The sequence below is a fragment of the Burkholderia sp. SR8 genome, from assembly GCF_052851275.1.
In genome coordinates this window covers 57447-170025 of sequence record NZ_JAULUC010000005.1, presented here as the reverse complement: position 1 = coordinate 170025, position 112579 = coordinate 57447, and the positions used below count along the sequence as shown (strand labels likewise).

The following is a 112579-nucleotide window of genomic DNA, read 5'->3' as shown; positions in this document are numbered from 1 at the left end:
GTTCCTTCTGGCGCTTCATCTGCGGACGGATCATGATGAAGTACAGCACCGCGAACATCAGGATGAGCGGCAGGAAGCTCATCAGGCTCGATTCGGCGCCACCGGCACCTTGCGCGAAGGCATTGGAAATGAACGGCACGTTGGTCTCTCCGTAGGGGAAGATCGAAAAATAAGCCGGTTATTCTACCACCGGCCCCATGCGCAAACGGCGCAGCAAATGCGCTTTCGGATCAAGCTGTTAAAGCGCGAACCGGCACCGTTGCAATGCATCTGGAAAGGCAATTGTAATGTTTGGCGATCACGACCGGTATCGCGACCGCTCAATTTAGTACTCGTCCTATGTGACGGGCAGCGGGCGGGCAGCCGTGCGGCTGGCGGCCCGTCAGTCGACGCCTGTCGCGCGATCCTCCGCGAAGCGCTGGCGGAACGCGTCGAACGTATGGGTCTCGATCGCGTCGCGAATCTCGCTCATCAGCTGCAGGTAGTAGTGCAGGTTGTGGATCGTGTTCAGCTGCGCGCCGAGGATTTCGCCGACGCGGTGCAGGTGATGCAGATAGCCGCGCGAGAAGTTCCGGCACGTGTAGCACGTGCAGCTCGCGTCGAGCGGCTTCAGCGAATTCTTGTGCGTCGCGTTGCGGATCTTCACGTCGCCGAAGCGCGTGAACAGCCACCCGTTGCGCGCGTTGCGGGTCGGCATCACGCAGTCGAACATGTCGATGCCGTTCGCGACGCCATCGACGAGGTCCTCCGGCGTGCCGACGCCCATCAGGTAGTGCGGCTTGTTGGCCGGCAGCTTCGGCCCGACGTGCCGCAGCACGCGCATCATGTCTTCCTTCGGCTCGCCGACCGACAGCCCGCCGATCGCGAGGCCGTGGAAGCCGAGCTCGGACAGGCCCGCGAGCGATTCGTCGCGCAGGTCCTCGAACATTCCGCCCTGCACGATCCCGAACAGCGCGTTCGGATTGCCGAGCCGGTCGAACTCGTCGAGCGAGCGCTTCGCCCAGCGCAGCGACATGCGCATCGAGTCGGCCGCCTCCTTGTGCGTGGTCGGCACGCCGTTGGTCGCGTACGGCGTGCATTCGTCGAACTGCATCACGATGTCGGAGTTCAGCACCTTCTGGATCTGCATCGACACTTCCGGCGACAGGAACAGCTTGTCGCCGTTGATCGGCGACGCGAACGTGACGCCGTCCTCGGTGATCTTGCGCAGGTCGCCGAGCGAGAACACCTGGAAGCCGCCCGAGTCGGTCAGGATCGGCTTGTTCCAGCCCATGAAGCCGTGCAGGCCGCCGTGCGCGTCGATCGTGTCGAGGCCGGGGCGCAGCCACAGGTGGAACGTGTTGCCGAGGATGATCTGGGCCTTGATCTCGTGCAGCTCGCGCGGCTGGATCGCCTTCACGGTGCCGTACGTGCCGACCGGCATGAAGATCGGCGTCTCGACCGTGCCGTGGTTGAGCTTCACGCGGCCGCGGCGGGCATGGCCGTCGGTCGTCAGCAGTTCGAATTCGAGCCCGTTCGCCGGGCGGTCCTGCACGGGGGCGTGCGCGTCGGCGTGCGCATGCGCGTGCGTATCGTGGGATGAACCTTCGGACATCGCGTCATTCTCCTTGCCACCGGAAAAAGCTTTGCATGGGACCGGAGTATGCGCTGAAGCGCTGACTCCGGATCGCAAGTCCGGCGCATGTTTGAAAGGCCGCCGGAAACCCGGCGGCGGGGAAAGCGGGTGCGCGCGAGCGTAGCGCGCGCAGCGTGAAAGCGGGGCGCAGCGGCCGCGCGGTGCGGCCGCCGTCGTCCGGGTGGTGCCGGCGGTGCGTGACGCGCTTACGCGCGCGGCGCCTCCGGCGTGTCGCGCCGCGTGAGCAGCATCGCGTCGCCGTAGCTGAAGAAGCGGTAGCGTTCGTCGATCGCGTGCCGGTAGGCGGCGCGGATCGTCTCGACGCCCGCGAACGCGGACACCAGCATCAGCAGCGTCGACTTCGGCAGGTGGAAGTTCGTGACGAGCCGGTCGACGACGCGGAAACGGTAGCCGGGCGTGATGAAGATGTCCGTTTCCGCCTGCGTCGCCGCGAGCGGGCGGCCCGCTTCGTCGGCGCTGCGCGCCGCGGCTTCGAGCGCGCGCATCGACGTCGTCCCGACCGCGATCACGTTGCCGCCGCGCGCGCGGGTCGCGGCGATCTTGTCGACGAGCGACTGCGGCAGGTCGTACCACTCGCTGTGCATCTTGTGCTCGGCGATGTTCTCGACGCGCACCGGCTGGAACGTGCCGGCGCCGACGTGCAGCGTCAGCGTCGCGCGCTCGACGCCCATCGCGTCGAGCTTCTCGAGCAGCGGCTGGTCGAAATGGAGGCCGGCCGTCGGCGCGGCGACCGCGCCCGGCTTGTTCGCGTAGACGGTCTGGTAGCGCGTCTCGTCGTTCGCGTCGGCGTCGTGCTCGATGTACGGCGGCAGCGGCAGGCGGCCGTGCTGCTCGATCAGCGTGAGGCACGGTTCCGGGAAGTGCAGCGTGAAGAACGGCTCGACGCGCTCGCCGACCGTCACGTCGAACGCATCGGCGAGGCGCAGCGTCGTGCCGGCGCCCGGCGACTTGCTCGCGCGGATCTGCGCGAGCGCCGTGTGGGTGCCGGTCACGCGCTCGATCAGCACCTCGATCCTGCCGCCGCTGGCCTTCTGGCCGAAGAACCGCGCCTTCAGCACCTTGGTATCGTTGAACACGAGCAGGTCGCCGCGCGCGATGCACGACGGCAGCTCGGTGAAGCGGCGGTCGACGAGACGTGCGGGCTCGACGGTGCCGTCGACCTCGAGCAGGCGGCTCGCGGTGCGGTCGGGCAGCGCGGTTTGCGCAATCAGCTCGGGTGGCAGATTGAAATCGAAATCGGAAAGCGTGAACATGCGGGCTGGTTCGAAACGGCCGGCGGGCGCCGCCGACAGGGCGGAAACGCGTAAATGGGGCGCGCGAGCCGCTATGATGGCGGGATGCGCGGCCTGGCCGGCGCCGTTCGTTCGGACGACGTGAAAGCCGCTATTGTACTTGCCTTGCGAAGCACCCAGACGATCCGATGCCCGTGTCACCCCGCCGTTCCTCCGCCGCCGTTGCCGATTCCGCCGATCCGTTCGACGCGGACGATGCCGCGTCGCCCGTGCAGCGCGAAGCGCCGCGCGGTGCGGCATCGCGTCGCGCGGGCCCGAAGCGCGGCGCCGACGGGCGGCTCGCGCAGCCGGCCGCGGCCGGCGTCGCAGCAGGCGCGGGCGGCGACGAGGCGCACGTAGAGGATGCAGCCGGCGCGTCCGGCACGAAGCGCAAGAAGAAGCCGGCCGCCGACAAACCGGTGAAGACCGCCGACAAGCTCGCGAAGCTCGGTCTCACGCGCTCGATCGATCTCGTGCTGCACCTGCCGATGCGCTACGAGGACGAAACCACGCTCACGCCGATCGGCGAACTGCTGCCGGGCGGCATCGCGCAGACCGAGGGCGTCGTGTTCGACAACGAGGTCGCGTACCGGCCGCGCCGCCAGCTCGTCGTGAAGATCCGCGACGACGACGGCGAGCAGCTGGTGCTGCGCTTCCTCAATTTCTACGGGTCGCAGGTCAAGCAGATGGCCGTCGGCCAGCGGCTGCGCGTGCGCGGCGACGTGCGCGGCGGCTTCTTCGGGATGGAGATGGTGCATCCGGCCGTGCGCGTCGTCGAAGCCGACGCACCGCTGCCGCAGGTGCTCACGCCCGTCTATCCGAGCACGGCCGGCGTGTCGCAGGCGTACCTGCGCAAGGCGATCGAGAACGCGGTCGAGCGCACGCCGCTGCCCGAGCTGCTGCCGCCCGAAATCGAGCGCGACTACCTGAAGCCGCTCGGTGTGCCGACGCTCGCGCAGGCCGTGCGGATCCTGCATCACCCGGGCGTCGATTCCGACGAAGCCGCGCTGATGGACGGCTCGCATCCGGCGTGGACGCGCATCAAGTTCGAGGAGCTGCTCGCGCAGCAGCTATCGCTCAAGCGCGCGCACGAGGAGCGCCGCACGCGCGCGGCGCCCGCGATGCCGCGCCGTACCGCGGCCGACGCCGATGCGCTGACCACGCGCCTGTACGCGGCGCTGCCGTTCACGCTGACGGGCGCGCAGTCGCGCGTGGTCGACGAGATCGCGCACGACCTCACGCTCCCGCACCCGATGCAGCGGCTGCTGCAGGGCGACGTCGGCAGCGGCAAGACGGTCGTCGCGGCGCTGGCCGCGACACAGGCGATCGATGCCGGCTACCAGGCCGCGCTGATGGCGCCGACCGAAATCCTCGCGGAACAGCACGCGCGCAAGCTGCGCGCGTGGCTCGAGCCGCTCGGCGTGTCGGTCGCGTGGCTCGCCGGCAGCCTGAAGGCGAAGGAGAAGCGCGCGGCGGTCGAGGCGGCGGCGCTCGGCACCGCGCAGCTCGTGATCGGCACGCACGCGATCATCCAGGACACCGTCGAGTTCGCGCGGCTCGGCCTCGTGATCGTCGACGAGCAGCACCGCTTCGGCGTCGAGCAGCGGCTCGCGCTGCGCGCGAAGGCGGCGAACGCGGCCAACGGCGCGCGCGACTTCCAGCCGCACCAGTTGATGATGTCGGCCACGCCGATTCCGCGCACGCTCGCGATGACGTACTACGCGGATCTCGAGGTGTCGACGATCGACGAACTGCCGCCGGGCCGCACGCCGGTGCTCACGCGCGTCGTCGGCGACGCGCGTCGCGACGAGGTGATCGCCCGCGTGCGCGAGGCCGCGCTGACCGGCCGCCAGGTGTACTGGGTGTGCCCGCTGATCGAGGAGAGCGAGACGCTGCAGCTGCAGACGGCTGTCGAAACCTACGAGACGCTGGCCGCGGCGCTGCCCGAGCTGAAGGTCGGGCTCGTGCACGGGCGGCTGTCGCCGGCCGACAAGGCGGCCGTGATGGACGCGTTCACGCGCAACGACGTGCAGCTGCTGGTCGCGACGACCGTGATCGAGGTCGGCGTCGACGTGCCGAACGCGTCGCTGATGGTGATCGAGCATGCGGAGCGCTTCGGCCTCGCGCAGCTGCATCAGTTGCGCGGCCGCGTCGGGCGCGGCACCGCGGCCTCCGTGTGCGTGCTGCTGTACAGCGGGCCGCTGTCGCTCACCGGCCGCGAGCGGCTGAAGACGATGCGCGAGACCACCGACGGTTTCGAGATCGCGCGGCGCGACCTCGAGATCCGCGGCCCCGGCGAATTCCTCGGCGCGCGGCAGTCGGGCGCGGCGATGCTGCGCTTCGCGAACCTCGAGACCGACGGCTGGCTGATCGACCCGGCCCGCGACGCGGCGGCGCGACTGATCGCCGCGTATCCGGACGTGGTCACGCAGCATCTCGCGCGCTGGCTCGGTGCGCGCGAGCAGTATCTGAAGGCGTGAGCGTGCATTCGGGGTCGGATTTAAATCGCCATTGCCCGCATATTCGACGTTGCGCGATGAAGAGAAACTTGGCGAACCGGGGCCAACGGGTGTATAAATTAAACCTATCGCCCGTATATCTCTGATTGACCCACAATGACCCTGACTGAACTGAAGTACATCGTCGCGGTCGCGCGCGAGCGGCATTTCGGCCGCGCGGCCGAAGCATGCTTCGTGAGCCAGCCGACGCTGTCGGTGGCGATCAAGAAGCTGGAAGACGAGCTCAACGTGCAGATTTTCGAGCGCGGCGCGAGCGAAGTGAGCGTGACGCCGATCGGCGACCAGATCGTCACGCAGGCGCAGCGCGTGCTCGAGCAGACGTTCGCGATCAAGGAGATCGCTAAGCAGGGCAAGGATCCGCTCGTCGGCCCGTTCCGCCTCGGCGTGATCTACACGATCGGGCCGTACCTGCTGCCGACGCTCGTCAAGCAGATGATCCAGCGTGTGCCGCAGATGCCGCTGATGCTGCAGGAAAACTACACGCTGAAGCTGCTCGAACTGCTGAAGCAGGGCGAGATCGACGCGGCGATCATGGCGCTCCCGTTCCCCGAAACCGGCCTGATGGTGCGGCCGCTGTACGACGAGCCGTTCGTCGTCGCGCTGCCGGCCGGCCACCCGTGGGAGAAGCGCGACGAGATCGATGCCGAGGACCTGAAGCAGGAGACCATGCTGCTGCTCGGCAACGGCCACTGCTTCCGCGATCACGTGCTCGGCGTGTGCCCGGAGCTGATGCGCTTCTCGCAGACGGCCGACGGCATCCAGAAGACCTTCGAGGGCTCGTCGCTCGAAACGATTCGCCACATGGTCGCGAGCGGCGTCGGCATCACGGTGCTGCCGCGGATGTCGGTCGCCGAGATCGGCCCGCGCGCGAACGGCCCCGACGCCGAGCTGCTGTCGTACGTGCCGTTCAACGAACCGGTGCCCGACCGCCGCGTCGTGCTCGTGTGGCGCAAGAGCTTCACGCGGATGCCCGCGATCGACGCGATCAGCGAGGCGATCGCCGCGTGCGAGCTGCCGGGCGTCGCGAAGCTCGACATGCCGGCGACGATGAACTGAGCCGCATGCGGCACGCATGCGGGCAACCGATGAACGGGGTCTTGCGACCCCGTTTATTTTTCCCTATCGCATAGATGTAATTTATCAAATTCACATATTTGATAGATGAAACTAGAATCTTCCACATGGATCGGCGTCACGGCGACAAGCGCGATCCGCGCGCTGAATGCAAGCGTCAAAGGAGGATGTCATGATGCGATCGGTATTGCAGCACGCGCAACGGAACATTCCGTCGCGCGACGAGGTCGTCAATCGTGCGAGGGCCGCGGTCCGCAGTCTTCGGCCGATTGCGTTCGCGTACCTGGCAGATCGTGTGTATGGCGGATGAGTGCCGCCGCACGCCGGTCGTGTGTTTCGCCGTTTCACCCGTCGTCCGGCCATGAGGGAGCGCTGCAGGTCCGAGGTCCGAAACCGCACGGAACGCCGCCCCCTGGCACCCCGTAGCACGACAGGAATCAACCTGTTCCGTTTCATCCCCCCGCAATGCTCCACGAACCGCGCCCGGCAAGTGGGGGCCCACGAGCAAGCAAAGGAGAAAAAGCATGTCGACCGAATCGAAATGTCCGTTCAACCATACGGCGGCCGGCGGCACGTCGAACAAGGACTGGTGGCCGAATCAGCTGAACCTCAACATCCTGCACCGGCATTCGGCGCTGTCCGATCCGATGGATCGGGATTTCGACTACGCGCAGGCGTTCAAGCAGCTCGACCTCGTGGCGGTGAAGCGCGACCTGCATGCGCTGATGACCACGTCGCAGGACTGGTGGCCCGCCGACTTCGGCCATTACGGCGGCCTGTTCATCCGGATGGCCTGGCACAGCGCCGGCACGTACCGGATCGCCGACGGCCGCGGTGGTGCGGGCGGCGGGCAGCAGCGCTTCGCGCCGCTGAACAGCTGGCCGGACAACGCGAACCTCGACAAGGCGCGCCGGCTGCTGTGGCCGATCAAGCAGAAGTACGGCCGCAACATCTCGTGGGCCGACCTGCTGATCCTGACCGGCAACGTCGCGCTCGAATCGATGGGTTTCAAGACCTTCGGCTACGCGGGCGGCCGTGCCGACACGTGGGAACCGGACGACGTCTACTGGGGCTCGGAAAAGATCTGGCTGGAACTGAGCGGCGGGCCGAACAGCCGCTACTCGGGCGACCGTGACCTCGAGAACCCGCTCGCGGCCGTGCAGATGGGCCTGATCTACGTGAACCCGGAAGGCCCGGACGGCAATCCCGACCCGGTCGCGGCGGCGCGCGACATCCGCGAGACGTTCGCGCGGATGGCGATGAACGACGAAGAAACGGTCGCGCTGATCGCCGGCGGCCACACGTTCGGCAAGACGCACGGCGCGGGCCCCGCATCGAACGTCGGTCCGGAGCCGGAAGCGGCGGGCATCGAGCAGCAGGGGCTCGGCTGGAACAGCACGTACGCATCGGGCAAGGGCCACGACGCGATCACGAGCGGCCTCGAAGTTACGTGGACGTCGACGCCGACGAAGTGGAGCAACGACTTCTTCAAGCACCTGTTCAGCTACGAATGGGAGCTGACGAAGAGCCCGGCCGGTGCGCACCAGTGGGTCGCGAAGGATGCCGACGCGGTGATTCCGGATGCGTTCGATCCGTCGAAGAAGCACCGTCCGACGATGCTGACGACCGACCTGTCGCTGCGCTTCGATCCGGCCTACGAGAAGATCTCGCGCCGCTTCTACGAGAACCCGGCCGAATTCGCCGACGCGTTCGCGCGCGCATGGTTCAAGCTCACGCACCGCGACATGGGGCCGCGTGCACGCTATCTCGGCCCGGAAGTGCCGGCCGAGGAACTGCTGTGGCAGGACCCGATCCCGGCCGTCGACCACGCGCTGATCGACGCTGCCGATGTCGCCGCGCTGAAGGCGAAGATCCTCGCGACGGGCCTGAGCGTGTCGCAGCTCGTGTCGACCGCATGGGCGTCGGCCTCGACGTTCCGCGGTTCGGACAAGCGCGGCGGCGCGAACGGCGCGCGCATTCGCCTCGCACCGCAGAAGGACTGGGAAGCGAACCAGCCGGCGGCGCTCGCGGCGGTGCTCGAGACGCTCGAAGGCGTGCAGAAGGCGTTCAACGATGCGCAGACGGGCGGCAAGAAGGTGTCGCTCGCCGACCTGATCGTGCTGGCCGGTGCGGCCGGCGTCGAGCAGGCTGCGAAGAACGCGGGCGTCGCGATCACGGTGCCGTTCGCGCCGGGCCGGATGGATGCATCGCAGGAGCAGACCGACGTCGACGCGATGGCCGTGCTCGAGCCGGTGGCGGACGGTTTCCGCAACTACCTGAAGAGCGCGTACAAGACGCCGGCCGAGGCGCTGCTGGTCGACAAGGCGCAGCTGCTGACGTTGACGGCGCCCGAGATGACCGTGCTGGTCGGCGGCCTGCGGGTGCTCGGCGCGAACGTCGGCGGCTCGAAGCATGGGGTGTTCACCGATCGTCCGGGCACGCTGTCGAACGACTTCTTCGCGAACCTGCTCGACATGCGTACGGAGTGGAAGCCGGTGTCGGGCGCGAACGACGTGTTCGAAGGGCGAGACCGTGCGACGGGCCAGGTGAAGTGGACCGGCACGCGTGTCGACCTGATCTTCGGCTCGCACTCGCAGCTGCGTGCGCTGGCCGAGGTGTACGGCAGCGCGGACGCGAACGAGAAGTTCGTGCGCGACTTCGTCGCGGCCTGGAACAAGGTGATGAACCTCGACCGCTTCGACCTCGCGTGAATGCGGTGACGCGCTAGCGCGGTCACGCTGCGACGTGAAACGGCCGGTCGCACGACCGGCCGTTTTTCTTCCGATCAACATCTTGTCGAAGGAGTCACGATCATGACGCAAATGTTGCTGAACATGCGCGCTGCGTACTCGCCGGCCGAGCTGGTGCGGCGCATCGTCGGCTTTGCGATCGTCCTCGGCGGTGCCGCCGAGCTGGTCGCGCAGGCACTGCACGCGCTCGCGCCGCTGGTTGCAGGTATCGGCGGCTGAGCGCACGGATTCGCTCGCCGCGCTAGACTGGCAAGTCGCGAACGGATGCCGCGCGTCGCGGCATGCGGATTGCTAGACGCATTTTCGCCGGTTCAACATTTCGAATGGGAGTCCCGAAGATGGCCAAGAAAGGCAACGCCACGCAGATCAACATCGGCATCAGCGACAAGGACCGCAAGAAGATCGCGGACGGCCTGTCGCGCCTGCTCGCCGATACGTTTTCGTTGTACCTGAAGACCCACAACTTCCACTGGAACGTCACGGGTCCGATGTTCAACACGCTGCACCTGATGTTCGAAGAGCAGTACAACGAACTGTGGCTCGCGGTCGACTCGGTCGCGGAGCGCATCCGCACGCTCGGCGTCGTCGCGCCGGGCACGTTCGCGGATTTCGCGAAGCTGTCGTCGGTGCCGGAAGCGAACGGCGTGCCGGCGGCCGAAGAGATGATCCGTCAACTCGTCGAAGGGCACGAGACGGTCGTGCGCACCGCGCGCGAAATCTTCCCGATCGCCGATGCGGCGAGCGACGAGCCGACCGCCGACCTGCTGACGCAGCGTCTGCAGACGCACGAAAAGACCGCGTGGATGCTGCGGTCGCTGCTCGCGTAAGTCTGGTGGGCCGGTCGCGCGTCGTGCGGCCGGTCGCAACCGGCGACCGGCGGGCGACCGGCCGGCGTTCTTGCCCGAACCGGGGCCGGTCGCCCGCATCGGCGTCGCATCCGCTTCGCACCGGCATCGATTGCCCGCCGACAGCGGTTGCATGCCGCTCACGCATCTGTCCCTTGATCGATCCGCATCGGCCGTCCGCCCGCCTGCAGCCGGCACGGCGGCCACAACGCGTGCCGCGACGCCCGGCCGCAGCGCGCCGCGACATGACGCGAACCGCCGCTCGGCTCTAAAATGCCGGGATTCTCTCCCCGGTGCTTCGCCATGCTTGCCCGCTTTCCCCTGTATCTGCGGCTCGTCCGGATGGACAAGCCGATCGGCAGCCTGCTGCTGCTGTGGCCGACCCTCAACGCGCTGTGGATCGCGTCCGACGGCCGTCCGCGCTGGCCGCTGCTCGTGATCTTCGCGCTCGGCACGCTGCTGATGCGCTCGGCCGGCTGCGCGATGAACGACTATGCGGACCGCGATTTCGACCGTCACGTGAAGCGGACGGCCGACCGGCCGCTGACGTCGGGCAAGATCCGCGCGTGGGAAGCCGTCGCGATCGCGGTGGTGCTGTCGTTCATCGCGTTCCTGCTGATCCTGCCGCTCAATACGCTGACGAAGGAGCTGTCGGTCGTCGCGCTGTTCGTCGCCGGCTCGTATCCGTTCATGAAGCGTTTCTTCGCGATTCCGCAGGCCTATCTCGGCATCGCGTTCGGCTTCGGCATCCCGATGGCGTTCGCGGCCGTGCAGGACACGGTGCCGGTGCTCGCGTGGGTGATGCTGGTCGCGAACATCTTCTGGTCGGTTGCGTACGACACCGAATACGCGATGGTCGATCGCGACGACGACATCAAGATCGGCATTCGCACGTCCGCGCTGACGTTCGGCCGCTTCGACGTCGCGGCCGTGATGGCGTGCTATGCGGTGACGCTCGGCATCTACGTGTGGATCGGCGTGACGCTCGGCTTCGGTCTCGCGTACTGGGCCGGCTGGGCCGCGGCCGTCGGCTGCGCGTTGTACCACTACACGCTGATCAAGGACCGCGAGCGGATGCCGTGCTTCGCGGCATTCCGGCACAACAACTGGCTCGGCGGCGTGCTGTTCGCCGGGATTGCCGCGCATTACCTGCTGGCCGGATCCGTCGGCAACTAAAGCGCACGCGCCACGCCGGCGCGCGATGCCAACAAAAAAGCGGCCGAGGCCGCTTTTTTGTTGCCGGTGCCGGAAGAGGCACCGCGCTGGTTGCCGCGCCTACGCGCGGCCGAGCTCGTCGCCCATTTCCTTCGCGCGTGCCTCGGCCGCGAGCGCGCCGCGTACGATCGCCTCCTTCACGCCCTGCGCGTCGAACGACGCGAGCGCCGCGGCCGTCGTGCCGCCCTTCGACGTCACGCGCTCGCGCAGCACGCTCGCCGGCTCGCCCGATTGCGCGGCGAGCTGCGCGGCGCCCGCGAACGTCGCGACCGCGAGCGCGCGGCCCTGCTCGTCGTTCATCCCGAGGCGGCGCGCGGCTTCCTGCAGCGCTTCGATGAAATAGAACACGTACGCCGGGCCGCTGCCCGAGATCGCCGTGACCGCATCGAGCTGCGCCTCGTCGTCGAACCAGACGATCTCGCCGACCGCGCCGAGCACGTTCGACGCGAGTTCGCGACCGGCCGCATCGACGCCCGGCAACGCGGCGAGGCCCGTCACGCCCATGCCGACCAGCGCGGGCGTGTTCGGCATCGTGCGCACCACGCGCGCGTAGTCGCCGAGCCAGCGCGCGAGGTCGGTGCCGCGGATGCCGGCCGCGATGCTGATCACGAGCTGCGACTTCAGGTGCGGCGCGAGCGCCTGCGCGACGTCCTTCAGCACTTGCGGCTTCACCGCGAGCACGATCGCGTCGTAGTCGGCGAGCGCCGCGTCGACCGCCGCGCCGGTGCGAATGCCGAATTGCTGCGCGGCGCGCGCGCGGACGTCCTCGTTGACGTCGATGGCGTACAGGCCGTCAGCGGCGACGCCGCGCTTGACGAGGCCGCCGATCAGGGCCGCGGCCATGTTGCCGCCGCCGATGAATGCGATTTTCATGATGTCGATTGAGCAAGTGGGTGAACGGAAAGGCGGAAAGCGGGTGGCGCTCAGTGCGAATAGTCGCGTGCGCCGAAGATCGCGGTGCCGACGCGCACGATCGTCGCGCCTTCGAGCACCGCGGCTTCGAGATCGGCGGACATGCCCATCGACAACGTGTCGAGCGGCAGCCCTTCGGCGCGCAAGGCGTCGAACAGTGTACGCAGCGCACGATGCGGCGCGCGCTGTGCGTCGAGGTCGCCGGCCGGCTCGGGAATCGCCATCAGCCCGCGCACGCGCAGCGTCGGCAGTGCGGCGACCGCGCGCGCGAGCTCGGCCACGTCGGCCGGCGCGACGCCGCTCTTCGACGCCTCGCCGCTGATGTTCACCTGCACGCACACGTTCAGCGGCGGCAGGTGCGCGGGGCGCTGTTCGGCGAGGCGCTGCGCGATCTTCAGCCGGTCGACCGAGTGGACCCAGTCGAAGCGTTCGGCGACCGCGCGCGTCTTGTTCGATTGCAGCGGCCCGATGAAATGCCATTCGAGACCGGCGCGCAGATCCGCGAGCGCGTCGATCTTGTCGATCGATTCCTGCACGTAGTTTTCGCCGAACGCGCGTTGTCCGGCCGCATGCGCGGCGCGCACGTCGTCGGCGGGAAAGGTTTTCGACACGGCAAGCAGCGAGACGGTGGCGGGATCGCGGCCCGCTGCGCGGGCGGCGTCGGCGATACGGCGGTGGACGGAGTCGAGACGGGCGGCGAAATCGGACATGACGGGCACGGAAGCAGGCACGGGAAGCGAGTACGGCGGCAAGTACGGTGACGAATGCGATGCCGGATGCGGCAACCGATGCGGCACGGCACGCGCCGCATCGACTTGCTCATTATACGGACGGTGCGCCGCGGGACCGGCCGGCCACCGGCGTCAGCCGTACAGCAGATGCTCGACCAGCTGGACCCAGTGCGCGACCGGAATCTGCGTGCCGCTCTGCAGGTGCGCGATGCAGCCGACGTTGCCGGACACGATCATCTGCGGTTCGAGCGCCTGCAGCTTCAGCAGCTTCTGCTTGCGCAGCCGGTACGACAGCGACGGCTGCGTCAGCGAATAGGTGCCGGCCGACCCGCAGCACAGGTGGCTGTCGGCTGGCAGCCGCACGTCGATGCCGAGCGTCTCGAGCAGGCGCTCGACCTTGCCGCGCGACTGCTGGCCGTGCTGCAGCGTGCACGGCGGGTGATATGCGACGGTATGGATCGCGCGGCGCCGTGCGAGCGTCGCGATCTCGGCCTCGAACGCGAGCAGCACGTCGGAGATGTCGCGCGTCAGCGCGACGATGCGCTGCGCCTTCTCCGCATAGGCCGGATCGTCGCGCAGCAGGTGCGCGTATTCGAGCACCGTCGCGCCGCAGCCCGATGCGTTCATCACGATCGCTTCGGCTCCTTGTTCGACGTGCGGCCACCACGCGTCGATGTTGCGGCGCGCATCGGCGAGCGCTTCGTCGTGATAGTTCAGATGCAGGCGGATCGCGCCGCAGCAGCCCGCGTCGGGCGCGACGATCGTCTCGACGCCGAGCGCGTCGAGCACGCGCGCGGTCGCGATGTTGATGTTCGGCAGCATCGACGGCTGCACGCAGCCGCCGAGCATCAGCATCTTGCGCGGGTGCGTGCGCTGCGGCCATTCGAGCAGCCGCGTGCGCGGCGGCACCTTGTCGCGCAGCCGCTTCGGCAGCAGCGGCCGCACGTGCTGGCCGAGCCGCATCAGCGGCGAGAACAGCGCCGCATTCGGCACGACGCTCGCGAGCACGCGGCGCATGAGCCGCTGCTGCGCCGGGCGCTCCACCTGCGCCTCGACGTGCTTGCGGCCGATCTCCACGAGCCGGCCGTACTGGACGCCGGACGGGCAGGTCGTCTCGCAGCTGCGGCACGTGAGGCAGCGATCGAGGTGCTGCTGCGTGCTGCGCGTGACGGGCGCGCCTTCGACCATCTGCTTGATCAGGTAGATGCGGCCGCGCGGGCCGTCGAGTTCGTCGCCGAGCAACTGGTAGGTCGGGCACGTCGCGGTGCAGAACCCGCAATGCACGCACTTGCGCAGGATCGCGTCGGCCTCGTCGCCGTCGGGCGTGTTGCGGATGAAATCGGCGAGGTTCGTTTGCATCGAGCCCTCAGAGATCGGGGTAAAGCCGGCCGCGATTGAAGATGCGCGCGGGATCGAACGCGCTCTTCAGCCCGCGGTGAATCTTCATCAGCGGTGCGGGCAGCGGCGTGAACACGCCCGCGCTGCGATCGTACGCTTCGCCCGCGCGGAACAGCGTCGCGTGGCCGCCGGCCTGCTTCGCGCTCATGCGTACCGTCTGCGCGTCGGCGTCGGTGATCCACCAGCGCTGCGCGCCGCCCCATTCCATCAGCTGGGTGCCGGGCAGGTGCATCGGTTCGGTGATCGACGGCAGCGACAGGCGCCACAGCGCGTAGCCGGGCGGGATGCCGTTGAAGAACGGATCGGTGTGCTCGCGCAGCCCGGCCCAGAAGCGCTCGGCCTCGACCGCGTCGACGACTTCGCCGCCGAGCAGCGTCTTCGCCGATTTCACCGCCGCCTCGGCGCCCGACAGCCGCAGCACAAGCGTGCCGTTGCGCCAGCCGCTCGCGCTGACGGGCAGCGGATGGCCGCCCCATTCGTTGAGCTTGCGCACCGCGTCGGTCGCGGTCATCTCGAACTTCAGCGTGACTTCGGCGACCGGTACCGGCAGCACCTTGATCGACAGGTCGAGCATCAGCCCGAGCGTACCGAGCGAGCCGGCCATCAGCCGCGACACGTCGTAGCCGGCGACGTTCTTCACGACCTGGCCGCCGAAGCGCAGCACTTCGCCGCGCCCGTTCATCAGCGTGACGCCGAGCACGAAATCGCGCGGCGCGCCGCAGGTCGCGCGGCGCGGGCCCGCGAGGCCGGCCGCGACGCAGCCGCCGACGGTGGCCGCGCGGCCGAAGTGCGGCGGCTCGAACGGCAGCATCTGGCCGCGTTCGGCGAGAACGGTTTCAAGCTGCGCGAGCGGCGTGCCCGCGCGGACCGTGACGACGAGTTCGGCCGGGTCGTACGACACGACGCCCTGAAATGCGCGCGTATCGAGTATTTCGCCGTCGAGCGCCTGCCCGTACCAGTCCTTCGTGCCGCCGCCGCGGATTCGCAGCGGCCGGCCGTCGGCACTGGCGGCGCGAATGCGCTCGCCCCATCCGGCGACGATGTCGTCCTCTTCCATGTTCCGTTGCTGCCTCGTTGTTGTCCGGTCGATTGTACCGGGGTGGCGCGATTGCACATCGCGACTATCCCTAAGCCCCGTATCGCGAACGCATGCAGGCGCCGCCGCACGCACGGCGCGCGCGCGGCAGCGCAAGACGCATATCGGCCCGCGCACCGGCACGGGCCGCGCATCGCGCGCCGCTCAGAAGCGCGGCAGCTCGGGGTGCGGCAGCAGCCCGCCGCGCACGTGCTGGCGGCCGTATTCCGCGCAGCGCGCGCGGGTCGGGATCCCCTTGTCGGGATTGAGCAGCCCGGCCGGGTCGAACGCGCGCTTCACCGCGAAGAACGCGTCGCGTTCCTGCGGCGAGAACTGCACGCACATCGAATTCAGTTTTTCGATCCCGACGCCGTGCTCGCCCGTCACGCTGCCGCCGAATTCCACGCAGCATTCGAGGATTTCCGCGCCGAACTGCTCGGCGCGGTGCAGCTCGTCCGGATCGTTCGCGTTGTAGAGAATCAGCGGATGCATGTTGCCGTCGCCGGCATGGAACACGTTGATGCAGCGCAGCCCGTAGCGCGTCTCGAGCTGTTCGATGCGCGCCAGCAGCGGGCCGATCGCGCGGCGCGGCACGGTGCCGTCCATGCAGTAATAGTCGGCGGAAATGCGCCCGGCGGCCGGAAACGCGTTCTTGCGGCCGGACCAGAAGCGCAGCCGCTCGCTTTCGTTGCGCGACACCTGGATGCGCGTCGCGCCATGCTCGCGCAGCACGGCCGTCATGCGCACGATTTCTTCCGCGACTTCTTCCGGCGTGCCGTCCGATTCGCACAGCAGGATCGCCTTCGCGTCGAGGTCGTAGCCTGCGTGCGTGAACGCCTCGACGGCCTGCGTGGCCGGCTTGTCCATCATCTCGAGCCCGGCCGGGATGATGCCCGACGCGATGATCGCGGCGACCGCCTCGCCGCCCTTCACGACGTCGTCGAAGCTCGCCATCACGAGCTGCGCGGTCTGCGGTTTCGGAATCAGCTTGACCGTGACCTCGGTGACGATCGCGAACATCCCTTCGCTGCCGATCATCACCGCGAGCAGGTCGAGGCCCGGCGTGTCGAGGCCGAGCGAGCCGAACTCGACGACCTCGCCCTCGATCGTGACCGCGCGCACGCGCATCACGTTGTGCACGGTCAGCCCGTACTTCAGGCAGTGGACGCCGCCGGAGTTCTCCGCGACGTTGCCGCCGATCGTGCACGCGATCTGCGACGACGGATCGGGCGCGTAGTAGAGCCCGTAAGGCGCGGCGGCTTCCGAAATCGCGAGGTTGCGCACGCCCGGCTGCACGGTCGCCGTACGCGCGTACGGATCGACCTCGACCAGGCGCGTGAAGCGCGCGAGCGACAGCACGACGCCGTTCGCGATCGGCAGCGCGCCGCCGGACAGGCTCGTGCCCGCGCCGCGCGGCACGATCGGCACTTCCATGCGGCGGCAGATCTGCACGATCCGCTGCACCTGCGATTCGGTTTCGGGCAGCGCGACCGCGAGCGGCAGCCGCCGGTACGCGGACAGGCCGTCGCATTCGTACGGCGCGGTGTCTTCGTCGCGGTACAGCAGGCAATGCGTCGGCAGCACGGCCATCAGCGCCTGCACGACTTCGCGCTGGCGCTGCGCGCGCGTCGCGCTCGACAGTTCGACGGAAGCGTTCATCGAGTCTCCTGCGACGGGCGCGTCAGCACGTGAAGATCTTGCCGGGATTCATCAGGTTGCGCGGATCGAGCGCGAGCTTGATCGCGCGCATCGCGTCGATCGCGTTGTCGCCGTGCTCCTTCGGCAGGAAGCGCATCTTGTGCAGCCCGACGCCGTGTTCGCCGGTGCAGGTGCCGCCGAGGCGCAGCGCGCGCTCGACGATCCGGTCGTTGATCCGTTCGGCTTCGTCGATTTCCTCGGGCTTGTCGGGGTCGATCAGGATCGCGACGTGGAAGTTGCCGTCGCCGACGTGACCGACGATCGGGCAGGGCAGCGACGACGCGCGCAGGTCGATTTCGGTTTCCTCGACGCACGCGGCGAGTTGTGAAATCGGCACGCATACGTCGGTCGTCACCGCGCGACAGCCCGGTTTCAGCTGCAGCATCGCGAAATAGGCGTTGTGCCGCGCGGCCCAGAGACGCGTGCGATCCTCGGGGCGCGTTGCCCATTCGAAGCCCTGGCCGTTGTTCTGGCCCGCCAGCGCCTGCACGAGCTCGGCCTGCTCCTTCACGCCGGCTTCGGTGCCGTGGAATTCGAAGAACAGCGTCGGCGCTTCGGCGAGCGTCAGGTTCGAGTGGCGGTTGATCGACCGCACGGCGAGCGAATCGACGAATTCGACGCGCGCGATCGGCACGCCGATCTGAATCGTCTCGATCACGGTGCGCACCGCGTCGCCCATCGACGGGAACGTGCAGATTGCGGCCGACACCGCTTCGGGCAGCGGATGCAGGCGCAGCGTGATCTCGGTGATCACGCCGAGCGTGCCTTCCGAGCCGACGAACAGGCGCGTGAGGTCGTAGCCGGCCGACGACTTGCGGGCGCGCGAGCCGGTTTTCACGACGCGGCCGTCGGCAAGCACCGCGGTCAGGCCGAGCACGTTCTCGCGCATCGTGCCGTAGCGCACCGCGTTGGTGCCGGATGCGCGGGTCGCCGTCATCCCGCCGATGCTCGCATCGGCGCCCGGATCGATCGGGAAGAACAGGCCGGTGTCGCGCAGCGCTTCGTTGAGCGCCTTGCGCGTGATGCCCGGTTCGACGGTGACGGTCAGGTCTTCCGCGTTGATCGACAGCACGCGGTTCATTTCGGACAGGTCGAGCGAGATGCCGCCGCGCACCGCGAGCAGGTGGCCTTCGAGCGACGAACCGGCGCCGTACGGAATCAGCGGCACGCTGTAGAGCGCGCACAGCGACACGACTTCGCGGACTTCGTCGGCGCTGTGCGCGAATACGACGGCGTCGGGCAGTTGCGGATCGAACGGCGATTCGTCGCGGCCGTGATGGGCGCGCACGGCGTCGGCGGTCGACACGCGCTCGCCGAAGGCGGCGCGCAGCGCATCGAGCATCGCGGGGGGGAGGGGGCGGCGCGTGGCGGCCGGCGTGTCGGGGTGATTCACGAATGTCTCCTGACGGCTGCTTGTCGAACTTTCGGCCCATTCTACGCTGCAACGCCTGCTGCGGCCCCCGCCGCGGGCTGCGATAATCGCGTTCCAACGCAACCGGGCCGCGTCGCGGCCGCGCACGAGAGGGACATCCGCATGGGCAACCGCTTGAGCAAGATCGCCACGCGCACCGGCGACGACGGCACCACCGGCCTCGGCGACGGCCGCCGCATCGGCAAGGACGACGCGCGGATCGCCGCGATCGGCGACGTCGACGAGCTGAACTCGAACCTCGGCGTGCTGCTCGCCGAGCCGCTGCCGGACGACGTCCGCACCGCGCTGGTCACGATCCAGCACGACCTGTTCGACCTCGGCGGCGAGCTGTGCATCCCCGGCCACACGGTGCTCGACGACACGCACCTCGCGCGCCTCGACCGATGGCTCGCCGACTACAACGCGACGTTGCCGCCGCTGAAGGAATTCATCCTGCCGGCCGGCTCGCGCGCGGCGTCGCTCGCGCACGTGTGCCGGACGGTGTGCCGCCGCGCGGAGCGCTCGATCGTCGCGCTCGGCCGCACCGAGGCGCTCAATGATGCGCCGCGGCGTTACGTGAACCGGCTGTCGGATCTGCTGTTCGTGCTGGCGCGCGTGCTGAACCGCGCGGGCGGTGGGGCGGACGTGCTGTGGGAGCGCGGGCGCGTTCGCTGAAGCCGGGTGTCGCATTTTCCGCACTGCGACAATTTGCCCGGGGGGCGTCGGTTTTTAAAGATGTATCGTATTTGCATGTTTAACGGAGAACGAACATGACCCACATCACCGCTGACCAGATGGCCCGTGTGAAGGCCACCGCCCCCGTCCTCGCCGAGCACGGCGCGACGATCACGAAGCATTTCTACCAGCGGATGTTCGCGCGTCATCCGGAACTGAAGAACCTGTTCAACCAGACGCATCAGAAGACCGGCAGCCAGCCGGAAACGCTCGCGAAGGCCGTGTATGCGTATGCGGCGAACATCGACAATCTCGGCGCGCTGGGCGGCGCGGTGTCGCGGATCTCGCACAAGCACGCGAGCCTCAACATCCGTCCTGAGCATTACCCGATCGTCGGCGAGAACCTGCTCGCGTCGATCGTCGAGGTGCTCGGCGATGCGGTCGATGCGGACACGCTCGAAGCGTGGCGCGTCGCGTACGGCCAGCTCGCGCAGATCCTGATCGGCGCCGAGGCCGACCTTTACGCGGGTGCCGCGTGGAGCGGCTTCCGCCCGTTCAAGGTCGCGCGCAAGGTGCGCGAAAGCGACGAGATCACGTCGTTCTACCTGACGCCGGCCGACGGCGGCGCAGCGCCGACGTTCGAGCCGGGCCAGTACATCTCGGTGAAGCGTTTCGTCGGCGATCTGGGCGTCGACCAGCCGCGCCAGTACAGCCTGTCCGATGCGCCGCACGGCAAGTGGCTGCGCATTTCGGTGAAGCGCGAAGCCGGCAACGCCGAAGCGATTCCGGCCGGCAAGGTGTCGACGCTGATGCACGACGGCGTGGAAGAGGGCGCGATCGTCGAGGTGACGGCGCCGATGGGCGACTTCTCGCTGAAGCGCGATGCCGATACGCCGGTCGTGCTGATCTCCGGCGGCGTCGGCATCACGCCGATGATGTCGATGGCGTCGACGCTGATCGCCGAAGGCAGCAAGCGCGACGTGCGGTTCATCCACGCATGCCGTTCGGGCGCGGTGCACGCGTTCCGCGACTGGCTGAACGACGCGGCGCGCGAGCACGCGAACGTGAAGCGCACGGTGCTGTACGAGCTGGTCGGCCCGAACGACCGTGCCGGTGTCGATCACGATCTCGAAGGGCGCCTGACGCCGGAGCGCGTGCAGCAATACGCGCTGGTGCCGGATGCCGACTACTACATCTGCGGTCCGATCGCGTTCATGAAGGCGCAGCGCGATGCGCTCGTCGCCCTCGGCGTCGCGCCGGAGCGCGTGAACACCGAGATCTTCGGCTCGGGCGCGCTCGAGTGAGGGCCTGACGGCCGGTTTCGGCCGACGCAATGATGCGATGAAAATGAAAAGCCCGGCGCGAGCCGGGCTTGTTGCTTTCAGCGAGCGCCGTGCGGGCGACTTCAGGCGCGCGCTGGCTAGTCCAGCAGAGCGACTCGCCGACCGCCGGCTGGCCACATGGCCGATCCGCCGCCAGGCGCGGCCATACGAGCAGCCTCCGGACGTCCTTCAGTTGCCGCTGCCGCGCGCGACGCGGCGCGCCTTCACCGCTTCCGCGAGGCCTTCGAGCACCTTCACGCTGTCGTCCCACGCGATGCACGCGTCGGTGATGCTCTGGCCGTAGGTCAGCGGGCAGCCTTCCTTCAGGTCCTGGCGCCCCTCGACGAGGTGCGACTCGATCATCACGCCGACGATGCGCTCGTCGCCGGCCGCGACCTGGCGGCCGATGTCCGCGCACACCGGGATCTGGTTCTCGTGCTTCTTCGAGCTGTTCGCGTGGCTCGCATCGATCATCAGGCGCGCGGCGAGGCCGGCCTTGCCGATGTCCGCGCACGCGGCGTTCACGCTGTCCGCGTCGTAGTTCGGCGTCTTGCCGCCGCGCAGGATCACGTGGCAGTCCTCGTTGCCGGCCGTCGACACGATCGCCGAGTGGCCGCCCTTGGTCACCGACAGGAAATGGTGCGGCTGCGACGCGGCCTTGATCGCATCGACCGCGATCTTCACGTTGCCGTCCGTGCCGTTCTTGAAGCCGACCGGGCACGACAGCCCCGACGCCAGTTCGCGGTGCACCTGCGACTCGGTCGTGCGCGCGCCGATCGCACCCCACGAGATCAGGTCGGCGATGTACTGCGGGCTGATCATGTCGAGGTATTCGGTGGCGGCCGGCAGCCCCATTTCGTTGATCTGCAGCAGCAGTTCGCGCGCGGTGCGCAGCCCTTCGTTGATCTTGAAGCTGTTGTCCAGGTGCGGATCGTTGATGAGCCCCTTCCAGCCGACGGTGGTGCGCGGCTTCTCGAAGTACACGCGCATCACGACTTCCAGTTCGCCCTTGAAGCGCTCGCGTTCCTTCACGAGCCGGCCCGCGTATTCGATCGCCGCCTTCGTATCGTGGATCGAGCACGGCCCGATCACGACGATCAGCCGGTCGTCCATCCCGTGCAGGATGCGGTGCATCGACTGGCGCGAGTTGTAGATCAGCTCGGACGCGGCTTCGGAGCACGCGAATTCGCGGATCAGGTGGGCGGGCGGCGTCAGTTCCTTGAGTTCGCGAATGCGGACGTCGTCGGTGTTGTGCGGGGGCATGCTGTTTCTCCTCATTTTCCGGGGCGCCGTTCGGTCAGTGCGCGCGCGGCAGATTCATCGATTCAGGCGATTCAGGGGTGTCGGTCGGGGGCCGCGGGACCGCTGCGGCGGCGACCGGCTGGCGAAGGGCGAAAAAAAACCGCCGGGTTCGCCGGCGGTTTTTTCGGGAATTTCGGTTGCGCTTCACGCGCCATCAACCCTCTCGATCCGCCAGCGGTCTGAGATACCAAAAAAAGTAAAAGTAAAACTTGGCGGACATGACGGAGATTCGGTTCGTCAAAAAAGTTGATTCGGAATTTATACCCGGTCGCCGGTCGGCTGGCAACCGGGGACGCTCGAAAATGCGGACAATCCGCGCGTTTTCATCAAAAAGCGCGGATTGTCTGCGCCGCGATGCGGTTATGCCGTACCGCCGACCGTCATCTTGTCGATCCGCAGGGTCGGCTGGCCGACGCCGACCGGCACGCTCTGGCCTTCCTTGCCGCATACGCCGACGCCCGAGTCGAGCGACATGTCGTTGCCGATCATGCTCACGTACTTCAGCGATTCCGGGCCGCTGCCGATCAGCGTCGCGCCCTTCACCGGGTAGGTGATCTTGCCGTTCTCGATCATGTACGCCTCGGACGCCGAGAACACGAACTTGCCGTTCGTGATGTCGACCTGGCCGCCGCCGAAGTTCACCGCGTACAGGCCGTTCTTCACCGACGCGATGATTTCCTGCGGATCCTTGTCGCCGTTGAGCATGTACGTGTTGGTCATGCGCGGCATCGGCAGCGCCGCGTACGACTCGCGCCGCGCGTTGCCGGTGACGGGCATCTTCATCAGGCGCGCGTTCAGCGTGTCCTGGATGTAGCCCTTCAGGATGCCGTCCTCGATCAGCGTCGTGCACTGCGTCGGGTTGCCTTCGTCGTCGATGTTCAGCGAACCGCGGCGATTCGGCAGCGTGCCGTCGTCGACGACCGTCACGCCCTTCGCGGCGACCTGCTCGCCGATCCGGCCCGCGAACGCCGACGAACCCTTGCGGTTGAAGTCGCCCTCGAGGCCGTGGCCGATCGCCTCGTGCAGCAGCACGCCCGGCCAGCCGGGCCCGAGCACGACGGTCATCGCGCCGGCCGGGGCCGGACGCGCGTCGAGGTTCACGAGCGCCGCATGCACCGCGTCGTCGACGTAGCGCGACAGCACTTCGTCGGTGAAGTAACCGTAGTCGAAGCGGCCGCCGCCGCCGCCGGAGCCGATCTCGCGGCGGCCGTTCTGCTCGGCGATCACCGTGACCGACACGCGCACGAGCGGACGGATGTCGGCCGCGAGCGCGCCGTCGCTGCGCGCGACCAGCACGACGTCGTATTCGCCGGCGAGGCCCGCCATCACCTGCGTGACGCGCGGGTCGCGGCCGCGCGCCATCTGTTCGATGCGCTCGAGCAGCTTCACCTTGGCGGTCGCGTCGAGCGACGCGAGCGGATCGGACGGCAGGTACAGGTCGCGGCCCGAGATGCCCGTCAGCGACTTCGCGGCCTTGATCTTCTGGCGGCCGCCGCCGGCCGCCGCGATCGCCTTCGTCGCCGCTGCCGCCTGCGCGATCGCTTCCGGCGACAGGTCGTCCGAATACGCGAACGCGGTGCGGTCGCCCGCGACCGCGCGCACGCCGACGCCCTGGTCGATGCTGAAGCTGCCCGACTTCACGATGCCTTCCTCGAGGCTCCACGCTTCGCTGCGGGTCGCCTGGAAGTACAGGTCCGCGTAGTCGACGCGATGCGTGAAGATGTCGGCGATCGTGCGCGTGAGCAGGCTCTCGTCGAGGCCGTACGGCGTGAGGAGGATGTCCTTCGCCAGCGCAAGATTGCGGATGCCGGGTTCGATGATGTTCATGCGGGTATCGAGGGTTCTCAAAAAGTTGTCGGGTGCGTTCTGGGCAGATGGGTCGGCCGGGCGGCGTTTCAAGCGCCGGCGCGGGCCAGCGGGTCAGGCCAGCACGCGATGCCGCCACGCGGGCAGGCTCTGGCGCACGTCGGCGATGCGCTGTGGATCGAGCGCGCCGGTCACGACACTCGCGCCTTCGTCGCGGACCGCGACGATCTCGCCCCACGGATCGATCAGCATGCTGTGGCCCCAGGTGCGCCGGCCGTTCTCGTGCTTGCCGCCCTGCGCGGCCGCGAGCACGTAACACTGGTTCTCGACAGCCCGCGCGCGCAGCAGCATTTCCCAGTGCGCGCGACCCGTCGTATACGTAAACGCCGACGGCACGACCAGCAGCGCGCAGTCGCCCATCCTGCGATACAGCTCCGGAAAGCGCAGATCGTAACAGACCGACAGGCCGACCCGCCCGAACGGCGCGTCGAACGCGACGACGGCGTTGCCCGCGCGGATCGTGCGCGCCTCGTCGAACGATTCGTCGCCTTTCTCGAAGTTGAACAGGTGGATCTTGTCGTAGCGGGCCGCCTCGCGGCCGGACGGGTCGAACACGAGCGTCGTGTTCAGCACGCGGTCGGGCTCGGGCGCCTTCAGCGGCAGCGTGCCGCCGATGACCCAGATCCCGTGACGCTGCGCGGCGTCCGCGAGAAAGCGCTGGATCGGACCGTCGCGATAGGGTTCGGCGAGCGCGAGCTTGTCGGTGTCGCGGTGGCCCATGAAGCAGAAATACTCGGGCAGCAGCACGAGCCGGGCGCCGTCGCCGGCCGCTTCCGCGATCAGGCGGCCGGCTTCGGCGAGGTTGCGCGCGACGTCCGGCGTGCTCACCATCTGCAGCGCGGCCACCCGGAAGGGCGTGGCGGAACGGGTGTGATCGGTCATCGCAGGATCGGTTGCGTGATAAATGGGGTGCGGCCCGGCGCCGTGCGCATCAATGGCTCGCCGCATCGGCCGGACCGTGATTCATCTTACCCTGATCGCCCCGCACCCGCTCGATGTGCGGATGGGCCCACGAGCCCGTGATCGCATAGTCGAGCGCGAACGCGTGCGACAGCGTTTCCGACAGCGCGTAGTTCGCGGCCAGCACGCCGATGCCGAGCAGCGGGTTGACGATCGCGGCCGCGATCGCCGCGGTGCCGGCGCCGATCTTCGGCGCGACGTGTGCGTGCAGATCCTGCGTCTCGGTGCCGAGGTCGACGGCGCCGCGCACCGTCACGTTCGCCGGCGCGGTCGTCATCGAGAAGTCGTCGGTGCGCGCGATCCCGTTCGAAATCCTGCTCGTGCCAGTGATCTTGTCGAACGGCAGCCCCTTGCCGACCACGTCGCGGAAATTCAGCGTCAGGAAGCGCGCGAGGCTCTGCAGGCTCAGCACGCCGAGCAGTTTCGCGGCGCCCGGATCGACCTTCAGGATCTGGCCGTGCTCGAGGTCGAGCGCGACCTGGCCGCCGAGCGACGGGAGGTCGACCGCGGTCGGGCCGCCGCGCCAGCCGACCTTGCCCGTCACCGTGCCGTGGCCGTTCGCGAGGGTGCGCGGCAGGCCGACGCGGTCGAGCAGCGCGCCCGCGTCGTCGATGTCGAGCTTGAAGTCGAACACGCTGCGGCGCGGCGCGTCGGCTTCGTCGACGCCGCGGGCGAGTGCGCGGCGCGACGTGCGCCAGTTGCCGGTCGCCGTCAGCTTCGCGGCCGGGTTCGCGAGCTCGAGCTTGTCGAGCTGCCATACCGGCACGCCGTCCTCGTCGATGTTGCGCGCGTTGACGACCAGCCGGCCGATGTCGTGGTCGCGCGCGACGACCTGGTCGACGATCAGGTCGACCGACGGCATCGGGCGGTCGGCCGGCGTCGGCAGGTTCATCGCGCGGCCGACGAGGTCGTGCTGCGCGCTTTGCGGAATCACGAGCTTCGCGAGCCGCGCGTTCAGCACGCCCGCGCCGTTGTGGCCGCCGCCGGGCGCCCACGACAGGTAGCCCGACACCTGGTTCGACGCGACGTTCGCCTGCCACAGCTCGTCGACGTGCGACGCGCCGACGATCACGTTCTCCCAGTTGCGCTTGAGCAGCTTCAGCGTGCCGAAGTGAAGCGCGAAGCGTTTCGGCGTGAAGCTCGCGACGTCGATGCGCGGCGCGGCCTGCGGCTCCGGCGCGCGCGGCGTGTCGGGCTGCAGCGTGCGGGCCAGCGCGAGCCACGCGTCGGCGTCCAGTTCGTCGACGTCGACGGCCGCGCTCACGCCGTCCTGCGGCAGGTCGGGCATCCGGTGAATGCCCATCGCGCCGCGCACCGCACGCAGCGGCTGGCCGCGCGTCGCGTCGAGCAGGTAGGTCGCCGATACCGGGCCGAGCGTCAGGTCCGCCTGTTCGAGCCGCTTGCCGTCGCTTTGCGCGGCCGGCTCCAGCGTGAAGCGGAACGGCATCGGCGTGCCGGCCGGTTTCGCGAACGGCGCGGGGAAGTTCAGCGCGACGCCGGTCAGGTCGGAGCGCGCGGTGACCTGCGGCAGGCGGCCCGGCGCGCCGCGCACGGCGAGCTGGTACGGCGCGTCGCCGACCACATGCTCGAGCAGCGCCGCGGCCGTGCCGCGCAGGTTCAGGCCGCGCGCGGCGTCGAGCGCGAGCTTGCCGTCGACGTCCACCGCGTACGGGCCGTGCGACTGGAAGCTGCCGCTTGCGCGCACCGGCCCGCCGAGGAAGCGCGCCGACAGGTCGTGCAGCGACGCGCCGGCCTCGGTGAAGCGCACGCTGCCGCGCAGCGCAGACAGCGGCGGCACGCCGTCGGTCGACAGCGTGTTGCCGCCGAACGCGAGCGCGCCTTCGACGTGCGTATGCGGATGCGGAACGTGCTGCGGAATCGTGATCTTCAGCGCGAGCGACGCGGGCCCCTGCGCAACGATCCGCTGGCCGATGTGCCCGCTCATCGCGCCGAGCGAGCTGTTGTCCGCATAGTCGATCAGGTCGGCGAGCGGGCCTTGCGCATGGCCGTCGATGACGAGCGGCGACTTCGACGGGTTGCCGAGATCGTCGATGCGGCCCGTGACCTTCGTCAGCGCGACGCGCTTGTAGTGCGCGCGCGCGACGTCGAAGCGCAGCTTGTTCTGCGCGAGCTCGAACACGCCATCGATCCCGTCGAGCGCCGGCCACACGCTCGGCGTGCCGTTCGCGAGCTTGCGCGGCGGGTACGGCGTCGGCTCGAAGCGGCCGCCGGTGAACGGCGCGACGATATGGAACACGCCGGCGTCCGGCTCGTGTTCGAACGGGAATTTCTCGAGCGGGCCGCGCGCGACGATCGACGCGCCCTTGGTCACCTGGCCGTCCTGCAGCGCATGGCCGAGATAGTCGCGCAGGTGCTCGGACATCCCGGTCGGCAGGTAGCGCGGAATGCGCGCCACCGACGCGCGCGCGAAATCCGCGCGCAGGTCGAGCGAGCCGCGACCGTGGCCGGGGTTCGTGTACGAGCCCGACACCGCGATCTCGGCATCGGAGTTCGAGACGAACAGGTCGGGCAGCGTCACGTCGACGCGCGCGTGCTTGTCGCCGGGCGCGGGCGTGATCACCCATTTCGCGTTGCCGCGCAGCCGGTCGAAGGTCAGGCGCGGCTCGTCGAATTCTCCGGGCACCGTGACGGCCGCATTGACCGTGTCGAAGTGCGCGCTGCCGCCGGCCTCGGTCGCGTCGATGCGGCCCCACAAATTCTCGACGCCCGGCCAGCCGGCGCGCGGGTGACCGCGCGGCGACAGCCCCGGCGGCGGCTCCTGCGCGGCGACGCTGATGCCCTGCAGATCGCCGAGAAACCGGTAGCGCACGATCGGCGCGGCGCCCATGCGCCGCTCCTCGTCGGCGAGGTCGGGCCGCGCCGGCTTCGCGCGTTCGACCTCGATGTGATAGTTCGACACCATCCCGCGCGGGTCGAGCTTGATCAGTTCGTTGCGCAGCCGCGCCGGCAGCGGCAGCCCGCGGATGAATTCGCTGAGGATGCCGAGGTCGACGCGATCGCCGACGACGCTCAGCAGCTGCCCCTGGTCGGCGGCCGGCACGCGGTAGCGGGCCGTCAGCGTCGACAACGCGAGCGAGCGGGCGAGCGGCGTGCCGTCGGGCAGCGGCGGCTGGCCGAGCTCCGCGTTGAAGCGCGTCAGGTGCAGCGTGTAGTCGCGGCCGGTGTTCAGCGCCATGTCCCAGCCGAAGCCGACCGTCGGCACGTCGAGGCGCGGCTGGGTCGGCCGCACGCGCAGCACGACGTCGGCGCCCTGCAGGTCGCCGCCCGCGGAGCGCAGGTGGCCGTCCTGGAAGGTCGCCCAGATCGCGTTGTCGATCCGGCCCGCGTGGACCGTGAGCGGCAGGTCGAGATAGCGGCCGAGCGTCTGCAGGTCGACGGGGCCGGTCGACAGATACGCGTCGCCGGTCCAGTTCGTCGGCTTGCCGATCGGCGCAAGCGCCTTGTGCCTGAAACGCGCGCGGAAATCGAGCGGACCGAGCAGCAGCGTGCCGTTCGCCGGCGCCTGCAGCGCGGCCTTGTGCTCGCGGCCGTGGTTCAGCACCGCGAGACGGATGCCGGACAGCGCGAGCTCCGGCGCATCGTGTTGCGCGTCGCGCCAGCGCAGCGTGCCGTTGCGCAGCACGATCGCTTCCTGCTTCAGCAGCCACGTGCTGAACGTGTCGTTGCCGCCGTGGGTCGTCGCGACGCCGACGCCCGCGATGCTCAGCGAGCCGTCGGCCGCGCGCGCGACGACGAGGTCAGGGTGGTCGACGATCAGGCTCGACAGCGCGGGCGACAGCCGCAGCAGCGACATCCACGACAGCGCGGCCGTCGCATGCGGGACCGACAGCGCGATCCGGCCGTCGCGGCCGCGAATGGTGAGGTTGGCGACTTCGACGCCCGGCTGCATGCCGGACCAGTGAGGAGACAGCTTGCCGATCGACAGCTGCGCGTGGAGCTTGTCCGACACCGCGCGCTCGATGCGCGGGCGGTATTCGTCGATGCGCGGCAGCAGCACGTAGCGCAGCCCGAGGAAGGCGCCGGACGCGACGAAGTAGGTGCCGATCCCGACTGCCAGCGTCACCCTGAACACGCGACGCAGGACCGGATGATCGTGCTTCGGAGGTCCCGCTTCGGGCGCAGCTACGGCGGATTCCTGACGGTCGGACATGCGGCGGAAGGGCGGCGATATGGTAGTTTTGCAGACTGACGTTGAAATGTATCACACGGGTCCGTGCCGGCGGCCGTCGGGGCAGCACGGCACGGGCTTTCCGGCGCGCGGTTTGCGCGGCGGCGCACCTGCGCCGCGCGTTGCCGCGCCGAGTCCAAGGGGCCTGTCGGCAGCGGGGCGCGCCAAGCGTCGTCCGGCGGCGGCGGGCCTTACCGCCAGGCCCGCTCTTCGATGACCGACGCTTCTTCCCTGCTCAGCCTGTCCTACTCCCGCTACCTCGCCCGCGCGGCCGCCGCGCGTCCCGCGCTGTCCGGCCAGATCGCCGCGTGGGCCGCCGCGCCGCTCTCCCGCGCGCAGCTCGACGCGCGCCTGACCGAACTGCTCGCGCCGCCGGCCGGCACGGCCGCGCCGAGCGACGAGCAGTTGAAGCGCGCGCTGCGGCAACTGCGCGTCGAGGTATTCGGCGCGGTCGCGGAGCGCGACTTGCGCGGCGTCGCGGACGTCGCCGAGGTGACGGGCGCGATGACCGATCTCGCCGAAGTGGCCGTGCAGCGCTCGCTCGCGCTGCTGTCGGACGAACTCGAGGCGATGTACGGCGAGCCGCGCGGCGCCGACGGCCAGCGCGTCGTGCTCGGTGTGGTCGGGATGGGCAAGCTCGGCGGGCGCGAACTGAACGTCTCGTCCGACATCGACCTGATCTTCGTCTACGAGGACGACGGCGAGACGGCCGGCGGCACGCGCTCGCCGCTGTCCACCCAGGAATACTTCACGCGCCTCGGCCGGCGGCTGATCGGCGTGCTGTCCGAGGTGACGGCCGACGGCTACGTGTTTCGCGTCGACATGCGGCTGCGTCCGAACGGCGATTCAGGCCCGCTCGTCTGCAGCCTCGGGATGCTCGAGGAATATTTCTACGTGCAGGGGCGCGAGTGGGAGCGCTACGCATGGATCAAGGGGCGGCTCGTGTCCGAAGGCGCTAGCGACGCCGCGCGGCGGCTCGAAGCGCAGCTCGAAGCGATCGTGAAGCCGTTCGTCTACCGCCGCTATCTCGACTTCGGCGTGATCGGTGCGATCCGTTCGCTGCACCAGCAGATTCGCCAGGAAGCCGCGCGCCGCGCGTCGATGCGGCCCGACAAGGCCGACGACATCAAGCTCGGGCGCGGCGGGATCCGCGAGATCGAATTCAGCGCGCAGGTGTTCCAGCTGATCCGCGGCGGCCAGGATGCGGAATTCCGCGTGCGGCCGACGCTCGCGGTGCTGCGCCACGCGCAGGCGCGCGGGCTGATCGGCGACGACGTGCGCGAGCGGCTCACCGACGCATACAACTTCCTGCGCACGCTCGAGCACCGGCTGCAGTACCGCGACGACGCGCAGACGCACGCGATGCCGGTCGATCCGGACGAGCGCGCGGCGCTGGCCGCGTCGCTCGGCTTTGCCGACTACGCGGCGCTGATGGCGGTGCTCGACGGCCACCGCACGTTCGTCGAGGCGCAGTTCGACCAGATCTTTGCGGACAAGGTGAACGGCGGTCCGTGCGCCGCGCGCGAAGACACGGCCGCCGCGTGGATCTGGAGCGGCGCGCTCGCCGACGACGGCGAAGACGACGCGCTGCTCGCGCGCCTCGACGGCCTCGGTTTCGCCGATCCGGCGGCCGTGCTCGCGCGGCTGCGCGCGATCTGGCAGTCGTCGCGCTACGCGGGCCTGCCGGAAAAGAGCCGGCAGCGTTTCGACAGCGTCGCGCAGCGCGCGCTCGAGGCCGCGCCGCGCATCGACGCGGCGCGCCGCGACGACACGATCGTGCGCCTGTTCGACCTGCTCGAGACGGTCAGCCGGCGCGGCGTCTATCTGGCGCTGCTGACCGAGTACCCGGCCGCGCTCGATCGCGTGCTGTCGGTGCTCGGCGCGACGCGCTGGGGCGGCGGCTACCTGATCCGCCATCCGCAGCTGCTCGACGAACTGCTCGACGACGAAGCGATCGCGAGCCCGTTCGACTGGCCGGCGTTCAAGGATGCGCTGCGCGCGCGGCTGGCCGCCGCCGATGGCCCCGAGCAGCAGATGGACCTGCTGCGGCATGCGCAGCATGCGGAGGTGTTCCGCATCCTGCTGATCGACCTGGCCGGCCAGCTGTCGGTCGAGCACGTGAGCGACCGCCTGTCCGAGCTCGCCGACGCGGTGCTCGACGTGACGATCGAAGTGGTCTGGTCGCAGCTCGCGAAGCGCCACCGCGACGTGCCGAAGTTCGCGGTGATCGCGTACGGCAAGCTCGGCGGCAAGGAGCTCGGCTACGCGTCGGATCTCGACCTGATCTTCCTGTACGACGACCCCGACGAGCGCTCGGCGGACGTCTACACGACGTTCACGCGCCGGCTCATCACGTGGCTCACGACCGCGACCGGCGCGGGCGCGCTGTTCGACATCGACTTGCGGCTGCGGCCGAACGGCGAGGCGGGGCTGCTCGTGACCGATCTCGACGCGTTCCGCCGCTACCAGCTGCGCGAGGGCGATGCGGCGAATACCGCGTGGGTGTGGGAGCACCAGGCGCTGACGCGCGCCCGCTACAGCGCCGGCGACACGCAGATCGGCGCGGATTTCGAGGCGATTCGCCAGCAGGTATTGACGACGCCGCGCGACGCGGCGGTGCTCGCGAAGGAAATCGTCGACATGCGCGGCAAGGTGTTCGCGGGCCACCCGAACCAGACCGAGCTGTTCGACCTGAAGCACGATCGCGGCGGGATGGTCGACATCGAGTTCATCGTCCAGTACTGGGTGCTGCTGCATGCGTCGAGCGACGCCGAACTGATCCGCAACACCGGCAACATCGCGCTCTTGCGCGAGGTCGCGCGGTTCGGGCTGATGGGCGAGGACGAGGCCGAGCGGGTCGGCGCCGCATACCGCACGTACCGGAAGCTGCAGCACAAGCTGCGGCTCGACGGGATGGAGAAGGCGCGGGTCGATCCGGCGCTCGTGGCCGACGAGCGCGCGGCCGTGACGGCGCTGTGGGAGCGCGTGTTCGGCGCGGTCGAAACGGGCGTTTGAGTCGGACGTTCGAATCGGACGTCCCGATTCGGCGGGCGGGCGAATGCGGTCGGGCGACCGCCCCGCTGTAAAAAAAGACCGGCGCGTGCGCCGGTCTTTTTGCTTTGCGCCGACGGGCTGCGCGGGTCAGGCCGCCAGCATTTCCTTCGCGTGCTTGCGCGTCGTCGCGGTGATTTCGAGGCCGCCGAGCATCCGCGCGACTTCCTCGACGCGGCTCGCCTTGTCGAGCGGCACGACCGACGACACGGTGCCGCCGCGATCGTCGGCGCCTTTCGCGACCTGGAAGTGATGGTCGCCGCGCGCGGCGACCTGCGGCAGGTGCGTCACGCACAGCACCTGGCGGTCGCGCCCGAGCTGGTGCAGCAGGCGGCCGACCACTTCGGCGACGCCGCCGCCGATTCCCGTATCGACTTCGTCGAAAATCAGCGTCGGCGTCGGGCTCGCCGCGCTCGCGATCACCGCGAGCGCGAGGCTGATCCGTGCGAGTTCGCCGCCCGACGCGACTTTCGCGAGCGGCCGCAGCGGCACGCCCGCGTGCCCGGCGACGCGGAATTCGACCTGCTCGAGGCCGTGCGGGCCGCCGTCGGCAAGCGGCACGAGCGCGACCTCGAAGCTGCCGCCCGCCATCGACAGTTCCTGCATGCCGGCGGTGACGGCCGTGCCGAGCGCCTTCGCGGCCTGCGCGCGCGCCTTCGACAGGTGTTTCGCGTCGGCGAGATAGGCTTCCCATGCCTTCGCCTGCGCGGCTTCGAGCGCGCCGAGGTCGGCGGCCGCGTCGAGCGCGGCGAGCTGGGCGCGGCGCGCCGCATGTTCTTCATGCAGCGTGTCGGGCGGCAGCCGGAACTTGCGGGCGGTCGAATGCAGCGCGTCGAGGCGCGTTTCGACCTGCGCGAGCCGGGCCGGATCGAGATCGAGGCGCTGCGCATAGTGCGACAGCGAATAGACGGCTTCCTGCAGCTGGATCTCGGCCGGTTCGAGCGACGCGAGCGCGTCGCCGAGCCCGGAATCGTAGTCGGCCAGGCTGCGCAGTTTCGACACGATCGCGCCCAGCTGCGGCAGCAGCGCATCGTCGGCCTCGGACAGCGCGTTGAGCGCGCCCTGCACGCCGGCGATCAGGTTCGCCGAGTGCGACAGCCGTTTGTGCTCGCTGCCGATTTCGTCCCATTCGCCGGGTTGCGGCGCGAGCTTGTCGAGCTCGGCGAGCTGCCACGCGAGCTTCTCGCGTTCGAGCTGCAGCTCGCGCTCGTGCGCCTTCGCGGCGTCGATCGCCTGCGTCGCGTCGCGCCACACGCGCCACGCGCGCGCGACGTTCGCGGCATCGGCGACGAGCCCTGCGTGCGTGTCGAACAGCTCGCGCTGCGCGTCGGGCCGCATCAGCAGCTGGTGCGCGTGCTGGCCGTGGATGTCGACGAGCATCTCGCCGAGCTCGCGCAGCTGCGCGAGCGTCGCGCTGGTGCCGTTGATGAACGCGCGCGAGCGGCCGTTCGCGTCGATCACGCGGCGCAGCATCACGGTGTCCTCGGCGTCGAACGCGTGTTCGTCGAGCCAGCGCGCGACGCGGTCGTGCGGCGTGAATTCGGCGGTGATGTCGGCGCGGCCGCAGCCGGCGCGCACGACGCTCGCGTCGGCACGTTCGCCGAGCGCGAGCGCCAGCGCGTCGATCAGGATCGATTTGCCGGCGCCGGTTTCGCCGGAAAAGACGGTAAAGCCGCTGTCGAATTCGAGATCGAGCGCGGCGACGATGACGAAGTCGCGAATCGAGAGGTGGCGGAGCATGGTGTCGGGCGGTGGTGCGTCAGGACGCCTTGTCGTCTTCGTTCGATGCGTGTTCGTTCCAGTGCAGCTTGTTGCGCAGCGTCGCGTAGTAGCTGTAGCCGATCGGGTGCAGGAACGGCACCGTGTGCTTCGAGCGGCGCACCTCGATCGTGTCGTTCAGCTCGAGCGCGGTGAACGACTGCATGTCGAAGTTCACGTTGACGTCGCGGCCGCCGACGATCTGGATCGCGATCTTCGAATCGTCGGGCAGCACGATCGGCCGGTTCGACAGCGCGTGCGGCGCGATCGGCACCAGCACGATGCCCTGGAGCTGCGGGTGCAGGATCGGGCCGGCCGACGACAGCGCGTACGCGGTCGAGCCGGTCGGCGTCGCGACGATCAGGCCGTCCGAACGCTGGTTGTACATGTACCGGCCGTCGACCGACGCGCGCAGCTCGACCATCCCGGAGAAGCCGCTGCGGTTCACGACGACGTCGTTGAACGCGAGCGCGTGGTAGATCGGTTCGCCGTCGCGCACGATCCGGGCCTCGAGCAGCGAGCGCTCCTCGCGCTCGAACTTGCCCGACAGGATCACCGGCACCAGCGCCTGCATGTCGGCCGCCGCGATGTCGGTGATGAAGCCGAGCCGCCCGTGGTTGATCCCGATCAGCGGTGTCTTGTACGGCGCGAGCTGGCGGCCGATGCCGAGCATCGTGCCGTCGCCGCCGAGCACGACCGCCACGTCCGCGCGCGCGCCGATTTCCGCCGGCGTCAGCGCCGGATAGCCGGAGATGCCGATTTCGCGTGCGGTGTCGGCTTCGAATACGACCTCGAAGCCCAGCTTCGCGATGCAGCCAGCCAGCGTGGCGAGCGGCTCGGCGATGCCGGGCGTGTTGCTCCGGCCGACGAGCGCGACAGTATTGAACTGATTACCGGTTTTCATGCCGGCATTACACCATAGCTCGTTGACGAAAAGAACCGGCTTGGCGCGCACGGGGCCGGATCGGCCGGCCCGCGCGACTGTGGCCGCAGCCACTCGCCGTGCTCGCGCGGTTGCGCTAAAATTTTCCACCATGCTAGATCCTCGCGCACGAACCCTCCTGAAAACCCTGATCGAACGGTATATCGCCGACGGTCAGCCGGTCGGCTCGCGCACGTTGTCGCGTTACTCCGGGCTGGAGCTGAGCCCGGCGACGATCCGCAACGTGATGTCCGACCTGGAGGAGCTCGGCCTCGTGTCGAGCCCGCACACGTCGGCCGGCCGCGTGCCGACGCCGCGCGGCTATCGGCTGTTCGTCGACACGATGCTGACGGTCGAGACGCCGATCGACGCCGAGGCCGTCGCGCGGCAGGTGCAGAACACGCTGCAGGCGGGCGAACCGCAGCAGCGGGTGGTCGCGGCCGCCGCGAGCGTGCTGTCGAACCTGTCGCAGTTCGCTGGCGTCGTGCTGACGCCGCGCCGCAGCCACGTGTTCAAGCAGATCGAGTTCATGCGCCTGTCGGACAAGCGCATCCTGCTGATCATCGTCACGCCTGAGGGCGACGTGCAGAACCGGATGCTCGCGACGCCGCGCGACTATTCGCCGTCGCAACTGACCGAAGCGTCGAACTACATCAACGCGCACTTCGCCGGGCTGTCGTTCGACGAGGTGCGCCGCCGCCTGCGCGACGAGATCGACCAGTTGCGCGGCGACATGACCACGCTGATGCACGCGGCCGTGACGGCCAGCACCGAGGTGCCCGACACCGAAGATACGGTGCTCATTTCCGGCGAGCGCAACCTGCTCGAAGTGGCGGACCTGTCGTCCGACATGGCGCGGCTGCGCAAGCTGTTCGACGTGTTCGACCAAAAGACGGGCCTCCTGCAATTGCTCGACGTATCGAGCCACGCCCAGGGCGTGCAGATCTTCATCGGCGGCGAATCGACGCTCGTGCCGATCGAGGAAATGAGCGTCGTGACCGCGCCGTACGAGGTGAACGGCCAGATCGTCGGCACGCTCGGCGTGATCGGCCCGACCCGGATGGCGTACAACCGCGTGATTCCGATCGTCGACATCACCGCGCGGCTGCTGTCGCTCACGCTGAGCCAGCAGTAACTGCGGCACCCGCCGCCGACACCGTCCCGCCATCGTGCCGCGGCGCCATGCGCGCCGCCAGTCGGCCGAACGGCCAGCCGACCCGATCGGGACGGCCCGCTATAATTGAGAGCCGTCCGACTGCGTGCCCCGAGCACGTTCCTGCCCATGCGTTTCGATCTTGAGCCGCCTTCGAGCGTCGCGGCTGCCCATCGCATCGGCGTGCTGCTGATCAACCTCGGCACGCCCGACGCCCCGACACCGCGCGCGGTGCGGCGCTATCTGGCCGAGTTTCTGTCGGACCCGCGCGTCGTCGAAATCCCGCAGGTCGTCTGGCAGGTGCTGCTGCGCACGCTGATCCTGCCGCTGCGCGGCCGCGCGTCCGCGAAGAAATACGCGGCCGTCTGGATGCAGGAAGGCTCGCCGCTGCGCGTGTACACCGAGCGCCAGACCGACGGCGTACGGCATCTGCTCGCATCGAACGGCTACCAGGTGCAGGTCGACTACGCGATGCGCTACGGCAGCCCGAACATCGCGCAGGCGCTCGCGCAGTTCAAGCGCTCGGGCGTCGAACGCGTGCTGCTGATGCCGATGTATCCGCAATACTCGGCGTCGACCACCGCGACGGCCTTCGATGCCGCGTTCGCCGCGCTCGCGCGGATGCGCAACCAGCCCGAAGTGCGCACGGTGCGGCACTACGCCGACCACCCGGCGTACATCCACGCGCTGGCCGAGCAGGTGCGCCAGTACTGGGCGCAGCACGGCCGGCCCGATTTCGCGGCGGGCGACAAGCTGGTGCTGAGCTTTCACGGCGTGCCGAAACGCACGCTCGACCTCGGCGACCCCTATCACGACCAGTGCCAGCAGACGGGCGCGCTGCTGATGGCCGCGCTCGGGCTGTCGACGCTCGAATGCCGCGTGACGTTCCAGTCGCGTTTCGGCAAGGCCGAGTGGCTGCAGCCGTACACGGCGCCGACGCTGCGCGAGCTCGGCGAGGCCGGCGTGCGGCGCGCCGACGTGTTCTGCCCTGGTTTTACGGCCGATTGTCTGGAGACGATCGAGGAGATCGGGATGGAGGTGCGCGACGAATTCCTCGCGGGCGGCGGCCAAGCGTTCCACCGGATTCCGTGCCTGAACGGCGCGCCCGCGTGGATCGGCGCGCTGGGCGAGATCGTCGCGGAAAATCTGCAGGGCTGGCCGGTGAAGGCCGCGCAGCCCGAAACGGTGAGTTGAACGCGATGAACTACAGGATTTCGACGGAACCGGGCGCGAAGCTGCGCATCGACAAATGGCTGTGGGCCGCGCGCTTCTTCAAGACGCGCTCGCTCGCGTCCGACGCGGTCGACAAGGGCCATGTGAAGATCGGCGGCACGGCGGTCAAGCCGGCGAAGGACGTGCGCGTTGGCGACGAGGTCGAGATTGCGATCGACGGTATCGTCTGGCACATTGCCGTGCTGGGCATCTGCGACGTGCGCGGGCCCGCGAGCATCGCGCAGACGCTTTACGAGGAAACGGAAGCGGGGCGCGCCGCGCGGCTCGCCGAGCTCGAGCGGCGCCGCACGTATCGCGAGCCGGCGGCCGAGCTGCACGGCCGGCCGACCAAGCGCGACCGGCGCATCATCGACAGATTTTCTGGTGGGAGCTGAACATCTGGTCGAACGTCGCCCGCGCGCTTCCGTATTCGGTCGTGCGGTCGGTGACGGCTCCGGACAGGCAGATGGTGGTGGTGCCGGCGATCAGTACCAGCGCGACCACCGATATGGCAAAGGTCAATTTCACGGTACTCGCCTCGAAGACGGTGAATGCGGCGCCAGGTGGATGTCAGGCGGCGGTCAGCTAGGGTAAACACGCTTTTCCGACGCTTGAGTGGAGTGTAGTGCAGCGCCCTGTGCCGAGCTAGTACTTGCCCGGTAAGCGTTGTTACCGGCCGTTTCGGCCGGTTCGGCGGCAAATGCGCGTAATCGGGCCGCGGGCCGCGCGGTTGTTTCGCGGCATTGGCGAATGCCGGCGAATAACCCTCTTGAAATCGCAGTTTTCGCCCTTATTTGCACCAACAATGTGCGGTGCCGCCGGTCATACGATCCGGCGGTTGCCGATTTGGCTTCAACCTCTAATCGACTTTCAGCGACATGGAAAACACGCAAGAGAACCCGGCTACCCAATCGGCCCAAGAGATCGGCAGCGAGCAGCAGGCGGCGCAGGGCGCCGCACCCGCCGCCGAAGCCGCCGACGCGGCGCTCGCGGAGGCTCAAGCCAAGGTCGCCGAGCTGCAGGAGAGCTTCCTGCGGGCGAAGGCCGAGACCGAGAACGTTCGCCGCCGCGCGCAGGACGACGTCTCCAAGGCGCACAAGTTCGCGATCGAGAGCTTCGCCGAGCACCTGCTGCCCGTGCTGGACAGCCTCGAGGCAGCCGTGAGCGACACGTCCGGCGACATCGCGAAGGTGCGCGAAGGCGTCGAGCTGACGCTGCGCCAGTTGACCAGCGCGCTCGAGAAGGGCCGCGTCGTCGCGATCAACCCGGTCGGCGAGAAGTTCGATCCGCACCAGCACCAGGCGATTTCGATGGTGCCGGCCGAGCAGGAGCCGAACACCGTCGTCACCGTGCTGCAAAAGGGCTACATGATCGCCGACCGCGTGCTGCGCCCGGCGCTCGTCACGGTCGCGCAGCCGAAGTAAGGCCGCCGCGATGCTGCCCGCCGGCGTCGATCCGGCCGCGTTTGCCGCGTTCGACATGCAGCCGCTGGCGGCCGACACGTTCGACGCCGGCATTGCCGGCGCCGGCGATGCGCTCGCCGTGGTGTTCTTCTGGGGCGTCGACTGCTTCAACTGCGAGATCGCGAAGAAGGCGATGCTCGCGCAGCCCGACGCCATCCGTGCGCTGGGCCTGAAGTGGTTCCACTGCAACGTGTACGAACACCATGAGCTGGGGCGCCGCTTCGGTCTGCACGGCGTGCCGACGTGGTTCTTCTTCCATCGCGGCAAGCGGCTCGGCCGCGCGACCGGCTGGCATGGCCTCGCTCAGTTCGAGGCGGCGGTGGCGGCGGCGCGCGCGAAGATCGCCGGTATTGCCGGCGCGCCCGGTGTGCCGTCCGGCGACGGCGGCCCGCACGATCCAGCTACCGGCGGCGATTGAAAAAATTTAATATCCGCATCGCTCGGCGGGTCTTGAAAACGGTCCGGCCGGACGCATTTCGGGAACAGAGTTGAATTCTGGCGCGCGAAACCGCCGAAAAACGCGGGGTTTCGCGCAGCAAACAGGCATTTCTGGAGATTAGGAAAAAATGGGAAAGATCATCGGTATTGACCTCGGCACCACGAACTCGTGCGTCGCCATCATGGAAGGCAACCAGGTCAAGGTCATCGAGAACTCGGAAGGCGCGCGCACGACGCCGTCGATCATCGCCTACATGGACGATAACGAAGTGCTCGTCGGCGCGCCGGCCAAGCGTCAGTCCGTGACCAACCCGAAGAACACGCTGTTCGCGGTGAAGCGCCTGATCGGCCGCCGCTTCGAAGAGAAGGAAGTCCAGAAGGACATCGGCCTGATGCCGTACGCGATCATCAAGGCCGACAACGGCGACGCATGGGTCGAAGCGCACGGCGAGAAGCTCGCGCCGCCGCAGGTGTCGGCTGAAGTGCTGCGCAAGATGAAGAAGACGGCCGAAGACTACCTCGGCGAGCCGGTCACGGAAGCCGTGATCACGGTGCCGGCGTACTTCAACGACAGCCAGCGCCAGGCGACCAAGGACGCCGGCCGCATCGCGGGCCTCGAAGTCAAGCGGATCATCAACGAGCCGACCGCGGCCGCGCTCGCATTCGGCCTCGACAAGGCCGAGAAGGGCGACCGCAAGATCGCCGTGTACGACCTCGGCGGCGGCACGTTCGACGTGTCGATCATCGAGATCGCGGACGTCGACGGCGAAATGCAGTTCGAAGTGCTGTCGACCAACGGCGACACGTTCCTCGGCGGCGAGGACTTCGACCAGCGCATCATCGACTACATCATCGGCGAGTTCAAGAAGGAGCAGGGCGTCGACCTGTCGAAGGACGTGCTCGCGCTGCAGCGCCTGAAGGAAGCTGCTGAAAAGGCGAAGATCGAGCTGTCGTCGAGCCAGCAGACCGAAATCAACCTGCCGTACATCACGGCCGACGCATCGGGTCCGAAGCACCTGAACCTGAAGATCACCCGCGCGAAGCTGGAAGCGCTGGTCGAGGACCTCGTCGAGCGCACGATCGAACCGTGCCGCATCGCGATCAAGGACGCCGGCGTCAAGGTGTCGGACATCGACGACGTGATCCTGGTCGGCGGCCAGACGCGCATGCCGAAGGTGCAGGAGAAGGTGAAGGAGTTCTTCGGCAAGGATCCGCGCCGTGACGTGAACCCGGACGAAGCCGTCGCAGTCGGCGCGGCGATCCAGGGCCAGGTGCTGTCGGGCGACCGCAAGGACGTGCTGCTGCTCGACGTGACTCCGCTGTCGCTCGGTATCGAGACGCTCGGCGGCGTGATGACGAAGATGATCAACAAGAACACGACGATCCCGACGAAGCACGCCCAGGTGTATTCGACGGCGGACGACAACCAGTCGGCCGTGACGATCAAGGTGTTCCAGGGCGAACGCGAGATGGCGGCAGGCAACAAGCTGCTCGGCGAGTTCAACCTCGAAGGCATCCCGCCCGCACCGCGCGGCGTGCCGCAGATCGAAGTGACCTTCGACATCGACGCGAACGGCATCCTGCACGTCGGCGCGAAGGACAAGGCGACCGGCAAGGAAAACAAGATCACGATCAAGGCGAACTCGGGCCTGTCCGACGCTGAAATCGACCAGATGATCAAGGACGCGGAAGCGAACGCAGCGGAAGACCACAAGCTGCGCGAGCTGGCCGATTCGCGCAACCAGGGCGACGCGCTGGTCCACAGCACGAAGAAGGCGCTCACCGAGTACGGTGACAAGCTGGACGCGGGCGAGAAGGAAAAGATCGAAGCGGCGCTGAAGTCGCTCGAGGAAATCCTGAAGGACACGTCGGCCGACAAGGCGGCGATCGACGCGAAGGTCGAGGAACTCGGTCAGGCTTCGCAGAAGCTCGGCGAAAAGATGTACGCCGACATGCAGGCGCAGCAGGCCGGGGCGGCCGGCGCGGCGGGTGCAGCCGAAGGCGCGGCCCATGCGGGCGGCGCGCAGCAGGCGGCCGACGACGTCGTCGACGCCGAGTTCAAGGAAGTGAAGAAGGACTAAGCCGGGTTGCCATGGCACCGCACGCCGCGCGCGAGTCGCGCGCGGCGCGGCTGAACAGCGGTCTGTCTTTCCTTCCGGATGGCCGGATCGACTCCACGCCTGGCGGGCTTCGCGGCCCTCCGGGCACATTTGTTTTTTGGCGGGTGCTGCGCGAGCCGTCCGCGGACGGCGCAGCGCCAGACGAGTCGAGAGACTTTACTGCGGGCGAAAGGAGCCGCCGCGTGCGCGACGCGCGACGGCACAGTGAATCGATATGGCGAAACGGGATTACTACGAGGTTCTGGGCGTCGCGAAGAACGCGAGCGACGACGAAATCAAGAAGGCATATCGCAAGCTTGCGATGAAGTACCACCCTGACCGCAATCCTGACAGCAAGGATGCGGAAGAGCATTTCAAGGAGGCGAAGGAAGCCTATGAAATGCTGTCGGACAGCCAGAAGCGGGCAGCGTACGACCAGTACGGCCACGCGGGCGTCGATCCGAACATGGGCGGTGCGGGCGGACAAGGTTTCGGCGGCTTCGCGGACGCGTTCGGCGACATCTTCGGCGACATCTTCGGCCAGGCTGCCGGCGGTGCCGCGCGCGGCGGCCGCGGCGGCCCGCAGGTGTATCGCGGTGCCGACTTGCGCTACAGCATGGAAATCACGCTCGAGCAGGCCGCGCACGGCTACGACACGCAGATCCGCGTGCCGAGCTGGGTGTCGTGCGAAGTCTGTCACGGGTCCGGCGCAAAGCCCGGCACGAAGCCCGAAACCTGCCCGACCTGCCATGGCCAGGGCACGGTGCGCATGTCGCAGGGTTTCTTCAGCATCCAGCAGACCTGCCCGAAGTGTCACGGCACCGGCACCTACATCCCGGAACCGTGCGCGCACTGCCACGGCTCGGGCAAGGTGAAGGAAACCAAGACGCTCGAAGTGAAGATCCCGGCCGGCATCGACGACGGGATGCGGATCCGCTCGGCCGGCAACGGCGAGCCGGGCATCAACGGCGGGCCGCCGGGCGACCTGTACGTCGAGATCCACATCAAGCCGCACGCGGTGTTCGAGCGCGACGGCGACGATCTGCACTGCCAGATGCCGATTCCGTTCACGACCGCCGCGCTCGGCGGCGAGATCGAGGTGCCGACGCTGGCCGGCCGTGCGTCGTTCCCGGTGCCGGAAGGCACGCAGTCGGGCAAGACGTTCCGCCTGCGCGGCAAGGGGATCAAGGGTCTGCGTTCGAGCATCGCGGGCGATCTGTACGTGCATGTGCAGGTCGAGACGCCCGTGAAGCTGACCGACCAGCAGCGCGACCTGCTCAAGCAGTTCGAGAAGTCGCTGGCCGAGGGCGGTGCGCGTCACAGCCCGCAGAGCAAGAGCTGGTTCGACCGGGTGAAGAGCTTCTTCGAGTAACGGCATGACTGACGGTAACGAGAGCGCGTCCTTCGCGCTCTTGGACGATTGCGACTCGAGCGCGTCCGCGCGGTCGAGTCGTTTGTATTCCGGTTTCGTGCGCGAACGCGTGTGCACGGATCCGGCCCGGCTCGACGAAGTCGATGCGGCGGTGGCGCAGGATCTGCGCGACGGGCTGCATGCGGTCGTCGTCGGCGATTACGAATTCGGACGCAATCTGGACAGAGCGCAGCCGGGCCATGCCCCGCTGCGCTTTTTGCTGTATGCGCGCTGCGAGCGCCTGTCGCGCGACGACGTCGACGCATGGCTCGCGCAGCGGGACGGCGGCGGCCCGCCGTCGATCGCGGGCGTCGCGCATGTCGCGAAGAGCGTGTCGCGCGACGCGTTCGACGCGGCGATCGCTGCGGTGCACGACGCGCTGCGGGCCGGCGATTCGTACCAGATCAACTACACGTACCGGCTCAACTTCGACATGTTCGGCACGCCGCTGGCGCTGTACCGGCGGCTGCGTGCGCGTCAGCCCGTGCGTTACGGCGCGCTGATCGCGCTGCCCGACGGCGCGTGGGTCGTGTCGTGCTCGCCGGAGCTGTTCGTCGAGAAGCACGGCGACTTGCTGCGCGCACGGCCGATGAAGGGCACCGCGCCGCGCTCGGCCGACCCGCGAGAAGACGCGGCAGCCGCCGCGTTCCTCGCGAACGATCCGAAGAACCGCGCGGAAAACGTGATGATCGTCGACCTGCTGCGCAACGACGTGTCGCGGATCGCGCGCACGGGCACGGTCAAGGTGCCGGCGCTGTTCTCCGTCGAGCCGTATGCGTCGGTGTGGCAGATGACGTCGACGGTCGAGGCCGGCTGGCGCGACGGGACGACGTTCGCGCAGATGCTGCGCGCGCTGTTTCCGTGCGGATCGATCACCGGCGCGCCGAAGCACAAGACGATGGAACTGATCGATGCGATCGAGTCGACGCCGCGCGGGCTCTATACGGGCGCGATCGGCTGGCTCGATGCGCCGAAGCCGACGCAAGCTGCGCCGGCAGTCGGCGCATTGCCGGACGGCGCGCGCGGCTGCGGCGATTTCTGCCTGTCGGTCGCGATCCGGACGCTGACGCTCGATGCGGCTGATGCCGATGCGGGCGCAACGACCGGCACGCGCGACCACGCAACGGCCGCTGCCGGCCGGCGGCGCGGCACGATGGGCGTCGGCGCGGGCATTGTGCTCGACAGCGTCGCCGCCGACGAATATGCGGAGTGCGAATTGAAAGCGCGATTCCTGACCGACGCCGATCCCGGCTTCCAGCTGTTCGAAACCACCGCCGCGACGCGCGCGGACGGCATCCGCCATCTCGAGCGTCATCTCGCGCGGCTGCAGCGCAGCGCCGACGCCTTCGGCTTTCGCTTCGATGCCGATGCGTTGCGTCGCGAGATCGACGCGCGCTGCGCGGCGCTGGACGGCGACGGCCCGTACCGGATGAAGCTCGCGCTCGCGAAGGACGGCATGCTCGACATCACGGCAGCCGCGCTGAAGCCGCTGCCGGCGGGGCCGGTCGGCGTGATGCTCGCGTCCGCGCACGGCTTTGCGCCGACTCGCGCGGACGACGCGCTGCTGTTGCACAAGACGACGCGTCGCGCGGAATACGACCGTGCGTGGCAGGCCGCCGAAGCGCTCGGCGGCTTCGACATGCTGTTCGTGAACGAGCGCGGCGAGGTGACGGAAGGCGGGCGCTCGAACCTGTTCGTGAAGCTCGACGGCCAGTGGGTGACGCCGCCGCTTGCGAGCGGCGTGCTGCCGGGCGTGATGCGCGGCGTGCTGCTCGACGACCGCGCGTTCGGCGCGGTCGAGCGCGTGGTCACGGTCGATGATCTGGCGCGCGCGCAGGCGCTGCTGCTGACCAATGCATTGCGCGGGGCGCTCGACGCGGTGCTGAAATGACGCGATGACGGCTCGGGCCGCGTGCCCGACTGCCCGCTGCCACCGGTCTTCGGTCTTCGGCCGCGCAGCGACCCGACAAAAAAGCGCGGCGCCCCGCAAAGGGCGCCGCGCTTTTTTTTCTCGCAAGCAAGCACACCGGCGAACGCGCCGCCGGCCCTGCGTCAGAACGAGTGTTCCGGTCCCGGGAACGTGCGGTCCTTCACCGCGCTCACGTACGCTTCGACGGCCGCCTGGATGGTCGGCTGTCCGTGCATGAAATCCTTCACGAAACGCGGACGCTTGCCGGGGAAGATGCCCAGCATGTCGTGCAGCACCAGCACCTGGCCCGAGCATTCGAGGCCCGCGCCGATGCCGATCGTCGGGATTTTCAGCATGTGCGTGACTTCGGACGCGACGAGCGTCGGCACCGCTTCGAGCACCACGAGCTGCGCACCGGCGTCCTCGATTGCGCGCGCGTCGCGCAGCAGCTGCGCGGCGCCGGCCTCCGTGCGGCCCTGCACCTTGAAGCCGCCGAACGCATGCACGGACTGCGGCGTGAGACCGAGGTGCGCGCACACCGGCACCGAGCGTTCGACGAGGAAGCGGATCGTGTCGGCGAGCCATTCGCCGCCTTCGAGCTTGACCATCTGAGCGCCGGCGCGCATCAGCGTGACCGCGTTCGCGAACGCCTCGGCCGGCGTGCCGTACGTGCCGAACGGCAGGTCGGCGACGACGAGCGCGCGCGGCTGCACGCGCGCGACGCAGGCCGTGTGGTACGCGATGTCGTCGAGCGACACCGGCAGCGTGGTCGTGTGGCCCTGCAGCACGTTGCCGAGCGAGTCGCCGATCAGCAGCACGTCGGTGCCGGCGCGATCGAGCAACGCGGAAAAGCTCGCGTCGTAGCACGTGAGCATCGCGATCTTCTCGCCGGCGTCGCGCATTGCCTGCAGCTTCGGCACCGTGACGGCAGGCCGGCTCGATTCCTGGAGATAGGTCATGGGAAATCCGGTTCGAGGGTGGAAACGACGGGCGAGGAGCGCGTCAGCGCGTCGTCTCGCCCTTGACGAAGAATTCCTTGCGGCCGCGCATCGTGTCGATGCGTTCGATTAGCAGCGCAAGATCTTCGGGGGAATCCAGCGGGTTCAGGTGTTCGGCAGCGACCGTCAGCACCGGCGTGCGGTCGTAGTGATAGAAGAATTCGTTGTACGCGTCGACGAGCGAGCGCAGGTACGCGTCGCTGATCTGCAGTTCCATCGGCAGCCCGCGCTTCTGGATGCGCGAGAACAGCACCTCGGGACTCGCCTGCAGATAGACGACGAGATCGGGCGCGGGCGCCTGCGGCACGTCGACGTGCGCGGCGATCGACCGGTACAGCTGCCATTCGTCTTCCGGCAGGTTCAGCCGCGCAAAGATGTCGTTCTTCTGCGGCATGAAATCGGCGACGACGGGCCGGCCCGTGTCGAGCGCGCCGATCAGTTCGCGCGCCTGCTGCGCGCGCTGCAGCGCGAACGACAGCTGCGCGGGCAGCGCGTAGCGCGCGGTGTCGCGATAGAAGCGTTCGAGGAACGGGTTGTCCTGCGGGCGTTCGAGCAGCGTCTGCATCGACCAGCGCTCGGCGAGCAGGCGCGCGAGCGTCGTCTTGCCGACGCCGATCGGGCCTTCGATCACCAGGTAGCGATGCGGGGCGCGCAGGTCGGGCGCGGTGACGGTCAGCGGGGTGGCGTTCATCGGCAGCGGTTCTTGTCGGCGTCGGCGCCGGCGGCAAGGGCCTTCTGCATCAGGCATTGACAGGTCTGCACCTTCTCGACGCGCTGATCGGCGACGGATGCAAGGAACGCGTCGGCGCGACCGCGCGCGGGAATGTCGAGCGCCGGCTCGATTTCGACGAGCGGCACGAGCGCGAATGCGCGATCGGTGAGGCGCGGATGCGGGACGATCAGGTCCGGTTCGTCGATCGAATCGGAGCCGAACAGCAGGATGTCGAGGTCGAGCGTGCGCGGGGCGTTGCGATACGGGCGCTCGCGCCCGAAGTGATGTTCGATCTTCTGGCAGAGCGCGAGCAGCTCGCGGGCCGACAGCGTCGTGTCGAGCTTGACGACGCAGTTGTAGTAGTCGTCGCCGCCCGCTTCGAAGGGCGCCGTGCGATACAGGCTCGACTTGCCGAGGATCGAGATGGTGCGCTGCTGCGCGAGGCACACCACCGCGTCCTTCAGGGTCTGGCGCGCATCGCCGAGATTCGCCCCCAGTCCGATATATGCAACCGTCATGGCATCACTTCCTACGTCGTTCGCCGGCGAGCGCGTCAGTCGTCGGAACCGCTCGCGGTACCGCCCGCGGTGTCCGGCGCCTGCTCGGCGGCGCCTTCGTCCGGCTTGCGGTTTCGCGCGCCGCCGCGGCGGCGCCGCTTGCGGGGCGATTTTTCCTTCGAGCCGCCCTGCGTGAGGAGTGCCTCACGGGCGGCTGCGTCGCCTTCGATGAAATCCGTCCACCACTGGCCGACAGCTGCTTCGAGCTCGCCGGATTCGCAGCGTAACAGGAGGAAATCATACCCCGCTCTAAACCTTTGGTGTTCCAGCAACCGCATCGCGCTGCGGCCCGAGCGTTTCTCGAGGCGCAGCTGCAGGCCCCAGATCTCGCGCATGTCGGCCGAGTAGCGCTTGTGGATCGCCAGTTTCTCGGTCTGCATGTCGAGCACGTCGTCCATCGCGCGATGGAGCGCCGGCACCGGGAATTCGCCTTCGGCCGTGTATTGCTCGAAGCGCTGGCGCATGTCGTGCCACAGCAGCGTCGCGAACAGGAAGCCCGGCGACACCGGCTTGCCGGCGCGCACGCGCGCGTCGGTGTTGTTCAGCGCGAGCGTGATGAATTTCTCGCCCTGCGGCTGTTCGAGCACGACGTCGAGGAGCGGCAGCAGCCCGTGGTGCAGCCCTTCCTTGCGCAGCCGCTGCAGGCACGCGAGCGCGTGGCCCGACAGCAGCAGCTTCAGCATTTCGTCGAACAGGCGCGCGGCCGGCACGTTGTTGATCAGGTCGGCGAGCGCGTTGATCGGCTCGCGCGTATGCGGCTCGATCTCGAAGCCGAGCTTCGCCGCGAAGCGCACGACGCGCAGCATCCGCACGGGATCCTCGCGATAGCGGGTGGCCGGATCGCCGATCATCCGCAACAGGCGGGCGCGCACGTCGGCCATCCCGTCGTGATAGTCGAGCACCGTCTGCGTCGACGGGTCGTAGTACATCGCGTTGATCGTGAAGTCGCGGCGCGCGGCGTCTTCGTGCTGTTCGCCCCACACGTTGTCGCGCAGCACGCGGCCGCTGGCGTCCACCGCATGCGTGCGGCGGTCGAGCTCGTCGCGCTTCAGGCGCTTCGGCGGCTCGGCCGCGCCGGCTTCGGGCGGCGCGTCGACCAGTGCGCGGAACGTCGACACCTCGATCAGTTCCTGGCCGAACTGCACGTGGACGATCTGGAAGCGGCGGCCGATCAGGCGCGCGCGGCGGAACAGGCGCTGCACCTCGGTCGGCGTCGCGTCGGTCGCGACGTCGAAGTCCTTCGGCGCGATCCCGAGCAGCAGGTCGCGCACGGCGCCGCCGACGATGAACGCGCGGAAGCCCGCCTGCTGCAGCGTGTCGGTCACGCGCACCGCGTTCTTCGAGATCAGCGACGGATCGATCCGGTGCACGCTGGCCGGCACGACGGTCGGTTCGTGATTGCTGCGCGGGTTCGTGGGGGCGCCGCCGCGGCTACCCTTCGCGGGGCGCGAGGCAGCGGCCGTTGCGGCCGCGGGCGCCTCGGCGGGCGACGTTTGTTCGGCGCCGTCCTGGCCGAGCAGCTTGCGAATGAATTTTTTGATCACGACGTTCAGAAGAGATCGAGGATGCGCCAGCCGCGGGCGCTTGCATGCGCGCGCAGCGTGTCGTCGGGGTTGGTCGCGATCGGGTCGGTGACTTTCTCGAGCAACGGGATGTCGTTGTGCGAGTCGCTGTAGAAGTAGCTGTGTTCGAAGTCGTCCCAGTGCTTGCCGAGCGACGCGAGCCAGGCTTCGGTGCGCACGATCTTGCCTTCGCGATAGCTCGGCGTGCCGGTCGGCCGGCCCGTGTACGGCGAATCGGGATGCCCGTCGGTCGTTTCGACTTCGCACGCGATCAGCGTGTCGACGCCGAACGCGGTCGCGATCGGGCGCGTGATGAATTCGTTGGTGGCCGTCACGACGCAGCACAGGTCGCCGGCATCGACGTGCTTGCGCACCAGTTCGAGCGCGGCGGGCGTCATCGCGGGGCGGATCACCTCGTGCATGTACTGCTCGTGCCATTCGGCCAGCTGCGCGCGCGAATACTTCGCGAGCGGCGTGAGCATCGCGCACAGGTACGCATGGATGTCGAGCTTGCCGGCCTTGTAGTCGGCGAAGAACTGATCGTTCTGACGCGAGAAGCTTTCCGCGTCGACGATGCCGAGCTTCACCATGAAGCGGCCCCATTCGTGGTCGCTATCGGTCGGGATCAGCGTGTGATCGAGGTCAAAGAGTGCCAGATTAGTCATGGAAGCGCATTTTACTCGAAGCGGTTCGGGCCTGTGCCCGGCGGTGCGATGTCGTCGCCGGGGCGGGCGAGCATCCGGCGCAGCAGCGGCAGCGTGACGGCGCGCTTCTGCTCGAGCGAGAAGCGGTCGAGCGCGTCGAGCAGCGCCATCAGGCTCGGCATGTCGCGGCGGAAATGGGTCAGCAGGTACGCGGCGATGTCGTCGGTGAGCGCGATCCCGCGCTCCTTCGCCGCCAGCTTCAGCACGGCGATCTTGCCGGCGTCCGACGGCGGCGACAGGTGGAACACGAGCCCCCAGCCGAGCCGCGTGCGCAGGTCCTCGCGCACGTCGAGCGCGAGCGGCGCCGCGGGGCCCGCCGCGACGAACGCGCTCGACGGATGCGCGCGCACCTCGTTGAACAGGTTGAACAGCGCGACCTGTTGCGTGTCGCTCATCTTGTCGCAGTCGTCGATCGCGTAGATGCCGATGCGCGGGTCGAACGTGAACGCGCCGAGCGGGCTCTGCGGCGTCAGGTAGCGCGCGTAGCCGTACGACGCGTCGCTCACGAGCGCCTGCAGCAGGTGGGTGCGGCCGCTGCCGGGCTCGCCCCAGATGTAGAACGACCGGTCCGGCACGGGCCCCGCCGCGAGCGCGAGGTCGAGCTTCTGGAGCCGCGAGATGAGCTCGTCGTTCTCCTCATTCATGATGAAGTTGTCGAACGTGGCGGGCGGCGGCGTGCCGAGATCGAGCGTCAGTTGACGGGACACAACAGTCACAATGCGGGTCGGTTGAGGAAACGCGCGCCGTACGCCGGGCACGCGCGCGGGACGGCGCCGGTCGCTGCACGCACGGCCGCACGCACGGCCGCACGCACGGCGGCGCGCGTGTTGCGGCGCGGCTCGCGGGGCGATGAAAACGGGGAGGTGTCGACCAAGATGCAATCCCTGACGAATCGGTGCTGGGAATTCCGGCCAACGGGCCGGCTTCGGGTAAAATCGCATTTTACCGACCTTCTCGCATTCCCCCATGAATCCTCCGAAATCCGCTCCCGACGCTCAGGGTCTGTCCTACCGCGACGCAGGCGTCGACATCGACGCGGGCGACGCGCTCATCGACAAGATCAAGCCTTTTGCGAAGAAAACCCTGCGCGACGGCGTGCTCGGCGGCATCGGCGGGTTCGGCGCGCTGTTCGAAGTGCCGAAGAAGTACCAGGAGCCCGTGCTCGTGTCGGGCACCGACGGCGTCGGCACCAAGCTCAAGCTGGCCTTTCATCTGAACAAACACGACACCGTCGGCCAGGACCTGGTCGCGATGAGCGTGAACGACATCCTCGTGCAGGGTGCCGAGCCGCTGTTCTTCCTCGACTACTTCGCATGCGGCAAGCTCGACGTCGACACGGCCGCGACCGTCGTCAAGGGCATCGCGCACGGCTGCGAGCTGTCGGGCTGCGCGCTGATCGGCGGTGAAACGGCCGAAATGCCGGGCATGTATCCGGACGGCGAATACGACCTGGCCGGCTTCGCGGTCGGCGCGGTCGAGAAGAGCAAGATCATCGACGGCAGCACGATCGCCGAGGGCGACGTCGTGCTGGGCCTCGCATCGAGCGGCATCCACTCGAACGGCTTCTCGCTCGTGCGCAAGATCATCGAGCGCGCGAATCCCGACCTGTCGGCCGATTTCCACGGCCGTTCGCTGGCCGACACGCTGATGGCGCCGACGCGCATCTACGTGAAGCCGCTGCTCGCACTGATGCAGAAGCTGACGGTGAAGGGCATGGCGCACATCACCGGCGGCGGCCTCGTCGAGAACATTCCGCGCGTGCTGCGCGAAGGCCTCACCGCCGAGCTCGACCAGAACGCATGGCCGCTGCCGCCGCTGTTCAAGTGGCTGCAGGAGCACGGCGGCGTCGCCGACGCGGAAATGCACCGCGTGTTCAACTGCGGGATCGGGATGGCCGTGATCGTCGCGGCGGCCGATGCCGACGCCGCGATCGCCGACCTGACGGCCGCCGGCGAACAGGTGTGGAAGATCGGCACCGTGCGTGCGAGCCGCGAAGGCGAGGCGCAGACGGTCGTGGTCTGACGCAACGCGCAGCAGGATGCAGCAAGGAAAACCGCCCGGAATCGATCCGGGCGTTTTTTTTCGGGCGCGGCCTTTCGTGCAGCGGCGCGCCATTGAAGGAGTAACGACGATGACCGAAGACGAACGTGCGCTCCGCGAACTCGTGGAAACCTGGTTCGTGTCGAGCCGGCGCGGCGATCTGGCGACCGTGCTCGACCTGATCGCCGACGACGCGATCTTCATGGTGGCCGGCAAGCCGCCGTTCGACAAGGCGGCGTTCGCGGCCGCGTCGCGCGACGCGAATGCGGCTGCGGCGGGCGCCGGGCCGAAGGTCGACGGCCGTTACCGGATCGACGAATTGCGCGTGATCGGCGACTGGGCGTACATGCGCAATTTCATCGAGATCGACGTGACGCCGCCCGGGGGCGACACGCTGCGCCGTTCCGGCCATACGCTGACGATCTTCCGGAAGTCCGATGGCCGCTGGCAGCTCGCACGCGATGCGAATCTCGTGACGCTCGCGCAGTGAGCGCGGCGTGGGGGCGGGCGTCATGCCCAACTGAGCCCAGGCCGCGGCACCGCGGGCAGATGGCGCCCCGTTAAACGCTGCAGATGCGGTCGTCGAGCACGCGTTCGAGCGTGTCGAGCGCGCGCGCCGTCGAGTCCGGCGCGATACAGTCGACGACGATCCGCTCGGGCATCGCACGCAGCCACGTGATCTGCCGCTTGCACAGCTGGCGCGTCGCGAAGATGCCCTTGTCGCGCATCGTCCGGTAGTCGATGTCGCCGTCGAGAAATTCCCACGCCTGACGGTAGCCGACGCAGCGCATCGACGGCAGGCCGAGATGCAGATCGTCGCGGCGGCGCAGCCGTTCGACTTCGTCGATGAAGCCCGCGTCGAGCATCGCGTCGAAGCGTTGCGCGATGCGTGCGTGCAGCACCGCGCGGTCCGACGGTTCGAGCGCGACCGGCACGAAGCGGTATGCGGCGGCCGCATCGTCGGTGAGCCGCGGCGCGGCGAGCAGCGCCGACATCGGCTGGCCGCTCAGCATGAATACTTCGAGCGCGCGCTGAATCCGCTGCGAGTCGTTCGGCGCGAGCCGCGCGGCCGTTGCCGGATCGACCTGCGCAAGCCGTGCATGCAGCGCGGGCCAGCCGTCGCGTGCGGCGTCGGCGTCGAGTTCCGCGCGCACGGCCGGATCGGCGCCGGGCAGGTCGTTGAGCCCCTGCGTCAGTGCCTTGTAGTACAGCATCGTGCCGCCCGCGAGCAGCGGCGTGCGGCCGCGCGCGAGGATCTCGCCGACCAGGCGCAGCGCATCGGCACGGAATTCCGCGGCCGAATACGCATCGGCCGGGTCGATGATGTCGATCAGATGGTGCGGCACGCTCGCGCGCTCGTCGCGCGTCGGTTTCGCGGTGCCGATATCCATGTCGCGATAGACGAGCGCCGAATCGACGCTGACGATCTCGATCGGGCGGCGCGCGGCCAGCGCGAGCGCGGCGGCCGTCTTGCCCGAGGCGGTGGGGCCGAGCAGACAGGCGATCGTCGTCGGACGGGACTGCGGTGACGCGCTCATTGCCCGCGCATGAAGAGGCGGTCGAGGTCGTTCAGCGTCAGCTGATACCAGGTCGGCCGACCGTGATTGCATTGATCCGCGCGTTCGGTCGCTTCCATTTGGCGCAGCAGCGCGTTCATCTCGTCGAGCGTCAGGCGCCGGTTCGCGCGCACCGCGTGGTGGCACGCGAGCGTGCCGAGCAGCTCGTGCTGGCGCTCCGTGAGCACGCGCGAACCGCCGAACGCGTGGAGGTCGGCGAGCACCGCGCGCGCGAGCGACTGCAGGTCCGCATCCTTCAGCAGCGCGGGTACCGCGCGGATCGCGAGCGTCGTCGGCGACAGCACCGCGAGATCGAAGCCGAGCGATTCGAGCGTGTCGCGTTCTTCCTCGACCGTGCCGATTTCGACCGGCGTCGCCGTCATCGATACCGGCAGCAGCAGCGACTGCACCGCGACCGTACGGTCGGCGAGCGCGTTCTTGAACTGCTCGTACAGGATCCGTTCGTGCGCCGCGTGCATGTCGACGATCACGAGGCCGTGCGCGTTCTGCGCGAGCACGTAGATGCCGTGGATCTGGCCGAGCGCGAAGCCGAGCGGCTGCTCGTCGTGCGCGGCGGCGGCGAGTGCCGACGTGGCCAAGCCTGCAAGCGGTGCGATCGGCGCAGCGGCCGAACCGGCTGCATCGCGCGCGACGATCGTCGTGCCGCCCGGCGTGCCCGCACCCGTGTCCTTGCGGCCGAACAGCGCGTCGTAGAGCGCGAGCGGCTGCGCGACCGGCAGCGTGCCTTGCGTCATGCGCGCCTGGCGCATCCACGTGGTGCCCGACGACGATGAAGACGGCGAGGCCGACGAGAACCCGCTGCCGCCCGTGCCGGAGATGCTGCCTTGCGCGAGCGGCGTGTTCGGGAACGACGCGGGGCCGGCCAGCGCCGCTTCGATGTGTGCGGCATGGCCGCCCGCGGTGGTTTCCGGCGACGCACCCGCATGGCGCGCGAGCGCACGCTGCACCGCATGGAACACGTACTGGTGGATCGAACGCGAATCGCGGAACCGCACTTCGATCTTCGACGGGTGCACGTTCACGTCGACCGCCTCGGGCGGCAGGTCGAGGAACAGCACGTACGACGGGTAGCGGTCGCCGTGCAGCACGTCTTCATACGCGGCGCGCACCGCATGCGTGAGCAGCTTGTCGCGCACGAAGCGACCGTTCACGAAGAAGTACTGCTGATCGGCGCGTCCGCGGCTCGCGGTCGGCAGGCCCGCGCAGCCGTAGACGGCGAGCGGCCCCGCCTGCTCGTCGAGCGGCAGGTGCGCGGTCGCGAAGCTGTCGCCGAGGATCTTCGCGACGCGCTGCGCGGGTTCGGTCGCGTTCCAGTGCTCGACGGCCTTGCCGTTGTGCAGCACCGAGATCGCGACGTCCGGCCGCGCGAGTGCCGCGCGGCGGATCATTTCGAGGCAGTGGCCGAACTCGGTCTGCTCGCTTTTGAGGAATTTGCGGCGTGCGGGCGTGTTGAAGTACAGCTCGCGCACCTCGATCGTCGTGCCGACCGCGCCGGCGGCCGGCGACAGCGCACCCGTGGTCGCGTCGATCTTCGTTGCATGCGCGACGTCGGCCGTGCGGCTCGTGATCGACATTTCGGCGACCGAGGCGATCGACGCGAGCGCTTCGCCGCGAAACCCGAGCGTCGCGACCGCTTCGAGCTCCTCGAGCGAGCGGATCTTGCTCGTCGCGTGGCGCATCAGCGCGAGCGGCAGCTCGTCGGGCGGAATCCCGCAGCCGTCGTCGGTGATCGAGATGCGCTTGACGCCGCCTTCCTCGAGCACGATGCGCAGCGTCGTCGCGCCGGCGTCCATCGCGTTTTCCAGCAGTTCCTTGACGACCGATGCCGGGCGTTCGACGACCTCGCCGGCGGCGATCTGGCTGATCAGCTGGTCGGGCAGGGGCTGGATCGCGCGCAGCGGGCGCGGGGCGGGGGCGGACGCGGCGCCCGTGGCCGTTTCGGTGATTTCGGACATGGCCGAATTATAGCGAGGCGGCGCGCGCGTGCCGGCGCGGCGGTCGGTTACGTTTTTTCACGGAGCCTTAAGGGACTTTCGGTATCATGACTGCGTTTCGCGCACCGCCTTGTCAGGCGGGCGCTTCCGCCCTCCGGCCGTTCCGGCCCTTTCGCCTTCGAGGAATCGCATTTGGATACGCTGCTTCATTTCGTCAACCTGGTCCTGCATATCGACGCGTTCCTCGGCGACTTCATCCGGCAGTACGGCGCATGGGTGTATCTGGTGTTGTTCCTGATCGTGTTCTGCGAGACGGGGCTCGTCGTGCTGCCGTTCCTGCCCGGCGATTCGCTGCTGTTCATCGGCGGCGCGTTCGCGGCGACCGGCGACATGAACGTCGGCGTGCTCATCGCGCTGCTGCTCGTCGCGGCGATTGCCGGCAATACCGTGAACTACCTGATCGGCCGCTGGATCGGGCCGAAGGTCTTCAATACCCATATCCCGGTGCTCGAGCGCTTCCTCGACCGCGCGGCGCTGGAGAAGACCCATACGTTCTACGACAAGCACGGCGGCAAGACCATCGTGCTCGCGCGTTTCATCCCCGTCGTGCGCACGTTTGCGCCGTTCGTGGCCGGCGCATCTTCGATGAGCTTCGCGCGTTTCCAGCTGTTCAACGTGATCGGCGCGCTGGTCTGGGTGCTGCTGCTGGTGTTGCTCGGCTACTTCTTCGGCAATATCCCGTTCATTCGCCAATACCTGAACGTGATCGTGCTGGTGGGGATCGGCGCGGCGATCGTGCCGGTCGCGCTCGGCGCGCTGTGGAAGCTGGTGCGCGGCCGGCATTCGGACAATACGCAGAAGACGAGCGGGCGCTGAGCCGACGTCTCACCTCCTGCAGAACAAGCGAACGTGGCGGCCCTGGGCTGCCACGTTTTTTTTCGTCCGTGCCGTCCGGAGCGCGGGCTGCCGATATCCGGTATCGGGCGGACACGTGCTCGATGCCGGCTGGTTGAGTCGGAATCCGCGAACCGGTGCTCGACGCCGTCCCGTCGAACCAAAGCTCAGGTATTGCGATGCGAGATCGGCGTCTCCGGCGTCGGATAGCCGGCCTCGCGGAACGTCTCGAGGATCACGCGGTTGGTATCGCAGTACACCTGCCAGTAGTTTTCCGGCTGCGTCGACGGGCGCACGAACAACAGCGGGCCTTCCGGCGTGAACTGCAGCACGCCGACGTCCGGCGCCGGCACTTTCATCACGTTCGGGATCAGCTGGATCTGCGTCTTCAGGCGGTTGATCGCATCGGCCGCGTCGACGCTGTTCGCGATCTTCGCGGTCAGGTCGACGCGGCGATGCGGCGTCGCGCTGTAGTTCGCGATGTTGTCCGAGAAGATCTTGTTGTTGCCGACGATCGTCACGACGTTGTCCGCCGTGATGATCGTCGTGCCGAACAGGCCGAGCTCCTTCACGGTGCCCGTCACGCCGCCCGCGGTAATCACGTCGCCGATCTTGAACGGACGCAGCACCTGCATGAACACGCCGGCGGCGAAGTGCGCGAGCAGGCCGCCCCACGCGGTGCCGATCGCGAGGCCGAGGCCGGCGAGCAGTGCGGCGAACGACGTGGTCTGCACACCGAAGATCTGCAGGATCGCGAGGATCAAGAGGATCGTCAGCAGCACGCTGACGACGGAGGTCAGGTAGTCGGTCAGCGTCGGGTCGACCTTGCCGCTGCGGCGCACGACCTTGCCGAGCAGGCCGGAAGCGATGCGGATCGCCCAGCGGCCGACGAACCACAATACGATCGCGGCGAGGAGGTTCAGGCCGAAGTCGAGGCCGCGGGTCATCAGGAATTGTTGGGCGGTGTGCAGGTCGATCATGCGTTGTCCCGGGTAGATGAGTGCATTGGCGCGAAAATGGAAGCGTTCGGTTCCACACAGCCGGACGTTTATAACGCGACTGATGCGCCGCGACAACCGGAACGCGCGGATCGCCGCGGGACGGCCGCGATGTCGTGGCGGCTAACGCGCTTCATTCCATCGCATGCGTGTGCCAAGTGGCCACGGCGCATGTAGTTCGATGCGCCCGCAACGAACGCTACTTGTGCCGCGGCTCGAACGGCCGCTGCTGCACATCCGCCCCATGCGCGACGATCGCCATGCTTTCGGGCACTTCTTCCCATGCGCCGCGCAGATCGACGAGCGGCTCCGAACGACCATGAACGCGTCGTCGCCGGCTTCCGCGATACGCGGATTGTGCGGATAGAGTTCGTGCAGATGCTTGAACGACGTGCTGTGGAACAGCGAGCGCGATTGGCGTTCGCTGGAGTAACGCACCGCGATGATGCGCTCGCCGTCGGTCGCGCAGATCGTCATGTTCAGCGGCTCGGCGACGCGATACCGCACGGCGGCTTCCTCGATCACGCCGGCCATCCGCTCGAGCGCCGGCAACGGCGTCTGCTCGAGGCCGTAGGTGAGCGCGAGACGGAACATCAGCTCGGAGTCGGTCGACCCCTCGAGCGTCGGGAACAGCGCCGGGTCGATCTTCATCGTCAGGTCGCGGCGCAGCTTGTGGAAATCGCGGATCAGCCCGTTGTGCGCGAACAGCCAGCGGCCGTGGCGGAACGGATGACAGTTGGTTTCCTGGACGGGCGTATCGGTCGCCGCGCGAATGTGCGCGATGAACATCCGCGAGCGGATCGCGCGCGCGGCTTCGCGCAGGTTGCGGTCGTTCCACGCAGGATGCACGGAGCGGTAGCGAAACGGCAGTTCGTCGGGGTGCCCGTACCAGCCGATACCGAAGCCGTCGCCGTTGGTCGTCGTCGCGCCCAGCTCCGAATGCAGGCTCTGGTCGATCAGCGAATGCTTCGCGCGAAACAGTACGGTCTCGAGATGGATCGGATTACCCGTATAGGCGAGCCAGCGGCACATGGAGCGCTCCTTCGCGATGAATCTTCGCGCATGGTAGCCGACTTGGCGACGCCGTCGCACGCGAGCGCGCCGCCGCCCGGCGGCAGCGCGCGGTCGGAGCGGAAGGATGCGGCGGGCGCCGCATCCTGCATGCGCGCGTTTCAGTCTCCGAGCGCGTCCATCACGCGTGCGGAGTAGACGAGCGCTGCACCCGCATTCAATGCGATCGCGACGCCGAGCGCTTCGGCCACTTCCTCCCTGGTCGCGCCATGCTTCGCGGCTTCGGCCGTGTGTACCGCGATACAGCCGTCGCAGCGGGTCGTGACGGCCACCGCGAGCGCGATCAGTTCGCGCGTCTTCGCGTCGAGATGGCCGGTCTTGGCGCCGGCGCCTGACAGCGCCTTGTAGCCGGCCAGCGTGTCGGGCGACAGCTTCGCGATGTCGCCGATGCGGGTCGAGAGTTCCTTCCGGTATTCGTTCCAGTTCAGCATGATGCGTCCTTTCGAGAAAAGGTGGATCAGGCGGCGGACGCCGCGATCTCGGGCGATGCAGAACGTATTCTGAGCGCTCATGCTGAGGGTTTCGATACGCTAGAGTGTCAATTTTTAGCGCAAACGTCTCATGGACGCATTGAGTCAATTGTTATCGCTGGGCCGCAGCCACGTGGAGCTCGACGTGCGCTGCCTGCTCGACGGCCCGTTCGCGATGCCGCACGACGCGTTGCCGCCCGGCGAGGCGGCGTTTCATCTGCTGCTGGCAGGCGCCTGCCGGTTGCGTACCGCGGACGGGCGCACGCTGCGGCTGACCGACGGCGATTTCGTGCTGCTGGCCGGCGGCGATGCACACGATCTGTCCGATGCGGACGGAGGCGGCTCGCGGCCGGTCATGCCGTTGCGCGAGCCCGGCCCGGCCGGCGGCGCCGTGCTGCCGGTCAAGTCGAATCGCGATGCGTCGGAGCCGACCGACGCGAGCGTCGATCTGCTGTGCGGACGCTTCGTCTATGCGCGCGGTGCCGGCGAATTGCTGATGCGCACGCTGCCGCGCGTGCTGCACGTCGGGCTGCGCGAAGCATCGGGGCTCGCGTCGCTGCAACTGCTGACCGGTGTGCTGCGTGCCGAGGCATCGAATGCGCAGCCGGGTGCGCGTGCGATCGTGAACGCGCTCGGGCAGGCGCTGCTTGCGTATGCATTGCGCGCGTACGGCCGCGATGCGCGCGTGCCGGCCGGCTGGCTCGCGCTGGCGGCCGATGCGCGGCTCGGCCCGTCGGTGCAGGCCGTGCTGCAGGCGCCGGCGCAACCGTGGACGGTCGAGTCGCTCGGTGCGGCATCGGCGATGTCGCGCGCGACCTATGCGCGGCATTTCCGCGAGAAGGCGGGCATGAGCGTCGGCGCGTTCGTCGCGCAGATCCGGATGATGCATGCGTGCGCGCTGCTGCAGGACTCGCAGCGCGGACAGGCGGAAATCGGGCAGGCGGTCGGCTATCAGTCGGAGGCGGCGTTCGGCAAGGCGTTTCGCGCGGTGCTCGGCACGACGCCGGGGCGGTGGCGGCGAGCACAGCGGGGTGCGTGAGGCTGCATGCGCGAGCGTCGGGCTGCGCGCTGCAACACTGCTACCGCGCGCGAAACGTATGCCAACGACGACGATTCCGAACAAGAACATTCGGGCACCGTGCCGTTCGTTGCGTCGTCGATGTCGGAGCACGCGATCGTGCCGTGCGGTGAAGATGTAATGATGCGGGCCCGGTGCGCGCACGGCGCTCGCGATGTCCGCGGTGGGCATCGCATCGGAAGGCAGCGCAATTGTTGTTTGCAGAATCGGAAGAGGGCGGAGGTGTTCGTGTCGACGCGAGCATGCGCGGCGAGTCGCCCAAATGAAAAAGGGGCTTCCGGTTTCCCGGAAGCCCCTTCTTTACATCTTGGTAGGCCGTGCGTGACTCGAACACGCGACCAACGGATTAAAAGTCCGCTGCTCTACCAACTGAGCTAACGACCCAAAGAGCAAAAAATTATAGCGGCGGATCGAAGGCCTGTCAACAACCCGTCACGATAATTTATTTGATGCTCTCGATCTTGCCCTGCGCCGTCTGCGCCGCGTTCGACCCGGCGTACTGCGACACGACCTGCTCGAACGTCTTCTTTGCGGCCGCCTTCTGGCCTTGCTCGAGCTGGTTCGTCCCGATCGCGACGAGCGCGTCGGCCGCACGCGGATGCTGCGGATACTTGCTTACGATCGCCTGCCACGTCGCGGTCGAGCCGCGGTAGTCGCGCAGCGCGTATTGCGCATTGCCGAGCCAGTACTGCGCGGTCGGCTGGTACGGGCTCTGCGGATACTTCGCGATGAAGCTGCGGAACGACGCCGCAGCAGCCTTGAAGTTGCCGTTGCGGAATTGCTGCTGTGCCGCGCTGAGCGCATCCGTTTCACCGGGCTGCACGGTGCCTTCGACACCATCGATCGTCGCCTGTTGCGGCTCGAACTTCTTGAGCCGCGTGTCGAGATCCTGGTAGTACTCCTTCTGCTGCCGCTCGAGCGTCGTCAGCCGGTTCGTCAGGTCCTCGTTCTCGCCGCGCAGCGTCGCGACCTGCTGGTTCAGCTGGTCGATACGGCCGGATTGATCGAGGATCGTACGCTGAGCTGCCGACAACTGGCTGGACAGGTTGTCGCTCTTGCTGCGCAGATCGAGCACGGCGCGGCGCGCCTCGTTGTCGTCGAACATGCCGGCGTGCGCCGGCGCGGCCGACCACGCCGCGCCGGCGACGCAAATTGCTGCGGCCACGCGCAGCCAGGATACACGGTGCGTCATACGGCAATTCTTCCGTTACGGTTCTTACTGCTGGTAGACGAGGTCGGCGCGACGGTTCTGCGCCCACGATGCTTCGTCGTGACCCGATGCTTGCGGCTTTTCCTTGCCGAGGCTCACGGCTTCCATCTGCGAGTCGTTCACGCCGAGCAGCGCCATCGCACGGCGGACGGCTTCCGCACGCTTCTGGCCGAGCGCGAGGTTGTACTCGCTCGTGCCGCGTTCGTCGGTGTTGCCCTGGATCAGCACGTGGCGCTGCGGGTGGCTCTTCAGATACTGAGCGTGTTGCTGCAGCAGCGGCTGGTACTCGTCCTTCACCGAATAGCTGTCGAAGTCGAAGTAGATGCTGCGCTTCGCGAGCGGGCTGTTCGGATCGTTCAGCGGATCGACGTTCACTTGCGCGACGTTGTCGGCGCTCGGCTGCGTGCTCATCGCACCTGCATTGGCCTTGTCGTCGAGCTTCACGCCCGACTTACACGCTGCGAGCGCGCTGATCATCATCACGGCCAGGGCCAGACGAGCTTTATTCGACATCATGGTTAATCTCCTTGTGGTCATTGCATGAAGGGCCCCCACGACGGCTCACGAACGGAGCCGCCCTGGACGGACAGGATCTGCGGCGGCGCGCTGCCGTCGGAGGGCACTGCTGCCAGCACGTTGCGACCACCCGACTGGGTAGCGTACAGAAGGTACTGGCCGTTTGCCGCGAAGCTCGGCGATTCGTCGCGATTGGTATTCGTGATGGCGTTCGCCGCGCCGGTTTGCAGATCCTGAACGTACAGCTTGAACCCCCCACCCGTGCGGGAGATGTAGGCCAGCAGCTTGCCGTCCGGGCTGACGCGCGGGCTGGTGTTGTAGCTGCCGGTGAAGGTCACGCGTTGCGCGGCGCCGGCGCTTTCGCCTTGCGCGGGCATCCGGTAGATCTGCGGCGCGCCGCCGCGATCGCTCGTGAAGTAGATCCAGCGGCCGTCCGGCGAGTAGAACGGCTCGGTGTCGATCGAGCTGCTCTGCGTGAGCCGGCGCAGGCCGCCGCCGTTTGCATTGACCGAATAGATTTGCGTGTTGCCCGTCAGCGACAGTGCGACGGCCAGCGTGTTGCTGTCCGGCGACCACGCCGGCGCGCTGTTGTTGCCCTTCTGGTCGGAGACCATGTAGCGGCGGCCGGTCGGCAGGTCATGGATGTAGACGATCGGCTTCTTGCGCTCGAACGACACGTACGCGACCTTCGTCCCGCTCGGCGACCACGCCGGCGAGATGATCGGCTCGGTGCTCGACAGCGCGATGCGCGCGTTCTGGCCGTCCGAATCCGAAATCTGCAGCTGGTAGCGGTTGCCCGTCTTGATCACGTACGACAGGCGCGTCGCGAACACGCCGCGCACGCCGAGCAGCTTCTGGTAGATGTAGTCGGCGATCTTGTGGCCGGCCGTGCGCAGCGTGGTGTCGGTGGCCGTCAGCGACAGGCCGCCGAGGCTTTGCTGCTTCACGGTGTCGTACAGGATGAAGTTCACCTTGTACTGGCCGTTCGCTTCGCGGTTCACGCTGCCGGCGACGAATGCGTTCGCACCCTTGGCCTTCCACGCGCCGAGATCGACCGATGCGGTCTCGGGCACGGGCGTGCTGCCCGCGTCGATGTTGGTGAATTTGCCGCTGCGTGCGAGGTCGGCGCGGACGATCGACGTGACCTGCTGCGGCAGGCCGGCCTCGTTCGCGAAGTTCGCGGTGGCGATGGGGAACTGGGTCGAACCGACGCCGGTGATCAGCACGTTGACCTGCGCGTTAGCGGCGCCGCCGGCCGCAATCAGACACGAGGCCACGAGTGCCCTGAAACCTAGTTTCGTCATCAAACTCATGCTTCTGCTTCCCATGTGACTTGGATCGCTGCGCAACCGCAGAGACAGTAAAAATACCCGATTCGTTCCCGTCCGCCAGCGACGCACGGAGTGTAAGCGCATTTGCGCTCACTCCGCCGCCTTGAAGGTAATCGTAATACTGGACGGGGTATGACCGTCAGTATCGGGCGGTAACGGAACCGACGCCTGGATCGCATTGACCACCGCCTGATCCCACCCCGAATTGCCGCTCGGTCGCGAGACCGAGACGCTCAGCAGGTCGCCCGAAGGCGTACAGCGGATCTTGACGATCGTCGTGAGCCCCGCGCGCTCGCCGCCCCAGACGATGTTCGGCTTCACGCGGCGGCGCACCTTGTCGGCATAGCCGGGCGATGCGGCGTTGCCGCCGGAGCCCGTGCCGGTGCCGCTTTTCGCGAGCCCCTGGCCGCCGCCTTCACCGGCACCCGCGAGGCCCTGCATCTGGGCGAGGCGCGCATTCCGTTCCCGGTCGAGCTTCGCCTTCGCTGCCGCGTCGGCCTTCGCGCGCGCAGCCGCTTCGGCCTTTGCCTTCGCCTGCGCTTCCGCCTTCGCTTTCGCGGCGGCGTCTGCCTTCGCCTTGGCTGCCTGCTGTGCCTCGAGCTGCGCCTGTTTCTGCTGTTGCAGCTTTTGTTGCTCGAGCTTCTGCTGTTCGAGCTTTTGCTGCTCGGCGAGCTGTTGTTGCTTCAGTTTTGCTGCCTGCTTCTGCTTTTCGCGGTCGGCGGCCTTTTCGGCTGCGAGCGCGGCGGCCTGCTGGGCGGCGAGCTGCGCGCGGCGCGCTTCCTCTTCCTGCTGCTTCAGCTGCTGCGCGCGGCGCTGCTGCTCGAGCAGCGCTTCGCGTGCGGCCGCTTCCTGCTGGCGCTTCTTCTGCTGCAGCGCGATGTCCGCCTGCTCGTCCCGGACCGGGGGAGGGGGCGGCGCGACTTTCGCGGGCGGCGTAGGCGTGACGACGGGGCGCGGCGCGGGGACGTCGGGCACCTCGGTCCACAACTCGGCTTCCGCGCCGGCCGGCGTGCTGTTCTGCCACTGCACGCCGTGATAGAGGAACAGCGCGAGCAGCACGTGCATCAGCGCCGCGAGCGCGAACGCACGCCAGGTGCCGCGCTCGCGCGGGGGCTGAGACGGGTACGCGTTGCCGCGCGTGGGTTGCTGCCGGTTCATTGCGATTTGACGAGGAGGCCGACGCGCTTGACGCCGCGCGCCTTCAGATCCGACATCACGGTCATGACTGCATCGTACTGCACGGTCTTGTCGGCCGCGATCACGACCGGCTGGTCGGGATGGTCGGCCTGCCGGGCCGAGATGAAGCTGTCGAGCTCGGCCTTCGTCATCGTGTCTTCCTGCGTCGCGCCGGAGTCGCCCTTGTACTTGACGCTCATCGTGCGGTCGGCCTTGATGTTGACGACGACGGGCGGCGTCTGCTCCTGCGGTGCGGCATTGCCGACGGTCGGCAGATTGATGATCGACGGGGCGACGAGCGGTGCCGTGACCATGAAGATCACGAGCAGCACCAGCATCACGTCGATGTACGGCACGACGTTGATGTCGGCCATCGCGCGGCGCGAACGGCCGCCTCGCATGCTGGATCGAATGGGACTTCCTGCCATGGCGCGCTCCTTACTGGGCCTGACGCTGCAGGATGTTCGAGAACTCTTCGATGAAGGTCTCGAAGCGGATCGCGAGGCGGTCGATGTCGTGCGCGTAGCGGTTGTACGCGACCACGGCCGGTATCGCGGCGAACAGGCCGATCGCGGTGGCGACGAGCGCCTCGGCGATGCCCGGCGCGACGTTCGCGAGCGTTGCCTGCTGCACGTTCGCGAGACCGCGGAACGAGTTCATGATCCCCCAGACGGTGCCGAACAGACCGATGTACGGGCTGACCGAGCCGACCGACGCGAGGAACGCGAGGTTCGCTTCGAGCACGTCCATTTCACGCTGGAACGATGCGCGCATCGCGCGGCGCGCACCGTCGAGCACGAGGCCCGGATCGCTGAGGCGCTTTTCCTTCGCTTTCAGGAATTCGCGCATCCCCGATTCGAAGATGCGCTCGAGCGCGCCGATCGTGTGACGGTTGTTGGCCGCGCTCTGATACAGCGCCTGCAGGTCGCCGCCGGACCAGAAATCCTTTTCGAAGCGTTCGGTCTGCGCGCGGGCGCGACGGATTGCAAACCACTTGCGGAAGATGAAGGTCCACGACATCAGCGACAGCAGCAACAGCAGCCCCATCACGGCCTGGGCCAGCACGCTCGCGTTGAGGACGAGGGAAATGATCGACAGGTCTTGAGAAGTGTTCATAGAGGTTTGAGTAACGTCCCTTCGGGGGTGCCCGGCGAGGGCGCGCGGCATGCGTGCGGCGCGGCGCGCCGGCGAGGCCTGGCGCCGAACCTTGCTTAGTATCGATTCAGGAAGGCAAGTTCATAGGCTTTGTCTAAACGGTGCTCATCCGAGCTTCGTTGACAATACAGTGTGCCCGGCGTCGATGACGGGCCCGCGTTGCAGCGCATCCAGCACGGCCGGCGGGATCGCCGCGGGCCGGATGCCGGTTCGGTCCACGCAACCGAGCCGGATGTGTCCGGCGACGAGCAGCGTGTCGCCACGCCAGGCTTCCTGCGTGAATTCCACCGATGCGCGGCCGATGCGTCCGGGCCGGCTCGTGATCGTCAGCGCGTCGTCGAGTCGCGCCGGCGCGCGGTAGTCGAGCGACGTGCTGCGCACGATGAAGATCGCGCCCGTGTCGTCGGCGAGCCGGCGCTGGTCGATGCCGCACGCGCGCAGCCATTCGGTGCGGGCGCGCTCGAAGAATTTCAGGTAGTTGGCATAGAAGACGATGCCGCCTGCATCGGTATCCTCGTAGTACACGCGAACCGGCCAGGTAAAGCCGGAGGGCGCGTCCGGGGAGCGGGTAGGCTGAGTCATGGCGCGCATTCTACCGGAAGGCCGGGGCCGGATTAGTAACCGATTCGTAACGGAATGTAGTACGCCGTGGCACCGCCGCGGGCCGGCCGGAGGCGGGCCGCGGCAGGGTGCGACGGGTCAGCCGCGATGGATCGTGAGGCCGGCCGGGGCCTGCGCGACCGGCATCATCTCGATCGTGTTGATGTTGACGTGCGCGGGGCGCGTCGCGATCCAGTAGATCGTGTCGGCGATGTCCTCGGCCGTGAGCGGCTGGACGTTCTGGTAGACGTTCGCCGCCTTCGCGTCGTCGCCGCGAAAGCGGACGTTCGAGAATTCCGTGCCGCCGCACAACCCCGGTTCGATGTCGGTGACGCGCAACGGCGTGCCGATCAGATCGGCGCGCAGATTCAGGCTGAATTGTCTGACGAAAGCCTTGGTAGCGCCGTACACGTTGCCGCCGGGATACGGATAGGTGCCGGCCACCGAACCCAGATTGAAGATATGGCCGCGACCGCGCTCGATCATGCCGGGCAGCAGCGTGTGCGTGACGGTCACGAGGCCCGAGCAGTTCGTGTCGATCATGGTCTGCCATTCGTCGAGGCTGGCCTTCTGGGCCGGCTCGACACCGAGCGCGAGACCGGCGTTGTTGACGAGCACGTCGAGCGCCGCGAATTCGGCTGGAAGGGCGGACGGCACGGCTTCGACAGCTGCGCGGTCGCGCACGTCGAGCTCGAACGGCAGCAGCGCGTCGCCGAGTTCGGCCGCGAGCGCATCGAGACGATCCTTGCGGCGCGCGGTGGCGACGACGCGGTGGCCGCCCTTGACAAAGGCACGGGCGATGGCGGCGCCGAAGCCGGCGGACGCGCCTGTGACGAACACGATCATTGCTGCTCCTGGTCGGTAACAAAGTAGCGGATAGTATCCCGCAAGCCTACTGAGATTGCCGCACCGCGGCAAGGCGCCGAAGCGTGTCCGCACGGGTGCGCAGAGTCTGGCCCCTATTGTTTCGGGGCCATTCCCGTGCGGTTGCCTATTCATGACGCATCCAATACACTAATGCGCTCATCACCCCTGCGTGACTGGCGATAGAACCCTTCGGGTTCAAGGTGGAGCATCCCACCGTGAAGCGCGGGGCGCCGTTTTTGCCGTTCGCCTGGGCAGCCGTTGTGCGCCGTTGCGTGCATCGCCGGTGGCTGTCCTGTCTCGCGTCATACGGATTCTTCCGCCATGTCGAGCTGGTTCCGCCAGCAGCGCAATGTACTCGGCCGCACCGGTCAACCTGTACACACTTAACGGAAACCGTATGTTTGACAGAGCCCAAAGCACCATCGCGAACGTCGATCCCGAACTCTTTGCAGCGATCGAGCAGGAAAACCGCCGCCAGGAAGATCACATCGAACTGATCGCGTCGGAAAACTACACGAGCCCGGCCGTGATGGCTGCACAGGGCTCGCAGCTCACGAACAAGTACGCGGAAGGGTATCCGGGCAAGCGCTACTACGGCGGTTGTGAATACGTCGACGTGGTCGAGCAGCTGGCGATCGACCGTGTGAAGCAGCTGTTCGGCGCGGAAGCGGCGAACGTGCAGCCGAACTCGGGTTCGCAGGCGAACCAGGGCGTGTTCTTCGCGATGCTCAAGCCGGGCGACACGATCATGGGCATGAGCCTCGCGCACGGCGGCCACCTGACGCACGGCTCGCCGGTGAACATGTCGGGCAAGTGGTTCAATGTCGTCAGCTACGGCCTGAACGAGAACGAAGACATCGACTACGACGCGGCCGAGAAGCTCGCGAACGAACACAAGCCGAAGCTGATCGTCGCGGGCGCGTCGGCGTTCGCGCTGAAGATCGATTTCGAGCGTCTCGCGAAGATCGCGAAGTCGGTCGGCGCATACCTGATGGTCGACATGGCCCACTACGCGGGGCTGATCGCGGCAGGCGTGTATCCGAACCCGGTGCCGCATGCGGACTTCGTGACGACGACGACGCACAAGAGCCTGCGCGGCCCGCGCGGCGGCGTGATCCTGATGAAGGCCGAGTACGAGAAGCCGATCAACTCGGCGATCTTCCCGGGCATCCAGGGCGGCCCGCTGATGCACGTGATCGCGGCGAAGGCCGTGGCGTTCAAGGAAGCGCTGTCGCCGGAGTTCAAGGAATATCAGCAGAAGGTGGTCGAGAACGCACGCGTGCTGGCTGAAACGCTGGTCAAGCGCGGGCTGCGCATCGTGTCGGGCCGCACGGAAAGCCACGTGATGCTGGTGGACCTGCGCGCGAAGCACATCACGGGCAAGGCAGCGGAAGCGGCGCTCGGTGCGGCGCACATCACGGTGAACAAGAACGCGATCCCGAACGATCCGGAAAAGCCGTTCGTGACGAGCGGCATCCGCCTCGGTTCGCCGGCGATGACGACGCGCGGTTTCGGCCCGGCGGAAGCGGAGCAGGTCGGCAACCTGATCGCCGACGTGCTCGAGAACCCGGAAGATGCGGCGACGATCGAGCGCGTGCGCGCGCAGGTGGCCGATCTGACCAAGCGCTTCCCGGTCTATCGCTGATCCTGCATGCGCTGCCCGTTCTGCCGGCATGAAGACACGCAGGTCGTCGACTCGCGCGTGTCCGAAGATGGCGCCGCGATTCGCCGGCGCCGTCGCTGCTCGGCTTGCGACAAGCGCTTCACGACGTACGAGCGGGTCGAGCTGAACCTGCCGGCCGTCGTGAAGAAGGACGGCAGCCGTACCGAATTCGACCGTCGCAAGATCGTCGCCAGCATGCAACTCGCGCTGCGCAAGCGGCCGGTTGCGGCAGACGCGATCGACGCGGCGGTCGCCCGCATCGAGTATCAGTTGCTCGCGACCGGCGAGCGTGAAGTGCGTAGCGAGAAGCTCGGCGAACTCGTGATGAACGAGCTGCGCGGCCTCGATACGATTGCCTATGTCCGCTTCGCGTCGGTGTACCGCCGGTTCGAGGACGTTTCCGAATTCGCCGACGTGATCGAAGAATTCCGTCGCGCGTCCCCCTCCAAGCCTCCGCGCAAGCGCTGACGCGCTGCGTTCGTTCATCGTCTTCTCCGCAGGTTCCGTTCGTGCCGATTGTGTCGGCCGCGACCGGATGTCGCCAGTCGGCCGTTCGGCTAGTGGCGCGCGTTCGCCCGCATCGCTACAGTCGTCGCATCACGTTGACGGAGGGCGATCGCGATGGAACTGCACCGGCAGACCGTTCCAAAAAGCATGCGATGGTGCGGCGGGTTCACGCTCGTCGAGCTGATGGTCGCGATCGCGCTGGCGGCAGCGATCGGACTCTACGCGGCACCCGCATTCGATCAGTGGCACATGCGCGAACGTGTGGATGCCCGTTCGCGCGCGCTGCTCGGCGCGCTCTCTTTCGCGCGCACCGAGGCCACGCGTCTCGGCGTGCGCGTCACGCTGTGCAGGGCCGGGCGCGACGGCGACTGCGTGCGCGCCGGCGAGCAGTGCGACCCGGCGGAATGGTCGTGCGGCTGGGTCGTCAGCGGACAGTTCGACGGGCAATCTCGCGTGCTGAGGCGCTATCCGGCCGATGCCGACATTGCCGTCGCCGGCGTGGCGCACGATCTGGCATTCGCGCCGCCGGCCGGGCAGGTGATCGGCGGGATCCGGCGTTTCGAATTGCGTCCGCAGCGCGCGCTGACAGTCGACGACACTCGCATGTCGCGTTGCGTCCGGATCGCGGCGGGCGGACGCGCCCGCGTCGAGGCCGGCCGTTGCGGCGCGGCATGATCGGGATGCGCAGGCGGATGCACGGCACGTCGCTGCTCGAAGCCGTGCTGGCCATCGCGCTGCTCGCGATGGTGACGCTGGCCGTGGCCGGCAGCCAGCTCGCGATGACGCGTACACAGCGCGCGACGATGTGGCGGGAGCGCGCATTGTGGCTCGCCGATGCACGCATCGAGCGTGGGCACGCAGCGGCGGGCGACAGCGATGAAATCGCCGCGCTCGCGGCCGCATCGTTGCCCGGCGGCACGATGACGCTTGACGACGGGGCGGCCGGTGTCCGTTACGCGATCGTCGGCTGGCGCGGCGCTGACGCGGCGGCGTCGACATCCGTGCGATGCGAACGCGCCGTGGAAATCGTCAAGCCGCCATCGTGCGTGCGGATTCCGTTCCGGGAGGTCAATGCCGATGAACGTTGACCAACGCGGTCACGGTCCCGGCCGCAACCACAGCCACACCCGCGCGCATACGCTGCTCGAAGTGCTGATCGCGATGACCGTCGGTTTGCTCGTGCTGTCGGCCGCCGGTGCGCTGTATCACGCGCAGCGCCTTGCGCAGCGACGCGCGGAAGACGGGTTCCGGATGCGCGATGCGGCCGCGACCGCCCTGATGCTGATCGGCCAGCAGATCCAGATGGCAGGGTTTCGGCCGCTCGATGTGGAAACGGCGTCGCCGTTGCCGCCGGTGTTCGGCTGTTCCGCCGCGCGCATGCGAGGCGACGGCGCGCAGGTGCGCTGCGAAGCCGTGCGGGCGGCGTCGGATGCGGTGCTGGCCCGGTATGTCGGCGATGACGTGTCGACGTGGCCGACGACGAGCGAGCAGGTGTCGGATTGTCTCGGGCAGGGTGTCGGTGCGCCCGGCGAACGGCCGCTCGTGGAAAACCGCTTCGACGCGCATGTCAGTCCGTCGACGGGCGAGCCCGAGCTGTACTGCGAAGGCAGCGGGCGCCCCGGTACGCCGCAACCCGTCGTGTCCGGGATCGACCAGTTGCGCGTGCGCTATTTGCACCGCGAAGGCACGCAGTTCGTCGACGCGAACGCGATGGGCGCCGGCGACTGGCGCGATATCGTGGCCGTGCATCTATGCGTGCGCGCGCGTGGCGAACCGATGCACGGTCCCGCGCGTCATGTCGATTGCGATGGCCGCACTGCCGTGTCGGAAGATGGCCGCGCGCGTCTGGTGCTGCATCGAATCGTCGCGTTGCGCAATTCCGCAAGCGCATTCGGCGATCCGCTCGAAGCGATGCAGGACCATCAGGTACCGCGATGATCCATACGAAAGGATTCGCCCGCGCGCGTGCGGCACGTAGCATCGCGGCAGCTCACGTCAAAGGGCGCGCCGACGCGTGCGGCGACATTCAGCATGCGACGGGGACATCGATCCGGTCGAGCCGCCGCCCGCCGCCCGCATGCACGCGGTCCGCCGCTCGCAGCTGGCCTCGCGACGCGGGCCTTGCGCTGCCGGCCGTGATCGCCGTCGGTGCGGCGGTCGCTGCGCTGACCGGTACATGGTTCGAGTCCGCGCTGACGGAATCGCGCCGCACGCGTGCATTGTCGGACCGGCTGATCGCATTTCACGCGGCGGATGCAGCACTCGAAGCGTGTACCGCGCGATTGCTCCGTGGCGGCGCGCCGTACCTCGACGAACCTGCATCGCGCGACGAACCGGATGCGTGGCGGCGTGCGCCCGCGCTGGCCGTCGCCGACGCGTTCAGCCCGTTCTCCGCGTGGCCGATGGCGGTACAACCGCCACGCTGCCTGATCGAAGCGTGGCGGGGCGTCGGCCCACAAGATGGCCGTGCTTATCTCGTCACCGCGCGAGGCGTCGGTGGCCATGCGTCGAGCGTGGTCTGGCTGCAAAGCCAGATCGCGCTGCGCGATGGACGCATCGTGGCGCAGCGCTGGCGTCGCGTAGCGACGGTGCATCGATGAAAGTACCCGCGCCGATGCGCCGACCGGCGGCGTTCACGTTGCTCGAGTTGATGATCGTGCTCGCGATCGTCGGCGCGCTGGCCGGCTGGGGCATCCCGTCGTATCGCGAGCATGTCGCGCGCATGCACCGCGCGTCCGCGGTCACGGCGCTGTACCGCGCGGCGCAATATCTCGAAACGCTCGACGGCGTGCTGCCGCAGACGTTGCCGCACGCCTATGCGCAGGCGCCGCCGGACGGGCAGCCGGTCTATCGGGTGGGTTTGACGCGACCGGCCGGCGATGTTGCGCCAGTAGTCTACGAACTCGTCGCGAGCCCGCTCGACACGGGCCCGATGCGTGACGACGCATGCGGCGCATTCACGCTGCGTTCGGACGGGACGAAAGGCAGTACGGGATCGAGCGACGCGGAACCGGCGGCACAGCAGCGGACATGTTGGGGCGTGCGCTGATCGTGCGATCACGCATGGAAAACGCGCACCGCCGAACGGCCGTGCACGCCCATCGTTGCGCGTCAGTGGTCGCTCGCGACCGGGCCGCGCTCGTCGCGCGACTGTTTCCAGATCCGGTAGACCTCCCATGCGGCGAAACCGACGGTGCCCCACTTCAGCGCGGGGCCCGCGCTTGCACGCAGCAGCGAGCGAAGTGGTTTCGCCAGCACGAGCGATGCGAGCGAACTGATCATCGGATACTGGTTCACGAGCTGGCCGAGATGCGCGTTCAGGTTCTTGGCGGACTGCGTGAACTTGTGGCTCGACAGGCCGGGGATGAACACCTTGAGCCAGCTGAACCGCGTGACGGCATGACGCACTTCGGCAGCGGCTTCGGCAAGCTCGAGCCGCTCGACCTCGGATCGCAGGATCAGCAATTCCTTGCGGAGCGCGCGATGTTGCGATGCGCTCCACTTCGATCGCGACGGATGGGGGCGGGGCGAATGGCCCGTGATGTTCTGGCTCATGGCGCGTCGGCGAAGTAGGTGACAGGGGCGAACGCGACCGCGTTCACGACTTGCCGCGAAAGATTTCGCGGTCTTTCTCGAGCTCGGCGAGCGTCGCCTCGAACACGGTCGGCGCTTCGCGCAGGCCCGAGCGCGCCTTCAGCGCACACGCGATGCCGGCGACCGCGTACAGCGCCGTGATTATCGCGAGCGATTGCCAGCGGTAGGTGTCCCAGAACGCGATCGCGATGAGCACGGTCAGGCTGATGAGCGCCATCGTCGCGAGCATCATCGCCGCGAGCCCGAGGAACAGCACGCCCATCAGGCGTTCCTTTTCCTCGGCGAGTTCGATGCCGACCAGTTCCAGCCGCGTTTGCAGCAGGCCGATCGCGGAGCCGACGAGGCGGCGCAGCGGGCCATGGCCGGACGGCTGCGAGTGGGTGTCTGTCGTCATGGATGAGGCGCTTGCGCGCGCAGTAAGCGGCTAGGTCAAAGCCGGCCGGCGGCGAACCGCCGGCCGGCTTCGGCACCCACGCGCCGCGACGCGGCACATGGGGCGGAACGGCGCTGAGCGCGTTACTTGCGGTTGATCAGCAGACCGACCAGCACGCCGACGCCGGCGGCGATGCCGATCGACGTCCACGGATGCTCATGCACGTAATCGTCGGTTGCGCGCGCGGCCTTCTTGCCTTTCTCGACCACCACGACCTGGACGTCGGTTGCCTTTTCCTTGGCCTGCTTCAGGCGCGACATGGCTTTCTCGCGCAACTCGGCCGCCCGATCGCCGGTGGTGCTCGCTGCCTGCTTGAGCAGATCCTCGGCGTCCGCGAGAACGGTTTTGATATCCGACATCAGTTTCTCCTTGTTGATTTCCGACATTGCAACTCCCTTCGTGCTGTCATGCTGCAGGTTCACATCGTAGCGAAACGCCTGCCTGCTGGCGAGCCGGGAAGACACATGGCGGCAGTGCAAGACCGCATGGTAAACGACTCGTAATCATCAACAGAGCCGCAAACGGTACGAAAAGTTTCCTCCGCGGCCGTCCGCGCCGTTCCGCCATCGGGCAAAAATCACAAAAAAGTATGAATATCAAACGTAATAATCGTTCGCATGTCCCATTGCTTCCCGTAAGCTGACGGACTGTCCCGCGCATACAGCGCGCGGTTTCAACCAGCATCGTTCGAGGAGGGAACATCATGAGTCTGCGTCTTGGCGACATCGCACCGGATTTCGAGCAGGAATCGAGCCTGGGGCCGATCAAGTTTCACGAGTGGCTCGGCGACAGCTGGGGCGTCCTGTTCTCGCACCCGGCCGACTACACGCCGGTGTGCACGACGGAGCTCGGGCTGACCGCGAAGCTGAAGGGCGAATTCGAGAAACGCAACGTGAAGGTGATCGCGCTGTCGGTCGACGACGTCGAATCGCACAAGGGCTGGATCAACGACATCAACGAAACGCAGTCGACGGTCGTCGGCTTCCCGATCATCGCCGACGGCGACCGCAAGGTTTCGCAGCTGTACGACATGATCCACCCGAACGCGAACGAAACGCTGACGGTGCGCTCGCTGTTCGTGATCGATCCGAACAAGAAGGTGCGTCTGATCATCACGTATCCGGCCAGCACCGGCCGCAACTTCGACGAAGTGCTGCGCGTGATCGACTCGCTGCAACTGACCGACAACTACAAGGTCGCGACGCCCGGCAACTGGAAGGATGGCGACGACGTCGTGATCGTGCCGTCGCTGCAGGACCCGGAGGAGCTGAAGAAGCGCTTCCCGAAGGGCTTCAACGCGGTGCGTCCGTACCTGCGTCTCACGCCGCAGCCGAACAAGTAAGCAGCGGCTCCCGAATCGGCGGCGCGTGACGAACGCGGGTGCCGATGAAAACGGCCCGCCCGGCAGCGATGCCGGGCGGGCCGTGTCTTTTTTTCAGTCGGAGGGTAGCAAGGCGACGCGGGCGCGCGCCGCGCGTTCGCGCAAGAATGCTCAGAAGAATGCCTGGATGCCCGTCTGCGCGCGACCGAGGATCAGCGCGTGGATGTCGTGCGTGCCTTCATACGTATTGACCACTTCGAGGTTCACGAGGTGGCGCGCGACGCCGAATTCGTCCGAGATGCCGTTGCCGCCGAGCATGTCGCGCGCGAGCCGCGCGATGTCGAGCGCCTTGCCGCACGAGTTGCGCTTCATGATCGACGTGATCTCGACGGCCGCCGTGCCTTCGTCCTTCATCCGGCCGAGCCGCAGCACGCCCTGCAGGCCGAGCGTGATTTCGGTCTGCATGTCGGCGAGCTTCTTCTGGATCAGCTGGTTCGCGGCGAGCGGCCGGCCGAACTGCTTGCGATCGAGCACGTACTGGCGCGCGGTGTGCCAGCACGATTCGGCCGCGCCGAGCGCGCCCCACGCGATCCCGTAGCGCGCCGAGTTCAGGCACGTGAACGGCCCGCGCAGGCCGCTCACGTTCGGCATCAGGTTTTCTTCCGGCACGAACGCTTCGTCGAGCACGATCTCGCCGGTGATCGACGCGCGCAGCCCGACCTTGCCGTGGATCGCGGGCGCCGACAGCCCCTTCCAGCCCTTCTCGAGGATGAAGCCGCGGATCGCGTCCTTGCCGTTTTCCTCGAGCTTCGCCCACACGACGAACACGTCGGCGATCGGCGAGTTGGTGATCCACATCTTCGCGCCGGACAGCGAATAGCCGCCCGGCACCTTCTTCGCGCGCGTGACCATGCTGCCCGGATCGGAGCCGTGGTTCGGCTCGGTCAGCCCGAAGCAGCCGATCCATTCGCCGCTCGCGAGCTTCGGCAGGTATTTCTGCTTCTGCGCGTCCGAGCCGAATTCGTGGATGGGCACCATCACGAGCGACGACTGCACCGACATCATCGAGCGGTAGCCGGAATCGACGCGCTCGACTTCGCGTGCGATCAGCCCGTAGCTCACGTAATTGAGGCCGGGGCCGCCGTATTCCTCCGGAATCGTCGGGCCGAGCAGGCCGACTTCGCCCATCTCGCGGAAGATCGCGGCGTCGGTGCGTTCATGGCGGAACGCTTCGGTGACGCGCGGCGCGAGCTTGTCCTGCGCGTATGCATGCGCGGCATCGCGCACCATCCGCTCTTCTTCGGTCAGTTGCTGGTCGAGCAGCAGCGGATCGTCCCAATGAAAAGTTGCAGCGCTCATCGTGTCATCTCCTGTCCCCTGGACGCGTCGCGTCGGGCTTCATGCTGAAAGTTCGCTTGACGGGAGTTCCGCTCTGCGGAACAATGTTTTGCAAATCGAACCCAGTGTAGCATCAGATGACGCTTTCAACCATCGACGAAACCATGATCGACGAGCGCAAGTTCGTCGTTGCGCTCGCGCGCGGGCTCGACTTGCTGCGTGCATTCCGGCCCGGCGAGACGATGCTCGGCAATCGCGACTTCGCGGAGCGCACGGGGCTGCCCAAGGCGACGGTGAACCGGCTCGCGTATACGCTGACCGTGCTCGGCTATCTGCGCTACGACGAGACGCTCGGAAAGTATGCGCTCGACGCCGGCGTGCTGTCGCTCGGCTACGCGCTGCTGTCCGGCTCGGGCACGCTCGATCTCGCGCGGCCGCACATGCAGGCGCTCGCGCGCGAGATCGGCGCGGCCGTGTCGCTCGGCTGCCGCGACGGGCTCGACATGATCTATCTCGAAACGATCCGCAGCGAAACCGCGCTGACGCTCGGGCTCGCGCCCGGCTCGCGGCTGTCGATGCTGACGAGTTCGATGGGGCGCGCGTACCTGGCCGTGCAGCCGGAGGACGTGCGCCGCGCGCTGTATGCGGACCTGCACCGGGCGGCCGGCGGCGCGGCAGACGCGGATGCGCTCGTCGCGGCCGCGCAGCAGGCGGTCAGCGAGTTTTCGGATGGCGGATGCTGCTATTCGTTCCGCGCGTGGCACATGGACGTGAACGCGGCGGCCGTGCCGTTTCGCGAGCCGCGCGAGGGGCGCTGGCTGATCCTGAGTTGCAGCGGCCCCGCGTCGTCGATGGACGAAGACGTGTTCCGCACGCAGGTCGGCCCGAAACTGAAGGCGCTCGCACAGCGGCTCGGGCAGACCGTCTGACGCGGCCGTCGCGAGCCGATCCGGCGCGGCGTTCCCGGCGTGCGCCGAACCACTGCCGCGAACCGGCTGCCAGGCCGGACGTCACGCCGTGACGACCTTCGCGAACACCGGCCCCTGCATGAATCGCACGTCGTGCTGGCGCAGCAGCTCGCACTGCGTCTCGTCGACGACGCCGTCGAAGATCAGCGGAATCCGCACGCGCTGCGCATACGCGACCAGCGCCTTCACCATCCCGTCGCGCAGCGCGATGCCCGCATCCATCTTGATGTAGTCGGGCCGCGCCATCTCCGATTCGACCGCGAGGATCCGGCCCGGGTCGGGCAGCTTGTCCGCGACCTTGAAGCCGTGATGCTGGTAGCTGCGCGTCAGGTAGCCGAGGAAGGTCTTGTGCGCGACCGCGACGGCCGGCAGCTCGATCACGATCCGCTCGGTCGGCAGCCCGAAGCGCTGCAGCACCGACGAGAAATGCTTGCCGTGGTCGTATTTCACGCTCTTGAGCAGCCGCTCGTGCACCCGCAGGAACAGCAGCCCGTGACGTTGCGCGCCGAAGAAGTTGATCGCGTGCAGCGCGCGCGACAACCGGTCGATCGCGACGAGCGTCTGGTCGTCGACCGCCGAGTCGACCGGGTCGTGCTGCGCGCCCGTGACCAGCGTGACGGCCTGGAAGCCGAGTTCGTCGCCGTAGCGCTCGATCGCATCGGCGAACGACGTCGACTGCGGCGCGCCGGGCATCGTCACGTCGTAGATCGGTTCATACGCGCTCGCGAGCGTGCGCTCCGGCAGATTCGCGCACGCGGTGCCGCCTTCGGCAAGCGCGAGGTGTTCCCGCAGATACGGTAGTTGCCCGGCACGGGCGACCAGCTCGGGAATGTTGGGCGGAATCATCGGCGTCGAAAGGAAAAATGGCGGCCGAAAGGGCCGCCTCACGTATCGATATTAGCAGCGCGCGCCAGAGTCGGCTTGGCGTTTCACTCATATGGTTATCCCGTCCCCGCAGCGATGGCTAGGGTTTACGTTGATTTCACTATTCGTAATTGGTTTTACTATTCGTAAATCCAGCGATTGGTCGCCGATCAGGAAAAGCGGCGTTCGGGCGCCAGGCACGGCGCCGTTTTCCGAATCGAATCAACAGGAAGCAAAGGAGCGAGACGTGGCGGTTGACAGGAAGTGGGCGGAAGAGCGCGGGCCGCGGCAGCGGCGGGCAATGGACGCGAGCGGAACGACGCGGCGCGCAGCGGCGCGTGCGCGGCAGGGCTGAGGAGCGAATGGCGACCATGAGCATCGATTACCAGACGCTGAAGTTCGAGTACCGTCCGCGCGCGGCGCGGGCCGCCGGCGATGACGCGGCGATTCATCCGGTGATCGTCGTCGGCGCGGGCCCGGTGGGCCTGGCGGCCGCGATCGACCTCGCGCAGCAGGGCGTGCCGGTCGTGCTGCTCGACGACGACGACACGCTGTCGACGGGCTCGCGCGCGATCTGCTTCGCGAAGCGCACGCTCGAGATCTTCGACCGGCTCGGTTGCGGCGAGCGCTTCGTCGACAAGGGCGTGAGCTGGCACGTCGGCAAGGTGTTCCTGCAGGACGAACAGCTGTACGCGTTCGACCTGCTGCCCGAGGAAGGGCATGCACGGCCTGCGTTCATCAACCTGCAGCAGTACTACGTCGAAGGCTATCTGGCCGAGCGCGCGTTCGAGCTGCCGAATATCGACATCCGCTGGAAGCACAAGGTGACGGGCGTCGCGCAGTCGGCCGACCACGCGGCGCTGACCGTCGAGACGCCGGAGGGCATCGAGACACTGCGCGCGCAATACGTGATCGCGGCCGACGGCTCGCGCAGCCCGATGCGCGCGGCGATGGGTCTCGAGAGCCGCGGCCGCACGTTCAAGGACCGCTTCCTGATCGCCGACGTGAAGATGAAGGCGGAATTCCCGACGGAGCGCTGGTTCTGGTTCGATCCGCCGTTCCACCGCAACCAGTCGGTGCTGCTGCATCGCCAGCCCGACAACGTGTGGCGCATCGACTTCCAGCTCGGCTGGGACGCCGATCCGGTCGCGGAGAAGCAGCCGGAGCGCGTGATCCCGCGCGTGCGCGCGCTGCTCGGCGCGGACGTCGAGTTCGAGCTCGAATGGGTGAGCGTCTATACGTTCCGCTGCCAGCGGATGGATACGTTCCGGCACGGCCGCGTGCTGTTCGCCGGCGATTCGGCGCACGGCGTGTCGCCGTTCGGCGCGCGCGGCGCGAACAGCGGTGTGCAGGACGCGGACAATCTCGCGTGGAAGCTGAAGCTGGTGCTCGACGGCCGCGCGCACGACCGCCTGCTCGATACCTATGCGAGCGAGCGCGAATTCGCGGCGGACGAGAACATCCGCAATTCGACGCGCTCGACCGACTTCATCACGCCGAAGAGCGCGGTGTCGCGCGTGTTCCGCGACGCGACGCTGAAGCTCGCCCGCGACTGCGAGTTCGCGTGCAAGCTCGTGAACAGCGGCCGCCTGTCGGTGCCGGCCGTGCTGGCCGATTCGCCGCTGAACACGCCGGACCGCAACGGCGACACGTTTGCATGCGCGATGCGCCCGGGCGCGGCGGCGGCCGATGCGCCGGTGCGCGCGCACGGTACGTCCGGCTGGCTGCTGAAGCATCTCGGCGGCGGCTTCGCGGGCGTGCTGTTCGGGCTGCCGGGCGACGCCGCGGCCCTCGCGCAGGCACTCGACGGCCTCGCGCTGCCGGTGCGTGCCGTGCTCGTCGTGCCGGCCGGGCATGCGCGGCCGGTGGCTGGCGTCGACGTCGTGGAGGACGTCGACGGCTTCGCCGCGCAACGCTACGACGCGCAGCCGGGCACGTTCTACCTGCTGCGCCCCGACCAGCACGTGTGCGCGCGGATGCGCACGCTCGAGCGTCAGGCGATCGCCGACGCACTGGCGCGCGCGAGCTGCGCACGCTGAAACCATAACGACACCGGAGACACCGTCATGCCCCGACTCGACACCCGTCCGCGCCTCGCTGATCCGGACGCGTTCTACGAAGCGCTGATCGACATGCATCGCGACCTGTCGGACGCCGACAGCCAGCTCGTCAACGCGAAGCTGATCCTGCTGCTCGCCAACCAGATCGGCGACGCCGACGTGCTGCGCGAAGCGATGGCGCTCGCGCGCCAGGGCGTGACGCCGCCCGTGCATCCGGCCGCCGAGGTGGCGCAATGAGCGCGGCGCCGGCCGCGACGCGCGTGCTCGAAGTCGAGCGCGTGATCGACGAGACCCATCGCCCGGGCTTTCACTGGATGCTGCTGATCCTGTGCGGGCTGTGCCTCGTGATCGACGGCTTCGACGCGCAGGCGATGGGCTATGTCGCACCGAGCGTGATCGCCGAATGGGGCGTGCCGAAGCAGGCGCTCGGGCCCGTGTTCAGCGCGAGCCTGTTCGGGATGCTGCTCGGCGCGCTCGGGTTGTCGGTGCTCGCCGACCGGATCGGGCGGCGCCCGGTGCTGATCGGCTCGACGCTGTTCTTCGCGGTGACGATGCTCGCGACGCCGTTCGCGGATTCGATCCCGGTGCTGATGGCGCTGCGCTTCGTCACGGGCCTCGGCCTCGGCTGCATCATGCCGAACGCGATGGCGCTGGTCGGCGAGTTCAGCCCGGCCGCGCATCGCGTGAAGCGGATGATGATCGTGTCGTGCGGCTTCACGCTCGGCGCGGCGATCGGCGGCTTCATCAGCGCCGCGCTGATTCCGGCGCTCGGCTGGCGCTCGGTGTTCTTCGTCGGCGGCGCGGTGCCGCTCGTGCTGACGATCGCGATGATCGCGCGGCTGCCCGAGTCGCTGCAGTTCCTGGTGCTGAAAGGCCGCGACGCGCAGGCGCGCGACTGGCTCGCGCGCTTCGCGCCGCAGGCCGGTATCGACGCGAACACGCGGCTTGCGGTGCGCGAGCGCGCGACGAGCGGCGCGCCGGTCGCCGAGCTGTTCCGCGGTGGCCGCCTGCCGGTCACGCTGCTGCTGTGGGCCATCAGCTTCATGAACCTGATCGACCTGTACTTCCTGTCGAACTGGCTGCCGACCGTGATGCGCGACGCGGGCTATTCGCCGGGTACGGCCGTGATCGTCGGCACGGTGCTGCAGACGGGCGGCGTGATCGGCACGCTGTCGCTCGGCTGGTTCATCGAACGCTACGGCTTCGTGCGCGTGCTGTTCGCGTGCTTCGCGTGCGCGGCTGTGTCGGTCGGCTTGATCGGCTCGGTCGCGCATGCGCTGCCGTGGCTGCTGCTCGTCGTGTTCGCCGGCGGTTTCTGCGTGGTCGGCGGCCAGCCGGCCGTGAACGCGCTCGCCGGCCAGTATTACCCGACGTCGCTGCGCTCGACCGGCATCGGCTGGAGCCTCGGCATCGGCCGGATCGGCTCCGTGCTCGGGCCGCTCGTCGGCGGACAACTGATTGCACTGAACTGGACCAACGGCGCGCTGTTCCACGCGGCCGCGGTGCCCGTGCTGTGCTCGGCGCTGTTCGTGCTGGGCCTGGCCGGTGTCACGCGGCGCAGCGGCGCGCAGGCGCCGAACGCCGCCCTGAATTGATGGAGAAAGGAAACGATGACGCTTGACCTGTCGAAACCGGCAACCGCCGGCTACCTGAGCGGATTCGCGAACGAATTCGCGACCGAGGCGCTGCCCGGCGCGCTGCCGCACGGCCGCAATTCGCCGCAGCGCGCGCCGTACGGCCTGTATGCGGAACAGTTGTCGGGCACCGCGTTTACCGCGCCGCGCGCGCACAACCGCCGCTCGTGGCTGTACCGGATCCGGCCGGCGGCCGTGCATCGGCCGTTCGAGCCGTTCACGGGGCCGCAGCGTCTCGTGGCCGAATTCGGCGACTCGGCCGACGTGCCGCCGACGCCGCCGAACCAGCTGCGCTGGGATCCGCTGCCGATGCCGGTCGAGCCGACCGATTTCGTCGAAGGGCTGGTCACGATGGCCGGCAACGGCTCGGCGGCCGCGATGAACGGCTGCGCGATCCATCTGTACGCGGCGAATCGCTCGATGCAGGACCGCTTCTTCTACAGCGCCGACGGCGAACTGCTGATCGTGCCGCAACAGGGGCGGCTCTTCATCGCGACCGAGTTCGGCCGTGTCGACGTCGAGCCGTTCGAGATCGCGGTGATTCCGCGCGGCGTGCGTTTTTCGGTCGCGCTGCCGGATGGCGACGCGCGCGGCTACATCTGCGAGAACTTCGGCGCGCTGCTGCGCCTGCCGGACCTCGGCCCGATCGGCTCGAACGGACTCGCGAACCCGCGCGACTTCCTGACGCCGCAGGCCGCGTACGAGGATCGCGAAGGCGCGTTCGAACTCGTCGCGAAGCTGAACGGGCGACTGTGGCGCGCGGACATCGGCCATTCGCCGTTCGACGTCGTCGCATGGCACGGCAACTACGCGCCGTACAAATACGACCTGCGCCTGTTCAACACGATCGGCTCGATCAGCTTCGACCATCCCGATCCGTCGATCTTCCTCGTGCTGCAGTCGCCGAGCGACACGCCGGGCGTCGACACGATCGACTTCGTGATCTTCCCGCCGCGCTGGCTCGCGGCCGAGGATACGTTCCGCCCGCCGTGGTTCCACCGCAACGTCGCGAGCGAGTTCATGGGCCTCGTGCACGGCGCGTACGACGCGAAGGCCGAGGGCTTCGTGCCGGGCGGCGCGAGCCTGCACAACTGCATGTCGGGCCACGGGCCCGACGCGGACACGTTCGAGAAGGCGTCCGCGAGCGACACGACGAAGCCGCACAAGGTCGACTCGACGATGGCGTTCATGTTCGAAACCCGCACGCTGATCCGGCCGACGCGCTATGCGCTCGACACCGCGCAGCTGCAGGCCGACTACTTCGAATGCTGGCAAGGCATCAAGAAACACTTCAATCCGGAGCAAAGATGAGCGACACCCAAGACTGGCGCGCGACGCTCGACCCGGCTCGCAAGAGCTGGGTCGACACGGCGAACGATCCCGCCTGCGATTTCCCGATCCAGAACCTGCCGTTCGGCATCTTCAGCGATGCGAAGCAGACGGCGCGCCGTGCGGGCGTCGCGCTCGGCGACCAGATCGTCGACCTCGCCGCGCTCGCGCGCGCGGGGCTCGTCACGCTGCCGGCCGGCGCCGACGTGTTCGCCGCAGCGACGCTCAATGCGTTCATCGCGCTCGGCCGCGAAGCATGGCGCAGCGTGCGCGTGCAGCTGTCGGACCTGTTCTCGCGCGACAACGCGAAGCTGCGCGACGATGCCGCATTGCGCGCGCAAGTGCTCGTCGCGCAGCGCGACGCGACGCTGCATCTGCCGGTCGACATTCCCGGCTATACCGATTTCTATTCGTCGAAAGAGCACGCGACCAACGTCGGCTCGATGTTTCGCGATCCGAAGAATGCATTGCTGCCGAACTGGTCGGAGATGCCGATCGGCTACAACGGCCGCGCGTCGTCGGTGGTCGTGAGCGGCACGCCGGTGCGGCGTCCGAGCGGCCAGCTGAAGCTGCCCGACCAGGAGCGCCCGGTGTTCGGCGCGTGCCGCAAGCTCGACATCGAACTGGAGACGGGCTTCATCGTCGGCCGAGGCAACGCGCTCGGCGAGCCGATCGCGTGCGAGGACGCGGAAGCGCATATCTTCGGGATGGTGCTGCTGAACGACTGGAGCGCGCGCGACATCCAGCAGTGGGAATACGTGCCGCTCGGGCCGTTCAACTCGAAGGGCTTCGCGACGACGATCTCGCCGTGGATCGTCACGCTCGACGCGCTCGAACCGTTCCGCGTCGCGCAGCCCGAGCAGTCGCCGCAGCCGCTCGCGTATCTGCGGCACGCGGGCCAGCACGCGTTCGACATCGCGCTGGAAGTGACGCTGCGGGCGGAAGGCGCAGCGGAGCCGACGTCGATCTGCCGCACGAACTTCAAGCACATGTACTGGACGATGGCGCAGCAGCTCGCGCATCACACGGTCGCCGGCTGCAACACGCGCGTCGGCGACCTGATGGGTTCGGGCACGATCAGCGGGCCGACGAAGGATTCGTTCGGCAGCCTGCTCGAACTGACGTGGAACGGCAAGGAGCCGCTCGCGCTGAACGGCGGCGGCAGCCGTACGTTCGTCGAGGACGGCGACGAGCTCACGCTCGCGGGCTGGTGCCAGGGCGACGGCTATCGCGTCGGCTTCGGCACGTGTGCGGGGAAGATCCTGCCGGCGCGCGGCGCGTAGCGGTTGGCGGCGCGACGCGGTGCGTCGCGCGCAGTCGCGAAGAACAGGGCGGCCCGCATTCGCGGGCCGTTTTTCTTCAGCGGCCGACGGCTGCGTGCGGGCCGATGGGTATCGGCGCATGTCGGCGCGTATGGGTGCACGATGCTGAAAGCCGAAGCCGAAGCCGAAGCCGAAGCCGAAGCCGAAGCCGAAGCCGAAGCCGAAGCCGAAGCCGAAGCCGAAGCCGAAGCCGAAGCCGAAGCCGAAGCCGAAGCCGATGCCGATGCCAACCGCGGCTGCAGCATCAGCCCCAGCCCCCACACCGATCTGCGTCAGACCGCGCGCTGCACCGCCGCGCGTCGTTCCCACAGCGCGGCCGCGACGAACGCGGCGACGCAGACGATCAGCACGCCGACCAGCGCGTTGCTGCCCAGTTGCTCCATCAACGCGCCGGCAACCAGCGGCCCGCCGAAGCTCGCGGCGCTCCACGACGCGGACACGAGCGAGCTCGCGGTGACGAGCGCCGCGCCGCGAAAGCGTTCGCCGCACGCGACGAGCGACAGCGTGTAGATGCTGCCGGCCGCCGCGCCGAGCACGAACAGCAACGGCCAGCACAGCCACGGATTCGCGATCACGAAGGGCAGCAGCGGCAGGCCCGCGAGCACGATCCAGCCGGCGCCGAGGTGTACGCGTTCGCGGCCGAGCCTGTCCGCGAGCCAGCCGATCGGAAACTGCATCGCGGTATCGCCGAACAGCATGATCGACGCGAGCAGCACGGCGGTCGCGCTCGCGACGCCGTGATCCATCGCGTAGAGCGGCAGCAGCGACAGCGCGAGCGTGTCGAACAGCGCGAAGAAGCCGGTGCCGATGATCAGCGCGGGCATGCGCGGCAGCACGGCGAGCCAGCTGTCGTGCGCGGCGTGATGCGCGTCGTCGCCGGCGAGCGGTGCGCGCCGGATCGTCGCGAGCGTCGGCAGCGCGAGCAGGAACAGCGCGCCGCACAGCGCGAAGCGGATGCTCGCCGCCCCCGCGATCTGGCTGACGAGCACCGGTCCCGCCATCTGGAACAGCGTGAAATTGGTCGCGTAGATCGCGACCACGCGGCCGCGCGTCGAATCGTCGGCGAGCTGGTTGACCCATGCCTCGCCGATCGTGAACAGCAGCATCAGCGCCGCGCCGCACAGCACGCGCAGCACGGCCCATACGACGAGATTCGACGTGAACTGCATCAGCGCGGTGGCCGCGGCGAGCAGCACGACCGACACGACGATCGCGCGGCGTGCGCCGATGCGCCGCGCGAGCGCGGTGACGAACGGGACGATCGCAAGACCGCCGCCGGCCTGCGCGGCGGTCAGCATGCCGACGACGTTGGTGCCGTGTCCGGCTTCGGTCAATGCGAGCGCCGTGAGCGGCATCGTCGCGCCGGTGCCGAGGCCGACCACCGCGACGCTCAGGATCAGCGCGAGGAAATCACGATTGAGAATGGCTTTCATCGGCCGGGATGCTACACCGCGGACATTGAAAGGTCCATGAAGGCCGTCAGGATCCGATCGGGTTGCGTGCGCAACGAGTTCGCCACGCACGGCCGCGCCGCCGCGCGTCACGCGCATTCGGTCGGCACGTTCACCGGGCGGCGTTCGAGCGACGCCGACCACAGCGTGAGCGCGAGCGCCGCTGCGGCCATCGCGACGCCGACCCACGGCAGGTTCACGAGCGACACGCCGGAGCCGATCGCCATCCCGCCGAGCCACGCGCCCGTCGCGTTGCCGAGGTTGAAGGCGCCCTGGTTCAGCGTCGACGCGAGGTTCGGCGCGTCGCTCGCGCGATCGACGATCAGGATCTGCAGCGGCGGCACGATCGCGAACGCGAGGATGCCCCACCCGAAGATCGTCGCGAGCGCCGCGAACGGCACGTGCATCGTGGCGGCGAACAGCGCGAGGACGACGCCGATCAGCGCGAGCGTCGCGATCAGCGACGGCATCCGGCGCCAGTCGGCGAGCCTGCCGCCGAGCGTGCCGCCGACGGTCAGGCCGAGGCCGAACAGCAGCAACACGTAGGTGACCTGGCGCGGCGAGAAGCCCGTCACCTCCTCGAGGATCGGCGTGATGTACGTGAACACGCTGAACAGGCTTGCAGAGGCGAGCACGCTGATGCCGAGCACCATCAGCACCTGCGGGTGCTTCAGCACGCCGAATTCGCGCGTGATGCTGGTGTCGGGCATCGCGAGATGCTTCGGCAGGCACACCGCGAGCGCGGCGGCCGCGGCGATGCCGATGCCGGTCACGGCCCAGAACGTCGCGCGCCAGCCGTACGCCTGGCCGAGCGCGGTGCCGAGCGGCACGCCGAGCACGTTCGCGAGCGTGAGGCCGGTGAACATCAGCGCGATCGCCTGTGCGCGGCGGTTCGGCGCGACGAGGTTGCTCGCGACGACCGAGCCGATCCCGAAGAACGCGCCGTGGCAGAACGCGGTGACGACGCGCGCCGCCATCAGCACCGCATAGCCGGGCGCGATCGCGCAGAACAGGTTGCCGGCGATGAACAGGCCGATCAGGCCCATCAGCGCGCGCTTGCGCGGCATCTTCGCGGTGACGATGGCGAGGATCGGCGCGCCGATCGTCACGCCGAGCGCATAGCCCGACACGAGCATGCCGGCGGCCGGGATCGACACGCCGAGGTCGCGCGCGACGTTGGGCAGCAGCCCCATGATCACGAACTCGGTGGTACCGATTCCAAATGCGGCGACGGCAAGGGCGAAAAGAGGCAAGGGCATCGCGGTGGGCTACGGAAAAGGCCGCGGCCGGAGGCCGGCGCGGGATGCGCGGCACGGGCAGGGCGGAGAGGCGTCAGCCGCGATTCTACTTCAGTGAAAACCCCTATGCTTGGGGCCGGAATGGATGTTGCCGGCGTGCGACGAAGCGGTGCGGTCAATGCGCCACAGTGTGGGATTTCGCGGGTGTCCGGGGCGTGTCGGCGGCGCTCGGCGAAATGGTGGGCCGGAACGAAGCTGCCGAAATCGGCGTTTCGCGGGGCGGCTCGTCCGGCCAGCGGCCGCGCGCGTTTCGGCGGGCGCGCGGATCGGCGCCTTCGTCCGGCGCAGCGATCGCCGGCGAGCGCCGCGAGGCGCCGGCGCGGCGTCTGATCAGCGCCCGGGAAGCGTTTCGACCGGCGTGCGGTCGGCGCCTTCGCCCGGTGCAGCGAATCGCAGGCGACGGCGACGAGGCGCCGACGGGCGCCCGGTCAGCGCCCGCGAAGCGTTTCGACCGGCGGCCGGTCGGCGTCTTCGTCCGGTGCAGCGATCGCCGGCGAGGGCGACGAGTCGCCGGCAGCACCGACGCAGGCCGCGGCGCGATCGGCTGCAGCGGTCGCCGGCGCGTCCCAGCCGTTTTCGAACAGGCACGCCTCGATCGGCATGCGTGCCGCCCAGCGCTCCTCCTCGAGCATCGGCTTCGCATAGAACGCGTCGACATGCCCGACGCACAGCACGGCGATCGGTTTTGCGCCGGCCGGCATGCCGAGCAGCGTGCGCAGCGCATCGACGTCGAACAGCGACACCCAGCCCATCCCGAGCCCTTCCGCGCGCGCGGCGAGCCACATGTTCTGGATCGCGCAGGCCGCGGACGCGAGGTCCATCTCCGGCAGCGTGCGGCGGCCGAACACGTGGCGCTCGCGATCGTCGGTCAGCGCGACGACCAGCAGTTCGCCGCATTCGCGCACGCCTTCGACCTTCAGCCGCATGAATTCGTCCTGCCGTTCGCCGAGCGCATCGGCGGTCGCGCGGCGTTCGGCCTCGACCAGCGCATGGATCGCGGTGCGCAGCGCGGGATCGGTGATGCGGATGAAGCGCCACGGCTGCATGAAGCCGACGCTCGGCGCGTGGTGCGCCGCGCGCAGCAGCCGCGCGAGCGTGGCCGGATCGACGGGCGCCGGCGTGAAGTGGCGCATGTCGCGCCGTTCGAAAATCGCGCGGTAGACCGCGGCAATGGCGGAGTCGTCGAAACGCATGAGCGGCAGGAAGCAGGGGGAGGTCGGCGCAACGATAGCAGACGATGCGCGGGCGGCGTTACATCTGTCGAAACAAAATGACGAATCGTTGACGAACGAGGGCGCGAACCGCCGGCCCGACGCCGCACCGGACGCCGTCGCTCAGCGTCCCGTCGTGACGACGTTGACCGGCGTGCCGGCGTGCCACGCGTCGATGTTCAGCAGCGTCGTGTGCGCGATCTCGGCGAGCGCCTCGCGCGTGAAGAACGCCTGGTGCGACGTGACGATCACGTTCGGGAACGTCAGCAGGCGCGCGAGCACGTCGTCCTGCAGCGGCAGGTCGGAATGATCCTCGAAGAAGAGGCCGCTTTCCTCTTCGTACACGTCGAGCCCGAGATGGCCGAGCTGGCCGCTCTTGAGCGCGTCGACCAGCGCCTGCGCGTCGACGAGGCCGCCGCGCCCGGTATTGATCAGCATCGCGCCGTGCTTCATCCGCGCGAGCGTCCGCGCATTGATCAGATGGTGGGTGGACGGCAGCAGCGGGCAGTGCAGGCTGACGATGTCGGCGCGGTGCAGCAGCTCGTCGAGTTCGACGTAGCGCGCGCCGAACGCGATCAGTTCTTCGTCGTAAGGCGGCATCGAATGCGCGAGCACGTGCATCCCGAAGCCCATCATGATCTTCGCGAACACGCGGCCGATCAGCCCGGTGCCGATCACGCCGACCGTCTTGCCGTGCAGGTCGAAGCCGAGCAGGCCGTTCAGCGAGAAGTCGCCTTCGCGGGTGCGCGCAACGGCGCGCGGCAGCCGGCGGTTGAGCGCGAGGATCAGCGCGACCGCGTGCTCGGCGACCGCGTGCGGCGAATAGGCGGGCACGCGCACGACCGCGATGCCGAGCCGCTCGGCGGCCGCCAGATCGACATGGTTGAAGCCGGCCGAGCGCAGCGCGATCAGCCGCGTGCCGCCGTCGGCGAGCCGTTCGAGCACGGTCGCGTCGACGGTGTCGTTGACGAACGGGCACACGACGTCATAGCCGTGCGCGAGGATCGCGGTTTCCGCGTCGAGATGCGACGGCTGGAAGTGCAGCCGATAGCCGAACTGCCGATTCGCGGCGGTAAACGATTCGTCGTCGTACTGCCGGCTGCTGAACAGGATCACGCGCACGCTGCACCTCCGATGGCTGTCGCGTGCAGTTTACTGCAGGCCCGTCTGCCGCCCCGTGACGATATCGACGCGATCGGGCGTGCGCAGGAAGCCGTAACCGGTTCGCTCGCGCGCCGCCTGCACGCCGAAATGCTCGAGCGCGTGCTCGACGAAGCTGCGCGTGCGGGCCGGCACGTACTGGCGGTTCGGGTAGACGAGCGACAGCTGCGCGTCCGGGTCGTCGATCCGGAAGCCGGGCAGCAGCCGCACGAGCGTGCCGGCGGCGAGCGCGTCGGCGACGCACGGCTCGGGCAGCACCGCGATGCCGGACCCGGCGACGGCCGCCGCGTGCACGAGCGCGAGCTGGTTGACCGTGCAGGTCGGGCGCACGGTGATCGAATGCGCGACGCCGTCGTGGCCGACGAGCCGCCATGCCGGCGCATGCTGATGCGGCGCGAGCGCGACCCAGTCGTGGCCGGGCAGGTCGTCCGGCGCGCGCGGCTCGCCGCGCCGTTCGAGATACGCGGGCGCCGCGCACGCGACGAACGGGTTCGGCGCCAATGCATGGCCGATCAGCGTCGGGTTGCCGTCGAGCCGATTGCCGGTGACGATGCCGACGTCGTAGCCCGAATCGAGCACGTCGAGCGGCCCTTCGGCGACCGTGAGCTGCACGCGCAACTCGGGGTAGCGGTGCCGGAACCCGCTGACGAGCGGCGTCAGCGCGAGCGGCGACAGCAGGCCCGACGCGACGACCCGCAGCGTGCCGGCCGGCTCGCGCACTGCGTGCGCGACGGATGCCTCGAGGTGATCGAATTCCTCGAGCAGCGCGCGGCAGCCGTCGAGGTAGCGCAGGCCGGCCTCCGTCAGCGACAGGTTGCGCGTCGTGCGGTGGATCAGCCGCGTGTTCAGGTGAGACTCGAGCATCGCGATCGAGCGCGTGACGAGCGCATTGGATACGCCTAGATGGTGCGCCGCGCGCCGGAAGCTCTGCTGCTCGGCGACGCAGACGAACACACGCATGGTCTGAATCTGGTTCATGGCTCGCGGATTTCTGGCCCGGTTGAATGATTATGATCGTGATCTTTCGTCGCCCGACCGGGAAAACCGGCGTGTGACACCCGGTTCTCGTTCGTATCGAAAAATCGGTTTTCGATTCTGCAGACGATTGTTCATTACGAAAGCGTTATCCGTCAACCTGAGAAAAGGGGCGGGTTGCGTAAAATCGAAATCGCGGGTATCGCTTTAACGTATCGATGGCGCGGGCGGCGCCGGGGATTGCCGTCGTTGCATTGAAGTCATGTGTGACGAAGTTGAATCTTCTGTATATGAATCAATGTGTTGCGGTCGTTTGTGGGTCGCGCGTCGAATAACGGGTGAAATCTCTCACCAATTGATGCTGCGATAATGGATGTTTTTCCGCCGATCCGGTTTTGGTGGACCGATTCCATCTGCGGGATTTTTATCGTGACGACGGGTATTCCGGTCGATACGTGCTCCGTGCTGAACGCGGGCATCGGCGACTCGTCGCAATATTGCCGGAGAAAATCGCGGCCATCGAGCCGTGCATGCAACCGCTTCGGATGTGCCCGGCAATGCCGCGCGAATGGGCGATCCGGTCATTCGACGCGCGCGCGGCCGGCTGGCCCGGTCCGTCGACCGGGCCACCGTCACGCTGTCCGGCCGCGCGTGCCTCTTGCGCGCCGGCGCGGAACGCGGAATGATCGATCAGTTCGCCATCCCGTGCGGCGAACGACGTCCGTGCGTTTTCTCCTTCCTCTTTTGCCTGCCATGTCCATCGATTACTCGCCGATTCCCTGTCCCGTCGTCGTGCCGCTCGACGCGATCCTGCCCGAAGAACCGCTGCTGATGATGGGGGCCGGCCCGGTTCCGATCCCGGCCGCCGTCGCGAAGGCGAACACGATCGTGATCAACCACCTCGGCGCGACGATGGCGAAGATCATCGAGCAGGTGAAGGAGATGGCGCGCTACGTGTTCCAGACCCGCACGAAGTGGGTGCTCGGCGTCGCCGGCCCCGGCTCGGCCGCGATGGAAATGGCGATCTCGAACCTCGCGTGGCGCGGCACGCGCGTGCTGTCGATCCGCAACGGCTTCTTCAGCGCGCGAATGGCCGAGATGGCGACGCGCGTCGGCGCCGACGTCGCGACGCTCGAAGTGGCCGACCGCTCGGTCGCGAGCCTCGACGAGATCGCGGACGCGATCGCGCGCGAGCGGCCCGAGATCGTCACGATCGTGCAGGGCGAGACGTCGAACACCGTGTGGAACCGCGACCTGCGCGACATCGCGGCGCTCGCGAAGGCGGCTGGCGCGCTGGTCGTCGTCGATGCGGTGTGCACGCTGTCGACGATGCCGCTCGAAATGGACGCGTGGGGCATCGACGCGGTGATCACGGGCGGCCAGAAAGGGCTGTCGTCGATTCCCGGCGTGTCGCTGATCGCGTTTTCCGACGCCGCGTGGGAGCGGATGAAGCAGCGTCCGGAACCGAATGCGCACTGGTGCCTCGACATGGCGCTCGCGGAGAACTTCTGGCACAACGCCGGCTATCACTACACGGCGCCGGTATCGGGCGTGCTCGCGCTGCACGAGGCGCTGCGGCTCGTGTGCGCGGAAACGCTCGAAAGCCGCTTCGCGCGCCACCTGCGCTGCTCGCTCGCGCTGCAGGCCGGCGTCGAGGCGATGGGTCTCACGCTCTATGCGCCGAAGGACTGCCGGCTCAATTCGGTCGTCGGGATCGAGACGCCCGAAGGGCTCACGCCCGGCATGGTGTGCGGCCACATCTCGAAGCAGTACCAGGTCGAGATCTCGGGCTCGTTCGGGCTGCCGATCGTGCGGATCGGGCAGATGGGCGAACAGTGCCGCGAACACAACCTGTTCCGCACGCTCCATGCGTTCGGCCGCACGATGGTCGATCTGAAGGTGCCGGTCGACCTGCCGGCCGGCGTGGCCGCGCTCGAGCAGGAGCTGTCGCGGCGGGGCGCGTAAGCGGGTGAATGAGCGGCCGGGGGCGCGTCGCCCAACCGGCCAATGAATGGCGCGCGGCGCTCAGCCGCCCTGCATCGCGCGCCGGTACGCATTCGGCGTCGTGCCGTGCGCGTCGCGAAAGCGATGGCTGAAGTGGCCGGCGTTCGCATAGCCGCATTCGGCCGCGATCTGCGCGAGCGGGAGCATCGTCGTGCGCAGCAGCAGGCGCGCCCGTGCGAGCCGTTGCTCGGCCACCCAGGCGTGCGGCGCGCGGCCGAACGACAACCGGAACATCCGCGAGAAGTGGTATTCGGACAGCGCGGCGACGTTCGCCAGTTCGCCGAGCGTCAGCGGCTGCGACAGGTAGCTGTCGATATAGTCGCGCACGCGGCGGCGCACGGCCGGCGCGAGGCCGCCGCGGAACGGCGTGTCGGTGCGCGTCGCACTCTGGCCGCGCAGCAGCAGGCTCAGCACGTCGTGCGCGGCCTCGTTCACGCGCAGCCGCCCGTCCGCATCGTCCCAGCGCTCGAGCGCGAGCGAACGCAACTGCGCGGCGACGCGCGCATCCTCGAAATAGGTGCGATCGGCGAGCTTCAGTTCGCGCGGCTCGCGATCGAGCTCGCGGATCGCGCGCTGCGTGAAGTGCTCGGGCAGGAAGTACAGGTGGATGAAATGCATCTCGCCGCGTACCCACCAGCGCGATTCATGGTCGCCGGGCAGCGCGCACAACAGGCTCGGCGCGCCGTAGCGCGGCACGCGTTCGCGCTCCGTCCGGTAGCCGCCGTCGAGATAGCACGACAGCGTGTGGTGGCCGGGCTGTTCGTAGATCGTCTCGCTTTCGTCGGTGATGCGCGTCCATTCGGCGATCGCGAGATGGTCGCCGAGCCACGTGAAGCGCTCGAGCGTCGCGTTCGCCTCGGCGAGCGTGCGGCACACCGAGTGCAGGCCGAACGGCAGCGTGCCGCCGGCAAGGGCGGTCGCGTGGTCGACGGGCGGGGCGTACAGGGGCGAGCTCATGATGGGACGAGTATAAGCGCGCGCGATGCGCGCCGTGCGGCGCATGGAAAAAGACCGCAATTCCGGACAATCGGGGCGGGCGGGGCGGCCGCATAGTCGGAGTCCGTTTCACTCGTTTCGCTTCGTTGCCGCCATGAACCTGTCGCTCTATTTCGTCACCGTGCTGATCTGGGGGACCACCTGGATCGCGATCAAGTGGCAGCTCGGCGCCGTGCCGCCGCCCGTATCGATCGCGTGGCGCTTCTGGCTCGCGTCCGCCGTGCTGTTCGCGCTGCTGCGCGTGATGCGCCGGCCGGTTCGGCCGCCGCGCGAAGCGTGGCGCTATCTCGTCGCGCAGGGCTTTGCGCTGTTCTGCCTGAATTTCCTGTGCTTCTACTATTCGGAGCAGGTCGTGCCGAGCGGCCTCGTCGCGGTGATCTTCTCGACCGCGCCGCTGCTGAATTCGATCAACGGCCGGCTGTTCATGGGCCGCCCGCTGCGGCCGTCCGCGATCGCCGGCGCGCTGCTCGGGCTGACCGGCATCGCGTGCCTGTTCTGGCAGCAGATGGCCGGCCACCTGGACGATCACGCGACCTGGACGGGCCTCGCGATCGCATTCGCCGGCACGATGTGCTTCTCGGCCGGCAACCTGCTGTCGAGCCGGATGCAGTCGATGGGGCTGCACCCGCTCGCGACCAACGGCTGGGCGATGCTGATCGGCGCGGCGATCCTGACGGTCGGCAGCGCGGCGGCCGGGCTGCCGTTCACGATCGATACGAGCCCGCGCTATCTCGGCGCGCTCGTCTATCTGGCCGTGCCGGGCTCGGTGATCGGTTTCACCGCATACCTGACGCTCGTCGGACGGATCGGGCCCGAGCGCGCCGCGTACTGCACGGTGCTGTTCCCGATCGTTGCGCTGGCCGTGTCGACGGTCTTCGAAGGCTACCAATGGTCGCCGCTCGCGGTGATCGGGCTGCTGCTGGTGGTGGCCGGCAATCTCGTCGCGTTCGATCTGACGCGCCGGTTGTTTTTGCGGACGGCGTGATGACGCTCGCGGCGGTGCGTGCGCCGGATCGCGGCGCTAGCGCATGCGTCGATCTGGTTGACGCGGTTGACTTGGTTTCGGTTCGGGGCTGCGCTTGATCCGCCGGTAGTGACAGGAGGCGATGATGGTCACGCAAGCGCATACGCTGGAAGGGACGGCAGCAATTCTTGATGTCGAGACGGAGGAAGCGCTGCGCAGCGCTGTCGGTGCGGCGACCATGCTCGGCCCCGGCCGTGCGCGTGCGCTGCTCAGGCTGTCCGACGAGCAATTGGGGCACCTGTTCAAGGTCGGCATCGCGCAGGTCGTCGATCTGGCCGGCACGATCACGTTCGGCATCGCCGCTGCGGCGACGCGCGACAGGAAAGCGACCGGCACGAAGAAGCGCCGCGACGGAGCCGCCATCGCCGATCTCGAGCGGCAGGTGCAGGGGGAACGGCGCATCCTGCTCGCCGACGGCAAGCTGCTGCCTGCCGCGCAGACATGGGCGGACCCCCGTGCCGTACGACGTTCCGCAGCAGTGGTCGCTTGCCGTCCGTCGGCATCACCGTCGCGTCGACGGATTCTTGTACATGTCGCGCCATCTCAACACGTCTGAAGCGCTCGTGCGCTTCGATCGTGCCGAACCGAAGCGCTCGCTCACGAACGCCGTTCCGTTCCGGCGCCACCCCGAGGCGGTGCGCGTACTGCGGGACTTCAACGTGCTGCTGCGTTGAGCCGCGTTGAGCGTGCGGCAATGCGCGTTACGCCGCCGCACCGCTCCCCGCAACCCTTGCCTGCCGCTGATACAGCACCATCGACAGCGCGACGCCCGCCGCAGCCGCCACGGCGGCGAACAGGAACACCTGCGGATAGCCGAACGCACCGGCCACATAGCCGGCGAGCGGGCCCGTGATGCCGAGCGACAGGTCGAGGAACACCGAATACGCGGACAGCGCCGCACCGCGGCTCGCCGGCGGCACCAGCGCGACGGCCTCGACGCCGAGCGCCGGGAAGATCAGCGCGAAGCCGAAGCCCGTCAGCGCCGCGCCGACGAGCGCGACGTGCGGGACGGGCGCGAGCCACAGCAGCACGAGGCCCGAGCACTCGAACGCGAACGACACGATCGCGACGCGGAAGCCGCCGTAGGTCTTGATCGTGTTCGCGAACAGCAGGCGCGCGCCGATGAACAGCGTGCCGAACACGGTCAGCGACAGCGCGGCGTTCGGCCAGTGGCGCGCCGCGTAGTACAGCGTGACGAAGGTCGCGATCGAGCCGAAGCCGGCCGAGCCGAGCGCCAGGCCGAGGCCGTGCGGCAGCACGCGCGTGAACACGCTCGCATACGACATCCGCTCGCCGTGCACGAGCGGCACGGAATCGATCAGCCGCGCGAGATAGAAGCCGAGCGCGGCGAGCGCGATCACGATCACGCCGATCAGCGCCGGATTCAGCGTGTGCGCGATCGCGACGCCGACCGGGGCGCCGAGCGCGAGCGCGCCGTAGGTCGCGATGCCGTTCCACGAGATCACCTTCGCGTTGTGCGCGACGCCCACGCGCCCGATGCCCCACAGGATCGCGCCGGTGCCGCACAGGCTTTCGCCGACACCCAGCACGAGCCGGCTCGCGACCAGCAGCACGAGGCTCGCGACCGGCCAGTGCGCGAGCAGCAGCGCAACGAGCAGCAGCACGCCCGACACGCCGCAGCCGATCAGCCCGCGCAGCACCGTCTGCTTCGGCCCGAGCGTGTCGGCGAAGCGCCCGGCGAGCGGGCGCGACGCGAGCGTCGCGAAATACTGGACGCTGATCGCGCCGCCCGCGACGATCGCCGAAAAGCCGAGGTCGTCGTGGACGAAGCCCGGCAGCACCGCGAGCGGCAGGCCGATGGTCAGGTAGCAGATGAACGTGAAGCAGACGACGGACACGATTTGCAGCGTGACGGCAACGCCGCTGCGCGGCGGTGTGGCGGAATCGGATGACATGGGGTCGGAACGAATGAGCGAAACGGAACGGAAGACGGCGAAAAACGGAATCGGGATTTTCCCATGGAACCGGTTTTCACGCAGGGACCGTTTAGTTAATCGAGACCCGTTTTATCGGCGACGGAGCGCTGGCGGATCGGCATGCGCCGCCGCGGAACGCAAGCAGCGCAACGCTCGGGAAGGCCGCCGCAGGGGGCTCGCGCGCATATCGCAGCAGTTATATGGGCCGCATGCGTGATGGGCTATGGGTTGCGGAATTTGATGGTGATAGCGTGCAAACTGTCAGAAAGACGTCGGTCGAGCGCCCCGCGCAGGCCGCCTTGCCCCCACTTGAAGAACGATAGAGACATGAGTGAGCCGATCCGCTTCTACCATCGTCACGCGATCCGCGAAGTCAGCGGCGCGGACGTCACCCGCACCGTGCTGCAGTACCTGCGCGAGGATGCGCACTGCACCGGCACCAAGGAAGGCTGCGCGGAAGGCGACTGCGGCGCGTGCACGGTCGTCGTCGGCGAGCTGACCGACGCGGGCACGGTCGCGTTCAAGGCCGTCAACGCATGCATCCAGTTCCTGCCGACGCTCGACGGCAAGGCACTGCTGACGGTCGAGGACCTGCGCCGGCCGGACGGCTCGCTCCATCCGGTGCAGCAGGCGATGGTCGATTGCCACGGCTCGCAATGCGGCTTCTGCACGCCCGGTTTCGTGATGTCGATGTGGGCGCTGTACGAGAAGCACGGCCACGAGGGCTGCGGCAGCGCGTGCGCGAAGGCGAAGGACGTGCCGACGCGCACCGAGATCGCCGATGCGCTGACCGGCAACCTGTGCCGCTGCACCGGCTACCGGCCGATCGTCGACGCGGCGGTACGGATGTTCGACGCGGCCGGCGAAGGTGCGACCGGCGAAGGCGCGGCCGCGTCGTCATCGCCGGTCGACACCGCGGCGCTCGCCCGCACGCTCGCATCGCTGAAGCGCGACGACACGTTCGACTACACGACGACCGCCGGCGCGCGCTTCGCGGCGCCGCGCACGCTCGACGCGCTGGCCGCGCTGAAGGTCGAGCGTCCCGATGCGCGCATCCTCGCCGGCAGCACCGACATCGGCCTGTGGGTCACGAAACAGATGCGTCGCCTCGACGACCTGATCTACGTCGGCCAGGTCGCCGAACTGCAGCAGGTCGTGCACGGCGACGACTGGATCGAGATCGGCGCGGGCGTGACGGTCGAACAGGGCTATGCGGCACTCGCCGGCACGTATCCGGAACTGACCGAGATGTGGAAGCGGTTCGCGTCGCTGCCGATCCGCAACGCGGGGACGATCGGCGGCAACGTCGCGAACGGCTCGCCGATCGGCGACTCGATGCCGGGCCTGATCGCGCTCGGTGCCCGCGTCGTGCTGCGCGGCGGCGACACGGTGCGCGAGCTGCCGCTCGAGGCGCTGTACACCGGTTACCAGCAGAAGGACATGGCGCCGCACGAATTCGTCGTCGGCGTGAAGGTGCCGACCCGCACCGGCGCGCGCGCGAAGCTGCAGTTCCGCACGTACAAGCTGTCGAAGCGCTTCGACTCCGACATTTCCGCGGTGTGCGCGGCCTTCGCGTTCATCGCGGACGGCGAGTTGATCCGCGAGCCGCGCATCGCGTTCGGCGGGATGGCCGCGACGCCGAAGCGCGCGCCGCACACGGAAGCCGTGCTCGACGGCGCGCAGTGGCACGAAGCGACCGCGCAGGCCGCGATGCAGGCGCTCGAGCGCGACTACCAGCCGCTGTCCGACATGCGCGCGACGAGCGCGTATCGCCTCGATACCGCGAAGAACCTGATGTATCGCTTCTGGCTGGAGACGCGCCCGCACGACCCGCTGCCGCCGCAGGCGCTGAACGTGCGCGAAGTGGCCGCCGAAGTGGCCGCTGAAGTTGCCAACGACGCGGCGCGCGTCTGACGACGGAGAACAACGAACATGAACCAGCAAGCAGAACCGTTCCTCAGCACCCTCGACCCGCAGGCCGACGCCGCGCAGGTGCACGTGTCGCGTGCGCACGAATCCGCTCACCTGCACGTGAGCGGGCGCGCCACCTACACCGACGACATCCCGCTCGTCGCCGGCACGCTGCACGCGGCGCTCGGGTTGTCCGCGAAGCCGCACGCGAAGATCGTGTCGATGAACTTCGACGCGGTGCGCGCGACGCCCGGCGTGGTCGCCGTGTTCACGGCCGACGATATCCCCGGCGTAAACGATTGCGGGCCGATCATCCACGACGATCCGGTGCTCGCGAAAGGCGTCGTGCAGTTCGTCGGCCAGCCGATGTTCATCGTCGTCGCGACGTCGCACGACATCGCGCGGCTTGCCGCGCGCCGCGCGCAGGTCGACTACGAAGAGCTGCCCGCGATCCTGACCGCGCAGGAAGCGCGCAAGGCCGAAACCTACGTGATCCCGCCGCTGAAGCTCGCACGCGGCGATGCAGCGGCGCGGATGGCCGCGGCGCCGCATCGCGAGTCGGGCGAGATGCTGCTCGGCGGCCAGGAGCAGTTCTATCTCGAAGGGCAGATCGCGTACGCGGTGCCGAAGGACGACGACGGGATGCACGTGTACTGCTCGACGCAGCACCCGAGCGAGATGCAGCACCTCGTCGCGCACGTGCTCGGCGTCGCGTCGCACAACGTGCTGGTCGAGTGCCGCCGGATGGGCGGCGGGTTCGGCGGCAAGGAATCGCAGTCGGGCCTGTTCGCGTGCTGCGCGGCGCTCGCCGCGTGGAAGCTGCTGTGTCCGGTGAAGCTGCGTCCGGACCGCGACGACGACATGATGATCACCGGCAAGCGGCACGACTTCCATTACCGCTTCGACGTCGGCTACGACGACGACGGCCGCATCGACGGCGTCGCGCTCGACATGACGTCGCGCTGCGGCTTCTCGGCCGACCTGTCGGGCCCGGTGATGACGCGCGCGGTGTGCCACTTCGACAACGCGTACTGGCTCGGCGACGTCGACATCGCCGGCTACTGCGGCAAGACCAACACGCAGTCGAACACCGCGTTCCGCGGCTTCGGCGGCCCGCAGGGCGCGTTCGCGATCGAGTACATCCTCGACGACATCGCGCGCTCGCTCGGCCGCGATCCGCTCGACGTGCGCTATGCGAACCTGTACGGCAAGACCGAGCGCAACGTGACGCCGTACGGGCAGACGGTCGAGGACAACGTGCTGCACGAACTGCTCGGCGAACTGGAGACGACGAGCGGCTACCGCGCGCGGCGCGCGGGCGTGCGCGAATTCAACGCACGCAACACGGTGCTGAAGAAGGGCATCGCGCTCACGCCGGTGAAGTTCGGGATCGCGTTCAACGTCACGCACTTCAACCAGGCCGGCGCGCTGGTGCACATCTACACGGACGGCTCGGTTCTCGTGAACCACGGCGGCACGGAGATGGGGCAGGGCCTGAACACGAAGGTCGCGCAGGTGGTCGCGCACGAGCTCGGCATCCGCTTCAGCCGGATCCGCGTGACGGCGACCGACACGAGCAAGGTCGCGAACACGTCCGCGACCGCCGCATCGACGGGTTCGGACCTGAACGGCAAGGCCGCGCAGGATGCGGCGCGCCAGCTGCGCGAGCGGCTCGCGGCGTTCGCGGCGAAGCAGTTCGGCGACGGCAAGGTCGATGCGGCCGACGTGAAGTTCGGCAACGACTTCGTGTGGGTCGGCGGCGCGAGCGTGCCGTTCGGCGAGGTGATCGCGAAGGCGTATCTCGCGCGCGTGCAGCTGTGGTCCGACGGTTTCTACGCGACGCCGAAGCTGCACTGGGATCAATCGAAGCTGCAGGGCCGGCCGTTCTACTACTACTCGTACGGCGCGGCCGTGTCGGAAGTCGTGATCGACACGCTGACGGGCGAGATGCGCACGCTGCGCGTCGATGCGCTGCACGACGTCGGCGCGTCGCTGAACCCGGCGCTCGACATCGGCCAGGTCGAAGGCGCGTTCATCCAGGGGATGGGCTGGCTCACGACCGAGGAGCTGTGGTGGAACGCGGGCGGCAAGCTGATGACGCACGCGCCGTCCACGTACAAGATCCCGACGGTCAACGACACGCCGCCCGAGTTCAACGTGCGGCTGTTCCAGAACCGCAACGTGGAGGACAGCATCCATCGTTCGAAGGCCGTCGGCGAGCCGCCGCTGCTGCTGCCGTTCTCGGTGTTCTTCGCGGTACGCGATGCGATCGCCGCGGTCGGCGACTATCGCGTGAATCCGCCGCTCGATGCGCCGGCCACCGGCGAGTCGATTCTGCGCGCGGTGCATGCGGTGCGGGCGGCGAGCGCCGCGCGGGCAGGCTGACATGAACGGCCTGTCCATGCTCGCTTCGTGCGCCGGCCCGGACGCGGCGGTCGGCCTCGTCGCGACCGCCCGGCGGAGGCCGGCATGAACGGCCCCGCTCGTTCGCCGCGCGCCGCGCTGGATGCACCGCTTGCCGGATGCGACGGCGCGTGCGGTAGCGCGTCTTCGCCGCTGCAGCCGTTCGCACCGGGCACCGGCCAGCGTAACCGCGCGAGCGCGGCGCCGCCGCCGATGCACGTTGTGCTGTTCGGCGCGGGGCACGTCGGTCACGCGCTCGTCACGCTGCTCGGCGCGTTGCCGTGCGTCGTGCAGTGGGTCGACACGCGCGACGAGCTGTTCCCGGACGAATGTCCGCCGAACGTGCAGCCGGAGCCGACCGACACGCCGGAGGCCGTCGTCGACGCGGCGCCGCCCGGCGCGTACTTCCTCGTGATGACGCACAACCACGCGCTCGACTTCTCGCTCGCCGCGCAGATCATGCGGCGGCGCGATTTCGCGTACTTCGGGATGATCGGCTCGCGCACCAAGCGCGTGAAGTTCGAGCGCCGCCTCGCGGCGCGCGGTGTCGATCCGGCGCGGCTCGTGGAGATGGTGTGTCCGATCGGCGTCGCGGGCATCGTCGACAAGGCGCCCGGCGCGATCGCGGTGGCCGTCTGCGCGGAACTGCTGCAGGCGCGTGCGGGGATGCCGGTGGCCGATGCGAAGGCAGCGGCGGCCGGGCGCGCGCGCGACGACGTCAGCTGCGCGCGGTAACGGCGAGCGGCCGCGGCGCCCGGCGCACGTCCGCGCGTTTTTGCCTACACTGCACGAATCGCGCGGCATCGGGCCGCGCGTCTTTCGTGCACGTTCCATGTCCGATCACCAGGTCTATCTCGACGCGCTCGATGCGAGCCTCGTCGCCATCGAGCGCTGGCTGTCCGGCGCCGATACCGCGCCCGCGGCGCTCGACGCGCTGCTCGCGTCTTTCTCCACCCAGTTCACGATGATCCTGACCGACGGTCGCATGATCGACCGCGACGGCCTGCGCGCGTTGTTCGCGCAGCTCGGCGGCGCGAAGCCGGGGCTGCGGATCGCGTTGTCGGATCTGCGCGTGCTCGCGGCCGACGCGTCGCACGCGACGCTCACCTATCTCGAAGCGCAGCATGCGGCTTCGGGCGAACTGCCCGCGCGGCGCGCGACGGCCGTGTTCGAACGCGATGCGGCGGGCGTCGTGCGCTGGACCCATCTTCAGGAAACGTTCTGCACGGCCTGAGCGGCCGCGCGGCGCGATCGCGCGCGAGCCGTGCCGCGCCGCTTCAGCGCTTGCGCCCGCGTGCGGCCGTCAACTCGTCGGACACGCTCTGCATCAGCGCGCACAGCCACGCGATGTCGGTCGGGCGATCGGGCTGCGGGTGCGTGAGCAGGTAGCTCTTGATCCGCGGGAACGGCACCGGCGGCGTGACGACGACGAGCGGCAGCAGCTGTGCATAGTGCGTCGCGAAGCGGCGCGTCGTCGTGAAGATCAGGTCGGATTGCAGCAGCACCTGCGGCACGATGCCGAAGTACGGCAGCGTCGTCACGATCCGCCGCGTGAGGTGCGCGCGTGCGAGGCCGATCTCGATCGCGTTGCGCTTGTCGCCGGTGTACGGCGTCGGCGCGACGTGCGCGGCCGCCGCATACGCTTCGCGAGTGAGCGGTTCACGCGCGAGCGGATGCGCGTCGCGCATCAGGCAGACGATCGTGTCGGAGAACAGGTCCTGGCGCGCGAAGTGCGGGTCGGGTTTCGGCCAGTTGCCGATCACGAGATCGAGCGCGCCCGATTCGAGCGCTTCCGCGTGATCGAGCGCGGGGTTCAGCGAATCGATTTCCAGATGCGCATGCGGCGCCGCGTCGCGAAAGCGCTCGATCAGCGTCGGCATGAAGAAATCGTTCAGGTAGTCGGGCGCGGCGACGCGGAACGTGCGCCGCGCGGACGACGGATCGAAGTCGCCGTGCGGCGTCGCGATGAAGTCGACTTCGCGCAGCGCGCGCGACGCCGCGCCGAGCAGCGACGCGCCGTACTCGGTCGGCACCATGCCCGATTTGCCGCGCACGAGAATCGGGTCGTTCAGCGTCTCGCGCAGCTTGCGCAGCGCGGTGCTGATCGCCGGCTGCGTCTGGTTCAGCCGCAGCGCGGTTTGCGTGACGCTGCGCTCGAGCAGCAGCGTGCGCAATACGCGCACGAGCCAGATATCGAGCGAGGCGGTACGGTCGTCGTCTTCCATCGGGGCGGGCTGATTCGGTGAAGCGTAACCTTACCGCAGCCGCGCGTTGCCGTGCGTGATACCGGCCATCACGCGCGCCCCTTCGGCAGCGCGCTGATCCGCTTGACCTCGCGCGACTCGAGCCAGTTCGGCGTGCGTGCGCAATACAGCACCATCGGCAGCGCATCCTCGCCCCAGAACAGTTGCTTGTTCATCCAGAACGTCGGCACGCCGAACACGCCGAGCGCGATCGCGTCGTCGGTGTTGCGGCGCAACTGCGCGCTGGTCTCCTCGAATTCGATCAGCTCGTCGCCGTGCCCGACCCCGACGCGCTCGCACAGCGCCGCGAACCCGTCCGGCGTCGACGGATCGTTACCGTCGTGCCAGATGAAACGGAACATCTCGAGCACGGTCGCGATGTCGGCGCGCAATGCGATCGCGAGACGCAGCACCTTGTCGGAATCGAACGGGTGCGCGGGCGGCATCTTGAAGCGGATGCCGAGCTGCTCCGCGCGAAACAGCGCGTGACGGTACGTGAACACGCGCTTGGCCGGCACGTCGGCGCTCGAGCGCTGCCCCCAGTGGCGCTGCAGGTCGGGCAGCGACACGGGCACCGGTTCGAACGGCACGTCCGGCCATTTGTCGTGCTGTTCGAGCAGCAGATAGGAGAACGGCGACACGAAGTCGAAGAACCAGGCGGGCTGGGTAGTGTCGAGGCCGGTTGTCATGGCGATCTCCAGAGGGTAGGGCGTGCGCGCCTCGCGGCGGCCTTCATGTTACGCGGTGGCGCGCGGATGCAGCCGCGCGGATGCAGCAATGATCGCGGATCGGCCGCTCACGCGGAACCGGGAGTCGCCCGAGGGGGCTCGCCGGCCGGCGGCGGCGCGTCGCCTTCGTCGTGCGGCGCCGCGGCCGTGCCGGCGCCCGGTGCGGCCGACGTGCCCGGCGGGGCATCGTGCTCATGCGCGGTGAGCCGCTCGCGCACGAAGCCGATGTGCTCGCGCAGCACGTAGAACTGCCCCGCGTACGCGAGCGGCATCTTCATCCGGTTCACGGCTTCCTCGATGTCGTCGAGCTCGTTGAGCAGCCGGACGCGCTCGTCGGCCGTATGCTCGCCGAGCGCGCGGCGCTCGAGCGCGATCAGCGCGCCGTACCAGCGGTAGATCCGCGAGCGCACGCGCCAGCCGTACAGCGACGGCACGAGCCGCAGCCCGGGGATCAGCACGACGATCAGCGGCACCACCACGACGAGCAGCCGGTCGACGAGGCTCGCGACCCAGAACGGCAGCCGCCGGTACAGGAACGTCTTGCCCGACTTGTAATAGCGTGCGGCGTCGTCGGACAGCGGGAAGCCGCGCGTGACGGCCGACGGGAATTCGCCTGCATGCTGCAGGATCGTCGCGTGGCCGTGCACTTCGCGCGCGGCCTCGATCAGCAGGTCGGACAGTGCGGGGTGCAGCGAATCGCGCGCGACCAGCTCGATCGTCGGCGCGACCGTGTGGATGTCGGCGGGCGGCAGGTTGCGGCCGAGGTCGTAGACGCCCATCGGCAGCGTGATCGCGGTCAGGTACGGAAAGCGCCGCGCGTACGCCTCGGCCTGCGTGAACGAGTACACGTGCACGCCCGGCGCGCGGAACAGCTTCGCCATCACAGGGATCTGCGTCGAGTCGCCGGACAGAAACGCGGCGTCGATCTTGCCGTCGAGCAGCGCGGTCGCGGCATCCTCGCCGGCGGTCGGCAGCAGTTCGGTCGAGCCGCCCGGCACGATGCCGTTCATCTTCAGCAGCGCGAGGCTCAGTTCGCGCGCGCCGCTGCCTTGCGCGCCGAGCGCGAGCCGCTTGCCCTTGAAGTCTGACAGGCGCGCGACGACCGGGCCGCGATACATGATCGCGAGCGGCACGTAGCCGATGCTGCCGAGCGACACCAGGTGTTCGTCGCGCTCCTTCGGGCCGATGCCGCTCTGCACGAACCCGACGTCGACCGGCGCGTTCGGGTTCGACAGCCGCGCGAGGTTCTGCGCGGATCCTTCCGACGACTCGACGTCGAGCGTGACGCCGTTCTTCGCGAGGATCGCCTTGTATTTCTGCGCGGCGTTCCAGTAGGTGCTGCCGGGCGGCCCGGACGAGATCACGAGCGTGGACGGCGGCGCCGGCTGGATCAGCTTGACCGCGAGCCAGACCGCCGCCGCCGCGAGCAGCACGGTCGGGCCGATCGACAGCGCGAGGTCGCGCCACGACACCGCGACGAAGCGGGCGAGGATGCGGCGCGGCGGACGAGGGCTGGCTGGCTTCATGGAATCGGTCGATGACACGGGCGTGACGCGCCGACGACGGCCGTCCGGGGCGATGCACGCGATGCATGTTCTGGCGGCGATGGTACCCGGTTTCGCATCGCGTGCGCGAGTCGGCCGCCGCGGCGGGGCCGCGTGCCGTGGCGCCCGCGCCGGCGGCGCGGGCGGGCCGCGCGTCAAAAGCTTTGCGCTTCGGCGGGCGCTGGATTACATTGTGCGACGCAGCCGCGCCCGATTCGCGCGCGACCCGGCACGCAATGAGACCGGGCGCGTCCGGCCGGCGGCTGTCCGGCCCGGCCGGCCCGCTTCGCGTGCGCCGGCTGCCGGCCCGTGTCGCCTCTCTCGCATCGCCGTGGAAATCATCGGCCGTCCCGCCCGTTCGCGCGCGGGCCGGCTGCCTTTGGGGGTATCCGGCCGTACTGTGCACGGCCGTTCCGAAGTCACAAGGAGATAGCATGAAGTCGATCGTGTTGAGAGCGTTGGGTGTTGCAGCCGTGGCCGCCTGTCTGACGGGCAGCGTGTACGCGCAGTCGAGCGATGCGGCGGCCACCGAAGCGCCGGCCGCGGCGGCGAGCTCGCCGAAGGCCGCGGCCAAGACCGCGAAGAAGGCGAACCGCAAGCTCGGCTACGCGGTGCGCAAGGCCATTACGAAGGCAGGCGGCATCGACGTGGCGAACCTCGTCGTGCGTTCGAAGGGCGGCGCGATCTCGCTGGAGGGCACGGTGCCCGACCAGGCACAGATCGACAAGGCGGAAGCGGCGGCGAAGAGCGTGAAGGGCGTGACGTCGGTCACGAACAAGCTGACGGTTCAGCAGCAGTAATGCCGGGCGGCGGCGCGCGAGCGCCGCTCGCGCCCGCTTTCACGCGGGTCCCGGCGTGCCGGGGCCCGTTTGCGCTTCACGCGGCTGGGACGCGTCGCTGCGGCCAGGCTCCCCAACGGGTGCGCCAGGCGCAAAATCCGGGTCGGCCCGGCGTTTTCTTCAGAGGCCACGCGCCGCGCACGATACGGCGGCGCACTGATAACGATATCGATATCGAGAGGGGCGGCAATGACGACGCACGGGTGGGGCAGTCGAATTCTTGTCGGCGCGGCGCTTGGCGCGCTCACGTTGCTCGGCGCCTGCAACGGCGACGATTCCGGCGAACGCAACCGGCTGCCCGGCTTCGTGTCCGGCAGCGTGCGCACGACCGCCTATGACGGCACGAGCGACGATCTGCTGACGGCCGGCCTCGGCAAGACGGGCCTCGCCGCCGCGACCGCACCGGCATTCGCGAATCCGTCGCGGCCGACGAGCGCCGAGCTGCGCCGCGTCGCGATCTGGTCGAATTACCGCGCGCTCGTCGACATGAGCGCGAACGGCGGCTACGGCCGCTTCTGGGGGCCGAACGTCGACCTCGACGGCAACGACACGCTCGGCGAAGGCAAGATTCCCGGCACCGAATATCTCGCGTATTCCGACGACGGCAGCGGCCGCAAGAACGTGACGCTGCTCGTGCAGGTGCCCGCGAGCTTCGATCCCGCGCAGCCGTGCATCGTCACCGCGACGTCGTCGGGGTCGCGCGGCGTGTACGGCGCGATTTCGGCGGCCGGCGAGTGGGGCCTCAAGCGCGGCTGCGCCGTCGCATACAACGACAAGGGCGGCGGCAACGGCGCGCACGAGCTCGGCTCCGACACGATCACGCTGATCGACGGCACGCTCGCCGACGCGGTGCTGGCCGGCAGTGCCAGCCTCTTTACGGCCAACGTGACGAGCGGCGACCTGGCCGCGTTCAACAGCCGCTTCCCGAACCGCTACGCGTTCAAGCACGCGCATTCGCAGCAGAATCCCGAGCAGGACTGGGGCCGCTCGACGCTGCAGGCGGTCGAATTCGCATACTGGGCGCTCAACGAACAGTTCGGCCCGCTGCTCGATGCATCGCATCGCGGCGTGCGCTACCACCCGGGCGACATCACGACGATCGCCGCGTCCGTCAGCAACGGCGGCGGCGCGTCGCTCGCGGCGGCCGAGCAGGACACGCGCCGCTGGATCACCGCGGTCGTGGTCGGCGAGCCGCAGGTCAACGTGCGGATGGCGCCGAACGCGGTCGTGCGCGAGGGCGGCCAGCCGGTGCCGTCGTTCGGCCGGCCGCTCGCCGACTACGCGACGCTCGCGAACCTGCTGCAGCCGTGCGCGGCCGCGGCGGCGTCGCTCGCGGGCGAGCCGTACCTGAGCGGGTTGCCGCTCGCCACCACGCAGTCGATCCGCACGCAGCGCTGCGCGACGCTCGCGGCGGCGGGGCTCGTGGCGGGCGCCGATACGCCAAGCCAGGCCGCCGACGCGCTCGCGCAGCTGCATGCGGCCGGCTATCTCGCCGATTCGGACCTGCTGCAGGCGTCGATGTGGGATTCGCAGGCGATTCCGGCGATCGCGGTCACCTATGCGAACGCGTACACGCGCTCGCGCGTGACCGACAACCTGTGCAATTTCAGCTTCGCGACGACCAATGCGGCCACGGGCGCGGTCGCGGCGCCCGCCGCGTCGCCGATGCCGGCCGTGTTCGGGCTCGGCAACGGCGTGCCGCCGACGGCCGGCATCAACCTCGTGTTCAACACCGGCGCGGGCGTCGATCACCGGCTCGCGACGCCCGACGCGAGCTTCGCGGGCGCGCTGTGCCTGCGCCAGCTGTGGACCAACGGAATGCTCGACATGCCGGCGAACGTCGATGCGGTGCGCGTGAACGCGAACCTGCAGGGCAAGCCCGCGATCATCGTGCAGGGCCGCAGCGATGCGCTCGTGCCGGTGAACCACGCGTCGCGCGCGTACGTCGCGCAGAACAGCATCAGCGAAGGCGGCCGCAGCCAGCTCGTGTTCTACGAGGTGACGAACGGGCAGCACTTCGATGCGTTCCTGCCGGTCGCGGGTTTCGATACGCGCTTCGTGCCGGTCCACTACTACGACCTGCAGGCGCTGAACCTGATGTGGCGGCACCTGAAGAGCGGTGCGCCGCTGCCGCCGTCGCAGGTGATTCGCACGGTGCCGCGCGGCGGCACGCCGGGCGCCGCACCCGCGTTGACGAGCACGAACCTGCCGCCGATCGCGACGGCGCCGGGCGCGAACGCGATCACGGCCGGCGCCGGCGCGATCGACGTGCCGCTCTGACGGCGCCCGTCGCGCCGCACCCGCGCAGCCGGACAGTCGTCCGGCTTTTTTCTTTTCAGCGTCCGGAATCGGTTCCCGACCGGCTTTTGCCGGAATGGCACGCGCTGTAACAAATTATTACTTTACGGCCAAAATCCCCGAATCTATTATGCGCCGGTATTTTCACTTAATTTAATAAATTCCCTGAGAGACAATATTCCTTTCCATATAGTTAATCGATCCTTTCGGTTTTATTAAATCGACTCGAGCTGCGATTCATCGCCGTTTCGCGATTAATCGGCACCGCGTCGACGGGGATCGTTCGTCCGTTCGAAGCGAAGGCGCCTTGCCCGGCGGTCTTTGCGGGGGATGCTTTTGCCTGCGACTTCCCGCGCATGCGGGCCCGGGTCGTCATTCGCTTTACGTCGCATTATCGAATTGCCGTTCGCGATGGAATTGATTCCATTGCGCAGTTGCGAAATACGGGTGGGGTAAATCGTGCCGGTCGGTATTCGCCGGCCCGGTAAAAAACTCGGGATGCATCGCAAAACGAATGCATTCCGGTGCGGAGCGCCGGCCGCAAATGATCCTTTGCGGCCGGCGGTATTTATCGTTCTGTTCGAGAGGCAATAATGACGACACTGAAGTCCTTGAAAGACGGTTTCGCGCTATTTGGAACGACACTGAGCGTGCCGCTCGCCGCAGCCGCGGCCGCGGCGCTGCTCGTCACCGGTTGCGGCGGCGACGACGGCTCCGGCCCGACCGCCGCCACCGCGGCAGCCGCGACGGCGTCGAACGGCAGCACGGCGGCCGGCACCGACGCCACCGCGGCGGCCGCCGCGGACCAGCCGTACGTCGACACCGACGTGTACGGCACCGGCCCGAACGACGCGGTCACGGATGCGACCGAAGGCGCCGCGGTCGTGCACCGCCAGGTCACGATCGGCGGCAAGACCGTCAAGTACACGGCCACCACCGGCCACCTGACCACCATCGATCCGATCACGTCGGCGCCGAATGCGAAGATGTTCTACGTCGCATACACGCAGGACAATCCGGACCCGTCGAAGCCGCGTCCGGTCACGTTCTTCTACAACGGCGGCCCCGGCTCGTCGTCGGTCTACCTGCTGCTCGGCTCGTACGGGCCTAAGCGCCTGCAGTCGTCGTTCCCGAACTTCACGCCGCCGGCGCCGTACAAGCTGCTCGACAACCCGGACAGCCTGCTCGACCGCACCGACCTGGTGTTCATCAACCCGGTCGGCACCGGCTATTCGGCGGCGATCGCGCCGGCGAAGAACAAGGACTTCTGGGGCACCGACCAGGACGCGCACTCGATCGACCGCTTCATCCAGCGCTATCTGACCAAGTACTCGCGCTGGAACTCGCCGAAGTTCCTGTACGGCGAGTCGTACGGCACCGCGCGCAGCGCGGTCGTGTCGTGGGTGCTGCACGAGGACGGCATCGACCTGAACGGGATCACGCTGCAGTCGTCGATCCTCGACTATGCGAATGCGCTGTCGGCGCCGGGCACGTTCCCGACGCTCGCGGCCGATGCGTTCTACTGGAAGAAGACGACGCTCAACCCGGCGCCGACGGATCTCGACGCGTACATGGTGCAGGCCCGCGACTATGCGGACAACACGCTCGCGCCGCTCGCGCAGAAGCCGAACCCGCAGGACGGCGGCTTCGTGAACGTGCGGCTGAACCTGAACCTGCAGACCGCGCAGCAGATGGGCTCGTACATCGGCACGGATCCGACGTCGCTGATCCAGACCTTCGGCAACCCGGCCGCGCTCGGCAACGTGCCGTCGTCGAACGACAACCCGCCGTACACGTTCTTCCTGACGCTCGTGCCGGGCACGCAGATCGGCCAGTACGACGGGCGCGCGAACTTCACGGGCAAGGGCATCGCACCGTACATCCTGCCGAACTCCGGCAGCAACGATCCGTCGATCACGAACGTCGGCGGCGCGTACACGGTGCTGTGGAACAGCTACATCAACACCGACCTCAAGTACACGTCGACGTCGTCGTTCGTGGACCTGAACGACCAGGTCTTCAACAACTGGGACTTCAGCCACACGGACCCGACCGGCGCGAACAAGGGCGGCGGCAATACGCTGTACACGGCCGGCGACCTCGCGGCGACGATGAGCGTGAACCCGGACCTGAAGGTGCTGTCGGCGAACGGCTATTTCGATGCGGTCACGCCGTTCCACCAGACCGAGCTGACGCTCGCGCAGATGCCGCTCGATCCGACGCTGAAGGCGCAGAACCTGACGATCAAGAACTACCCGTCGGGGCACATGATCTATCTGAACGACGCGTCGCGGACGGCGCTGAAGGGCGACCTCGCCAGCTTCTACGACGGCATCCTCGCGAACCGCACCGCGCTGCAGCGCGTGCTGAAGCTGCAGGCGCGCACGCTGCAGATGAAGCAGCAGCAACTGAAGCAGCAGGGGCAGTAAGCGTCGCGCCGCGGGTTCGCGGTGCTCCGGAGGGACGACAGCCCGATCGGCGCGAGCCGGTCGGGCTGTTTTTTTGGATCAAGGTCAGCGCACGCTGCGCGGACCGTTGCGGTGGAGGGCAGCGATGCGTGCGGCGTTGGCGGGCAACGCCGCCGTGCTTACGCGAGCACGAGCCGCACGCCGACCGCGACCAGCGTCGCGGCGAGCAGGTTGCGCAGCAGCCGCTCGGGCGCGCGCGCCGACAGCAGGCTGCCGATCACGATGCCCGGCAGCGAGCCGAGCAGCAGCGACAGCAGCATCGACCAGTCGACCGAGCCGAGCAGCCAGTGGCCCATGCCCGCGACGAGCGTGAGCGGCACCGCGTGCGCGATGTCGGACCCGACGATGCGGGTGGTCGCGAGCGCCGGATAAAGCAGCAGCAGCACGGTGACGCCGATCGCGCCGGCGCCGACCGACGTCATCGACACGAGCACGCCGAGCACCGCGCCCGTCAGCACGGTCGACCACAGCGTGCGCGCGGGACTCGGCGCGAGCGGGTTGCGCGCGGCAAGCGCGGTCAGCTGCGGCCGGAAGATCAGCGCGAGCGACGTGAGCAGCAGCGCGACGCCGAGCACCAGCTGGATCATCCGCGCGGTGCCCGGCGCATTCATCCCGTGCGTGTGGAGCAGCCACAGCGTGACGGCGGCGGCCGGGACGCTGCCGGCCGCGAGCCGGCCGGTGATGCGCCAGTCGATCGACCCCTTCAGCCCATGCACGAGCGTGCCGGTGGCCTTGGTCGCAGCGGCGTACAGCAGGTCGGTGCCGACTGCCGTCGCGGGGTGGACGCCGAACAGCAGCACGAGGATCGGCGTCATCAGCGAACCGCCGCCGACGCCCGTCAGGCCGACGAGAATGCCGACGAACAGGCCGGACAGGGAGTACAGCAGATCGATATGGGGAAGCGACATCGGAAGCAGGCGGTTATGCGGCGTTCGGCGGCGGCGCGCGGCCGCGGCGCGCGCATCAAAGTCCGCCATTGTCGCAAAAGTGGCGCGTCGGTGTACGACTACGTTAAAAATCGGCCGGGAAGGGCTGCCGGGACGCGGGTGTCGGCGGCGGGTGAAACGCTCGTTTGAACGTGCGCCGCGGCCCGGCGGGGCCGCGTGCCGGCGTCAGGTTGCGTCCGGCCGATGCCCGGTCATCGGGTAGGCTCGAACCGCGGCAAAGCAAGACGGCGGCGCGCGCGCCGTTCAGGCCGGACGGCCTTCAATGCATCGCGGGCCCGACGTCCGACGCGCCACCCTGGCGGCGGATGCGCAGTGCCAGCCCGAGCAGCCCGGCCGCGGCCGCGAATGCCGCGCCGACCGCGAACGCCGCGTGATAGCCGCCGTTCAGCGCGTCGAGCGGTGTCGCGCGGGCGGCCGCGAGCGCGTCGGTGCGCGCGGCCGCAAGGCTCGCGAGCACCGCGAGGCCGAGCGCGCCGCCCATCATGAACGCGGTGTTGACGATGCCCGACGCGAGCCCCGAATCGGCCGGATCGACGTCGCTCATCGCCGCGAGCAGCACCGGATTGAACGCGACGCCCGCGCCGATGCCGAGCAGCGTCATGCCGGGCAGCACGTGCCACACGAAGCTGCCGTCCGCCGGCGCGCGCGAGAACAGCGCGAGGCCGCACGCGGCGATCAGCAGGCCGGCCGCGATCGGGCCGCGGATCCCGAAGCGCATCACGATCCGCGCGGACAGCCCGAGCGAGAACGCAGCCATGATCAGGTTCGCCGGCAGGAACGCGAGGCCGACCTGCAGCGGCCCGTAGCCGAGCACGCGCTGCATGTACAGCGCGGACAGGAAGAACCACGCGAACATCGCGGCCGCCCACAGCACGCCGATCACGTTCGCGAGCGCGACGTTGCGCGCGGCGAACAGCGTGAGCGGCATCAGCGGGTGGACGACGCGCGCCTCGATCGCGATGAACAGCGCGAGCAGCGCGGCGGCCGCGCCGATCAGCGCGACGGTCTGGGTCGACAGCCAGCCGGCCTCGTTGCCGCCGACGATCCCGTAGACCGCGAGCATCAGCGACGCGGTGACCGTGACCGCGCCGGCGACGTCGAGCCGCGCAGCGCCGGCCGGCGCGCGCATGCGCGGCAGCAGCGCCACGCACATCGCATAGACCGCGATGCCGATCGGCAGGTTGACGAGGAAGATCCAGTGCCACGACAGCGAGCTCGTCAGCAGTCCGCCGAGCAGCACCCCGATGCTGCCGCCGCCCGCGCAGACGAAACCGTAGACGCCCATCGCGCGCGCCCGTTCGCCCGGTTCGGTGAACAGGTTCATGATCAGCGACAGCGACACGGCCGACACGATCGCGCCGCCGAAGCCCTGCACCGCGCGCGCGGCGATCAGCATCGTCTGCGATTGCGCGAGGCCGCAGCCGAGCGACGCGAGCGTGAACACGACGAGGCCCGCGAGGAACATGCGCCGCTGGCCGTACAGGTCGCCGAGCCGGCCGCCGAGCAGCAGGCAGCCGCCGAACGTCAGCAGGTACGCGTTGACGACCCAGACCAAGGCCGTTTCGGTGAAATGGAGGTCGGTGCTGATCGACGGCAGCGCGACGTTCACGATCGTGCTGTCGAGCACGATCATCAGCACGCCGAGGCAGAGGACGATCAGCGCGTACCAGCGCTTCTCGCCGTGAATTCCGTGGGTCATGGGCGGCAGCCCTCTCTCTGATAGTTATTTGAAAGGCTGCATTGTAGAGGTCATCCGCGCATGCTTCCTGCCGGTTTGTGGCAGCAGCGCCGCGTAGCGGCGGCGCGTGTGCGCGCGCCCGGCGTTATCCGCGCGGCGGCAGTTCGCAGCCGTCGGGGCCGCACGCGGCCGCGTCGTCGCCGGCGAGTTCGACGATCGCGCCGTCGCGCCATGCCTGCTCGAGCGCCTGCGCGAACACGTCGGCCGGCTGCGCGCCGGACACCGCATAGCGGCCGCCGAACACGAACAGCGGCACGCCGCGTCCGCCGATCTGCGCGGCGCGCGCGATGTCGGCCTCGACTTCGTCGCGGTACGCGTCGCTGCGCAGCACGGCGTCGACGGCCGCACGCTCGAGGCCCGCTTCGACCGCGAAGTCGATCAACGATGCGTGGTCGAACAGCGAGCCGTGCTCGCAGAAATACGCGCGGTACAGCCGCTCGGTCAACGCGTGCGCGCGGCCGGTCGCTTCCGCGAGCTTCACGAGGCGATGGCCATCGAGCGTGTCGCCGACGAGCGTGCCGGGCAAGTCGTAGCGCAGTCCGACGCTCGCGGCCGCGTCGGTTACCTGCCGCAGCATCTGGTCGACCTGCGCGGCCGACATCCGGTACTTGCCCGCGAGCATCGTCTCGACCGGTTCGACCGGCTGGCCCGGCAT

General features: G+C 68.4%; 98 protein-coding genes, 1 tRNA gene, 1 pseudogene and 1 riboswitch (2 of these 101 only partly in view). Of the genes and pseudogenes, 46 read left to right on the top strand and 54 right to left on the bottom strand.

The genetic code is table 11. From position 1 onward, the window contains the following. The 3 genes from yajC to queA all read right to left on the bottom strand — a co-directional run. A protein-coding gene (gene yajC, locus Q3A80_RS08260) for a preprotein translocase subunit YajC (protein WP_006476868.1) crosses the window boundary here: on the bottom strand, nt 1–139 show its 5' end (the start). Its footprint begins 185 nt before the window's first position; only the first 139 of its 324 coding nucleotides appear in the window; it begins with the start codon at nt 137–139; its stop codon lies off the left edge, out of view. Nucleotides 140–382: 243 nt separating this feature from the next. After that, on the bottom strand, nt 383–1594 hold the full coding sequence (gene tgt, locus Q3A80_RS08255) for a tRNA guanosine(34) transglycosylase Tgt (protein ID WP_446328576.1): 1212 nt from the start codon (nt 1592–1594) through the stop codon (nt 383–385). Nucleotides 1595–1821: 227 nt separating this feature from the next. Beyond that, on the bottom strand, nt 1822–2889 hold the full coding sequence (queA, locus tag Q3A80_RS08250) for a tRNA preQ1(34) S-adenosylmethionine ribosyltransferase-isomerase QueA (RefSeq protein WP_446328575.1): 1068 nt from the start codon (nt 2887–2889) through the stop codon (nt 1822–1824). Nucleotides 2890–3056: 167 nt separating this feature from the next. Here queA and recG point away from each other — a divergent pair, with 167 nt between their 5' ends. The 6 genes from recG (at nt 3057) to ubiA (ending at nt 11271) form a co-directional block, all read left to right on the top strand. Continuing rightward, on the top strand, nt 3057–5387 hold the full coding sequence (gene recG, locus Q3A80_RS08245; protein ID WP_446328574.1) for an ATP-dependent DNA helicase RecG: 2331 nt from the start codon (nt 3057–3059) through the stop codon (nt 5385–5387). Nucleotides 5388–5522: 135 nt separating this feature from the next. Further along, nucleotides 5523–6482, top strand: a complete 960-nt coding sequence (locus Q3A80_RS08240) for a hydrogen peroxide-inducible genes activator (protein ID WP_059465434.1) — start codon at nt 5523–5525, stop codon at nt 6480–6482. Between the two features lie 542 nt (nt 6483–7024). Next, nucleotides 7025–9211: a catalase/peroxidase HPI gene (gene katG, locus Q3A80_RS08235; RefSeq protein ID WP_446328573.1), complete on the top strand. Its 2187-nt coding sequence runs from the start codon at nt 7025–7027 to the stop codon at nt 9209–9211. Between the two features lie 102 nt (nt 9212–9313). Continuing rightward, nucleotides 9314–9469, top strand: a complete 156-nt coding sequence (locus Q3A80_RS08230) for a hypothetical protein (protein WP_446328572.1) — start codon at nt 9314–9316, stop codon at nt 9467–9469. A 119-nt stretch (nt 9470–9588) separates the two neighbouring features. Beyond that, nucleotides 9589–10077, top strand: a complete 489-nt coding sequence (dpsA, locus tag Q3A80_RS08225) for a non-specific DNA-binding protein DpsA (RefSeq protein ID WP_040143454.1) — start codon at nt 9589–9591, stop codon at nt 10075–10077. A 321-nt stretch (nt 10078–10398) separates the two neighbouring features. After that, a complete protein-coding gene (gene ubiA / locus Q3A80_RS08220; RefSeq protein WP_446328571.1) occupies nt 10399–11271 on the top strand; it encodes a 4-hydroxybenzoate octaprenyltransferase in 873 nt (290 codons plus the stop codon). Nucleotides 11272–11370: 99 nt separating this feature from the next. Here ubiA and proC read toward each other — a convergent pair whose 3' ends face one another. From proC to Q3A80_RS08190, 6 genes are all read right to left on the bottom strand, one after another. Beyond that, on the bottom strand, nt 11371–12183 hold the full coding sequence (gene proC, locus Q3A80_RS08215) for a pyrroline-5-carboxylate reductase (protein WP_446328570.1): 813 nt from the start codon (nt 12181–12183) through the stop codon (nt 11371–11373). A gap of 50 nt (nt 12184–12233) precedes the next feature. Beyond that, nucleotides 12234–12932 carry a YggS family pyridoxal phosphate-dependent enzyme gene (locus Q3A80_RS08210; protein WP_446328569.1) on the bottom strand — a complete coding sequence of 233 codons (699 nt, stop codon included), beginning with the start codon at nt 12930–12932 and terminating at the stop codon, nt 12234–12236. A gap of 153 nt (nt 12933–13085) precedes the next feature. Then, nucleotides 13086–14312, bottom strand: coding sequence for a glycolate oxidase subunit GlcF (glcF, locus tag Q3A80_RS08205; protein WP_446328568.1), 1227 nt, complete (start codon nt 14310–14312; stop codon nt 13086–13088). 7 nt (nt 14313–14319) lie between these two features. Further along, a complete protein-coding gene (gene glcE, locus Q3A80_RS08200) occupies nt 14320–15408 on the bottom strand; it encodes a glycolate oxidase subunit GlcE (RefSeq protein ID WP_446328567.1) in 1089 nt (362 codons plus the stop codon). A gap of 183 nt (nt 15409–15591) precedes the next feature. Further along, entirely contained in the window at nt 15592–17085 is a 1494-nt protein-coding gene (locus tag Q3A80_RS08195; RefSeq protein WP_446328566.1) for an FAD-linked oxidase C-terminal domain-containing protein, read from the bottom strand. Between the two features lie 22 nt (nt 17086–17107). Beyond that, nucleotides 17108–18517, bottom strand: coding sequence for an FAD-binding oxidoreductase (locus Q3A80_RS08190; RefSeq protein WP_446328565.1), 1410 nt, complete (start codon nt 18515–18517; stop codon nt 17108–17110). 141 nt (nt 18518–18658) lie between these two features. Between Q3A80_RS08190 and Q3A80_RS08185 the strand changes: the two genes are divergently transcribed. Together Q3A80_RS08185 and hmpA are read left to right on the top strand one after the other, a co-directional pair. Further along, the gene (locus Q3A80_RS08185) at nt 18659–19210 is read left to right on the top strand and encodes a cob(I)yrinic acid a,c-diamide adenosyltransferase (RefSeq protein WP_446328564.1); all 552 of its coding nucleotides are present in this window, start codon (nt 18659–18661) and stop codon (nt 19208–19210) included. Nucleotides 19211–19305: 95 nt separating this feature from the next. Then, nucleotides 19306–20514: an NO-inducible flavohemoprotein gene (gene hmpA / locus Q3A80_RS08180; protein ID WP_446328563.1), complete on the top strand. Its 1209-nt coding sequence runs from the start codon at nt 19306–19308 to the stop codon at nt 20512–20514. A 207-nt stretch (nt 20515–20721) separates the two neighbouring features. Here the strand turns inward: hmpA and aroG are convergent, their stop codons facing one another. From aroG to Q3A80_RS08160, 4 genes are all read right to left on the bottom strand, one after another. After that, a complete protein-coding gene (gene aroG, locus Q3A80_RS08175) occupies nt 20722–21795 on the bottom strand; it encodes a 3-deoxy-7-phosphoheptulonate synthase AroG (RefSeq protein ID WP_446328562.1) in 1074 nt (357 codons plus the stop codon). A gap of 399 nt (nt 21796–22194) precedes the next feature. After that, nucleotides 22195–23661: a metalloprotease TldD gene (gene tldD, locus Q3A80_RS08170; RefSeq protein WP_446328561.1), complete on the bottom strand. Its 1467-nt coding sequence runs from the start codon at nt 23659–23661 to the stop codon at nt 22195–22197. A 93-nt stretch (nt 23662–23754) separates the two neighbouring features. Beyond that, nucleotides 23755–24582 (bottom strand): carbon-nitrogen hydrolase family protein, encoded by an 828-nt coding sequence (locus tag Q3A80_RS08165; protein ID WP_446328560.1) that lies wholly within the window; start codon nt 24580–24582, stop codon nt 23755–23757. A 49-nt stretch (nt 24583–24631) separates the two neighbouring features. Beyond that, entirely contained in the window at nt 24632–28831 is a 4200-nt protein-coding gene (locus Q3A80_RS08160; RefSeq protein ID WP_446328559.1) for a YhdP family protein, read from the bottom strand. A gap of 231 nt (nt 28832–29062) precedes the next feature. Here Q3A80_RS08160 and glnE point away from each other — a divergent pair, with 231 nt between their 5' ends. Continuing rightward, nucleotides 29063–31864, top strand: a complete 2802-nt coding sequence (gene glnE / locus Q3A80_RS08155; protein ID WP_446328558.1) for a bifunctional [glutamate--ammonia ligase]-adenylyl-L-tyrosine phosphorylase/[glutamate--ammonia-ligase] adenylyltransferase — start codon at nt 29063–29065, stop codon at nt 31862–31864. 126 nt (nt 31865–31990) lie between these two features. Here the strand turns inward: glnE and recN are convergent, their stop codons facing one another. Together recN and Q3A80_RS08145 are read right to left on the bottom strand one after the other, a co-directional pair. Beyond that, nucleotides 31991–33640 (bottom strand): DNA repair protein RecN, encoded by a 1650-nt coding sequence (recN, locus tag Q3A80_RS08150; RefSeq protein ID WP_446328557.1) that lies wholly within the window; start codon nt 33638–33640, stop codon nt 31991–31993. Nucleotides 33641–33659: 19 nt separating this feature from the next. After that, a complete protein-coding gene (locus Q3A80_RS08145; RefSeq protein WP_446328556.1) occupies nt 33660–34562 on the bottom strand; it encodes an NAD kinase in 903 nt (300 codons plus the stop codon). A 130-nt stretch (nt 34563–34692) separates the two neighbouring features. On the opposite strand from Q3A80_RS08145, the gene hrcA reads away from it, so the two are divergent. The 3 genes from hrcA to Q3A80_RS08130 all read left to right on the top strand — a co-directional run bounded on the left by hrcA (nt 34693) and on the right by Q3A80_RS08130 (nt 37340). Then, nucleotides 34693–35715, top strand: a complete 1023-nt coding sequence (gene hrcA, locus Q3A80_RS08140; protein WP_176050544.1) for a heat-inducible transcriptional repressor HrcA — start codon at nt 34693–34695, stop codon at nt 35713–35715. A 147-nt stretch (nt 35716–35862) separates the two neighbouring features. Then, nucleotides 35863–36927, top strand: a complete 1065-nt coding sequence (gene hemH, locus Q3A80_RS08135) for a ferrochelatase (RefSeq protein ID WP_446328555.1) — start codon at nt 35863–35865, stop codon at nt 36925–36927. Nucleotides 36928–36932: 5 nt separating this feature from the next. After that, nucleotides 36933–37340, top strand: coding sequence for an RNA-binding S4 domain-containing protein (locus Q3A80_RS08130; RefSeq protein WP_446328554.1), 408 nt, complete (start codon nt 36933–36935; stop codon nt 37338–37340). Here the strand turns inward: Q3A80_RS08130 and Q3A80_RS08125 are convergent. Continuing rightward, on the bottom strand, nt 37312–37473 hold the full coding sequence (locus Q3A80_RS08125; RefSeq protein ID WP_006476841.1) for a hypothetical protein: 162 nt from the start codon (nt 37471–37473) through the stop codon (nt 37312–37314). The two genes, Q3A80_RS08130 and Q3A80_RS08125, sit on opposite strands and share 29 nt — an antisense overlap. A 350-nt stretch (nt 37474–37823) precedes the next feature. Between Q3A80_RS08125 and grpE the strand changes: the two genes are divergently transcribed. From grpE to Q3A80_RS08100, 5 genes are all read left to right on the top strand, one after another. After that, nucleotides 37824–38369: a nucleotide exchange factor GrpE gene (gene grpE, locus Q3A80_RS08120; protein WP_446328553.1), complete on the top strand. Its 546-nt coding sequence runs from the start codon at nt 37824–37826 to the stop codon at nt 38367–38369. 10 nt (nt 38370–38379) lie between these two features. Further along, nucleotides 38380–38826, top strand: coding sequence for a thioredoxin family protein (locus Q3A80_RS08115; protein WP_446328552.1), 447 nt, complete (start codon nt 38380–38382; stop codon nt 38824–38826). Between the two features lie 148 nt (nt 38827–38974). Then, nucleotides 38975–40927, top strand: coding sequence for a molecular chaperone DnaK (gene dnaK / locus Q3A80_RS08110; protein WP_446328551.1), 1953 nt, complete (start codon nt 38975–38977; stop codon nt 40925–40927). Nucleotides 40928–41180: 253 nt separating this feature from the next. Continuing rightward, entirely contained in the window at nt 41181–42317 is a 1137-nt protein-coding gene (gene dnaJ / locus Q3A80_RS08105; protein WP_446328550.1) for a molecular chaperone DnaJ, read from the top strand. Between the two features lie 4 nt (nt 42318–42321). After that, nucleotides 42322–44247 (top strand): chorismate-binding protein, encoded by a 1926-nt coding sequence (locus Q3A80_RS08100; protein ID WP_446328549.1) that lies wholly within the window; start codon nt 42322–42324, stop codon nt 44245–44247. A gap of 161 nt (nt 44248–44408) precedes the next feature. On the opposite strand, the gene panB is transcribed toward Q3A80_RS08100, so the two are convergent. Genes panB through hda form a run of 6 tightly spaced genes read right to left on the bottom strand, consistent with a single transcriptional unit; the run spans nt 44409 to nt 49505 of the window. Next, nucleotides 44409–45224 (bottom strand): 3-methyl-2-oxobutanoate hydroxymethyltransferase, encoded by an 816-nt coding sequence (gene panB / locus Q3A80_RS08095; protein ID WP_446328548.1) that lies wholly within the window; start codon nt 45222–45224, stop codon nt 44409–44411. Between the two features lie 43 nt (nt 45225–45267). After that, entirely contained in the window at nt 45268–45954 is a 687-nt protein-coding gene (locus Q3A80_RS08090) for a deoxynucleoside kinase (RefSeq protein WP_446328547.1), read from the bottom strand. Further along, the gene (gene folK, locus Q3A80_RS08085; RefSeq protein WP_446328546.1) at nt 45951–46493 is read right to left on the bottom strand and encodes a 2-amino-4-hydroxy-6-hydroxymethyldihydropteridine diphosphokinase; all 543 of its coding nucleotides are present in this window, start codon (nt 46491–46493) and stop codon (nt 45951–45953) included. The genes Q3A80_RS08090 and folK overlap by 4 nt, the downstream gene beginning before the upstream one ends. Nucleotides 46494–46528: 35 nt before the next feature. Continuing rightward, nucleotides 46529–48076, bottom strand: a complete 1548-nt coding sequence (gene pcnB, locus Q3A80_RS08080) for a polynucleotide adenylyltransferase PcnB (protein ID WP_446328545.1) — start codon at nt 48074–48076, stop codon at nt 46529–46531. Between the two features lie 5 nt (nt 48077–48081). Continuing rightward, nucleotides 48082–48759 (bottom strand): histidinol-phosphatase, encoded by a 678-nt coding sequence (locus tag Q3A80_RS08075; protein WP_446328544.1) that lies wholly within the window; start codon nt 48757–48759, stop codon nt 48082–48084. Nucleotides 48760–48770: 11 nt separating this feature from the next. Then, the gene (gene hda / locus Q3A80_RS08070; protein WP_044844057.1) at nt 48771–49505 is read right to left on the bottom strand and encodes a DnaA regulatory inactivator Hda; all 735 of its coding nucleotides are present in this window, start codon (nt 49503–49505) and stop codon (nt 48771–48773) included. A gap of 259 nt (nt 49506–49764) precedes the next feature. Between hda and purM the strand changes: the two genes are divergently transcribed. Beyond that, nucleotides 49765–50820 (top strand): phosphoribosylformylglycinamidine cyclo-ligase, encoded by a 1056-nt coding sequence (gene purM, locus Q3A80_RS08065; protein WP_446328543.1) that lies wholly within the window; start codon nt 49765–49767, stop codon nt 50818–50820. 109 nt (nt 50821–50929) lie between these two features. Continuing rightward, nucleotides 50930–51328, top strand: coding sequence for a YybH family protein (locus Q3A80_RS08060; protein ID WP_446328542.1), 399 nt, complete (start codon nt 50930–50932; stop codon nt 51326–51328). A gap of 70 nt (nt 51329–51398) precedes the next feature. Here Q3A80_RS08060 and miaA read toward each other — a convergent pair whose 3' ends face one another. Both miaA and mutL read right to left on the bottom strand, forming a co-directional pair. Beyond that, entirely contained in the window at nt 51399–52376 is a 978-nt protein-coding gene (miaA, locus tag Q3A80_RS08055; RefSeq protein ID WP_446328541.1) for a tRNA (adenosine(37)-N6)-dimethylallyltransferase MiaA, read from the bottom strand. Further along, nucleotides 52373–54370: a DNA mismatch repair endonuclease MutL gene (mutL, locus tag Q3A80_RS08050; protein ID WP_446328540.1), complete on the bottom strand. Its 1998-nt coding sequence runs from the start codon at nt 54368–54370 to the stop codon at nt 52373–52375. The genes miaA and mutL overlap by 4 nt, the downstream gene beginning before the upstream one ends. A 171-nt stretch (nt 54371–54541) precedes the next feature. Here mutL and Q3A80_RS08045 point away from each other — a divergent pair, with 171 nt between their 5' ends. Continuing rightward, a complete protein-coding gene (locus Q3A80_RS08045; protein WP_446328539.1) occupies nt 54542–55225 on the top strand; it encodes a DedA family protein in 684 nt (227 codons plus the stop codon). Nucleotides 55226–55410: 185 nt separating this feature from the next. On the opposite strand, the gene Q3A80_RS08040 is transcribed toward Q3A80_RS08045, so the two are convergent. The 3 genes and pseudogenes from Q3A80_RS08040 to Q3A80_RS08030 form a co-directional block, all read right to left on the bottom strand. After that, on the bottom strand, nt 55411–56223 hold the full coding sequence (locus Q3A80_RS08040) for a mechanosensitive ion channel family protein (RefSeq protein ID WP_446328538.1): 813 nt from the start codon (nt 56221–56223) through the stop codon (nt 55411–55413). Between the two features lie 217 nt (nt 56224–56440). Then, nucleotides 56441–57273, bottom strand: a pseudogene (locus Q3A80_RS08035) (class II glutamine amidotransferase). Between the two features lie 140 nt (nt 57274–57413). Then, complete coding sequence (locus tag Q3A80_RS08030) at nt 57414–57743, bottom strand: carboxymuconolactone decarboxylase family protein (protein WP_114176220.1); 330 nt, start codon at nt 57741–57743, stop codon at nt 57414–57416. 130 nt (nt 57744–57873) lie between these two features. On the opposite strand from Q3A80_RS08030, the gene Q3A80_RS08025 reads away from it, so the two are divergent. Continuing rightward, nucleotides 57874–58821 carry a cupin domain-containing protein gene (locus tag Q3A80_RS08025; protein ID WP_446328537.1) on the top strand — a complete coding sequence of 316 codons (948 nt, stop codon included), beginning with the start codon at nt 57874–57876 and terminating at the stop codon, nt 58819–58821. 347 nt (nt 58822–59168) lie between these two features. Here the strand turns inward: Q3A80_RS08025 and Q3A80_RS08020 are convergent. From Q3A80_RS08020 to Q3A80_RS07980, 9 genes are all read right to left on the bottom strand, one after another. Continuing rightward, nucleotides 59169–59244, bottom strand: a tRNA-Lys gene (locus tag Q3A80_RS08020). 58 nt (nt 59245–59302) lie between these two features. Next, nucleotides 59303–60052, bottom strand: coding sequence for a tol-pal system protein YbgF (gene ybgF, locus Q3A80_RS08015; RefSeq protein WP_175923060.1), 750 nt, complete (start codon nt 60050–60052; stop codon nt 59303–59305). A gap of 24 nt (nt 60053–60076) precedes the next feature. Continuing rightward, on the bottom strand, nt 60077–60586 hold the full coding sequence (gene pal, locus Q3A80_RS08010; protein ID WP_059465490.1) for a peptidoglycan-associated lipoprotein Pal: 510 nt from the start codon (nt 60584–60586) through the stop codon (nt 60077–60079). A gap of 17 nt (nt 60587–60603) precedes the next feature. After that, on the bottom strand, nt 60604–61899 hold the full coding sequence (gene tolB, locus Q3A80_RS08005; RefSeq protein WP_446328536.1) for a Tol-Pal system beta propeller repeat protein TolB: 1296 nt from the start codon (nt 61897–61899) through the stop codon (nt 60604–60606). Nucleotides 61900–62007: 108 nt separating this feature from the next. Further along, complete coding sequence (gene tolA, locus Q3A80_RS08000) at nt 62008–63075, bottom strand: cell envelope integrity protein TolA (RefSeq protein WP_446328535.1); 1068 nt, start codon at nt 63073–63075, stop codon at nt 62008–62010. Then, nucleotides 63072–63521 carry a protein TolR gene (gene tolR, locus Q3A80_RS07995; RefSeq protein ID WP_006484943.1) on the bottom strand — a complete coding sequence of 150 codons (450 nt, stop codon included), beginning with the start codon at nt 63519–63521 and terminating at the stop codon, nt 63072–63074. Before tolR ends, tolA begins: the two co-directional genes overlap by 4 nt. A 10-nt stretch (nt 63522–63531) precedes the next feature. After that, nucleotides 63532–64209, bottom strand: a complete 678-nt coding sequence (gene tolQ, locus Q3A80_RS07990; RefSeq protein WP_006484959.1) for a protein TolQ — start codon at nt 64207–64209, stop codon at nt 63532–63534. Between the two features lie 144 nt (nt 64210–64353). Continuing rightward, nucleotides 64354–64839, bottom strand: a complete 486-nt coding sequence (gene ybgC / locus Q3A80_RS07985; RefSeq protein WP_446328534.1) for a tol-pal system-associated acyl-CoA thioesterase — start codon at nt 64837–64839, stop codon at nt 64354–64356. 108 nt (nt 64840–64947) lie between these two features. Next, nucleotides 64948–65694, bottom strand: coding sequence for an SDR family oxidoreductase (locus Q3A80_RS07980; RefSeq protein ID WP_446328533.1), 747 nt, complete (start codon nt 65692–65694; stop codon nt 64948–64950). 180 nt (nt 65695–65874) lie between these two features. Beyond that, nucleotides 65875–65975: riboswitch (ZMP/ZTP riboswitch) on the top strand. 137 nt (nt 65976–66112) lie between these two features. On the opposite strand from Q3A80_RS07980, the gene glyA reads away from it, so the two are divergent. The 7 genes from glyA (at nt 66113) to Q3A80_RS07945 (ending at nt 70934) form a co-directional block, all read left to right on the top strand. Then, nucleotides 66113–67360 carry a serine hydroxymethyltransferase gene (gene glyA, locus Q3A80_RS07975; RefSeq protein WP_446328532.1) on the top strand — a complete coding sequence of 416 codons (1248 nt, stop codon included), beginning with the start codon at nt 66113–66115 and terminating at the stop codon, nt 67358–67360. A gap of 6 nt (nt 67361–67366) precedes the next feature. Then, the gene (gene nrdR, locus Q3A80_RS07970; protein WP_006760615.1) at nt 67367–67846 is read left to right on the top strand and encodes a transcriptional regulator NrdR; all 480 of its coding nucleotides are present in this window, start codon (nt 67367–67369) and stop codon (nt 67844–67846) included. Nucleotides 67847–67999: 153 nt separating this feature from the next. Next, nucleotides 68000–68560 carry a GspH/FimT family pseudopilin gene (locus Q3A80_RS07965; RefSeq protein WP_446328531.1) on the top strand — a complete coding sequence of 187 codons (561 nt, stop codon included), beginning with the start codon at nt 68000–68002 and terminating at the stop codon, nt 68558–68560. Then, a complete protein-coding gene (locus Q3A80_RS07960) occupies nt 68557–68973 on the top strand; it encodes a type IV pilus modification PilV family protein (protein WP_446328530.1) in 417 nt (138 codons plus the stop codon). Before Q3A80_RS07965 ends, Q3A80_RS07960 begins: the two co-directional genes overlap by 4 nt. Further along, entirely contained in the window at nt 68957–69823 is an 867-nt protein-coding gene (locus Q3A80_RS07955; protein WP_446328529.1) for a PilW family protein, read from the top strand. Before Q3A80_RS07960 ends, Q3A80_RS07955 begins: the two co-directional genes overlap by 17 nt. A 200-nt stretch (nt 69824–70023) precedes the next feature. After that, on the top strand, nt 70024–70485 hold the full coding sequence (locus tag Q3A80_RS07950; protein ID WP_446328715.1) for a pilus assembly PilX family protein: 462 nt from the start codon (nt 70024–70026) through the stop codon (nt 70483–70485). Then, a complete protein-coding gene (locus Q3A80_RS07945) occupies nt 70482–70934 on the top strand; it encodes a type IV pilin protein (protein WP_446328528.1) in 453 nt (150 codons plus the stop codon). Before Q3A80_RS07950 ends, Q3A80_RS07945 begins: the two co-directional genes overlap by 4 nt. Before the next feature lie 62 nt (nt 70935–70996). On the opposite strand, the gene Q3A80_RS07940 is transcribed toward Q3A80_RS07945, so the two are convergent. From Q3A80_RS07940 to Q3A80_RS07930, 3 genes are all read right to left on the bottom strand, one after another. Beyond that, entirely contained in the window at nt 70997–71440 is a 444-nt protein-coding gene (locus tag Q3A80_RS07940) for a DUF3318 domain-containing protein (protein ID WP_446328527.1), read from the bottom strand. A 43-nt stretch (nt 71441–71483) separates the two neighbouring features. Further along, nucleotides 71484–71873, bottom strand: a complete 390-nt coding sequence (locus Q3A80_RS07935; RefSeq protein WP_446328526.1) for a phage holin family protein — start codon at nt 71871–71873, stop codon at nt 71484–71486. 122 nt (nt 71874–71995) lie between these two features. After that, nucleotides 71996–72298, bottom strand: coding sequence for a DUF883 family protein (locus Q3A80_RS07930; protein ID WP_446328525.1), 303 nt, complete (start codon nt 72296–72298; stop codon nt 71996–71998). Nucleotides 72299–72615: 317 nt separating this feature from the next. Here Q3A80_RS07930 and Q3A80_RS07925 point away from each other — a divergent pair, with 317 nt between their 5' ends. After that, complete coding sequence (locus Q3A80_RS07925) at nt 72616–73254, top strand: peroxiredoxin (protein WP_446328524.1); 639 nt, start codon at nt 72616–72618, stop codon at nt 73252–73254. A 150-nt stretch (nt 73255–73404) separates the two neighbouring features. Here the strand turns inward: Q3A80_RS07925 and Q3A80_RS07920 are convergent, their stop codons facing one another. Then, a complete protein-coding gene (locus Q3A80_RS07920; RefSeq protein WP_446328523.1) occupies nt 73405–74592 on the bottom strand; it encodes an acyl-CoA dehydrogenase in 1188 nt (395 codons plus the stop codon). 116 nt (nt 74593–74708) lie between these two features. Between Q3A80_RS07920 and Q3A80_RS07915 the strand changes: the two genes are divergently transcribed. Then, entirely contained in the window at nt 74709–75500 is a 792-nt protein-coding gene (locus Q3A80_RS07915; protein WP_446328522.1) for an IclR family transcriptional regulator, read from the top strand. An 81-nt stretch (nt 75501–75581) separates the two neighbouring features. Here the strand turns inward: Q3A80_RS07915 and Q3A80_RS07910 are convergent, their stop codons facing one another. Continuing rightward, entirely contained in the window at nt 75582–76385 is an 804-nt protein-coding gene (locus tag Q3A80_RS07910) for an EAL domain-containing protein (protein ID WP_446328521.1), read from the bottom strand. Between the two features lie 380 nt (nt 76386–76765). On the opposite strand from Q3A80_RS07910, the gene Q3A80_RS07905 reads away from it, so the two are divergent. From Q3A80_RS07905 to fahA, 5 genes are read left to right on the top strand one after another with little or no spacing between them, the layout of a single operon-like run. Beyond that, nucleotides 76766–78442: an FAD-dependent oxidoreductase gene (locus Q3A80_RS07905; RefSeq protein WP_446328520.1), complete on the top strand. Its 1677-nt coding sequence runs from the start codon at nt 76766–76768 to the stop codon at nt 78440–78442. A 27-nt stretch (nt 78443–78469) separates the two neighbouring features. Beyond that, on the top strand, nt 78470–78700 hold the full coding sequence (locus Q3A80_RS07900) for a DUF2783 domain-containing protein (protein ID WP_014897947.1): 231 nt from the start codon (nt 78470–78472) through the stop codon (nt 78698–78700). Continuing rightward, nucleotides 78697–80058: an MFS transporter gene (locus tag Q3A80_RS07895; RefSeq protein WP_446328519.1), complete on the top strand. Its 1362-nt coding sequence runs from the start codon at nt 78697–78699 to the stop codon at nt 80056–80058. The genes Q3A80_RS07900 and Q3A80_RS07895 overlap by 4 nt, the downstream gene beginning before the upstream one ends. Nucleotides 80059–80073: 15 nt before the next feature. Next, entirely contained in the window at nt 80074–81408 is a 1335-nt protein-coding gene (gene hmgA / locus Q3A80_RS07890; RefSeq protein ID WP_446328518.1) for a homogentisate 1,2-dioxygenase, read from the top strand. After that, nucleotides 81405–82709 carry a fumarylacetoacetase gene (gene fahA / locus Q3A80_RS07885; protein WP_446328517.1) on the top strand — a complete coding sequence of 435 codons (1305 nt, stop codon included), beginning with the start codon at nt 81405–81407 and terminating at the stop codon, nt 82707–82709. Before hmgA ends, fahA begins: the two co-directional genes overlap by 4 nt. Nucleotides 82710–83020: 311 nt before the next feature. Here fahA and Q3A80_RS07880 read toward each other — a convergent pair whose 3' ends face one another. The 5 genes from Q3A80_RS07880 to Q3A80_RS07860 form a co-directional block, all read right to left on the bottom strand. Then, complete coding sequence (locus tag Q3A80_RS07880) at nt 83021–84181, bottom strand: MFS transporter (RefSeq protein ID WP_446328516.1); 1161 nt, start codon at nt 84179–84181, stop codon at nt 83021–83023. A gap of 107 nt (nt 84182–84288) precedes the next feature. After that, nucleotides 84289–85458: an MFS transporter gene (locus Q3A80_RS07875; RefSeq protein WP_446328515.1), complete on the bottom strand. Its 1170-nt coding sequence runs from the start codon at nt 85456–85458 to the stop codon at nt 84289–84291. A gap of 467 nt (nt 85459–85925) precedes the next feature. After that, the gene (bluB, locus tag Q3A80_RS07870) at nt 85926–86690 is read right to left on the bottom strand and encodes a 5,6-dimethylbenzimidazole synthase (protein ID WP_446328514.1); all 765 of its coding nucleotides are present in this window, start codon (nt 86688–86690) and stop codon (nt 85926–85928) included. Between the two features lie 141 nt (nt 86691–86831). Next, nucleotides 86832–87830, bottom strand: a complete 999-nt coding sequence (locus tag Q3A80_RS07865) for a 2-hydroxyacid dehydrogenase (protein ID WP_446328513.1) — start codon at nt 87828–87830, stop codon at nt 86832–86834. 30 nt (nt 87831–87860) lie between these two features. Next, complete coding sequence (locus tag Q3A80_RS07860; RefSeq protein WP_446328512.1) at nt 87861–88847, bottom strand: LysR family transcriptional regulator; 987 nt, start codon at nt 88845–88847, stop codon at nt 87861–87863. 750 nt (nt 88848–89597) lie between these two features. Between Q3A80_RS07860 and Q3A80_RS07855 the strand changes: the two genes are divergently transcribed. Next, nucleotides 89598–90809, top strand: coding sequence for a pyridoxal-phosphate-dependent aminotransferase family protein (locus Q3A80_RS07855; RefSeq protein ID WP_446328511.1), 1212 nt, complete (start codon nt 89598–89600; stop codon nt 90807–90809). Nucleotides 90810–90869: 60 nt separating this feature from the next. Here Q3A80_RS07855 and Q3A80_RS07850 read toward each other — a convergent pair whose 3' ends face one another. Beyond that, nucleotides 90870–91805 carry a helix-turn-helix domain-containing protein gene (locus Q3A80_RS07850; protein ID WP_446328510.1) on the bottom strand — a complete coding sequence of 312 codons (936 nt, stop codon included), beginning with the start codon at nt 91803–91805 and terminating at the stop codon, nt 90870–90872. 133 nt (nt 91806–91938) lie between these two features. On the opposite strand from Q3A80_RS07850, the gene Q3A80_RS07845 reads away from it, so the two are divergent. From Q3A80_RS07845 to Q3A80_RS07835, 3 genes are all read left to right on the top strand, one after another. Next, nucleotides 91939–92829, top strand: a complete 891-nt coding sequence (locus Q3A80_RS07845) for a DMT family transporter (RefSeq protein WP_446328509.1) — start codon at nt 91939–91941, stop codon at nt 92827–92829. 124 nt (nt 92830–92953) lie between these two features. Next, nucleotides 92954–93424 carry a hypothetical protein gene (locus Q3A80_RS07840; RefSeq protein ID WP_446328508.1) on the top strand — a complete coding sequence of 157 codons (471 nt, stop codon included), beginning with the start codon at nt 92954–92956 and terminating at the stop codon, nt 93422–93424. Further along, nucleotides 93399–93542 (top strand): hypothetical protein, encoded by a 144-nt coding sequence (locus Q3A80_RS07835; protein WP_446328507.1) that lies wholly within the window; start codon nt 93399–93401, stop codon nt 93540–93542. The genes Q3A80_RS07840 and Q3A80_RS07835 overlap by 26 nt, the downstream gene beginning before the upstream one ends. Nucleotides 93543–93569: 27 nt before the next feature. On the opposite strand, the gene Q3A80_RS07830 is transcribed toward Q3A80_RS07835, so the two are convergent. After that, nucleotides 93570–94784: an MFS transporter gene (locus tag Q3A80_RS07830; protein WP_446328506.1), complete on the bottom strand. Its 1215-nt coding sequence runs from the start codon at nt 94782–94784 to the stop codon at nt 93570–93572. Nucleotides 94785–95132: 348 nt separating this feature from the next. On the opposite strand from Q3A80_RS07830, the gene xdhA reads away from it, so the two are divergent. The 4 genes from xdhA to Q3A80_RS07810 all read left to right on the top strand — a co-directional run bounded on the left by xdhA (nt 95133) and on the right by Q3A80_RS07810 (nt 100353). Further along, entirely contained in the window at nt 95133–96719 is a 1587-nt protein-coding gene (gene xdhA, locus Q3A80_RS07825) for a xanthine dehydrogenase small subunit (protein WP_446328505.1), read from the top strand. Between the two features lie 18 nt (nt 96720–96737). Next, nucleotides 96738–99101, top strand: a complete 2364-nt coding sequence (gene xdhB, locus Q3A80_RS07820) for a xanthine dehydrogenase molybdopterin binding subunit (RefSeq protein WP_446328504.1) — start codon at nt 96738–96740, stop codon at nt 99099–99101. 84 nt (nt 99102–99185) lie between these two features. Further along, the gene (gene xdhC / locus Q3A80_RS07815) at nt 99186–99854 is read left to right on the top strand and encodes a xanthine dehydrogenase accessory protein XdhC (RefSeq protein ID WP_446328503.1); all 669 of its coding nucleotides are present in this window, start codon (nt 99186–99188) and stop codon (nt 99852–99854) included. A gap of 97 nt (nt 99855–99951) precedes the next feature. Further along, nucleotides 99952–100353 carry a polyketide cyclase gene (locus Q3A80_RS07810; RefSeq protein ID WP_446328502.1) on the top strand — a complete coding sequence of 134 codons (402 nt, stop codon included), beginning with the start codon at nt 99952–99954 and terminating at the stop codon, nt 100351–100353. Nucleotides 100354–100396: 43 nt separating this feature from the next. Here Q3A80_RS07810 and Q3A80_RS07805 read toward each other — a convergent pair whose 3' ends face one another. The 3 genes from Q3A80_RS07805 to Q3A80_RS07795 all read right to left on the bottom strand — a co-directional run bounded on the left by Q3A80_RS07805 (nt 100397) and on the right by Q3A80_RS07795 (nt 103616). Further along, entirely contained in the window at nt 100397–101344 is a 948-nt protein-coding gene (locus Q3A80_RS07805) for a LysR family transcriptional regulator (protein ID WP_446328501.1), read from the bottom strand. 68 nt (nt 101345–101412) lie between these two features. Then, complete coding sequence (locus Q3A80_RS07800; RefSeq protein WP_446328500.1) at nt 101413–102051, bottom strand: 2-hydroxychromene-2-carboxylate isomerase; 639 nt, start codon at nt 102049–102051, stop codon at nt 101413–101415. A gap of 107 nt (nt 102052–102158) precedes the next feature. Then, nucleotides 102159–103616 (bottom strand): TAXI family TRAP transporter solute-binding subunit, encoded by a 1458-nt coding sequence (locus tag Q3A80_RS07795; RefSeq protein ID WP_446328499.1) that lies wholly within the window; start codon nt 103614–103616, stop codon nt 102159–102161. A 452-nt stretch (nt 103617–104068) separates the two neighbouring features. Here Q3A80_RS07795 and Q3A80_RS07790 point away from each other — a divergent pair, with 452 nt between their 5' ends. The 3 genes from Q3A80_RS07790 to Q3A80_RS07780 all read left to right on the top strand — a co-directional run bounded on the left by Q3A80_RS07790 (nt 104069) and on the right by Q3A80_RS07780 (nt 109200). Continuing rightward, nucleotides 104069–104434 (top strand): BON domain-containing protein, encoded by a 366-nt coding sequence (locus tag Q3A80_RS07790; RefSeq protein ID WP_446328498.1) that lies wholly within the window; start codon nt 104069–104071, stop codon nt 104432–104434. 228 nt (nt 104435–104662) lie between these two features. Next, nucleotides 104663–106753 (top strand): D-(-)-3-hydroxybutyrate oligomer hydrolase, encoded by a 2091-nt coding sequence (locus tag Q3A80_RS07785; RefSeq protein ID WP_446328497.1) that lies wholly within the window; start codon nt 104663–104665, stop codon nt 106751–106753. A gap of 611 nt (nt 106754–107364) precedes the next feature. After that, on the top strand, nt 107365–109200 hold the full coding sequence (locus Q3A80_RS07780) for a S10 family peptidase (RefSeq protein ID WP_446328496.1): 1836 nt from the start codon (nt 107365–107367) through the stop codon (nt 109198–109200). Between the two features lie 158 nt (nt 109201–109358). On the opposite strand, the gene Q3A80_RS07775 is transcribed toward Q3A80_RS07780, so the two are convergent. From Q3A80_RS07775 to Q3A80_RS07765, 3 genes are all read right to left on the bottom strand, one after another. Next, on the bottom strand, nt 109359–110147 hold the full coding sequence (locus tag Q3A80_RS07775) for a sulfite exporter TauE/SafE family protein (RefSeq protein WP_446328495.1): 789 nt from the start codon (nt 110145–110147) through the stop codon (nt 109359–109361). Between the two features lie 298 nt (nt 110148–110445). Further along, nucleotides 110446–111885, bottom strand: coding sequence for a DHA2 family efflux MFS transporter permease subunit (locus Q3A80_RS07770; protein ID WP_446328494.1), 1440 nt, complete (start codon nt 111883–111885; stop codon nt 110446–110448). A gap of 124 nt (nt 111886–112009) precedes the next feature. Continuing rightward, nucleotides 112010–112579: the 3' portion of a DsbA family oxidoreductase gene (locus tag Q3A80_RS07765; protein WP_446328493.1), read on the bottom strand. Its footprint extends 165 nt past the window's final position; the window shows 570 of its 735 coding nt (coding positions 166–735); its start codon lies beyond the right edge, outside the window — the gene reads right to left on this strand; it ends in the stop codon at nt 112010–112012.

What these genes read in the sequence shown, in the direction of transcription:
- ybgF (WP_175923060.1), bottom strand. Translation starts at nt 60,052, where the DNA reads ATGACGCACCGTGTATCCTGGCTGCGCGTGGCCGCAGCAATTTGCGTC.
- tolA (WP_446328535.1), bottom strand. Translation starts at nt 63,075, where the DNA reads ATGAACCGGCAGCAACCCACGCGCGGCAACGCGTACCCGTCTCAGCCC.
- Q3A80_RS08185 (WP_446328564.1), top strand. Translation starts at nt 18,659, where the DNA reads ATGGGCAACCGCTTGAGCAAGATCGCCACGCGCACCGGCGACGACGGC.
- Q3A80_RS07775 (WP_446328495.1), bottom strand. Translation starts at nt 110,147, where the DNA reads ATGTCGCTTCCCCATATCGATCTGCTGTACTCCCTGTCCGGCCTGTTC.
- fahA (WP_446328517.1), top strand. Translation starts at nt 81,405, where the DNA reads ATGAGCGACACCCAAGACTGGCGCGCGACGCTCGACCCGGCTCGCAAG.
- Q3A80_RS08040 (WP_446328538.1), bottom strand. Translation starts at nt 56,223, where the DNA reads ATGATCGACCTGCACACCGCCCAACAATTCCTGATGACCCGCGGCCTC.
- Q3A80_RS07795 (WP_446328499.1), bottom strand. Translation starts at nt 103,616, where the DNA reads ATGAAGCCAGCCAGCCCTCGTCCGCCGCGCCGCATCCTCGCCCGCTTC.
- Q3A80_RS07835 (WP_446328507.1), top strand. Translation starts at nt 93,399, where the DNA reads ATGTCGCGCCATCTCAACACGTCTGAAGCGCTCGTGCGCTTCGATCGT.
- glcF (WP_446328568.1), bottom strand. Translation starts at nt 14,312, where the DNA reads ATGCAAACGAACCTCGCCGATTTCATCCGCAACACGCCCGACGGCGAC.
- Q3A80_RS07945 (WP_446328528.1), top strand. Translation starts at nt 70,482, where the DNA reads ATGAAAGTACCCGCGCCGATGCGCCGACCGGCGGCGTTCACGTTGCTC.
- tolQ (WP_006484959.1), bottom strand. Translation starts at nt 64,209, where the DNA reads ATGAACACTTCTCAAGACCTGTCGATCATTTCCCTCGTCCTCAACGCG.
- Q3A80_RS07935 (WP_446328526.1), bottom strand. Translation starts at nt 71,873, where the DNA reads ATGACGACAGACACCCACTCGCAGCCGTCCGGCCATGGCCCGCTGCGC.
- tldD (WP_446328561.1), bottom strand. Translation starts at nt 23,661, where the DNA reads ATGAACATCATCGAACCCGGCATCCGCAATCTTGCGCTGGCGAAGGAC.
- dpsA (WP_040143454.1), top strand. Translation starts at nt 9,589, where the DNA reads ATGGCCAAGAAAGGCAACGCCACGCAGATCAACATCGGCATCAGCGAC.
- Q3A80_RS07780 (WP_446328496.1), top strand. Translation starts at nt 107,365, where the DNA reads ATGACGACACTGAAGTCCTTGAAAGACGGTTTCGCGCTATTTGGAACG.
- Q3A80_RS08130 (WP_446328554.1), top strand. Translation starts at nt 36,933, where the DNA reads ATGAACTACAGGATTTCGACGGAACCGGGCGCGAAGCTGCGCATCGAC.
- miaA (WP_446328541.1), bottom strand. Translation starts at nt 52,376, where the DNA reads ATGAGCGCGTCACCGCAGTCCCGTCCGACGACGATCGCCTGTCTGCTC.
- Q3A80_RS08160 (WP_446328559.1), bottom strand. Translation starts at nt 28,831, where the DNA reads ATGTCCGACCGTCAGGAATCCGCCGTAGCTGCGCCCGAAGCGGGACCT.
- tolB (WP_446328536.1), bottom strand. Translation starts at nt 61,899, where the DNA reads ATGAGTTTGATGACGAAACTAGGTTTCAGGGCACTCGTGGCCTCGTGT.
- hemH (WP_446328555.1), top strand. Translation starts at nt 35,863, where the DNA reads ATGCGTTTCGATCTTGAGCCGCCTTCGAGCGTCGCGGCTGCCCATCGC.
- Q3A80_RS07845 (WP_446328509.1), top strand. Translation starts at nt 91,939, where the DNA reads ATGAACCTGTCGCTCTATTTCGTCACCGTGCTGATCTGGGGGACCACC.
- Q3A80_RS08230 (WP_446328572.1), top strand. Translation starts at nt 9,314, where the DNA reads ATGACGCAAATGTTGCTGAACATGCGCGCTGCGTACTCGCCGGCCGAG.
- Q3A80_RS07860 (WP_446328512.1), bottom strand. Translation starts at nt 88,847, where the DNA reads ATGAACCAGATTCAGACCATGCGTGTGTTCGTCTGCGTCGCCGAGCAG.
- Q3A80_RS07980 (WP_446328533.1), bottom strand. Translation starts at nt 65,694, where the DNA reads ATGATCGTGTTCGTCACAGGCGCGTCCGCCGGCTTCGGCGCCGCCATC.
- Q3A80_RS08025 (WP_446328537.1), top strand. Translation starts at nt 57,874, where the DNA reads ATGGACGCATTGAGTCAATTGTTATCGCTGGGCCGCAGCCACGTGGAG.
- glyA (WP_446328532.1), top strand. Translation starts at nt 66,113, where the DNA reads ATGTTTGACAGAGCCCAAAGCACCATCGCGAACGTCGATCCCGAACTC.
- pal (WP_059465490.1), bottom strand. Translation starts at nt 60,586, where the DNA reads ATGATGTCGAATAAAGCTCGTCTGGCCCTGGCCGTGATGATGATCAGC.
- queA (WP_446328575.1), bottom strand. Translation starts at nt 2,889, where the DNA reads ATGTTCACGCTTTCCGATTTCGATTTCAATCTGCCACCCGAGCTGATT.
- folK (WP_446328546.1), bottom strand. Translation starts at nt 46,493, where the DNA reads ATGACGGTTGCATATATCGGACTGGGGGCGAATCTCGGCGATGCGCGC.
- Q3A80_RS07965 (WP_446328531.1), top strand. Translation starts at nt 68,000, where the DNA reads ATGGAACTGCACCGGCAGACCGTTCCAAAAAGCATGCGATGGTGCGGC.
- xdhC (WP_446328503.1), top strand. Translation starts at nt 99,186, where the DNA reads ATGAACGGCCCCGCTCGTTCGCCGCGCGCCGCGCTGGATGCACCGCTT.
- Q3A80_RS08030 (WP_114176220.1), bottom strand. Translation starts at nt 57,743, where the DNA reads ATGCTGAACTGGAACGAATACCGGAAGGAACTCTCGACCCGCATCGGC.
- Q3A80_RS08195 (WP_446328566.1), bottom strand. Translation starts at nt 17,085, where the DNA reads ATGAACGCTTCCGTCGAACTGTCGAGCGCGACGCGCGCGCAGCGCCAG.
- Q3A80_RS07880 (WP_446328516.1), bottom strand. Translation starts at nt 84,181, where the DNA reads ATGAAAGCCATTCTCAATCGTGATTTCCTCGCGCTGATCCTGAGCGTC.
- xdhB (WP_446328504.1), top strand. Translation starts at nt 96,738, where the DNA reads ATGAACCAGCAAGCAGAACCGTTCCTCAGCACCCTCGACCCGCAGGCC.
- tgt (WP_446328576.1), bottom strand. Translation starts at nt 1,594, where the DNA reads ATGTCCGAAGGTTCATCCCACGATACGCACGCGCATGCGCACGCCGAC.
- Q3A80_RS07805 (WP_446328501.1), bottom strand. Translation starts at nt 101,344, where the DNA reads ATGGAAGACGACGACCGTACCGCCTCGCTCGATATCTGGCTCGTGCGC.
- Q3A80_RS07900 (WP_014897947.1), top strand. Translation starts at nt 78,470, where the DNA reads ATGCCCCGACTCGACACCCGTCCGCGCCTCGCTGATCCGGACGCGTTC.
- Q3A80_RS07940 (WP_446328527.1), bottom strand. Translation starts at nt 71,440, where the DNA reads ATGAGCCAGAACATCACGGGCCATTCGCCCCGCCCCCATCCGTCGCGA.
- Q3A80_RS07840 (WP_446328508.1), top strand. Translation starts at nt 92,954, where the DNA reads ATGGTCACGCAAGCGCATACGCTGGAAGGGACGGCAGCAATTCTTGAT.
- glcE (WP_446328567.1), bottom strand. Translation starts at nt 15,408, where the DNA reads ATGGAAGAGGACGACATCGTCGCCGGATGGGGCGAGCGCATTCGCGCC.
- Q3A80_RS07925 (WP_446328524.1), top strand. Translation starts at nt 72,616, where the DNA reads ATGAGTCTGCGTCTTGGCGACATCGCACCGGATTTCGAGCAGGAATCG.
- Q3A80_RS08115 (WP_446328552.1), top strand. Translation starts at nt 38,380, where the DNA reads ATGCTGCCCGCCGGCGTCGATCCGGCCGCGTTTGCCGCGTTCGACATG.
- Q3A80_RS07790 (WP_446328498.1), top strand. Translation starts at nt 104,069, where the DNA reads ATGAAGTCGATCGTGTTGAGAGCGTTGGGTGTTGCAGCCGTGGCCGCC.
- Q3A80_RS08100 (WP_446328549.1), top strand. Translation starts at nt 42,322, where the DNA reads ATGACTGACGGTAACGAGAGCGCGTCCTTCGCGCTCTTGGACGATTGC.
- hmpA (WP_446328563.1), top strand. Translation starts at nt 19,306, where the DNA reads ATGACCCACATCACCGCTGACCAGATGGCCCGTGTGAAGGCCACCGCC.
- Q3A80_RS07770 (WP_446328494.1), bottom strand. Translation starts at nt 111,885, where the DNA reads ATGACCCACGGAATTCACGGCGAGAAGCGCTGGTACGCGCTGATCGTC.
- Q3A80_RS08165 (WP_446328560.1), bottom strand. Translation starts at nt 24,582, where the DNA reads ATGACCGATCACACCCGTTCCGCCACGCCCTTCCGGGTGGCCGCGCTG.
- Q3A80_RS08210 (WP_446328569.1), bottom strand. Translation starts at nt 12,932, where the DNA reads ATGTCCGATTTCGCCGCCCGTCTCGACTCCGTCCACCGCCGTATCGCC.
- Q3A80_RS07855 (WP_446328511.1), top strand. Translation starts at nt 89,598, where the DNA reads ATGTCCATCGATTACTCGCCGATTCCCTGTCCCGTCGTCGTGCCGCTC.
- Q3A80_RS07800 (WP_446328500.1), bottom strand. Translation starts at nt 102,051, where the DNA reads ATGACAACCGGCCTCGACACTACCCAGCCCGCCTGGTTCTTCGACTTC.
- dnaK (WP_446328551.1), top strand. Translation starts at nt 38,975, where the DNA reads ATGGGAAAGATCATCGGTATTGACCTCGGCACCACGAACTCGTGCGTC.
- tolR (WP_006484943.1), bottom strand. Translation starts at nt 63,521, where the DNA reads ATGGCAGGAAGTCCCATTCGATCCAGCATGCGAGGCGGCCGTTCGCGC.
- Q3A80_RS07910 (WP_446328521.1), bottom strand. Translation starts at nt 76,385, where the DNA reads ATGATTCCGCCCAACATTCCCGAGCTGGTCGCCCGTGCCGGGCAACTA.
- hrcA (WP_176050544.1), top strand. Translation starts at nt 34,693, where the DNA reads ATGCTAGATCCTCGCGCACGAACCCTCCTGAAAACCCTGATCGAACGG.
- hmgA (WP_446328518.1), top strand. Translation starts at nt 80,074, where the DNA reads ATGACGCTTGACCTGTCGAAACCGGCAACCGCCGGCTACCTGAGCGGA.
- glnE (WP_446328558.1), top strand. Translation starts at nt 29,063, where the DNA reads ATGACCGACGCTTCTTCCCTGCTCAGCCTGTCCTACTCCCGCTACCTC.
- nrdR (WP_006760615.1), top strand. Translation starts at nt 67,367, where the DNA reads ATGCGCTGCCCGTTCTGCCGGCATGAAGACACGCAGGTCGTCGACTCG.
- Q3A80_RS07960 (WP_446328530.1), top strand. Translation starts at nt 68,557, where the DNA reads ATGATCGGGATGCGCAGGCGGATGCACGGCACGTCGCTGCTCGAAGCC.
- xdhA (WP_446328505.1), top strand. Translation starts at nt 95,133, where the DNA reads ATGAGTGAGCCGATCCGCTTCTACCATCGTCACGCGATCCGCGAAGTC.
- grpE (WP_446328553.1), top strand. Translation starts at nt 37,824, where the DNA reads ATGGAAAACACGCAAGAGAACCCGGCTACCCAATCGGCCCAAGAGATC.
- mutL (WP_446328540.1), bottom strand. Translation starts at nt 54,370, where the DNA reads ATGTCCGAAATCACCGAAACGGCCACGGGCGCCGCGTCCGCCCCCGCC.
- bluB (WP_446328514.1), bottom strand. Translation starts at nt 86,690, where the DNA reads ATGCGTTTCGACGACTCCGCCATTGCCGCGGTCTACCGCGCGATTTTC.
- Q3A80_RS07895 (WP_446328519.1), top strand. Translation starts at nt 78,697, where the DNA reads ATGAGCGCGGCGCCGGCCGCGACGCGCGTGCTCGAAGTCGAGCGCGTG.
- dnaJ (WP_446328550.1), top strand. Translation starts at nt 41,181, where the DNA reads ATGGCGAAACGGGATTACTACGAGGTTCTGGGCGTCGCGAAGAACGCG.
- recN (WP_446328557.1), bottom strand. Translation starts at nt 33,640, where the DNA reads ATGCTCCGCCACCTCTCGATTCGCGACTTCGTCATCGTCGCCGCGCTC.
- Q3A80_RS07905 (WP_446328520.1), top strand. Translation starts at nt 76,766, where the DNA reads ATGGCGACCATGAGCATCGATTACCAGACGCTGAAGTTCGAGTACCGT.
- purM (WP_446328543.1), top strand. Translation starts at nt 49,765, where the DNA reads ATGAATCCTCCGAAATCCGCTCCCGACGCTCAGGGTCTGTCCTACCGC.
- panB (WP_446328548.1), bottom strand. Translation starts at nt 45,224, where the DNA reads ATGACCTATCTCCAGGAATCGAGCCGGCCTGCCGTCACGGTGCCGAAG.
- katG (WP_446328573.1), top strand. Translation starts at nt 7,025, where the DNA reads ATGTCGACCGAATCGAAATGTCCGTTCAACCATACGGCGGCCGGCGGC.
- aroG (WP_446328562.1), bottom strand. Translation starts at nt 21,795, where the DNA reads ATGCCCCCGCACAACACCGACGACGTCCGCATTCGCGAACTCAAGGAA.
- Q3A80_RS08090 (WP_446328547.1), bottom strand. Translation starts at nt 45,954, where the DNA reads ATGAACGCCACCCCGCTGACCGTCACCGCGCCCGACCTGCGCGCCCCG.
- ubiA (WP_446328571.1), top strand. Translation starts at nt 10,399, where the DNA reads ATGCTTGCCCGCTTTCCCCTGTATCTGCGGCTCGTCCGGATGGACAAG.
- Q3A80_RS07920 (WP_446328523.1), bottom strand. Translation starts at nt 74,592, where the DNA reads ATGAGCGCTGCAACTTTTCATTGGGACGATCCGCTGCTGCTCGACCAG.
- Q3A80_RS07930 (WP_446328525.1), bottom strand. Translation starts at nt 72,298, where the DNA reads ATGTCGGAAATCAACAAGGAGAAACTGATGTCGGATATCAAAACCGTT.
- Q3A80_RS07830 (WP_446328506.1), bottom strand. Translation starts at nt 94,784, where the DNA reads ATGTCATCCGATTCCGCCACACCGCCGCGCAGCGGCGTTGCCGTCACG.
- Q3A80_RS07875 (WP_446328515.1), bottom strand. Translation starts at nt 85,458, where the DNA reads ATGCCCTTGCCTCTTTTCGCCCTTGCCGTCGCCGCATTTGGAATCGGT.
- Q3A80_RS07955 (WP_446328529.1), top strand. Translation starts at nt 68,957, where the DNA reads ATGCCGATGAACGTTGACCAACGCGGTCACGGTCCCGGCCGCAACCAC.
- Q3A80_RS08145 (WP_446328556.1), bottom strand. Translation starts at nt 34,562, where the DNA reads ATGAAAACCGGTAATCAGTTCAATACTGTCGCGCTCGTCGGCCGGAGC.
- ybgC (WP_446328534.1), bottom strand. Translation starts at nt 64,839, where the DNA reads ATGCGCGCCATGACTCAGCCTACCCGCTCCCCGGACGCGCCCTCCGGC.
- Q3A80_RS07850 (WP_446328510.1), bottom strand. Translation starts at nt 91,805, where the DNA reads ATGAGCTCGCCCCTGTACGCCCCGCCCGTCGACCACGCGACCGCCCTT.
- recG (WP_446328574.1), top strand. Translation starts at nt 3,057, where the DNA reads ATGCCCGTGTCACCCCGCCGTTCCTCCGCCGCCGTTGCCGATTCCGCC.
- proC (WP_446328570.1), bottom strand. Translation starts at nt 12,183, where the DNA reads ATGAAAATCGCATTCATCGGCGGCGGCAACATGGCCGCGGCCCTGATC.
- Q3A80_RS08240 (WP_059465434.1), top strand. Translation starts at nt 5,523, where the DNA reads ATGACCCTGACTGAACTGAAGTACATCGTCGCGGTCGCGCGCGAGCGG.
- Q3A80_RS08060 (WP_446328542.1), top strand. Translation starts at nt 50,930, where the DNA reads ATGACCGAAGACGAACGTGCGCTCCGCGAACTCGTGGAAACCTGGTTC.
- Q3A80_RS07915 (WP_446328522.1), top strand. Translation starts at nt 74,709, where the DNA reads ATGACGCTTTCAACCATCGACGAAACCATGATCGACGAGCGCAAGTTC.
- Q3A80_RS07785 (WP_446328497.1), top strand. Translation starts at nt 104,663, where the DNA reads ATGACGACGCACGGGTGGGGCAGTCGAATTCTTGTCGGCGCGGCGCTT.
- Q3A80_RS07810 (WP_446328502.1), top strand. Translation starts at nt 99,952, where the DNA reads ATGTCCGATCACCAGGTCTATCTCGACGCGCTCGATGCGAGCCTCGTC.
- Q3A80_RS08075 (WP_446328544.1), bottom strand. Translation starts at nt 48,759, where the DNA reads ATGACTAATCTGGCACTCTTTGACCTCGATCACACGCTGATCCCGACC.